The 114,739-nt window shown below is 72.4% G+C and carries 102 protein-coding genes, 1 tRNA gene and 1 pseudogene (1 of these 104 cut by a window edge); 50 read left to right on the top strand and 54 right to left on the bottom strand.

The window, feature by feature from the left end:
• Positions 1-14 precede the first annotated feature (14 nt).
• The 3 genes from IAG44_RS26470 to IAG44_RS26480 all read left to right on the top strand — a co-directional run bounded on the left by IAG44_RS26470 (position 15) and on the right by IAG44_RS26480 (position 5,518).
• Positions 15-2,639, top strand: a complete 2,625-nt coding sequence (locus tag IAG44_RS26470; protein WP_187749575.1) for a CocE/NonD family hydrolase — start codon at positions 15-17, stop codon at positions 2,637-2,639.
• On the top strand, positions 2,636-3,490 hold the full coding sequence (locus tag IAG44_RS26475) for an ABC transporter permease (RefSeq protein ID WP_187749576.1): 855 nt from the start codon (positions 2,636-2,638) through the stop codon (positions 3,488-3,490). Before IAG44_RS26470 ends, IAG44_RS26475 begins: the two co-directional genes overlap by 4 nt.
• Before the next feature lie 108 nt (positions 3,491-3,598).
• Positions 3,599-5,518 carry an AMP-dependent synthetase/ligase gene (locus IAG44_RS26480; protein WP_187749577.1) on the top strand — a complete coding sequence of 640 codons (1,920 nt, stop codon included), beginning with the start codon at positions 3,599-3,601 and terminating at the stop codon, positions 5,516-5,518.
• Between the two features lie 79 nt (positions 5,519-5,597).
• On the opposite strand, the gene IAG44_RS26485 is transcribed toward IAG44_RS26480, so the two are convergent.
• The 3 genes from IAG44_RS26485 to IAG44_RS26495 form a co-directional block, all read right to left on the bottom strand.
• The gene (locus IAG44_RS26485) at positions 5,598-6,005 is read right to left on the bottom strand and encodes a rodlin (RefSeq protein ID WP_187749578.1); all 408 of its coding nucleotides are present in this window, start codon (positions 6,003-6,005) and stop codon (positions 5,598-5,600) included.
• A 123-nt stretch (positions 6,006-6,128) separates the two neighbouring features.
• Positions 6,129-7,175: an LCP family protein gene (locus IAG44_RS26490; protein ID WP_187749579.1), complete on the bottom strand. Its 1,047-nt coding sequence runs from the start codon at positions 7,173-7,175 to the stop codon at positions 6,129-6,131.
• 102 nt (positions 7,176-7,277) lie between these two features.
• Entirely contained in the window at positions 7,278-7,679 is a 402-nt protein-coding gene (locus IAG44_RS26495) for a rodlin (protein ID WP_010355665.1), read from the bottom strand.
• A gap of 221 nt (positions 7,680-7,900) precedes the next feature.
• On the opposite strand from IAG44_RS26495, the gene IAG44_RS26500 reads away from it, so the two are divergent.
• The 3 genes from IAG44_RS26500 to IAG44_RS26510 all read left to right on the top strand — a co-directional run bounded on the left by IAG44_RS26500 (position 7,901) and on the right by IAG44_RS26510 (position 9,928).
• Positions 7,901-8,311 (top strand): rodlin, encoded by a 411-nt coding sequence (locus tag IAG44_RS26500; RefSeq protein ID WP_187749580.1) that lies wholly within the window; start codon positions 7,901-7,903, stop codon positions 8,309-8,311.
• Between the two features lie 248 nt (positions 8,312-8,559).
• Entirely contained in the window at positions 8,560-8,787 is a 228-nt protein-coding gene (locus IAG44_RS26505) for a chaplin (protein ID WP_187749581.1), read from the top strand.
• Between the two features lie 169 nt (positions 8,788-8,956).
• Positions 8,957-9,928 carry a chaplin family protein gene (locus IAG44_RS26510; protein WP_246562109.1) on the top strand — a complete coding sequence of 324 codons (972 nt, stop codon included), beginning with the start codon at positions 8,957-8,959 and terminating at the stop codon, positions 9,926-9,928.
• Between the two features lie 104 nt (positions 9,929-10,032).
• On the opposite strand, the gene IAG44_RS26515 is transcribed toward IAG44_RS26510, so the two are convergent.
• Together IAG44_RS26515 and IAG44_RS26520 are read right to left on the bottom strand one after the other, a co-directional pair.
• Positions 10,033-11,334, bottom strand: a complete 1,302-nt coding sequence (locus IAG44_RS26515) for an NAD(P)-binding domain-containing protein (RefSeq protein ID WP_187749582.1) — start codon at positions 11,332-11,334, stop codon at positions 10,033-10,035.
• Positions 11,334-12,719: a carboxylate--amine ligase gene (locus IAG44_RS26520; protein ID WP_187749583.1), complete on the bottom strand. Its 1,386-nt coding sequence runs from the start codon at positions 12,717-12,719 to the stop codon at positions 11,334-11,336. The genes IAG44_RS26515 and IAG44_RS26520 overlap by 1 nt, the downstream gene beginning before the upstream one ends.
• A gap of 172 nt (positions 12,720-12,891) precedes the next feature.
• On the opposite strand from IAG44_RS26520, the gene IAG44_RS26525 reads away from it, so the two are divergent.
• A complete protein-coding gene (locus tag IAG44_RS26525) occupies positions 12,892-14,268 on the top strand; it encodes a glycoside hydrolase family 26 protein (protein WP_187749584.1) in 1,377 nt (458 codons plus the stop codon).
• Positions 14,269-14,314: 46 nt separating this feature from the next.
• On the opposite strand, the gene IAG44_RS26530 is transcribed toward IAG44_RS26525, so the two are convergent.
• The 9 genes and pseudogenes from IAG44_RS26530 to IAG44_RS26570 form a co-directional block, all read right to left on the bottom strand.
• Positions 14,315-15,421, bottom strand: a complete 1,107-nt coding sequence (locus IAG44_RS26530; protein ID WP_187749585.1) for a GNAT family N-acetyltransferase — start codon at positions 15,419-15,421, stop codon at positions 14,315-14,317.
• Between the two features lie 302 nt (positions 15,422-15,723).
• A pseudogene (locus tag IAG44_RS26535) lies at positions 15,724-16,305 on the bottom strand (YveK family protein); the annotation flags it as partial.
• Positions 16,302-17,435, bottom strand: coding sequence for a glycosyltransferase (locus IAG44_RS26540; protein ID WP_187749586.1), 1,134 nt, complete (start codon positions 17,433-17,435; stop codon positions 16,302-16,304). The gene IAG44_RS26540 and the pseudogene IAG44_RS26535, both read right to left, overlap by 4 nt.
• Positions 17,435-18,175 (bottom strand): polysaccharide deacetylase family protein, encoded by a 741-nt coding sequence (locus IAG44_RS26545; RefSeq protein WP_187749587.1) that lies wholly within the window; start codon positions 18,173-18,175, stop codon positions 17,435-17,437. The genes IAG44_RS26540 and IAG44_RS26545 overlap by 1 nt, the downstream gene beginning before the upstream one ends.
• A complete protein-coding gene (murJ, locus tag IAG44_RS26550) occupies positions 18,159-19,781 on the bottom strand; it encodes a murein biosynthesis integral membrane protein MurJ (RefSeq protein ID WP_425508533.1) in 1,623 nt (540 codons plus the stop codon). The genes IAG44_RS26545 and murJ overlap by 17 nt, the downstream gene beginning before the upstream one ends.
• A 557-nt stretch (positions 19,782-20,338) precedes the next feature.
• The gene (locus tag IAG44_RS26555; RefSeq protein WP_187749588.1) at positions 20,339-21,652 is read right to left on the bottom strand and encodes an O-antigen ligase family protein; all 1,314 of its coding nucleotides are present in this window, start codon (positions 21,650-21,652) and stop codon (positions 20,339-20,341) included.
• A 5-nt stretch (positions 21,653-21,657) separates the two neighbouring features.
• Positions 21,658-23,058, bottom strand: coding sequence for an exopolysaccharide biosynthesis polyprenyl glycosylphosphotransferase (locus IAG44_RS26560; RefSeq protein ID WP_187749589.1), 1,401 nt, complete (start codon positions 23,056-23,058; stop codon positions 21,658-21,660).
• Complete coding sequence (locus tag IAG44_RS26565) at positions 23,055-24,233, bottom strand: glycosyltransferase (protein ID WP_187749590.1); 1,179 nt, start codon at positions 24,231-24,233, stop codon at positions 23,055-23,057. The genes IAG44_RS26560 and IAG44_RS26565 overlap by 4 nt, the downstream gene beginning before the upstream one ends.
• A gap of 54 nt (positions 24,234-24,287) precedes the next feature.
• On the bottom strand, positions 24,288-25,364 hold the full coding sequence (locus IAG44_RS26570; protein WP_187749591.1) for a DUF3344 domain-containing protein: 1,077 nt from the start codon (positions 25,362-25,364) through the stop codon (positions 24,288-24,290).
• A 266-nt stretch (positions 25,365-25,630) separates the two neighbouring features.
• Here IAG44_RS26570 and IAG44_RS26575 point away from each other — a divergent pair, with 266 nt between their 5' ends.
• The 7 genes from IAG44_RS26575 to IAG44_RS26605 all read left to right on the top strand — a co-directional run bounded on the left by IAG44_RS26575 (position 25,631) and on the right by IAG44_RS26605 (position 30,241).
• Entirely contained in the window at positions 25,631-25,870 is a 240-nt protein-coding gene (locus IAG44_RS26575) for a chaplin (protein ID WP_187749592.1), read from the top strand.
• A 229-nt stretch (positions 25,871-26,099) separates the two neighbouring features.
• Complete coding sequence (locus IAG44_RS26580) at positions 26,100-27,002, top strand: hypothetical protein (RefSeq protein ID WP_187749593.1); 903 nt, start codon at positions 26,100-26,102, stop codon at positions 27,000-27,002.
• Positions 27,003-27,173: 171 nt separating this feature from the next.
• The gene (locus IAG44_RS26585; RefSeq protein WP_187749594.1) at positions 27,174-27,464 is read left to right on the top strand and encodes a hypothetical protein; all 291 of its coding nucleotides are present in this window, start codon (positions 27,174-27,176) and stop codon (positions 27,462-27,464) included.
• A 171-nt stretch (positions 27,465-27,635) separates the two neighbouring features.
• Positions 27,636-28,130, top strand: a complete 495-nt coding sequence (locus tag IAG44_RS26590) for a DUF5949 family protein (protein WP_187749595.1) — start codon at positions 27,636-27,638, stop codon at positions 28,128-28,130.
• 187 nt (positions 28,131-28,317) lie between these two features.
• Positions 28,318-28,830 carry a hypothetical protein gene (locus tag IAG44_RS26595; RefSeq protein WP_187749596.1) on the top strand — a complete coding sequence of 171 codons (513 nt, stop codon included), beginning with the start codon at positions 28,318-28,320 and terminating at the stop codon, positions 28,828-28,830.
• A 144-nt stretch (positions 28,831-28,974) separates the two neighbouring features.
• Positions 28,975-29,391, top strand: coding sequence for a tyrosinase family oxidase copper chaperone (locus tag IAG44_RS26600; protein ID WP_187749597.1), 417 nt, complete (start codon positions 28,975-28,977; stop codon positions 29,389-29,391).
• Positions 29,375-30,241: a tyrosinase family protein gene (locus IAG44_RS26605; RefSeq protein WP_187749598.1), complete on the top strand. Its 867-nt coding sequence runs from the start codon at positions 29,375-29,377 to the stop codon at positions 30,239-30,241. Before IAG44_RS26600 ends, IAG44_RS26605 begins: the two co-directional genes overlap by 17 nt.
• Before the next feature lie 78 nt (positions 30,242-30,319).
• On the opposite strand, the gene IAG44_RS26610 is transcribed toward IAG44_RS26605, so the two are convergent.
• From IAG44_RS26610 to IAG44_RS26625, 4 genes are all read right to left on the bottom strand, one after another.
• A complete protein-coding gene (locus tag IAG44_RS26610; protein WP_187749599.1) occupies positions 30,320-30,607 on the bottom strand; it encodes a chaplin in 288 nt (95 codons plus the stop codon).
• Between the two features lie 83 nt (positions 30,608-30,690).
• On the bottom strand, positions 30,691-30,960 hold the full coding sequence (locus IAG44_RS26615; protein ID WP_187749600.1) for a phosphopantetheine-binding protein: 270 nt from the start codon (positions 30,958-30,960) through the stop codon (positions 30,691-30,693).
• Positions 30,957-31,997 carry an HAD-IIIC family phosphatase gene (locus IAG44_RS26620; RefSeq protein WP_187749601.1) on the bottom strand — a complete coding sequence of 347 codons (1,041 nt, stop codon included), beginning with the start codon at positions 31,995-31,997 and terminating at the stop codon, positions 30,957-30,959. The genes IAG44_RS26615 and IAG44_RS26620 overlap by 4 nt, the downstream gene beginning before the upstream one ends.
• On the bottom strand, positions 31,994-33,784 hold the full coding sequence (locus IAG44_RS26625) for a GNAT family N-acetyltransferase (protein ID WP_187749602.1): 1,791 nt from the start codon (positions 33,782-33,784) through the stop codon (positions 31,994-31,996). Before IAG44_RS26625 ends, IAG44_RS26620 begins: the two co-directional genes overlap by 4 nt.
• Before the next feature lie 354 nt (positions 33,785-34,138).
• Between IAG44_RS26625 and IAG44_RS26630 the strand changes: the two genes are divergently transcribed.
• Positions 34,139-34,519: an S-adenosylmethionine decarboxylase family protein gene (locus IAG44_RS26630; RefSeq protein ID WP_187749603.1), complete on the top strand. Its 381-nt coding sequence runs from the start codon at positions 34,139-34,141 to the stop codon at positions 34,517-34,519.
• Positions 34,520-34,572: 53 nt separating this feature from the next.
• Positions 34,573-35,421, top strand: a complete 849-nt coding sequence (locus tag IAG44_RS26635) for a LysR family transcriptional regulator (protein ID WP_246562113.1) — start codon at positions 34,573-34,575, stop codon at positions 35,419-35,421.
• Here IAG44_RS26635 and IAG44_RS26640 read toward each other — a convergent pair.
• Positions 35,402-36,310 carry a DMT family transporter gene (locus IAG44_RS26640; protein WP_187749604.1) on the bottom strand — a complete coding sequence of 303 codons (909 nt, stop codon included), beginning with the start codon at positions 36,308-36,310 and terminating at the stop codon, positions 35,402-35,404. The genes IAG44_RS26635 and IAG44_RS26640 overlap by 20 nt on opposite strands.
• A 598-nt stretch (positions 36,311-36,908) precedes the next feature.
• On the opposite strand from IAG44_RS26640, the gene IAG44_RS26645 reads away from it, so the two are divergent.
• The 13 genes from IAG44_RS26645 to IAG44_RS26705 all read left to right on the top strand — a co-directional run bounded on the left by IAG44_RS26645 (position 36,909) and on the right by IAG44_RS26705 (position 49,932).
• Positions 36,909-37,889 carry an LLM class flavin-dependent oxidoreductase gene (locus IAG44_RS26645; RefSeq protein ID WP_187749605.1) on the top strand — a complete coding sequence of 327 codons (981 nt, stop codon included), beginning with the start codon at positions 36,909-36,911 and terminating at the stop codon, positions 37,887-37,889.
• Positions 37,882-38,955 carry a daptide biosynthesis RiPP recognition protein gene (mpaB, locus tag IAG44_RS26650; protein ID WP_187749606.1) on the top strand — a complete coding sequence of 358 codons (1,074 nt, stop codon included), beginning with the start codon at positions 37,882-37,884 and terminating at the stop codon, positions 38,953-38,955. The genes IAG44_RS26645 and mpaB overlap by 8 nt, the downstream gene beginning before the upstream one ends.
• Positions 38,952-39,761, top strand: a complete 810-nt coding sequence (mpaM, locus tag IAG44_RS26655) for a daptide-type RiPP biosynthesis methyltransferase (RefSeq protein WP_187749607.1) — start codon at positions 38,952-38,954, stop codon at positions 39,759-39,761. The genes mpaB and mpaM overlap by 4 nt, the downstream gene beginning before the upstream one ends.
• Positions 39,758-41,008, top strand: a complete 1,251-nt coding sequence (gene mpaD / locus IAG44_RS26660) for a daptide-type RiPP biosynthesis aminotransferase (protein WP_187749608.1) — start codon at positions 39,758-39,760, stop codon at positions 41,006-41,008. The genes mpaM and mpaD overlap by 4 nt, the downstream gene beginning before the upstream one ends.
• On the top strand, positions 41,008-42,207 hold the full coding sequence (gene mpaC, locus IAG44_RS26665) for a daptide-type RiPP biosynthesis dehydogenase (protein ID WP_187749609.1): 1,200 nt from the start codon (positions 41,008-41,010) through the stop codon (positions 42,205-42,207). The genes mpaD and mpaC overlap by 1 nt, the downstream gene beginning before the upstream one ends.
• A 77-nt stretch (positions 42,208-42,284) precedes the next feature.
• Entirely contained in the window at positions 42,285-42,470 is a 186-nt protein-coding gene (locus IAG44_RS26670) for a daptide-type RiPP (protein ID WP_187749610.1), read from the top strand.
• Between the two features lie 51 nt (positions 42,471-42,521).
• On the top strand, positions 42,522-42,695 hold the full coding sequence (locus IAG44_RS26675) for a hypothetical protein (RefSeq protein WP_187749611.1): 174 nt from the start codon (positions 42,522-42,524) through the stop codon (positions 42,693-42,695).
• Positions 42,696-42,810: 115 nt separating this feature from the next.
• The gene (locus IAG44_RS26680; protein WP_187749612.1) at positions 42,811-43,014 is read left to right on the top strand and encodes a hypothetical protein; all 204 of its coding nucleotides are present in this window, start codon (positions 42,811-42,813) and stop codon (positions 43,012-43,014) included.
• The gene (locus IAG44_RS26685; RefSeq protein ID WP_187749613.1) at positions 43,011-43,739 is read left to right on the top strand and encodes an ABC transporter ATP-binding protein; all 729 of its coding nucleotides are present in this window, start codon (positions 43,011-43,013) and stop codon (positions 43,737-43,739) included. The genes IAG44_RS26680 and IAG44_RS26685 overlap by 4 nt, the downstream gene beginning before the upstream one ends.
• Positions 43,732-44,472, top strand: a complete 741-nt coding sequence (locus tag IAG44_RS26690) for an ABC transporter permease (protein ID WP_187749614.1) — start codon at positions 43,732-43,734, stop codon at positions 44,470-44,472. Before IAG44_RS26685 ends, IAG44_RS26690 begins: the two co-directional genes overlap by 8 nt.
• Entirely contained in the window at positions 44,469-46,130 is a 1,662-nt protein-coding gene (gene mpaP, locus IAG44_RS26695; protein ID WP_246562115.1) for a daptide biosynthesis intramembrane metalloprotease, read from the top strand. The genes IAG44_RS26690 and mpaP overlap by 4 nt, the downstream gene beginning before the upstream one ends.
• Positions 46,131-46,162: 32 nt before the next feature.
• The gene (gene lanKC, locus IAG44_RS26700) at positions 46,163-48,886 is read left to right on the top strand and encodes a class III lanthionine synthetase LanKC (RefSeq protein ID WP_187749615.1); all 2,724 of its coding nucleotides are present in this window, start codon (positions 46,163-46,165) and stop codon (positions 48,884-48,886) included.
• On the top strand, positions 48,883-49,932 hold the full coding sequence (locus IAG44_RS26705; protein ID WP_246562117.1) for a glycosyltransferase: 1,050 nt from the start codon (positions 48,883-48,885) through the stop codon (positions 49,930-49,932). Before lanKC ends, IAG44_RS26705 begins: the two co-directional genes overlap by 4 nt.
• Here the strand turns inward: IAG44_RS26705 and IAG44_RS26710 are convergent.
• The 3 genes from IAG44_RS26710 to IAG44_RS26720 form a co-directional block, all read right to left on the bottom strand.
• On the bottom strand, positions 49,925-50,884 hold the full coding sequence (locus IAG44_RS26710; RefSeq protein WP_187749616.1) for a helix-turn-helix domain-containing protein: 960 nt from the start codon (positions 50,882-50,884) through the stop codon (positions 49,925-49,927). The genes IAG44_RS26705 and IAG44_RS26710 overlap by 8 nt on opposite strands.
• A gap of 212 nt (positions 50,885-51,096) precedes the next feature.
• Positions 51,097-51,729: a GOLPH3/VPS74 family protein gene (locus tag IAG44_RS26715; protein ID WP_187749617.1), complete on the bottom strand. Its 633-nt coding sequence runs from the start codon at positions 51,727-51,729 to the stop codon at positions 51,097-51,099.
• Between the two features lie 332 nt (positions 51,730-52,061).
• Positions 52,062-52,134 (bottom strand) — tRNA-Arg (locus tag IAG44_RS26720).
• A 315-nt stretch (positions 52,135-52,449) separates the two neighbouring features.
• Between IAG44_RS26720 and IAG44_RS26725 the strand changes: the two genes are divergently transcribed.
• The 8 genes from IAG44_RS26725 (at position 52,450) to IAG44_RS26760 (ending at position 62,499) form a co-directional block, all read left to right on the top strand.
• On the top strand, positions 52,450-54,048 hold the full coding sequence (locus IAG44_RS26725) for a dynamin family protein (protein WP_187749618.1): 1,599 nt from the start codon (positions 52,450-52,452) through the stop codon (positions 54,046-54,048).
• Positions 54,049-54,051: 3 nt separating this feature from the next.
• Complete coding sequence (locus IAG44_RS26730; RefSeq protein WP_187749619.1) at positions 54,052-55,947, top strand: GTPase; 1,896 nt, start codon at positions 54,052-54,054, stop codon at positions 55,945-55,947.
• A gap of 358 nt (positions 55,948-56,305) precedes the next feature.
• Positions 56,306-56,740, top strand: coding sequence for a single-stranded DNA-binding protein (locus tag IAG44_RS26735; RefSeq protein ID WP_187749620.1), 435 nt, complete (start codon positions 56,306-56,308; stop codon positions 56,738-56,740).
• 312 nt (positions 56,741-57,052) lie between these two features.
• Positions 57,053-58,462 carry a Cys-Gln thioester bond-forming surface protein gene (locus tag IAG44_RS26740; RefSeq protein WP_246562119.1) on the top strand — a complete coding sequence of 470 codons (1,410 nt, stop codon included), beginning with the start codon at positions 57,053-57,055 and terminating at the stop codon, positions 58,460-58,462.
• 711 nt (positions 58,463-59,173) lie between these two features.
• A complete protein-coding gene (locus tag IAG44_RS26745; protein ID WP_187749621.1) occupies positions 59,174-59,671 on the top strand; it encodes a hypothetical protein in 498 nt (165 codons plus the stop codon).
• Positions 59,672-59,753: 82 nt separating this feature from the next.
• On the top strand, positions 59,754-61,418 hold the full coding sequence (gene ettA, locus IAG44_RS26750) for an energy-dependent translational throttle protein EttA (protein ID WP_187749622.1): 1,665 nt from the start codon (positions 59,754-59,756) through the stop codon (positions 61,416-61,418).
• Positions 61,419-61,420: 2 nt separating this feature from the next.
• Positions 61,421-61,831 carry an acyl-CoA thioesterase gene (locus tag IAG44_RS26755; protein ID WP_187749623.1) on the top strand — a complete coding sequence of 137 codons (411 nt, stop codon included), beginning with the start codon at positions 61,421-61,423 and terminating at the stop codon, positions 61,829-61,831.
• Positions 61,828-62,499, top strand: a complete 672-nt coding sequence (locus tag IAG44_RS26760; protein WP_187749624.1) for a DUF8185 domain-containing protein — start codon at positions 61,828-61,830, stop codon at positions 62,497-62,499. The genes IAG44_RS26755 and IAG44_RS26760 overlap by 4 nt, the downstream gene beginning before the upstream one ends.
• A gap of 35 nt (positions 62,500-62,534) precedes the next feature.
• Here IAG44_RS26760 and IAG44_RS26765 read toward each other — a convergent pair whose 3' ends face one another.
• From IAG44_RS26765 to IAG44_RS26810, 9 genes are all read right to left on the bottom strand, one after another.
• A complete protein-coding gene (locus IAG44_RS26765; protein ID WP_187749625.1) occupies positions 62,535-62,948 on the bottom strand; it encodes a globin in 414 nt (137 codons plus the stop codon).
• Between the two features lie 102 nt (positions 62,949-63,050).
• Positions 63,051-65,579, bottom strand: a complete 2,529-nt coding sequence (locus IAG44_RS43790; protein WP_246562121.1) for an FHA domain-containing protein — start codon at positions 65,577-65,579, stop codon at positions 63,051-63,053.
• A gap of 39 nt (positions 65,580-65,618) precedes the next feature.
• A complete protein-coding gene (locus IAG44_RS26780; RefSeq protein WP_187749626.1) occupies positions 65,619-66,965 on the bottom strand; it encodes a vWA domain-containing protein in 1,347 nt (448 codons plus the stop codon).
• Between the two features lie 69 nt (positions 66,966-67,034).
• Positions 67,035-68,228: a PP2C family protein-serine/threonine phosphatase gene (locus tag IAG44_RS26785; RefSeq protein ID WP_187749627.1), complete on the bottom strand. Its 1,194-nt coding sequence runs from the start codon at positions 68,226-68,228 to the stop codon at positions 67,035-67,037.
• A gap of 3 nt (positions 68,229-68,231) precedes the next feature.
• Entirely contained in the window at positions 68,232-70,895 is a 2,664-nt protein-coding gene (locus IAG44_RS26790) for a serine/threonine-protein kinase (RefSeq protein ID WP_187749628.1), read from the bottom strand.
• Positions 70,892-72,160, bottom strand: a complete 1,269-nt coding sequence (locus IAG44_RS26795; protein ID WP_187749629.1) for a coiled-coil domain-containing protein — start codon at positions 72,158-72,160, stop codon at positions 70,892-70,894. The genes IAG44_RS26790 and IAG44_RS26795 overlap by 4 nt, the downstream gene beginning before the upstream one ends.
• Positions 72,161-72,225: 65 nt before the next feature.
• Positions 72,226-73,173 (bottom strand): glutamate ABC transporter substrate-binding protein, encoded by a 948-nt coding sequence (locus IAG44_RS26800; RefSeq protein ID WP_246562123.1) that lies wholly within the window; start codon positions 73,171-73,173, stop codon positions 72,226-72,228.
• Positions 73,174-73,277: 104 nt separating this feature from the next.
• Positions 73,278-74,603 (bottom strand): hypothetical protein, encoded by a 1,326-nt coding sequence (locus IAG44_RS26805; protein ID WP_425508469.1) that lies wholly within the window; start codon positions 74,601-74,603, stop codon positions 73,278-73,280.
• 701 nt (positions 74,604-75,304) lie between these two features.
• Positions 75,305-76,420, bottom strand: coding sequence for a mechanosensitive ion channel family protein (locus tag IAG44_RS26810; RefSeq protein WP_187749631.1), 1,116 nt, complete (start codon positions 76,418-76,420; stop codon positions 75,305-75,307).
• Between the two features lie 285 nt (positions 76,421-76,705).
• Between IAG44_RS26810 and IAG44_RS26815 the strand changes: the two genes are divergently transcribed.
• Entirely contained in the window at positions 76,706-77,242 is a 537-nt protein-coding gene (locus tag IAG44_RS26815) for an HNH endonuclease (RefSeq protein ID WP_187749632.1), read from the top strand.
• A gap of 88 nt (positions 77,243-77,330) precedes the next feature.
• Here IAG44_RS26815 and IAG44_RS26820 read toward each other — a convergent pair whose 3' ends face one another.
• The 7 genes from IAG44_RS26820 to IAG44_RS26850 all read right to left on the bottom strand — a co-directional run bounded on the left by IAG44_RS26820 (position 77,331) and on the right by IAG44_RS26850 (position 82,450).
• Entirely contained in the window at positions 77,331-79,070 is a 1,740-nt protein-coding gene (locus IAG44_RS26820; RefSeq protein WP_343075751.1) for an ABC transporter permease, read from the bottom strand.
• Positions 79,067-79,750, bottom strand: coding sequence for an ABC transporter ATP-binding protein (locus IAG44_RS26825; RefSeq protein ID WP_187749633.1), 684 nt, complete (start codon positions 79,748-79,750; stop codon positions 79,067-79,069). The genes IAG44_RS26820 and IAG44_RS26825 overlap by 4 nt, the downstream gene beginning before the upstream one ends.
• Positions 79,747-80,280: a PadR family transcriptional regulator gene (locus tag IAG44_RS26830; RefSeq protein WP_187749634.1), complete on the bottom strand. Its 534-nt coding sequence runs from the start codon at positions 80,278-80,280 to the stop codon at positions 79,747-79,749. Before IAG44_RS26830 ends, IAG44_RS26825 begins: the two co-directional genes overlap by 4 nt.
• 88 nt (positions 80,281-80,368) lie before the next feature.
• Complete coding sequence (locus IAG44_RS26835; protein WP_187749635.1) at positions 80,369-80,962, bottom strand: class I SAM-dependent methyltransferase; 594 nt, start codon at positions 80,960-80,962, stop codon at positions 80,369-80,371.
• Positions 80,963-81,327: 365 nt separating this feature from the next.
• Positions 81,328-81,552 (bottom strand): hypothetical protein, encoded by a 225-nt coding sequence (locus IAG44_RS26840; RefSeq protein ID WP_187749636.1) that lies wholly within the window; start codon positions 81,550-81,552, stop codon positions 81,328-81,330.
• The gene (locus tag IAG44_RS26845) at positions 81,545-81,898 is read right to left on the bottom strand and encodes a hypothetical protein (RefSeq protein ID WP_187749637.1); all 354 of its coding nucleotides are present in this window, start codon (positions 81,896-81,898) and stop codon (positions 81,545-81,547) included. The genes IAG44_RS26840 and IAG44_RS26845 overlap by 8 nt, the downstream gene beginning before the upstream one ends.
• Positions 81,899-82,051: 153 nt before the next feature.
• Positions 82,052-82,450, bottom strand: coding sequence for an ATP-binding protein (locus tag IAG44_RS26850; RefSeq protein ID WP_187749638.1), 399 nt, complete (start codon positions 82,448-82,450; stop codon positions 82,052-82,054).
• A gap of 127 nt (positions 82,451-82,577) precedes the next feature.
• Here IAG44_RS26850 and IAG44_RS26855 point away from each other — a divergent pair, with 127 nt between their 5' ends.
• Both IAG44_RS26855 and IAG44_RS26860 read left to right on the top strand, forming a co-directional pair.
• Positions 82,578-83,453: a helix-turn-helix domain-containing protein gene (locus IAG44_RS26855; RefSeq protein WP_281404304.1), complete on the top strand. Its 876-nt coding sequence runs from the start codon at positions 82,578-82,580 to the stop codon at positions 83,451-83,453.
• Between the two features lie 6 nt (positions 83,454-83,459).
• A complete protein-coding gene (locus IAG44_RS26860) occupies positions 83,460-83,639 on the top strand; it encodes a DUF397 domain-containing protein (RefSeq protein WP_187749640.1) in 180 nt (59 codons plus the stop codon).
• On the opposite strand, the gene IAG44_RS26865 is transcribed toward IAG44_RS26860, so the two are convergent.
• Positions 83,614-84,366 carry a hypothetical protein gene (locus IAG44_RS26865; protein WP_246562126.1) on the bottom strand — a complete coding sequence of 251 codons (753 nt, stop codon included), beginning with the start codon at positions 84,364-84,366 and terminating at the stop codon, positions 83,614-83,616. The genes IAG44_RS26860 and IAG44_RS26865 overlap by 26 nt on opposite strands.
• Positions 84,367-84,440: 74 nt before the next feature.
• The gene (locus IAG44_RS26870; protein WP_187749641.1) at positions 84,441-85,331 is read right to left on the bottom strand and encodes an EamA family transporter; all 891 of its coding nucleotides are present in this window, start codon (positions 85,329-85,331) and stop codon (positions 84,441-84,443) included.
• Between the two features lie 113 nt (positions 85,332-85,444).
• On the opposite strand from IAG44_RS26870, the gene IAG44_RS26875 reads away from it, so the two are divergent.
• Positions 85,445-85,948, top strand: coding sequence for a MarR family winged helix-turn-helix transcriptional regulator (locus IAG44_RS26875; protein WP_187749642.1), 504 nt, complete (start codon positions 85,445-85,447; stop codon positions 85,946-85,948).
• A gap of 92 nt (positions 85,949-86,040) precedes the next feature.
• On the opposite strand, the gene IAG44_RS26880 is transcribed toward IAG44_RS26875, so the two are convergent.
• Together IAG44_RS26880 and malQ are read right to left on the bottom strand one after the other, a co-directional pair.
• Positions 86,041-86,289, bottom strand: coding sequence for a hypothetical protein (locus IAG44_RS26880; protein ID WP_187749643.1), 249 nt, complete (start codon positions 86,287-86,289; stop codon positions 86,041-86,043).
• Positions 86,290-87,220: 931 nt separating this feature from the next.
• Positions 87,221-89,260, bottom strand: coding sequence for a 4-alpha-glucanotransferase (gene malQ, locus IAG44_RS26885; protein WP_187749644.1), 2,040 nt, complete (start codon positions 89,258-89,260; stop codon positions 87,221-87,223).
• 201 nt (positions 89,261-89,461) lie between these two features.
• Here malQ and IAG44_RS26890 point away from each other — a divergent pair, with 201 nt between their 5' ends.
• Entirely contained in the window at positions 89,462-91,462 is a 2,001-nt protein-coding gene (locus IAG44_RS26890) for a TerD family protein (protein WP_187749645.1), read from the top strand.
• An 89-nt stretch (positions 91,463-91,551) separates the two neighbouring features.
• Here the strand turns inward: IAG44_RS26890 and pepN (IAG44_RS26895) are convergent, their stop codons facing one another.
• Positions 91,552-94,116, bottom strand: coding sequence for an aminopeptidase N (gene pepN / locus IAG44_RS26895; protein ID WP_187749646.1), 2,565 nt, complete (start codon positions 94,114-94,116; stop codon positions 91,552-91,554).
• Positions 94,117-94,148: 32 nt separating this feature from the next.
• Positions 94,149-95,030: a LysR family transcriptional regulator gene (locus IAG44_RS26900; protein WP_246562127.1), complete on the bottom strand. Its 882-nt coding sequence runs from the start codon at positions 95,028-95,030 to the stop codon at positions 94,149-94,151.
• Between the two features lie 62 nt (positions 95,031-95,092).
• Here IAG44_RS26900 and IAG44_RS26905 point away from each other — a divergent pair, with 62 nt between their 5' ends.
• The gene (locus IAG44_RS26905; protein WP_187749648.1) at positions 95,093-96,292 is read left to right on the top strand and encodes an MFS transporter; all 1,200 of its coding nucleotides are present in this window, start codon (positions 95,093-95,095) and stop codon (positions 96,290-96,292) included.
• A gap of 422 nt (positions 96,293-96,714) precedes the next feature.
• On the opposite strand, the gene IAG44_RS26910 is transcribed toward IAG44_RS26905, so the two are convergent.
• A complete protein-coding gene (locus tag IAG44_RS26910) occupies positions 96,715-97,731 on the bottom strand; it encodes an aspartate-semialdehyde dehydrogenase (RefSeq protein ID WP_187749649.1) in 1,017 nt (338 codons plus the stop codon).
• Positions 97,732-98,000: 269 nt separating this feature from the next.
• Here IAG44_RS26910 and IAG44_RS26915 point away from each other — a divergent pair, with 269 nt between their 5' ends.
• Positions 98,001-98,522, top strand: a complete 522-nt coding sequence (locus IAG44_RS26915; protein WP_425508470.1) for an RNA polymerase sigma factor — start codon at positions 98,001-98,003, stop codon at positions 98,520-98,522.
• A 1-nt stretch (position 98,523) separates the two neighbouring features.
• Entirely contained in the window at positions 98,524-99,183 is a 660-nt protein-coding gene (locus IAG44_RS26920; RefSeq protein WP_187749651.1) for a hypothetical protein, read from the top strand.
• Positions 99,184-99,261: 78 nt separating this feature from the next.
• On the opposite strand, the gene IAG44_RS26925 is transcribed toward IAG44_RS26920, so the two are convergent.
• From IAG44_RS26925 to IAG44_RS26940, 4 genes are all read right to left on the bottom strand, one after another.
• A complete protein-coding gene (locus tag IAG44_RS26925; protein ID WP_187749652.1) occupies positions 99,262-99,483 on the bottom strand; it encodes a hypothetical protein in 222 nt (73 codons plus the stop codon).
• A 171-nt stretch (positions 99,484-99,654) separates the two neighbouring features.
• Positions 99,655-99,978: a hypothetical protein gene (locus IAG44_RS26930; protein WP_187749653.1), complete on the bottom strand. Its 324-nt coding sequence runs from the start codon at positions 99,976-99,978 to the stop codon at positions 99,655-99,657.
• 140 nt (positions 99,979-100,118) lie between these two features.
• The gene (locus tag IAG44_RS26935) at positions 100,119-101,099 is read right to left on the bottom strand and encodes a helix-turn-helix domain-containing protein (protein WP_187749654.1); all 981 of its coding nucleotides are present in this window, start codon (positions 101,097-101,099) and stop codon (positions 100,119-100,121) included.
• A 483-nt stretch (positions 101,100-101,582) separates the two neighbouring features.
• The gene (locus tag IAG44_RS26940; RefSeq protein ID WP_246562128.1) at positions 101,583-104,858 is read right to left on the bottom strand and encodes a S8 family serine peptidase; all 3,276 of its coding nucleotides are present in this window, start codon (positions 104,856-104,858) and stop codon (positions 101,583-101,585) included.
• 213 nt (positions 104,859-105,071) lie between these two features.
• Between IAG44_RS26940 and IAG44_RS26945 the strand changes: the two genes are divergently transcribed.
• From IAG44_RS26945 to IAG44_RS26955, 3 genes are all read left to right on the top strand, one after another.
• The gene (locus tag IAG44_RS26945; RefSeq protein WP_187749656.1) at positions 105,072-105,524 is read left to right on the top strand and encodes an NUDIX hydrolase; all 453 of its coding nucleotides are present in this window, start codon (positions 105,072-105,074) and stop codon (positions 105,522-105,524) included.
• A gap of 91 nt (positions 105,525-105,615) precedes the next feature.
• The gene (locus tag IAG44_RS26950) at positions 105,616-106,797 is read left to right on the top strand and encodes a serine hydrolase domain-containing protein (RefSeq protein WP_187749657.1); all 1,182 of its coding nucleotides are present in this window, start codon (positions 105,616-105,618) and stop codon (positions 106,795-106,797) included.
• A 110-nt stretch (positions 106,798-106,907) separates the two neighbouring features.
• Entirely contained in the window at positions 106,908-108,071 is a 1,164-nt protein-coding gene (locus tag IAG44_RS26955; protein ID WP_187752877.1) for a glycosyltransferase, read from the top strand.
• Here the strand turns inward: IAG44_RS26955 and IAG44_RS26960 are convergent.
• Both IAG44_RS26960 and IAG44_RS26965 read right to left on the bottom strand, forming a co-directional pair.
• A complete protein-coding gene (locus IAG44_RS26960; protein WP_187749658.1) occupies positions 108,043-108,255 on the bottom strand; it encodes a DUF397 domain-containing protein in 213 nt (70 codons plus the stop codon). The genes IAG44_RS26955 and IAG44_RS26960 overlap by 29 nt on opposite strands.
• A gap of 3 nt (positions 108,256-108,258) precedes the next feature.
• Entirely contained in the window at positions 108,259-109,140 is an 882-nt protein-coding gene (locus IAG44_RS26965) for a helix-turn-helix domain-containing protein (RefSeq protein WP_187749659.1), read from the bottom strand.
• A 206-nt stretch (positions 109,141-109,346) separates the two neighbouring features.
• Between IAG44_RS26965 and IAG44_RS26970 the strand changes: the two genes are divergently transcribed.
• Positions 109,347-109,784 carry an ATP-binding protein gene (locus IAG44_RS26970; RefSeq protein ID WP_187749660.1) on the top strand — a complete coding sequence of 146 codons (438 nt, stop codon included), beginning with the start codon at positions 109,347-109,349 and terminating at the stop codon, positions 109,782-109,784.
• 130 nt (positions 109,785-109,914) lie between these two features.
• On the opposite strand, the gene IAG44_RS26975 is transcribed toward IAG44_RS26970, so the two are convergent.
• Positions 109,915-110,967: a hypothetical protein gene (locus IAG44_RS26975; protein WP_187749661.1), complete on the bottom strand. Its 1,053-nt coding sequence runs from the start codon at positions 110,965-110,967 to the stop codon at positions 109,915-109,917.
• Positions 110,968-111,203: 236 nt separating this feature from the next.
• A complete protein-coding gene (gene pepN / locus IAG44_RS26980; protein ID WP_187749662.1) occupies positions 111,204-113,762 on the bottom strand; it encodes an aminopeptidase N in 2,559 nt (852 codons plus the stop codon).
• Positions 113,763-114,024: 262 nt separating this feature from the next.
• On the opposite strand from pepN (IAG44_RS26980), the gene IAG44_RS26985 reads away from it, so the two are divergent.
• Positions 114,025-114,690, top strand: a complete 666-nt coding sequence (locus IAG44_RS26985) for a mycothiol-dependent nitroreductase Rv2466c family protein (RefSeq protein WP_187749663.1) — start codon at positions 114,025-114,027, stop codon at positions 114,688-114,690.
• Between the two features lie 10 nt (positions 114,691-114,700).
• Here IAG44_RS26985 and IAG44_RS26990 read toward each other — a convergent pair whose 3' ends face one another.
• A protein-coding gene (locus IAG44_RS26990; protein WP_187749664.1) for a hypothetical protein crosses the window boundary here: on the bottom strand, positions 114,701-114,739 show its 3' portion. It continues 219 nt past the right edge of the window; only the last 39 of its 258 coding nucleotides appear in the window; its start codon lies beyond the right edge, outside the window; the stop codon is at positions 114,701-114,703.

The raw sequence follows: 114,739 nt of genomic DNA on the forward strand, positions 1-114,739 counted from the left end.
AGCAGGGGCCGCACATGAGGCGGCCCTCACCACGGCGCCTGTTGGCCGGCGCGGCGGCGGTGGCCGTGCTGGCGGGAGCCGGTACGTGGACGGCGGTCGCGTCGGACGGTGAACCGGCGGTGCGGGAGACGGCCCGCACGATGGACGTGGACGGCGTGAAGCTGGACACGTCGTACTTCACGACGGCCGGCACGAAGAAGCGCCCCGCCGTCCTGCTCGCGCACGGCTTCGGGGGCAGCAAGGACGACCTGAAGGGGCAGGCGGAAGACCTCGCCCGAGACGGGTACGCCGTGCTCACCTGGTCCGCGCGAGGCTTCGGCAAGTCGACCGGCAAGATCGGGCTGAACGACCCGAAGGCCGAGGTCGCGGACGTCTCGAAGCTGATCGACTGGCTCGCGAAGCAGCCGCAGGTCGAGCTGGACAAGACGGGCGACCCGCGCGTGGGCGTGGCCGGCGGTTCGTACGGCGGCGCGATCTCCCTCCTCGCCGCCGGATACGACAACCGCGTCGACGCGATAGCCCCGTCCATCACGTACTGGAACCTCGCCGACGCCCTCTTCCCGGACGGCGTGTTCAAGAAACTCTGGACCGGCGTCTTCTTCAACACGGCGGGCGGCTGCGCGAAGTTCGAGCCGGCGCTGTGCGCGATGTACGACCGCGTCGCCGAGTCCGGCGTCCCGGACGCGCAGGCGCGCCAGCTCCTCGAAGAGCGCTCGCCCTCGGCGGTCGGCACCCGCATCAAGGTCCCGACCCTCCTGCTCCAGGGCCAGACCGACTCCCTCTTCACCCTCGCCCAGTCCGACGCGGCGGCGAAGGCGATCAAGGCGAACGGCGCCCCGGTGGACGTCGACTGGATCGCCGGCGGCCACGACGGCGGCAACCTGGAGTCGGACCGCGTCCAGTCCCGCGTCCGCACCTGGTTCGACCGCTACCTGAAGGACGACAAGTCCGCCGACACGGGCCCGGCGTTCAGGATCACCCGCACCGGCGGCATCGACTCCACGGACGGCGCGGCCCAGCTGAGGGGCGCGAGCGCGGCCGAGTACCCCGGCCTGGCGAACGACACCCGGACCGTCCGACTGACCGGCGCGCAGCAGACGTTCACCAACCCGCCCGGCGCCAACCCGCCCGCCATCTCCGCCCTCCCCGGCCTCGGCGCCGGCAGCGGCGGCCTCTCCCAGCTCTCCTCCCTCGGCGTCGGCCTCTCCCTCGACTTCCCGGGCCAGTACGCGGCGTTCACCTCCGCACCGACCCGCGACGACCTCCGCGTCACCGGCTCCCCGACCGCCACCGTCCACGTCAAGTCGACGACCGACGACGCCGTCCTCTTCGCGAAGGTGTACGACGTCAGCGCGGACGGCCGCACCCAGGTCCTCCCCTCCCAACTGGTCACCCCGATCCGCGTCACGGGCGCCAAGGCGGGCAAGGACGTCACCCTCACCCTCCCGGCGATCGACCACCGCATCGAGAAGGGCCACCGCCTCCGCCTGGTCCTCGCCTCCACAGACCTCGGCTACGCCTCCCCGGCGGCAGCGGCGACGTACACGGTCTCGCTGGCCGGCGACGCTCTGAAGATCCCGACTGCCCCGGACGTGAAGACGGCCGCCTCCGCCCTCCCCGCCTGGGTCTGGTGGCTCCCCCTCGCCGGCACGGCCGTCGCCGCGGCCCTCCTCCTGACGGCCCGCCGCCGCACGGCGACCCCCGCCCCGGACCCGGACCACAGCGAGGTCCCCCTCCAGATCACCGGCCTGACGAAGAAGTACAAGGGCGGCGACAGGTACAGCGTCCGCGACCTCACCTTCACGGTCGAGAAGGGCCAGGTCCTCGGCCTCCTCGGCCCCAACGGCGCGGGCAAGACGACGACCCTGCGCATGCTGATGGGCCTCATCAAGCCCGACGGCGGCGAGATCCGCGTCTTCGGCCACGCGATCCGCCCCGGCGCCCCCGTCCTCTCCCGCGTCGGCGCGTTCGTCGAGGGCGCCGGCTTCCTCCCGCACCTCTCGGGCCGCGAGAACCTGGACCTGTACTGGCGGGCGACCGGCCGCCCCGCCGAGGACGCCCACATGGACGAGGCCCTGGAGATCGCCGGCCTCGGCGACGCCCTCGCGCGCGCGGTCCGTACCTACTCGCAGGGCATGCGCCAGCGCCTGGCCATCGCCCAGGCCATGCTGGGCCTGCCGGACCTGCTGATCCTGGACGAGCCGACCAACGGCCTCGACCCGCCGCAGATCCGCGAGATGCGCGAGGTGATGATCCGCTACGCCGCCCAGGGCCGCACGGTCATCGTCTCCAGCCACCTCCTGTCCGAGGTCGAGCAGTCCTGCACGCACCTCGTGGTCATGGACCGGGGGCAGCTCGTTCAGGCGGGCCCGGTCGCCGAGATCGTCGGCTCCGGCGACACCCTCCTCGTCGGCACGACGACGCCCGTCGAGGAACCGGTCGTCGAGAAGATCGCCGCCCTCCCGGGCATCGCCTCGGCGGTCACGACGGACGACGGCATCCTGGTCCGCCTCGGCCCCGACGGCACCGCGAAACGCCTGATCACCGAGTTGATCCGGCTCGACGTGCCGGTGGAGTCCGTCGGCCCGCACCGCCGCCTGGAGGACGCCTTCCTCACCCTGATCGGAGGTTCCGCATGAGCACGCTCACCGAGACGGCCTCCGGCTACCGGGCGTCGAGCACCCTGCCCCTGAAGGTCGAACTAGCCCGCCAGCTGAAGCGCCGCCGCACGCTGATCATGGGCGGCATCCTCGCCGCCCTCCCGTTCGTGCTGTGGATCGCGTTCATGATCGGCGGCACCCCGGACGGCCGCGACGGCCAGGTCACCCTGATGGACACGGCGACGGCGTCGGGCGCCAACTTCGCCGCCGTGAACCTCTTCGTGTCGGCGGGCTTCCTGCTGGTCATCCCGGTCGCCCTGTTCTGCGGGGACACCGTCGCCTCGGAGGCCGGCTGGTCCTCCCTGCGCTACCTCCTCGCGGCGCCCGTCCCGAGGGCCCGGCTGCTGTGGTCGAAGCTGGTGGTCGGCCTCGGCCTCAGCCTCGCCGCGATGATCCTGCTCCCGCTGGTCGCCCTCGCCGTCGGCACCGCCGCCTACGGCTGGGGCTCCCTGGACCTGCCGACGGGCGGCGCGCTCGCCCCGGGCACGGCCGCGCAGCGGCTCCTGATCGTCGTCGCCTACATCTTCGTCTCCCAACTGGTCACCGCCGGGCTCGCGTTCTGGCTCTCGACCAGGACGGACGCCCCGCTCGGCGCCGTCGGCGGCGCGGTCGGCCTGACGATCGTCGGCAACGTCCTCGACCAGGTCACCGCCCTCGGCGACTGGCGCCACTTCCTGCCCGCGCACTGGCAGTACGCCTGGGCCGACGCCGTCCAGCCCACCCCCGAGTGGGCGGGCATGGCCCAGGGCGCGTCCGTCTCGGTGACCTATGCGGTGATCCTCTTCGCCCTCGCGTTCCGGGGGTTCGCGAGGAAGGACGTGGTCTCGTAACCCTCTCGCCCGGTTTCCTGATCCACAAAGGCCCGACCCCTGGCCCCAGAAGGCTACGCACGAGTAAGTTGCCTTCACTTCCAGCCAGTTGACGTCAGGGGAGCCTTCATGGGCGTACGCAGGGATCTCAGGCGAGCCAAGCAGCGCACCGACCTCGCGGCCCGTACCGCCCTGGACCTGGTCCGGGACGAGCACGGCACGGTCCGCGAGGCCCGCGTCCCCTCGCTCACCGCCCCCCTGACCACCGGCAGCGTCGCCGACCTCCCGTACCGGAACGCCACCGAGGCCCCGGCCGACGTCATCCTCAAACGCCGTGACCCCGACGGGACTTGGCGCCCGATCACGGCCGCCGAGTTCGCCGCCGAGGTCACCGCCGTCGCCAAGGGCCTGATCGCCGCCGGCGTCGAACCGGGCGCCCGCGTCGCGGTCATGTCCCGCACCCGGTACGAGTGGACCGTCCTCGACTTCGCGATCTGGGCGGCCGGCGGCGTCACCGTCCCCGTCTACGCCACCTCCTCCGCCGAACAGGTCGAGTGGATCGTCCGCGACTCCGGCGCCCGGCACGTCATCACCGAGAACCCCGCCAACACCGCCACCGTCGTCGAGGCCACGGCCGCCCACGAACCGAAACTCTGGGAACTCGACGCCGGAGCCCTCGCCGACCTGAGGAACCTCGGCCGCGAGGTGGACGACGACGAGGTCACCAGGCGCCGCAAGGAACTCACCCCCGACGCCACCGCGACCATCTGCTACACCTCAGGTACTACGGGTCGCCCCAAGGGATGCGTCCTCACCCACACCAACCTCCACGAGGAGGCGGGCAACGTCCTCGAACTCCTCCACCCCGTCTTCAAGGCCGTCACCGGCCGCACCGCCTCCACCCTCCTCTTCCTGCCGCTCGCCCACATCATGGGCCGCGTCCTGCAGATCGCCTGCCTCACCGGCCGCATCGAGGTCGGCCACTTCCCGAGCGTCAAACCCGACGAACTCCGGCCCGCCCTCAAGGAGTTCAGGCCCACCTTCATCGTCGGCGTCCCTTACCTCTTCGAGCGCATCCACGACACCGGCCGCGCCACCGCCGAGAAGATCGGCCGGGGCGCCTCCTTCGACCGCGCCGAACGCATCGGCGTCCGCTTCGCCGAGCAGTACCTCGCCCACTTCCTGGGGCAGACCCCCAAGGGTCCCGGCCTCAAGCTGTACGCCGCCTGGGCCCTGTACGACGTCCTCGTCTACCGCCGCATCCGCAAGGAGCTCGGCGGCCGGCTCAACTACGCGATCAGCGGCGGCAGTCCGCTCGACCGCACCCTGAACCTCTTCTTCCAGGCCGCCGGCATCATCGTCTACGAGGGCTACGGGCTCACCGAGACGACGGCCGCCGCGACCATGATCCCGCCGCTGGAACCGCGCCCCGGCACGGTCGGCCGCCCGGTCCCCGGCACCGCGATCCGCATCGCCGACGACGGCGAGGTCCTGATCAGGGGCGGCGCCGTCTTCCCCGCCTACTGGAACAACCCCGAGGCCACGCAGCAGGTCCTCAAGGGCGGCTGGTTCGAGACCGGCGACCTCGGCGCGCTCGACGACGACGGCTACCTCACCATCACCGGCCGCAAGAAGGACCTCCTCGTCACCTCCGGCGGCAAGAACGTCTCCCCGGCCGTCCTGGAGGACCGCCTGCGCAGCCGCAGCCCCGTCGGCCAGTGCCTCGTCGTCGGCGACAACCGCGCCTTCATCGCCGCCCTCATCACCCTCGACCCCGACGCGATCGCCCACTGGCTCGCCGTCCGGGGGCTCCCCGCCGACACCCCCTTCACCGAACTCGCCGCCGACCCCAGCCTGCGCGAGACCGTCCAAGCGGCCGTCGACTACGCCAACCAGGCCGTCTCCCGCGCCGAGTCCATCCGCGCGTTCACCCTGGTGGACGGCGAGTTCACCGAGGCCAACGGCATGCTCACCCCGTCCCTGAAGGTCAAGCGGGACGTCGTCACCCGCGCCTACGCCGAACAGATCGAGGCGATCTACCGCAAGTAGCCGTCCAGCGGCCGGACATGACGGACGGCGGGTCACCGGGGAAACCGGTGACCCGCCGTACGACGGGGAGCGGGACGGCTCAGCCGTTGGCCGCGCCGTTGCCCGACAGGGCGGAGATGTCGTCCAGGATGTGCGACAGCGGCTCGTCGCCCTTGGCCTGCGTCGAGTTCTCCACGCACTGCTGGTTCTGCGGCGCCGACAGGACGTTGATGTCCTGGACCGCGATCGGCACGAGGCCGACGATCGAACCGGCGTTGAGCTTGGCCGGCAGACCGATGCAGGGCTTGTTCAGCGAACCCTGGACCAGCGAGAGCTGCGGGCTCATGTCGCCGAAGGTGGCGGAGTTGCCGAACTCCTGCGAGGCGCCGTTGCCGCTGGCGGAGGTGGTGCCGCTGTCGTCACCGATGGCCAGCGCCTGGGGCGCGGCACCGGCCGCGATACCGGCTACGGAAGCGGCTACAGCGGCGGTTGCCCACAGCTTCTTCATGGTTCTTGTTCCCTTCGAAAAGCGGACTCCGGGGGAGGAGCTGCATGACCGAGAACGGCCCGCCCCGGCCCGAGGTTGCGCAAGTTGCCCCGTTCGGACCAGCGCGCACCCCGCCGCGCGCCGCTACCGGCAGGCGTACGCGCTCCCGCGCACCGGCACCGGCGCCCCCACCGGACTCGGCGGGTCCTTCGGCCGGGGATTGGCCCGCTTCACCACCAGCGGCTGATCCTTGGCGAGCTTCCCGAACACCGCCCGCGCCTTCTTCCCGTCCCACGCGAGCGTCGAACCGACGTCCCCGCGCACGGGGTTGAAGCCGGCGATCGGCACGGTCGTGAACTCCGTCGCGCTCACCGTCACCTTGCGCAACTCACCGGCGAGCCGCACGAGTTCGACGGCCGTGAACCCCTGCGGCCCCGAACCAAGCAACGTCCGCGCCCACTTGACCGTCCGCACCGGATCAGCGAGCAGCCCGCGCGCACTCAGCCCTCTCAACGCCTGGACCAGGAAACGCTGTTGACGCTGGATACGGCCGAGGTCGGCGCTGCCGTCGACGTGCCGCGAGCGCACGTACTGGAGCGCGGGCCCGCCCTTCAGCCGGTGCTTGCCGGGGCGCAGGTCGAGCTTCGTCGTGCGGTCCCGCAGCCGCCGGGGCGTGCACACCTCGACGCCGCCGACCTGGTTCACGGTGTCCATGAAGCGCCGGAAGTCCACCTGGAGGTACTTGTCGATCTTCACGCCGGTCATCGCCGACACCGTCTTCACCGCCAGCTCCGGACCGCCCTCCTGGTAGGCGGAGTTGAGCTTGGCGGGGTGCGCGCGGCGGGTGCGGCCGGCGTCGTCCCGGTACGTCGGGACCGTCGCGAGGGAGTCGCGGGGCAGACCGACGACGCTGACCCGGTCCCGGCGGGCCGAGAAGTGGACCAGCATCATCGAGTCGGAGCAGCCGCAGGGCTCGCCGCCCGCGTGGAAGCGCCGCTTCTCGGCGGTCGTGATGGTGTCCCGCTCGTCGGTGCCCAGCACCAGGACGTTCAGGGGACGCCGGGGCGCGGAGTGGGCTGCGGGGAGGGCGGCGCCGGTGAGGAGGGCGCCCGCCGTGGTGAGGACGACGGCGGGCAGGACCGACCGCCGTGACAAAAGGTTTCTCTTGGCTCTGTGTCTGTCGCTCGTCACGCCGCGCACGGTAAACGGAACGGGCCGCCGGAAGACCGGCGGCCCGCTGCGACGGGGCGGAAATCAGCCCCTGGGCTCAGCGAGGTGAACCCGTTCGACGGCTCAGTGGTTGGCCGCGCCGTTGCCCGCGAGGACCGAGATGTCGTCGAGGATGTGCGACAGCGGCTCGTCGCCCTTGGCCTGCGTCGAGTTCTCGACACACTGCTGGTTCTGCGGCGAGGACAGGACGTTGATGTCCTGGACCGCGATCGGCACGAGGCCCACGATCGAACCGGCGTTGACCTTGGCCGGCAGACCGATGCAGGGCTTGTTGAGCGAGCCCTGGATGAGCGCCATCTGCGGGCTCATGTTGCCGTAGGTCGCCGAGTTGCCGAACGACTGGGAAGCGCCGTTGCCGCTCGCGGAGGTGGTGCCGTGGTCGTTGCCGATGGCGAGGGCCGGGCCGGCGCCCGCGCCGACGACGGACGCGGCGACAGCGGCAGCGGCGAGTACCTTCTTGATCACGTGAATAAGTCCCTTCTGGAGAAACCCCGTCCACCGGAGCGTGCTGATCAACCGACGAAGGGGCCCGACGGTTTCCCCCATTCACCCGTACGGCCCAAGCTCGGCGTGTCGCGGAACCGATCGGGTGAAGGGCCGCAACCAATTCCCGTGCCCGCTGTTGTGTCGGGGGCAGGCACAAGGTCCTGGCCGACGGCCGGGATCGGGAAAGAGAAGAGAGCGAAATGCTGAAGAAGGCAATGGCCGTGGCGGCGGTAGCCGCGTCCGTCGTCGGCGCGAGCGCGGCGGTGGCCCCCCAGGCGCTTGCCATCGGGGACGACAGCGGGACCACCTCCGCCAGCGGCAACGGCGCGCACTCCAAGTTCGGCAACTCGGTGACCAAGGGCGACATGAGCCCCCAGGCCACCCTGGTCCAGGGCTCGGTCAACAAGCTCTGCGCCGGCGTGCCGCTCAAGGCCAACGTGGGCTCCGTCGTCGGCGTGGTGCCGATCGCCGTCCAGGACATCCCGATCCTGTCGGCGCCGCAGAACCAGCAGTGCGTCGAGAACTCGACCCAGGCCAAGGGCGACGAGCCGCTGTCGCACATCCTCAGCGACATCTCCGCGCTGTCGGGCAACGGCGTCTCCAACGGCTGACGTCCGCCGGTGTGTCGCGTCCGGGCGGTCCGTTTCTGTGTGCGGGCCGTCCGGGCGTTTTTCTGTGACACGCCGTCAATTCGCTTTACTTGTCTGCGAAGAATCGTTCTGTCACTCCGAAGTGCTGATTATATGAATGCGTTCGAGTGAATTCCCGTTCGGCCCATGTTGCTCAGTTTCTTTCGCTGTCTATCTCTCGTTTGCAGCCTGTAGGTCATGGGAGGCATGACCACGGAGAAGGGAAAGACATGAAGAAGAGCGCTGCCGTCATCGCGGGCCTGGTACTGGCGCTGGGCGGGGCGGCCCCGGCCTTCGCGGACGCGGGCGCCGAGGGTGCGGCCATCGGCTCGCCGGGTGTCCTGTCCGGCAACGTCGTCCAGATCCCGGTCCACGTCCCGGTCAACGTCTGCGGCAACACCGTCAACGTGATCGCGGCCCTGAACCCGGCGTTCGGCAACACCTGCGTCAACGACTGACGTATCCGTCACACCAGGCTGAACGGCTTGGTCGAAGGCCGGCCTTGGACACCTGCCCAACGTTCCGAGGCCGGCCTTCGGCTCTCCATCGCCCAGTCGTGGCAGTCGCCGAGCGTCCGTTCACGCCGAGTCCAGCATTCATGGCAGTTCGAGCAGGAAGACAACGAGATTGCGACAGACCCTGAGCAGGGGAATGGTCGTGGCCGCCGCCGCGACGAGCATTCTGTCCCTGTGCGGCAGCCCGGCGTTCGCCGACTCGCACACCACCGGCACCGCGGCCGGTTCGCCCGGCGTCCTGTCCGGCAACAACGTCGAGGTTCCCGTCGACGTGCCGGTCAACGCCTGCGGCAACACCGTCGACGCGGCCTCCGGGCTCAACCCGACCTTCGGCAACTCCTGCGCGCACCAGTCGGTGACGCCGGAGTCGTACGGGGGGTACGGGACGTACGGAGGGGATGACGACGAGTCGTACGGGTCCTACGGGTCGTACGGGGGGTCCTACGGGTCGTACGGGTCCTACGGGGACGACGATCACGAGTCCTCGTCCGGTGACTCCGGTGGCTCGGACGGCCCCGGGTACGGCGGAGAGACCGAGACGCCGGACCAGCCGCCCACGGGTGACGACCAGCCCCCGACCGGTGACGACCAGCCTCCGGGGGGTGTCTGCGAGAGCCCCGGGGACGTGATCGACGTACCGGGCTCCAACGGGGAGACGTGCGAGCAGCCGCCGACGGGCGATGACCAGCCGCCCACGGGTGACGATCAGCCGCCGACGGGCGATGACCAGCCCCCGACCGGTGACGATCAGCCGCCGACGGGCGATGACCAGCCCCCGACCGGTGACGATCAGCCCCCGACCGGCGATGACCAGCCCCCCACGGGTGACGATCAGCCGCCGACGGGCGATGACCAGCCGCCGACCGGTGATGACCAGCCCCCCACGGGCAACGACCAGCCGCCGACGGGCAACGACCAGCCGCCCACCGGCAACGACCAACCCCCCACGGGCAACGACTCCCCGCCGCCCACCCTGGCCCACACCGGTACGGGCGATCTGCTCGCCGCCGCGGGCTTCAGCGCCGCGATGATCGCGGGCGGTGCCGTGCTCTACCGACGTGGCAGGGCCCAGACCCGTCGGTGACACGGACCCCGGGTCCGAACAACTCCGCACACCCTGGTGCCGGACGCTCCGAGAAGCGGCCGGCACCCGTGCGTATGTGGGCCGGCTGACAACCGGCCCCGGTATCAACGCCGTACGGCGTCCACCGCACCCCGCTCACCACTGCGCCCCGGCGCCGGGACCGCCCCGCCGGGCACGCCCGTGCGCAGCCGGCGCCGTACGCCCCGGACGAGGGTGCCGGCGGTGAAGGTCGCGCCGTGCACGAAGCGCATCGCGGGGCCGAAGCCGGAGGCGGTGACGAGGCCGGCCAGGAAGAGGCCGGGGCAGGAGGACTCGAACTCCCGGCCGACGGCAGGGGATCCGTCGGCCACGGCGGTCAGGGCGCCGCGCAACTCGGGGGAGAGCAGGGCGAGTCGGTCCCGGGTCGCCTTGAAACCGGTCGCGGCGATGACGTGGTCGGTCTCGACGGTCCGCGTCCTGCCGGAGGCGCCGGTGACCTCCAATCGGAGCTTGCCCGCATCGAGTTGGGCATCACCGGCGGCCCCGCGCGTCAACTCCCCCTCAACTGCCGTCACTTCATGCCCGAGCAGCACCTCCACTACCCCCTCCACCCGATCCCGGACCCACCAAGCCCCCGCCGGACCAAGGGCGTTGGCGGCGATCCGGGCGCGCGTCTCCTCCGGCAGGCGCCGGTACCAGCCGGCCCGCTCGGAGTAGAACCAGTTCCGCCAGCCGCAGCCGAGCCCGCTGTGCGGCGAGCGCAGCGACTGCCACCACGGACGCTCCCAGGGCGGCGGCACGTCGTTCCAGTCGAGGTGGTCCGCGCGGGCCAACACCCGGACCCGCGTGCCCTGTTCGGCCAGCAGCGCGGCCGTCTCCAGCGCCGCCTGGCCGCCGCCGACGACCGTCACGTCACGGCCCCGGAAGCGGTCGAGGTCGCTGTGGTGGCTGCTGTGGGAGACGAGGTCGGGGGAGACGCCGTGCAGGGCCGAGGGGATCTCCACGAACGGCATGACGCCGACCGCGAGGGCGACCGTCCGGGCGTGCACGGTCTCGCCGTCCTCGGTCACCGCCTCGAATCCGCCGACGCGCGGGGAGATGCGGACGATCGTGCGCTCGTCGACCTCGGGGACGGCGTTGCGGGCGAACCAGAGGCCGTAGTCGGCGAACACCTCCACCGGGATCGGCTCGCCGTGCCGCGCGGAGACGCCCCGGGTGTCGCAGTAGGCGTCGAGCCGCCAGCGGGCGGCCGGGTCGGACAGGTTGGACGCCCAGGGTTCGGACTTGAGGAACATGCCGCGCGGCATGTGGTCACGCCACGACGCCATCGGCCGCCCGAAGACGCGCAGGCTCAGCCCGGCGCCCGCCGCATGGGACGCGATGGACAGTCCGTACGGGCCCGCGCCCACCACCAGCAGGTCGAACATCAGCCGCTCGCTTTCTCGTCGTCGGTCGGAGGGGACGGAGGGGTTGTAGGGGTTGTAGGGGAAACCCCTGAGCTCCCTGGTTGTGCGGCGCGCCCCGCGCCCGCCGCCTGCGGTACCCCCTGGGGGAGACCTGTGAGGGACACCGCCGGAGCTACGGCCTGCCGTACCACCCTGGTACGGGCGGTCGTCAGGGTCGCCCCGCCCGTGCGCCGCAGCCGCTGGGCGATCCGCGTCACGACGTGCCGGCACCACAGCCCCCACATCGCGCGGCCGGGGCCGGGGTCGTCTGGGGCGTGCCAGGCGAGTTCGCGCCCGTGGGGGGAGGGGCGCAGGGCGGCCAGGGGCGCGTAGTTCTCGACGACGAAGGCGCGGCCGGGGCGGGGCGCGCCCGCGGGGAGGGCGCGGTGGGTCAGGTCGAGGTGCTGCGCGCGGACCACGTCGAGGCCCGTCGCGTCGGTGAAGAGCCGGAACTGCGCGCCGGGGCGGGGGTTGAAGTCGAGGAGGTGGTAGCGGCCGGTGGCGGCGCAGCGCCGGAAGTCGAGGTCGAGGATGCCCCGGTAGCCGAGGTCGGCCGTCAGCCGCTCGGCGAGCGAGGTCACCGTCGCGTTCGGGACCCACTCGCCGACGGCCGTCAGACCCGCCCCGCGCGGCCAGGACAGCAGCTTGCGGCCGGGCCCGCCCGCGCGGACCGCCCCCGCGCGGTCGGCGTACCCGTGGAAGAACCAGTCGAGGCCGGTGCCCGGCGCCAGGAACTCCTGGAGCAGCAGCCGGCACCCGGCGTCCTCCGTCCGCAGGTACAGCTCGCGCGCCTCCTGCGTGGAGCGCAGGACGACCGTGCTGCGCAGCCCGCTCCCGCCGGGCAGCAGCCACGGTCTGCTCCACTTCGCGACGACCGGCAGCCCGAGCCGCCACGCGGCCTGCGCCGCCTGCGTCGCGCTCTCCGGGACGACCGTCTCGGGATGCGGGACGCCGGCCGCCCGGCACAGCCCCGCCAGCTCCGCCTTGTCCGCGACCCGTTCGGGCAGCTCACCGGGTTGCTGCGGCAGCAGGTACGCGGGCGCCAGCTCCGCGCGCAGCCGGCTGACGGCGACCGCGCCGGCGTCGTCCATCGGGATGAGCACGGCGGGCCGCTCCACGCGCGCGGCGACCCGCAGCAGGACGGCGGCGATCTCCGCGTCGGCGGCCCCGGGCAGCGGCGGCGGATGCAGGCCGCGGACGAACCGCGAGCGGCCCACGGGGCTCCCCGTCACGTCCGCGACGAGGTGGACCTCGACCCCGGCGCGGCCGAGCGAGCGCACGGCACCCAGCGTTCCGTGGTGAAAGGGATTCCGGTCGATCCGCAGCAGCACTGCGGGGACGCGGGTGTCGAGCAGGGGCACGGGCATTCCTTCGGTTCGTTCACCGATGCGGACGAATGGACCACTCGAAAGCCGTAACGGCGGTGGCGTACTTCCTTTTCGTATGACTTACATGTGACTGTCTGTCAGGAATTCCTGACGCTGTCATAACGCGCGAATGGCGCGGTCATCACGCGTGTGAGTGGAGAAAGGAGCAGGCATGACCCCACGAAAGCGACGCGCCCGGTCCCGGCGGCTGGCCGTCGTCGCGACGGCCGTCGTCGTATCGGCAGCCCTGGCCTCCGGTCCTGGTTTCGCCGCGGGTCCGGGGGTGGTGCAACGCGCCGATCCTCCCGCTCCCGCGTGGTGGGAGAGCGGCCGGTGGTCGGACGGCTGGTGGGGGGACGACGACGAGGACGCCGCCCAGACGCCCGCGCCGGCCCCCGCGGACCCCGTAGGACCCGTAGTACCTCCGGGCGACACGACGAGCCCGGCCCCGGTGCCCGCCCCCGTCCCCGCTCCCGCCCCGGCGAAGAAGTACCCCGCTTTCGGCGCCTACCTCGACTACGGCCCCCGCGGCGTCTCCCGCATGGCCGAGCTGAGCCGCTGGCTCGGCGGCTCGGAGCTGCGGGTCGGCCACACCTACCTGCCGGGCGACCGGTGGAGCAACATCGAGGGCGCCCCCGGCTTCCTCGACGTGTGGGCGGACTGGCGGCGCGAGAAGGCCGACCGGATGTTCGTCCTCAACGTGCCGATGCTGGAACGCAACGAGGAGGGCGTGCCCGACGCCGAGGTGCGCCGGATGCTGCGGCAGGGCGCCGCCGGCGAGTTCGATCACCACTTCAAGGCCCTGGCCGAACGCCTCGTCGCCCTGAAGGTGCCGGACACGGTGATCGTGCTCGGCTGGGAGATGAACGGCATCACGTACACCCATCGGTGCGGTCCGGACCCGGAGTCCTGGAAGAAGTACTGGAACAGGATCGTCACCACCATGCGTGCGGTGCCGGGCCAGGAATTCAAGTTCGACTTCACGCCGAGCCGGGGCCGGGACGCCGTTCCGTGGACCCAGTGCTATCCCGGTGACGCGACGGTCGACATCGTCGGAATGGACTCCTACGACCAGCCCACCGGCCGGACGTTCGACGAACAGGTGACAGAGCCCTACGGCCTCCAGGAACACGTGGACTTCGCGAAGTCCCACGGCAAGGCCATCTCCTATCCGGAGTGGGGGCTCTTCCGCAACGGCGACAACCCGGAGTACATGCGGCGCATGCTCGCCTGGATGGACGAGCACAAGCCGCTCTACAACACCGTCACCGACTACTGCCCGCACGGCGTGTGGCAGTGCGGCTCCAACCCGCGCTCCTCCGAGGTCTACCGCTCGGTCCTGTCCGGCCGGGTGGACGAGCCGGTGACGCCGGTCGAGCCGCCGGTCGAACCCCCGGTGGTCGTGCCTCCGGTGCAGCCCCCGGTCGAGCCGCAGCCCGAGCCTCAGCCTCAGCCGAACTGCTCGCCGGTGAACCTCGGCGACTGGGTCGAGCACTGGCTCGGCGGGAAGCTCTGCATCAAGTTCGACTGGTTCTCCCGCAACCGGTGACGGCGCCGGTGACGGCGGGCCCGCCTGAGAACCTGCGGCCAGGCTCTCAGGACCCGCCGTCACCGGACCGCTCCCTGAAGGACTCCCAGCGGTGCAGCAGCTCCTTGCCGCGCCGCCGGGCCGCCACGTCGCACAGCGCCGCCGACAGCAGCGGCGCCGTGCGCCGCCGGGCCAGCAACAGCCGCTGGTTGACGACGGGTTCGGGCCGCCAGTGGTGCTTGTACGGCTCGTTGCCGCGCAGCAGGCTCAAGGCCCCGCGCGTCCGCTCCCGGGTGTGCTCGGCGCACGCGTCCAGCAGCATCACCGCGACGTCCGCCTTCCGCTCCCGCAGCCTCGGATGCGCCCCGTACAGATAGCCCCCGGCCAACTCCCGTGACAGCAGCGTGAGATCGACGGCGACGACGTCGTCGTCCAGCCGGAACTCGGTCACCACCGCGTCGCCCGAGCGCACCATCGGGCCGACCGACCTCACCAGGTGCTCGCAGAACCGCTGTCGCAGGTGCTCGGACGTCACCTTCCGGCCCTGCCACTGGAGTCGGTGCAGTTCCAGCAGGCGGCGCAGCGCCCCGTCCACCTCGTCCGGCGCGACGGCGCTGCGCTCGACGCCGAGCGAGGTCAGCTTGCGCAGCTTGGCGCGTACCCGCTGCGCCTTCGCCGACGGCAGCCGCGCGACCAGTTCCTCCATCGGGACGGCCGGCAGCTCCAGGCACACCGAGTCGCCGACCCGCCGCCTCGGCCCGCGCCAGTGCTCGTACACCCGCTCGACGGCGCCCCCCGGACGCACCTCGCGGAAGTCGATCAGCGCCGTGCGGGCCGCCGCCGCGAGCCCTTCGGTGAGCGCGACGACGGCCTCCTCGGCGCGCTCGTCGTCGACCAGGACGTCCCCGTAGTCGGAGATCGCCCCGCCCAGCGGCACCAGCGCGGGCAGCGGAGCGCGGACGGCCATCAGGGGCGCGACGGCGAGGAGTTGGCCGTCCGCCGCGCGCACGAGCAGCAGGCGCAGTCGGCCGCGCCTGCCGTACGAGAGCCACCAGGAGTGCAGCCAGGCGTGGCTCTGGAACGGGGTCGCCGTCGCACAACGCCCGTACAGGTCGGCCCAGTCGGCGGCCAGCGCCGCGAACTCGGCCTCGTCCGTGACCAGTTCGGCCCTCATCGCGCGCCGCGAGTGTCGGCGGCGAGGGCCGGGCCGGGGACGGGGGCGGCGGTCTTGGCGTCGTCGGGGGCGGCGGAGGAGGCGGTGGCGGCGGAGGTGTTGGCGGTGCCGGTGACACCGGCCGAGCCGGAGCCTCGCCCGGCCCGCCCCGCGTCGGCCCCCCGGCCTGCTCCGGCCGCCTTGCCGCCGCCGGCCGCCCTGCCTGCCCCAACTGCCTTGCTCTCCCCGCCTGTTCCGGCGGCCTCGTCCACCTCAGCCGCCCCCGCCGCTCCCGCCGCCCCGAACACCCCGTCAGCCCCGGCCCCCCGCCCCCGCTTGGGCCGCACCAGCAGCACCAGCCCCCCCAGCAGCCCGCCCGCGCTCGCGCCGACCAGTCCGGTGACCGCCGGGGACTGCGAGGACGGCTCCGTCGGCTTCATCGCCCGTGCGAACGACTGGAGTTCGACGTTGGTGGTCTTCTCGGTGCCCTTCGCGTGCTGGGTCAGCGCCCGCGACACCGCGTTGGCCATGTCGGCGGCGAGGTCGGCGCGCCCCGAGGTCGCGGTGATCGAGACCATCGGCGCGTCCGGCGAGGTCGCCGTCCGCACGCTCGTCCGGAGCGTGTTCACCGGCACCCCGGCCCAGACCTGCGCGTCCCCGAGCACCGCGAGCTGCGTCGCGACCCGGCCGTACGCCTGCGCGAAGCCCAGCGCGGAGGAGGGGTCGGACTTCTCGGCGGGGACGGCGACGACGTACGCGGTCGCCGTGTAGACGGGCGGCTTCAGCAGGCCGTACGAGCCGCCGGCCAGGCCGCCGACGAGGGCGCCGGCGGCGATCAGGGTCCAGGGCGGGAGGGCCTTGGCGCGGGCGAGGACGGCGGGGCGGCGGGAGGTGTTCTCGGTCATGTGGCGGTGGCTTTCTGGGGTGACGGGACGGAAAGGGTGGTCGTGTAGACGTCCATGAGCCGCGCGGCGCTGCGGGCGATGTCGTAGTGGCGGGCGGCCTCGGGCGGGGTGCGCGGGCCGCAAGTCGGGGGCCGGACCAAGGACTTGGCGAACGCCTCGGCGCTGCACGGGACTTGACGGGCGTCCGGCGCCTGCGACGGCAGGTCCTCGACCGCCGGGCACGACGCGTACCGCACCGGCAGCCCGGACGCCAGCGCCTCAACCACCGCCAAGCCAAAGGCTTCTTCGGGGGACGGCGACGCCAGGACGTCCATCGCGGACGTCAGCGACGGCAGGTCGGGGCCGGGGCCGCCGTCCGGGACGTACGGGCGCTCGCCGGTGAACAGGACGCGGTCGGCCACCCCGGCGTCGTGCGCGGTGCGCCGCAGCACGCTCTCCTCGGGACCGCCGCCGACCAGCAACAGCCAGTGGTCGTCCGGGAGTTGGGCCAGCGCCTCGATGACGACGTCGAAACGTTTCCCGGCGCTGAGGCGGCCGATGCCGCCGATCACGTACGCGTCCTCCGGCAGGCCCAGGCGGCGGCGGGTGCGGTGGCGGGCCACCGGGTCGAAGCGGAAGCGGGCCAGGTCGATGCCGTTCGGGACGACCTCGATGCGCGGTCCCGGCACGCCCCAGCGGCGCAGGCGGTCGGCGACCGTGGGGGAGACGGCGACCGTCGAACGGCCCAGCCGCTCACTCGCCAGGTACAGCGCGCGCACACCCCTGCTGAGGCCGCGGCCCTCCATCTGCGAGTCGCCCAGGGAGTGTTCGGTCGCGACGATCGCCTTCACCCCCGCGAGCCGGGCCGCGATCCTCCCGTACACGCAGGCGCGGTAGAGGTGGGTGTGGACGAGGTCGTAGCCGCCGTCCCTGATGTGCTTCACCAGCCTCGGCAGGGCGCCGAGATCCCGGTTGCCGGACATGCCGAGGTGCGTGACCCGGACGCCGTCCGCGATCAGCCCGTCGGCGACCGGGCCCGGGTTGGTGAGCGTGACGACGTCGCAGTCGACCGGCAAGTGCCGGATCAACAGCCGCAGTTGCTGCTCGGCGCCGCCGACGCCGAGGCCCGTGATGATGTGCAGCGCCCGCATCACAACCCCTCCACCGGGCGCCGACGGAGCCTGTGCAGGCGGTACTTGAGGAACAGGCGGGCGGCGGTGTCGTTCTGGCCGACGTGCACGCGCGGCAGGGCGTGGACGCCGTTCAGGGCACCGGGGTCGATCGCGCAGGCGTAGGCGTAACCGGCGTCGCGGACGGCGGCCACGGCGCGCGCGTCGACCGTCCCGTAGGGGTAGCAGAAGCCGGTGACGGCGGTGTCCAGGAGCTCTTCGAGGCGGGCGCGGCTGTCCTGGGTCTCGGCCGCGAGCGTCCGGTCGTCGGCCTGGGTGAGGTCGACGTGGGTGAGGCCGTGGGAGCCGATCTCGACGCCCTGCGCCGCGGCCTCGCGGATGCCGTCGGCGCCCAGCAGGGGCTTGCGGGGGCCGAGGGGGTCCCAGGCGTTGTCGCCGGCGAGGCGGCCGGGGAGGACGAAGAGGGTCGCGGAGAAGCCGTGGGCGCGCAGGATCGGCAGGGCGCTGTCGACGAAGTCGGCGTAACCGTCGTCGAAGGTCAGGCCGATGAGGCCCCGGCGGTCGGGGGCCGCCAGCAACTCGGCCACGGAGACACCCCTGAGGCCGCCGCGCGCGAACCAGGCGAGCTGCGCGTCGAGGCGGTCGGGGGTGACGGTGATGCGGTACGGGTCGTCGGAGCAGTCGCCCACCGAGTGGTACATCGCCACCCAGGGAAGGGAGTTGAGGGTCGGCCGTCTCGGGGCCTCAACGGGAACGGACATGGGCTGCCAGCCTTCGGGATGCGGAACGGGCGGATCGGAGGACGGGGTCGACCCCCTGGGCGTCCAGCGCCCAGCCGAGGACGAGGAAGACGGCGGTCACGGTCAGCCCTCCGGCCACCGCGCCCGTCAGCGGACCCCCCTGGACATGGCCGGCCGCGTACGTGCCGAGGACCGTCGCGACCAGCGCGGCCCGCACCGGCCTGCTCAACTCCCGCAGCACGCCCCGGACATGGACCGGGACGCTCCTCGGGCCGAGACCCGCGAGCAGGACCAGCGCGGTGACGGTGATGCCGGCCGCGTTCGCCGCGGCGATGCCGGTGACCCCCCAACCGCCCACGGTCAGCGCGCCGATCCACGACGTCACCACGATCCCCACGGCCATCGCGCCCACCGGGTACCAGCTCGCGCGGCCCGCCGAGAAGTACGAGCGGACCACGACGCCGGTGAGGGTCTGCCCCAGCAGGCCCAGCGCGTACACGCGCATCACCTGCGCGGTGGCGGCCGTGTCCTCGGAGGTGAACGCGCCTTTCTGGAACAGGAGTTGGATGATCTGCGGGGCGCACGCCACGATCGCCGCCGTGCCCAGCAGGACGACGCAGGTCGCCAGCGCCAGGTCGCTCTCCACGCGCTTGCGGGCCCGCTCGGTGTCGCCCTCCGCGAGTGCCCGCGCGACCACCGGGAACGTCACGGTGACCAGCATCATCGACAGCAGCATCGGCATCTGCGCCACTTTCTGGGCGTAGTTGAGATGCGAGATGGCCCCCTCCGGGAGGCGCGAGGCGAGGAACCGCTCGATCAGCACCTGCGACTGGCGGCACAGCGCGAACAGCAGCACGGTCGCCAGCAGCGCCACGTCCAGCGCCTGCGGCTCCTGCTCCCCGCGCTTCTCCCGCAGCGCGGCCTTGCTGGTCAACTGCTTCAGCAGCGACGGCAGTTGGACGAGGACCATCAGCACGCCGCCGACCGCCACGCCGACCGCCGCCGACCGCACCCCCCACCGGCCGCCCAGCACGAACATCCCGGTGATGATCCCGACGTTGTACGCCACGTAGATCGCCGCCGGCGCCCCGAACTTCCGGTGCGCCCGCAGCGCGGCGCTGCAGTACCCGGCGAGCCCGAAACTGACGACACAGGTCGCCGTGAGCCGCGTGCAGTCGACGGCGAGCCGCGGGTCGGGCAGCCCCGGCGCCAGCGCTCCCACCACCTGCGGCGCCAGCCCGATGACCAACGCCCCCACGCCGACGAACGCCAGCGACAGCTTGGGCAGCGTCCCCGCGACCAGCGCCCGCACCGGATCCCCCGACACCCCCCTCGCCCGGCTCGCCAACGCCGCACTGAACGCCGGGATCAACGCGAACGCCATCCCGTCCTCGATCAGCAACGTCGCCGCGAACTCCGGCACCGTCCACGCCACCAAGAACGCGTCCGTCTCCTCCCCCGCCCCGAACAACCGCGCCAACGCCTGATCCCGCACCAGCCCGAGCAACGACCCCGCGACCGAGAGAACCGCCGTGAGCACGGCCGCCTTGGCGAGGAACTTCCCGCTGGGATGCGAACCGGCACCCGAGCGGGCGGAGTTCTCCTGGCCGACGCCGGGAGCGACCAAGGCGCCCCTCCGTTCACCGGCGGGGGTGCTATCCGCAGCGTGGTTCTGTCCGCCGGTGAGGCTGGCGCCTGAGGCGCGCTCCCGTTCGCCGGCGAGCACGGTGTCGGAGGCGCGCTCCTGCGTGGCGGCAAGTGCGGCGGGCGCGGCGTGTTCCCGGTCGCTGGGGGGATTGACGGGGGCGCGACGTCGTTCGCCGGCGGGGGCGGCGTCTGCGGCGTGGTTCTGTCCGCCGGCGAGGTCGGCGCCTGAGGCGCGCTCCCGTGCGGTGGCAAGAGCGGCGGACGAGCTCCGGTCCCGCTCGCCGGTGGGCGCCCCGGACAGGTGGGACGGCCCGCTGGAGTCACCGGCACCGAGGCCCGTGTCGATCGCCGGGGAGAGGGGGTGCTCGGGGGCCGGCTCGCCGGGGCCGACGCGCTCCGCGCCCGCCTCGTCGCCGGGCGTCCCGTCATCCCCCGCGCGCACATCGGCCTCCGCTGCGTCGCCCGACCGCACGGACGGCACCGGCGCGGCTTCCCGCGCTGTGCCGTCCGTCCGGGGGGTCCGGGAGGGAGTCACCGTCATCGGGTGGTGGCCCTCTCCGAAGCGGTGTGGCCGGCCAGGGCCCACCAGGCGATCAGGCCCAGGCAGATGGCCGTGAGGACGGTGGAGGGGCCGCCGATGTCGGCGTACATGAAGTCGGTGAGTTGCCAGACGGAGAGGCCGCAGGCGATCAACGCGCAGTCGAGGAAGGGGTGTTGGCGGGTGCGGGTGCGCAGGAGGTTGCGGAGGGCGCAGGTGAGGAGGGCGAGCCAGCAGCCGGCCAGGGCGAGGAGGCCGAGTAGGCCCTGTTCGCTGAGGATCAGGAGGTACATGTTGTGGGGGGAGAGCAGCGGCTGCTTGACGTAGGCCGAGCCCGCCCCCTCGGTGTCGCTGCCGGAGGAGAGCGCCAGCGACGCGTGGGCGTCGCGGTGTTCGGGGAAGCCCTTCAACCCGACGCCGGTCAGGGGCTGTTCGCGCCACATGTCGAGGGCGGCGGCCCACATGGTGTACCGGTCGGTGACGGACTGGTCCGGCGTACCGGTGACCTGGGTGATGCTGCTGACCCGCTCCTGGAGCATCGCGGAGCCGACCCCGAACCCGCCGACGAGGACGACCCCGAGGGCGGCCACGACCGCCCCCGCCTTGAGGGCCCTGCGCAGCCCGGCCAGCACCAGCTGGACCGTGCACGTCAGCGCCGTCGCGATCCAGGCCCCCCGGCTGAAGGACAGCGCCAGCGGAATGAGCAGCGCCCCCGCGCAGACCGCGGCGATCACCCGTTCCCGGGCGACGGTCCGCCCCAGCGCCAGCCCCACCGCGCAGATCAGCCCGAAGGACACGACGGTCGCCATCCCCATCACGTCCTGCGGCCCGAACGTGCCCACGGCCCGGATCTCCTCGCCCTGGTAGGACGCCCCGGTGTGCGTGACGAACTGGTGCACGCCGACGGCCCCCTGCCACCCGGCGAGGCCGACGAACGCCCAGGCCAGCAGCCGGAAGTCACGGGCGTCCCGGATCAGCAGCAGGACGGCCGCCGGCACCAGCACGAAGACCTGGAGGTAGCGGCCGAGCCCGGACATCCCGGCGCCCGCCGAGGCCGCGCCGAGCGCCGCGAGCGTCAGCCCCGCGACCGGCATCCCGAACAGCACGGCGGCCCGCAGGGACAGCGGCCGGGCCCGCCGCCGCAGGAGCCGGACGACGCAGAAGAGGACGACGAGCGCGGAGAGCGCGTCGGCGGGCCCCGCACCCCCCTCGCCGCCGGGCGCGACGGGCAGGGCGACGAGCGCGATCACGGCGGCGACCGGCAGCACCGGCGACCAGGACCGGGGCGGGGCGAGGGGCAGGGCGAGGGCCATCGGCGTCAGCTCCCGGTCGGACGGACGAAGGCGGCGGCCGTGCGCAGCAGGATGCAGACGTCCTGCCACAGCGACCAGTTGTCGATGTACGCGTTGTCGAAGCGGGCCCGGTCCTCGATCGAGGTGTCCCCGCGCAGCCCGTTGATCTGGGCCAGCCCGGTGATCCCGACCCGCATCCGGTGCCGGGCCGCGTAACCGGGGTACGTCTGGCTGAACTGCCCGACGAAATAAGGCCGTTCGGGACGCGGCCCGACGAGGCTCATGTCCCCGCGCAGCACGTTCCACAGCTGCAGCAGCTCGTCCAGCGAGGTCTGCCGCAGGAACCGGCAGAACCGGCTCATCTCCCGCTCCCCGGCGACGCTCCACCGCGTCGCGGCCTCGTGGTCGTCGGCGGGCCGGTACGTGCGGAACTTCAGCAGCGTGAACGGCCGCCCGTCCTTGCCGATCCGCTCCTGCCGGAACACCACCCCGGGCCCGTCGGTGAGCCGCAGCACGATCGCGCACACCAGCAGCAGCGGGCTGATCAGCAGCAGCAGCGTCCCGGACACGGCGACGTCCAGCAGCCGCTTCCCGGCGCTGCCCCGCCGCCGCAGCCCGAGGTCGACGGGCCGGCGCGGGTACCCGGCGAGATGGTCGCGCGAGCCGTGCGACGGCGACTCGGCGTCGACCTCCCACACCGCGCACCCCGACTCGGCGAGCGCCCGCAGCAGCGGCGCCTGCTTGACCCGGACGGCCGGGTCGACGCACAGGATGTCCCGCACCCCGTTCTGCACGACCGCCCGCTGGACGTCCTGACCGGTCGTCAGAACCGGCAACTGGCCGCCGGAGCCGCCCTGTTCGGCGACGATCCCGACCGGCTCCACCCCGCACCGGGGATGCCGCAGGACGGCGGCGGCGACCCGCTGGGCGGTGGCGGCGGGGCCCACGACGAGCGCGGCGCGCGGACGCCGGGCCAGCAGCCGCCGGCGCCGGTAGTGCACCAGCGACCGACCGAGGCAGGCGGCGCCCGCCTGAGCGGCGCACCCGGCCCCGAGCGTCGCCCAACTCAGCGCGTCGGCGGGCGAGTTCGCGGCGACCAGGGTGGCCAGCGCCAGCCAGGCCACCGCGATCCGCCCGCACACGGCGGGGAGTTCGTCCAGCACCCCGGCGACGGGCCGGGCCCGCTGGGGCCGCAGGAGTATCGTCGCCGCCACCAACGCCCCGACCAGCAGCGGCCTGCGCTGCGCCTCGGCCAGCGCCGGGAGCCCGGCGGCGACGGCGGCGAAGTCGGCCAGCAGCAGCGGCAGCGGCGAGGGCGGCCGCGCGGAGGGCCGCCGGACCGGGAACCGGAACCCCGTGCCGCTCTCGCGGCGGGGCATGACGGAGACGGGTGAACCGGGGGAGGGGACGGTGCTTTCGGCGGTCACGAGTGGATGGACTCCCTGCACTCGGTGGGCTCGACGCGCGGCAACGGCCGCTCGCCGCCGAGGAGTTCGCGGTAGAGGTCCGCGATCGCCCCGGCGGTGTGCCGCACGTCGTGTGTGGACAGGACGTGCCGGCGGCCCCGGGAGCCGAGGGACGCGCGCAGCGAAGGGTCGAGCAGCAGGCCGGTGACCGCGCCGGCCAGCGCGGCGGGCTCCCCGGACGGCACCAGGCACCGGTCGGCGAGCGCGGCCGGCAGGCTCTCGCGGGCGCCGTCCACATCGCTCACCACCACCGGCCGACCGCACGCCATCGCCTCCAGCGGGGCGAGCGCCATGCCCTCCCAGCGGGACGGCAGGACGACCAGGTCGGCGGCCCGGTACCAGGGCGCGGTGTCCTCGACGGCCCCGGCGAACGTCACCGACTCCGGTGCCCGCGCGGCGAGTCGAGCCCGGTCGGGGCCGTCGCCGACGAGCACCAGCCGGGCCCCGGGAACCTCCCGGACGACCGTCTCCCAGGCCGCGAGCAGCACGTCCTGCCCCTTCTGCCGGCACAGCCGCCCCACGCACACCACGAGCGGCGCGGCCGACTCGACGCCGGGCAGCAGGGCGGCGCGGACGGCGTCCGCGGGTGCGGGGCGGAAGCGGCCGGTGTCGATGCCGTTGGGGACCACCCGGTAGTGCCCGGCGATCCCGGCCCGCTGGCCGGTCGCCTGCTCGGCGGCGCTCACGCACACCAGCCGCTCGGCCCAACGCGCCCCGAAACGCTCCCAGTTGACGGCGAAGGCGGCCATGGCCCCGTCGACCGCCTCGAACGACCAGGCGTGCGGCTGGAACACCGTCGGCACCCGCCCGCGCACCGCGAGGCGCCCGGCGAGGCCGGCCTTCGCGGAGTGCGCGTGCACCAACTCCGGCCGCACGTCCCGCAGTACGCGCGTCAGGCGCCGCACCTCGCCCCAGAGCGAGGGCCCCGGCGCCCGCGCCGCCTCCCAGCGGCGCACGACGGCCCCGAGCGCGGCCAGGTCGGCGGCGAGCGGACTGTCGGGGACGGCGACCGTGACGTGGTACCCGGCCGCGAGCTGAGCCATCGTCAGATCCCGGACGACGCGGGCGACTCCGCCGTCCACGGGCTGGGCGACGTGCAGGACCCGGGGGCCGGCTTCGGGCACTGGCTGGTGCATTGCGCGGTTTCCTCGCTCACGGACGACGCTCGGGACGGGCGGGAACGCGCCTGACTACTGCCGGGCGTCGACGGCGACGAAGAGCGCGCCGGCCCACGCCGCGTCCCGGGAGGAAACGAGACGGAAGGCCGCCTGGTCACCACCGCGCCGCAAACCCTCGCTCAGATCGAACACGTCGGAGTCGTAGCCGAGGGTGCTCGCGTACGCCGGTTCACGCGCCGCCGGAGCCTCCCCCGGCTCGCTGATCGTGGAGTTCAGTACGTCGTCGCCCGGATTCGCGGCGTCGGAGAGCCGTGTCGAGCGGCCGGCGCCCGTCGAAAGGACGAGCGAGTCACCCGTTCGGCCGGGGTCACCGTTGTAGGCCACGAGCCCGGCGTACCCGCCCGCGTGCGCCGCCAGCGCGCGCCCCTTGAGTGTCACTTCGTGCCCCCGCTTGCCGTTCAGGGTGTCGAAGCCGTCCCAGAGGGAGAGGTGGCGGAGGGGTTCGTTCCGATTGTCGTACGCCACGACGAGCGTCCACCCGCCCCAGGCGCCGGCCTTCGACTTCCCCATCGCCACGTTGACTTGTGCGACCGTGTAGAGCCCCGCGCCGCTCTCCCGGACGAGCTTGGTGACGTCGGCGGACGCCTGGAAGGCGTCGGCGCCGCCCGCGACACGGTGGCCGGTGACGGTGTCGGCGAGCAGCGCCTTGTAGGAGCCGCCGGGTTCGGCGATCAGCACCCGGCCGTTGTCCTTCGGCGGCTTCTGCTCGCCCACGCGCAGGTTGCCGCCCCAGTAGAGGCGGGCGTACGTGACGCGCGAGCCCTCGGGGAGGCGGACCTCGGCGCGGGAGGAGTTGTAGGTGTTGGGGTCGTCGTCGACGTCGACGTAGAACATGTCGAAGTCCCCGTTGGCGGCCGGGAGTCCGGCCCGTACCTCGGCGCAGCCGGCCGTCTCGGCGCGGCAGGTGATCGAGGTGTTGGCGGCGCGGACGATGCCGCCGTGCCGGGTGGCGCGGTAGCGCTCGGCGAAGGGGAGGACGCTCGCCTCGGCGGCCGGGGCGGCGAGCGCCGGGTGCGAGGTCCAGAGGGTGGCGAGGGCGACGGCGCCCACCGTCGCGCGGCGCAGCAGCGGAGCCAGAGGAGTGGGCATGACCGGCGTGGCCCTTTCGGGGAACCTGCGGCGGCGAGTCCGCAGTGCGATTTGCTGGCTTATAGGGGTGGCTCGGATGGGCCGCAACTCTAGTCCGTATTCGGACTAATCCGGTGATAGCCGGGCAAGTGTGTCGGAATGGTGAAAGCGGCCGGTCGGCACATCACCCCATTGGCCGCACAACCAGCGGCGGCGCCACGCGTTGACACAGCGCTGGGCATCCCCGCCCGGATGTTTGTGTCAAATCCTCCAAGGAGCACCTCTCCATGTCGCGTATCGCGAAGGGCCTGGCCCTCACCACCGTTGCCGTAGCGGCCGTCGCCGGCGCCTCCGGCGTCGCCGCCGCCGACAGTGGCGCGCAGGGTGTCGCCGAGCACTCCCCGGGCGTGCTGTCGGGCAACGTCGTCCAGGCCCCGATCCACGTGCCGGTCAACGTCTGCGGCAACTCCGTCGACGTCATCGGCCTGCTGAACCCGGCCTTCGGCAACACCTGCGTCAACGACTGACGCGCCTCTTCGCAGGACGGCCGCTCCCCAGCCAGGGGAGCGGCCGTTTCGTGTGTGCTCCCCCGAATGGGGGGTCGGCCGCGCGACACGGGGCGCGGCGCTTGACGGCCCGTCCGACCTGGGGTGATGCGGTCACGCAAACGGTCGCGGGGCGTGATTGATCTGTTGCGGTGAGTGGGTGTCACTCGCACGGTGGGCTCAAGACCTGACGCAATCGAAAGGAATACTCATGCGTGGTCTGCCCGTACGGCGTATCGCGTCCACCGCACTGTGCGCCTCCCTCGTCCTCGGCGTCGCCGCCCCCACCGCGTTCGCGGCGGACGGCTCCGCCCACGAACACGCGGCGGCGGCGTCCAAGACGGCCAAGGCTGCCGAGGCGCCCCTCCCCGACGCCGGCGCGCTGCTCGCCCAGACCAAGAGCCTCGGTGACCTCGGTTCCCTGCTCACCCCGGTCACCGACCTCGTCAACGCCGTACTCGCCGCCCCCGACGGCCAGTTGACGCCGGACAAGGCCGCCGCGCTCTCCGACGCGATCAAGGCGGCCGTCGCCAAGATCAGCGCCGCGGCCCCGGCGACCCCGGAACTCCCCGCCACCCCCGCCGTCCCCGAGACGCCGGCCCTCCCCGCGACCCCGCCCCTGCCCGAGACCCCGGCGCTCCCGGCCACGCCCCCGCTGCCGCAGACCCCGGCCCTGCCCCCCGCGCCCACCCTCCCGCTGCCGTCCACCGGCCAGAAGGCGGGCGCGGACGACGGCAAGGCGGCCCGCGACGACACCAAGGCCGCCCTCGCCGACGTCCAGGACGACGCGCTCGCCGCGCTGCAGGCCGCCGTCGCGAAACTGGTCGCGGCGGCGACGTCGGCCGACCCGACCGGCGTCGTCTCGGCGGCGACGGGCACGGTGCTCGGCCTCGTCAACCTCGTCGCGGCGACCCTCCTCGGCGGCGGCCTGCCCGTCCCGAGCCTGCCCGGACTGCCGCCGCTCCCGGCGCTGCCGGTCGACGCCCCGGCGCTGCCGGTCGACCCTCCGGCCCTGCCGGCGACGCCCGCCCTCCCGGCGACCCCGGCGCTGCCCGAGACCCCGGCGCTCCCCGTGGCGCCCCAACTCCCGGTGGCGGCGCCGCAATTGCCGTGACCGAAAAGCAGTAGCCCGGAATTTCCGCACCCCGGCCGACCGGTCGGGGTGCGGAAATTTCCGCGTACACGTATGTCCGCGCACGTCCGTGCGTTTCCGGTGCGCGAGGGAATCGTTAGGCACGGCGTCGTGATCGCCGACTCCCTCTCAGCCGCCGATGAAAGGAACCCGATGAAGTCCCTCAAGGCTGCCGCCGTCATTGCCGGAACCGTCGCCCTCGCGGGTGCCGCCGCGCCCGCCTTCGCGCACAGCACCGCCGACCTGACGCCCACCAGCCTCACCGGCGCGGTGAACACGCTCACCTCGGGGGGCCTCACCGCCGACGACGTGATGCCGCTCCAGCACCAGTCCAACGCGCTCGACACCGAGAACGCGAGCTCCCCGCTCAGCTCCGTCAAGGAGGCGGCCGGCGCGCTCAACACGCACAACCCGCTCCTCGGCGGACTCCCGCTGCAGAGCTGAACACACCGCGGGGAGGGCCGGTCCGGGCGCGCCGGGACCGGCCCTCCGGCAACCCCCGGCGTCGACCCGCGACCCCGCTCGTCCCTCGTACGAGTGGCACACCCGTGCGGAGTCCTCCGCTCGGGTGAGGACACGCCCTGACGGCCCGTCGCGCGCCGCTATGGTCGCGCGGTGACCTCAACTAGCGAAACCCGCCCCTTCCGTGTCGCCGACCTCGGCACCCTGGTCGTGATGCCGTGGAGCGGCGAGGCCCCCGACGGCAGTGACATGCCCTACCTGCTCGCCTACTCCCTCGGTGACGCGGCCGACGGGCCCGAGGTGACCGCGAGCGCCATCGAACGGCTCCTCGGTGACAACGGACTCCCGGTCGGCGGCGACCTCGTCGACGGGACCGAACGGCCGAGCCTGCCGGTCAGCCTGCTCGTCGAGTCGGGCCAGGCGGTCCTGAACATGCCCGGCCTCAACGCGCAGTGCGTGCCGCCGCCGGAGTGGCTGGCCGCCGTCGAGAACCGCGGCTACGCCTACCTCGTCTTCACCACCCGCCCCTGGCCCGAGGCCGAGCCGGGCAAGCCCGTCGAACTGGAGGCGCTGGCCGCGTTCGCGGGCGCCGACGAGACGCTGAACGCCGCCGCGCACATCGTGCTGCCCGCGCGCAGCCTCCGGTAACGGCTTTTTCCCGCAGGACCACGGCGGCGGGGCGCTCACCCTTTCGAGTGAGCGCCCCGCCGCTTTAGTCGTTCGATTCCCGCGTCCGGGGGAATTGCGGACCCGCCTCGTTTCCAGGGTGCTCGCCCCGCTCGTTACCCGTTGTGCAGAGCGCGTCCCCCGAAATCCGAAAGGGCCCGTACCCGAGATGAAGTCGACCACCCGAGGAACCCTCGCCGCCGTGCTGCTGGCCGCCGCTGCCGGCGCCGCCGCCGCGACCCCCGCCGCCGCGGCCGAGACGGTTCCCGTGCCCGTCCCGCTGGAGGGCGCCGAGACGGCGCTGGGCATGGAGCTGCCGAAGGTCGGCGGCGAGATCCCGCTCCCGATGCCGGGCGCGCCCGACGGCCCCCGGTACGTCGAGGGCAGCCTCGTCCCCGACCGCGCGCTCCCCCAGCTCCCCGTCGGCGCCGGCCTGCCGGGCCTCGGCATGCGGACGCCGATCCCGCGCGTCCTCGGCGACGAGTTCGACCACGTCGCCCTCGACGCCCCCGCGGGCGACGTCCGCGCGCTCGGCCCCGGCGCCACCCTCGACCTGCCCCTCACCCCGCCCAACCCCGACAACTTCGGCCTGCCCGACCCGAAGCTGCCCGCCGCCGGCGTCGTCACCCCCGTCCTCCAGGCCGTCCCGGCCGCCGACCTCGGCCTGGGCGAGGGCCTGTAGCGCCCGGCCCTCCCACGACGGCGGCCCGGGGCGGTGGGTGCCCCGGGCCGTCGTTCGCGTGCTTTTTCCGCCTCCGGCGGTGACCCGGCGGGCCCCTTCGCGGTTACCGCTGTGGACGTGACGGAACCGGAGGAGGAGCGGAGCATGACGGTCGTCGGTGTGGGCGGGGGTTCGGTGACGGTGGCGAGACCCGGACGGCGGGCCATGATGCGGGCGCTGCTGGGGGTGGGCGCGGTCGCCGCCGTCACCCCGCTGCTCGTCGCCTCGCGGGGCTTCCGCGACGTGAACCCCGGGCCGGGGTTCGACGAGATGTACCGGGGCCGGCACATCAAGGGCATGCCGACGCGCAGCGGCCGCTCGGCCGACGCGTCGTGGCAGGTCACCGTCGACGGACGGCCGCTGCACCTGATGCGGCGCGCCGACGGCACCTGGCTGAGCATGGTCGACCACTACCGCTCGTACGACACCCCGCTGGAGGCCGCCCGCGCCGCCGTCGACGAACTCAGCCCGGGGGAACAGCTCAAGGAACGCTCGGGGGGACACCATGGCCTACACCCGTAAGGACGTCACCACCCTCACCGCCGCCGAACGGGCCCGTTTCGTCAAGGCGCTCCTGGAGATCAAACGCCGGGGCCAGTACGACGAGTTCGTGCGCATGCACATCGACTTCTACGTCTCCGACGGCGAGGACGGACTGCGGACGGCCCACATGGCGCCCTCCTTCCTCCCCTGGCACCGGCGCTTCCTCCTCGACCTGGAGCGGGCGCTGCGCAAGGTCGACGACTCGGTGACCGTGCCCTACTGGGACTGGACGCGCGCCCGCAGCGCCAAGTCGGCGCCCTGGACGGCGGATCTGCTCGGCGGCAACGGCCGCCCCGGCGACCGCCAGGTGACCACAGGACCCTTCGCCCACGCCACCGGCAACTGGACGCTGCGCGAGAACATCACCGACGAGGACTTCCTCACCCGCGACCTCGGCCGCGCCCGCGACCCCATCGAACTGCCCACCAAGGACGAGCTGGAGTGGGCGATGTCGGACCCCGTCTACGACACCTCGCCCTGGGACTCCACGGTCACCAAGGGGTTCCGCAACAAGCTGGAGGGGTGGGGGACCGGACGGGGCAGCGTCTCCTGGCGCAACCACAACCGCGTCCACCGCTGGGTCGGCGGGGTGATGCTGGGCGGGGCCTCGGTCAACGACCCGGTGTTCTGGCTGCACCACGCCTTCGTCGACCTGTGCTGGTACCGGTGGCAGAAGCGGCACGCTCAGCACCGGTATCTCCCGGCACGGCAACCGGAGTTGGGCGACCGGCAGCGGGGGCGGGTGGTGGCGCGGACGGAGCAACTGCCGCCCTGGGACGTGACGCCGGACCAGTTGGAGGACGTCAGCGCCATCTACCGGTACGCGTAGGGGAGTTGGGGACACGGGAAAGCCCCGGCGCTCGGAGTGCCGGGGCTTTCCCGCGCAGGTGCGGGAGGTGACGGAACGTCAGCTGCCGTAACCGCCGTAGCCACCGCCGTGCTTCGGGCCGCCGTGGCCGTCGTTCACGCAGGTGTTGCCGAAGGCCGGGTTCAGCAGGCCGATCACGTTCACGGTGTTGCCGCACAGGTTCACCGGGACGTTGACGGGGACCTGGATGACGTTGCCGGACAGCACGCCGGGCGAACCGACAGCGGCGCCCTGCGCACCCGCGTCCGCCATGGCCAGACCGGCGCCGCCGACCACCACGGCGGACGTGCTGAGCACGACGGCCGCGGTCTTCGCGATGCGAGACATCACGTTCTCCTCACTGACATCGGTACGTACGACGGCAGGTTTCGCCGACCGCACTCCCCGTTAACGTCAGCGGCGCGAACGGGTCACGGCGCGTCCGGGTGGATCACCCGAGTGACGAACTCCGCCAGCGTCGCGACCGACTCCAGGCTGTCCAGGCTGAGATCCAGATCGGCGACGTCCACGCCGTAGCGCTTCTTGACCGAGGCGAGCAGGGTGACACCGGCGAGGGAGGTCAACGCGATCTGAGGACCGAAGAGTTCGGTGTCGGCGGGGAGGGCGGCGAGGTAGGCCGGGTCGAGGTGGGTGGCCTCGGCGAGCAGGGTGCGGATCTCTTGTTCGATGGGGGCGGTCATGCCGTCTCTCTGATGTGCAGGTAGGCGGGGGGCTGGGGGAGATCCCCGCTGAGGGAACGGGTGAGCACGGGCGGCTCAGTGCCGTCTGCGCGGCGCAGGCCAGCCTGCCGCAGCAGGATCCGCATCTCCAGGTTGGCGTCCGTCGGGCGCAGGGTGACGGAGAAGGTGTGGACGCCGTTGTCGCGGGCCTCTTCCATGAGGCGGAACAGGAACGCCGCCGCCGCGCCCCGGCCGGCGACCCGGCAGGAGAGGGCGAGGAGAGGGACCGACCAGATGTCCGGGGACGAGTGGTCGACCAGGGCCGCGCCGATGATGCCGTAGTCGCCGAAGCGGTCGGACATACGGGCGGTGTGGAGGGTGCTCCCGGGGCGCGCGAGCAGGGCGCGGAGTGTGTCCGGGGTGAGGCCCGAGGAGTTCAACCGGTGGGTGCGGGCGGCGAGTTCGAGGGCGCGCGGGACGTCGTCCGAGGTCGCCGGGCCGATCGTCAGGCGCATGTCGCACCAGGCCAGGAACTCCTCGCGGGTGCCCTCGAAGCGTTCGCCCTCGGCGCGGCGGACGGCCTCCGTGCGGTAGCGGCCGACGCGGGCGCGGGACTCCGGGGTGACCTCCTTGCCCTCGAACTCCGCGAGCAGGAGCGGGAGTTGGCCGGGGTCGAGGGTGGTCACGCCGGGCAGCAGCGCCGCCACCTCGGCGCGTTCGTAGGGGGAGTCGTCGACGAGGAGGAGCGAGTCCGTCGAGATACCGAGTTCGTCCGCGATGCGGCGCAGGGACTCGCTCTTGTCCTGCCAGGAGACCTGCGGCGCGAGGAAACGGGCGTGGACCTCCGGGAGGCGGTCCGCGAGGCGGTCCAGGACGGCCGGCGCGCTGCGGCTCGCGATGCTGCTGAGGACGCCGTGCGCGGTGAGGGTGTCGATCGCGGCGAGCATCCGCGGGCGGGGGGTGGGGAGTTCGTCGGTCGCGGTCTCCACGGCGACGTCGTCCCACAGGGTGCCGTCGAGGTCCCAGACGACGCACTTGACGTGGCCGTAGGCGGTCATCGGGCGGCCTTCTCGGGGGCGGGCAGGCGGAGTTTCATCGTCAGGCTCGTCGGGTCGAAGCCGAACTGGCGGTAGACCGTGCGCATCGGGACGTTGCCGACGTGGACCCGGCCGGTGACCTCCTTGATGCCGTTCGCCGCGCAGAACTCCAGGCCGGCGGTGAGGAGGAGTTCGGCGACGTCGGCCCGGTTGTCGAGCGGGGAGACCGCGAGGGAGCGGAAGTTGGCGTAGCGGTCGCCGGTCATCGCGTTGGTGTTGATGCTGATCCAGCACCAGCCGACGGGGGCGCCGTCCGGGGCCGACGCGACGATCATGCCCTCCCTGTTCTTCTCCATCGCCCGGCCGAGGCGGGCCGACCAGACCGCCGGGTCGTCGATGGCGTCCTCGCCGAAGGAGACGCGGGCGATCTCGGCCTCGAACTCGCCGATCGCGGGGAGGTCGGGTTCGGTGGCCTGGCGGGTGAGGTAGGGGGCGGCGCGGTGGGTGAGGGCGGCGCGGGCTTCGGGGGTGGGGGGGTGCCAACCGGGGGTGGGGGAGTTGGCGGGAGTTGAGGCCGGGGCCGGGGCAACGGGGGCCGTGGGGGCGGGCGTTGTTGCCGTCGCCGTTTCCGCCGTTTTCGTTGTCTCCGGGACCAACTGGCCCGGTCGGAAGGGGCCCTTGCCGCAGTGGGGGCAGCCTTCGGACTTGAGGGCGGCGATGGAGGGCCAGCGGGCGCCGGGGCCGACCTCGACGTGGGTGCCGCAGGCCACGCACTCGTAGCGGCGGGCGCGGGTGCGCTTGTCGCCGGTGTAGAGGGGGCCCTCGAAGTCGCCGGTGTGGGTGGGGGCGGTGGCGCTGGTCGTCAGGAGGTGCTGGAAGAAGCCGACGCCGCCGAGGATGCCGCTGCCCTCGTACTCGTTGAAGTTGCGGATGTGGCCGTGGGTGACGAGACCGAGGTCCAGGATCTCGCGCTGGACCGCCAGCATGTCGTCCGGGCTCTTGCCGCCGAAGGAGAAGAAGACGCTGTGCGCGGCGCCGGGGCGCAGCCCCTCGACCGCGCGGGAGAGGAAGAGGCGGGCGCCCTCGGGGGTGTACGGCGGGTCGGTCATGGCCGCGTCGAACCGGCCCCGCAACTGCTCCGGGAGCGGCGCGCGCAGGTCGTGCTCGACCGTCTCGACGCGCGTCCCGAGACCGGCGGCGACCTTCTGGACGTAGCCGAGGATGTCGGGGGAGATGTCGACGACGGTGACCCGCTCGACGATCGGCGCGCCCAGGACGTCGCCGACGACCGCGACCGCGAGGGAGATCAGGTCGTCGTCGCCGATCAGCAGCAGCGAGCCGCCGGGCAGGACGCCGGCGGTGAGCAGGGCGAGGACGCGGCGGACCTTGGTCTCGGGGGTGCAGTGGGACTGGTCGATCGCGAGGTCGGCGGCGGGGCCGTCGGCCATCAGGGCGCGCAGCCGGTGCACGGCCTCGTCGAGGACGTCGGGGATGACCAGCTCGCGGCCGTCGCACGTCGTGCAGGTGGCGTTCAGCGCGAGGTCCATGCCCAGCTCGGCGAGGAGGGCGCGGCCGGCCGGGGTCAGCCGGGAGGGGCGCTCCTTGGTGACCAGGTCGCGGCGGCGCAGCTCGTTGCCGACGGCGGCGACGATCGGGACCGGGAGGCTGGTGGCCCGGCTCAGTTCCTTCGTCGACGCCGGTTCCAGGCGGCGCAGCGCCCGCAGGACCGAGCGCACCCCGGGCGGGCCCTCCTGGAGGCGGACCGCGGCGGCGACTTCGCTGAGCACTCGATCGGCGGCCGTACTCACAAGGGGGCTCCAGGGAGGAGGAGGGTTTCGGACGGAGTACGTCCAGTGTAAGGGACGGGAGTTCGGCGTATGCGGGGCATTAGCGGGCGCTATTCGCCGGTGAATTCCGCGTGCCGCGCACCGGAATCGCTTGATCGTTTATCCGGGGGGAATTCCATAAAGTCGAGCCGTGGCCGTCCTGCCGGTTTCTTGACGAACTGCACCGCAGGGCGGTAGGGGGCGGCTGATGCTACGCTGGAGTCAACGAGCGCCAGTGACTGGCCTCGCGACCTTACCTGTTCGGCCGCGCGGACCAGCGCAGAACCAAGCGAAAGGAGACGGGGAAGTGGCCCCGGTCACGCTCCCCGGTTCCCCATGACGAACGCCGTAAGCCTTGCCACCGAGGGTATAAACGTCGACGACTTGTGCTCGTACGCCGTCGACGTATGGGTGAGCGACAACAGTATTCTGACGGACGAGGAACGCCTTCTCCAGGTGCTCCGCACCGCCGCCGAAAAGGGAAACGCCAAGGTCCTCGGCGAGGCGTCCCACGTATTCCCCAACGGCGCGGTCACCGCGATTCTCCTCCTTTCGGCCTCGCACCTCAGCATCCACACCTGGCCGGAGTTCAACCTCGCGAACGTCGACCTGCTCGCGTACGGGCGGCTCAACGGTGAGCGGATGATGGAGAGCGTGGAACTGGGGCTCGCGCCCACGCGGATCAATGTGACGCGGATGCTGCGCGCGGTGAACTGAACGTCGTCCGCGGGATTCTCGACTCGGGGGGCGTGGTGGAGTTCCGTCAGTTGGTGACGTTCCGGAAAGTCGCGGGGCTGCTCAGCTTCACGCGGGCCGCCGAAGAGCTCAACTACGCCCAGTCCAGCGTGACATCGCAGATCCGGGCGCTGGAGACGTCGCTCGGGGTGGAACTCTTCGACCGGCTCGGCGGGCGGATCAGGCTGACGCCCGCCGGGGAGAAACTGGTCCGGCACGCCGAACGGATCCTGGAGTCGGTCGAGGCCGCGCGGGCCGACGTCACGGGCGGCCCGGCCGCGACCCTCGTCGTCGGCACGATGGAGAGCATCACCTCGTACCGCATGCCGCCCCTGCTGGAGTTCCTGCACCACCGCCACCCCGGGCTGCGGCTCGCGCTGCGGCCCAGCCTGTGCGCCGAGACCCGGCAGGCGCTGCGGCAGGGCACGTACGACGTCGGTTTCCTCATGGAGCGGGAGACCGAGCACCCGGGGCTTGAGACGGTCGTCCTCACCGAGGAGCCGCTGGTCCTCGTCGGCGCCCCCGGGCACGCCCTCGCGGGTGAACGGACGCTGACGCTCGACGAGTTGAGGGCGGTGCCGGTGCTCGCGACGGAGGCCGGGTGCGCGTACCGGGACCTCTTCGAGGAACAACTCGGCGGTGAGTTCCTGGAATTCGGGACCATCGAGGCCATCAAACGGAGCGTCGGTTCGGGGCTCGGGATCGCGCTGCTGCCCGAGGTGACCGTCGCCGAGGAACTGGCGCGCGGCGACATGGTCGTCCTGCCGTGGCGCCCCTCGTTCACCGTCCACACCCAACTCGCCTGGCGCAGCGGGCGGTTGCTCCCGGCGGAGGTGCGGCTGTTCGTCGACGAGGCCGTGCGGCTCATGCGCGCCGCAGGTTGACGCCGAGGGTCGCGGCGGCGATCAGCGGGACGCCGAGCGCCTGGAGCCAGGTGATGTGGTGGCCGTACACCGCCCAGTCGCACAGCAGCGCCGCCACCGGGTAGACGAACGCCAGCACCGCGATCTTCGACGTCGGCAGCTTCTGGTACGCCGCGTACATCAGGACGTACATCACGCCGGTGTGCAGCACCCCGAGGCCGATCAACCAGGCCCAGCCGGCGCCGAGTTCCGCGCTCTCGGTGAGCGGGGCGAAGGGGAGCAGCAGCGGGATGCCCAGGGTGACCTGGACCAGGGCGACGAGGTGCGGGCGGACGCCGGTCACGCGCTTCGTGACGACCGTCGACAGGCCGTAGAAGAGCGCCGCGAGCAGCGCGTACCCCATGCCCGTCAGGCCCGTCACGTCCAGGTCCGAGACGCCGGCGACCAGGATCAGGCCCGTGAACGCGACCGCCAGCCAGCCGGCCTTGCGGGCCGTCACGCGTTCCCTGAACAGGGCCGCGCCCAGCAGGACCACGATGAACGGCTGAGTGTGGTACACGACCGTCGCCACCGAGATCGACGTCCGCTCGTACGACTCGAAGAGGAACGTCCAGTTGAACACGGTGAACACGCCGCCGAGCGCGGTGAGTCCCAACGTCCGTGCCGTGAAACCGTGTTGTCCGAAGTAGCCGCGGGCCAGGCAGTACAGTGCCAGGAACACGGCGCCGAACACGCACCGGTAGAACACCACCGTGAACGGGGAAGCGCCGGACTCGACCACGAACACGCCGATCGTGCCGGACAGCAGCATGGCGGCGGTGAGCTGGAGGGCGCCGCGCTTTTCCTGACGAGGGGTGGGGGCGGGCGCCGGGGCGAGGGAGGCGGGGGTGGTCCGGGTCGATGTGGTCATGGGGCGAAGCTACGAGGGGGGTGGGGGCAGGGGCCATCGGTTGCTGGGCAAGGAAACCGATGGGGTCATCGGCTGGGGCTATGGGGGTGCGGCGCGGTCAGGTTCCGCTGGGTGGTGCACCGGCGGCGGTGAGCAGCCCACGCCGTGGCCGGGAGGATAGGTCGGTCGGCGCGACTGTCCCGCGAACGGGGTGGCGTCCCGCCGGTTGGTGTAGAGGTTCGAGGCGTCGGAATGTGCAGGCCATCGCCACATCGGCGCGGTTCGGGACCGCGCCCGTCCGAACGCTGCGATCGCCGGCTCGGCCGAAGTCCGCGCCGCTGCGTGAGCCGGTCGGCGCGGCGGGGCCGCCTTCTCCGGCGAACTCGTGCTTCCCTTCGGGCGGCGGTGCGTCGCAGCGGGGCGCCGCCGGCGGTGGCGTCGGGGTGTGGTGCCAGCCGGTTCGGGTAGGCGAGTACCCGGTGGGCTATTGGGCCCCCTAAAAGCCCGGCGCAGTTTTGTGCAGTTGTCGCTGCATCAAGTTGCAGCGGAGATCCTTGCGCCCCCGGTGATCGCTCTGGAAATATTCAGGACGTCAGAAGCCGCGGTCCGGGGGGGAAATATGGACTACTCGATATTGGTGCCGTTCTTGCCGCGCCGGGTGGAGCAGGTGCTTCCCTTCGCCGCGCTGGTGGAATGGACGGGGGCGGCGCGGCTCTGGCAGGGGCAGAGTTTGTTGATGGAGCCGTTTCAGACGTTTTCCGGGGCAGCGGGGGCGGGATTCAGGGTGCCTACCGGGCTCGGGGTGACGTTGATGCCGCTGAGGCATCCGTTCGAGGCGGCGCACAAGGTGAAGACGTTGGCGATGGCGACCGGCAAGGAAGTCGTCGCGGGGTTCGGACCCGGTGCGAAAACGTTTCAGCAGAGTCTGCTGGGCGCCCCGTACCGCAGTCAGCTCACCGCGGTCCGGGAGTACCTGACGGTCGTCCGGGGCCTGCTCAGCGGCGAACCGGTCGACTTCGACGGGGAGTACTACACCTGCCACGCGGGCATGGGCCCGGCGATGTCGGCGCCGGTACGGCTCGGCCTCGGTGTGCTGCGGCCCGGCATGGCCCGCCTCGCCGGCGAGGTCGCCGACGTCGCCGTCACCTGGCTCACCCCGGCCGCGTACCTGGACGGTGTCGTCCACCCGGCGATGCGGGAGGGCGCGCGGGACGCCGGGCGGGCGGTGCCGCGGACCACCGCGATGGTGCCGGTGGCGCTCGAACGCCCCGACCGTGACGTGTCCGACTTCGTGCTGGCCAGTAATTCCGCGCACATGCAGGCACCGCACTACATCGACATGCTCGGAAAAGCGGGCATCGAATTCGCCGATCTCGATCAGCGGGCCGCGGCCCGGCGCATGGCGGATTCCGGCGCTTTTCTGTTCGGGAACATCGACCAGATCGTCAAGGGACTCGATGAATACCGTGCCGTCGGGGTCGACGAAATCGTATTGAATCTCACGGGCGTGTGCCGACTTTATGGCGTGAACGCCGCAATGGACGACTTGAAGCAGATTCTCGCTGCTGTGGGCGTGGATCGGAGGGAAACCGGTGAATGAGGAATTGATCGCCCGAGTGGGGAGCCACCTGCGCTCCTGGGTCACCGGCCATCCGATGGCCCCTGCCACCCCCGGCACCCAGAACGCCGGCACCACCACCGTCGTCCTTGAGGACCCCGCCCACCTCCCCACCCTCCTCGCCTCCGACACCGTCGGCCCCCACACCCTCCTCCTCGCCCCCGACACCCCCACCCACCGCGACGACGCCTCCGGCGCCACCGTCGTCGGCTACGACGGCTCCCTGACCGGCGCCGAGGGCGACGCCTCCGTCGACGACACCCTGTTCCTGCAGATCCAGGACTACGGCGTCAGCCCGTACATGTCGCTGCTCGGCACGACGCTCGTCCGTGTCGCCGGCGCCACCGACTTCGAGCTGTTCCTCGCGGACGCCGACGCCGCGAGGGCGGACGGCACGTTCGCCTCCTTCGCCGTCAGCCCCGCGGTCCAGCTCGCCGACCTGGCCGCGCTCGGCGCGAACGTCCCCGGCGACGGACCGGGCACCCGGCTCCACGTGGCCGACGACGGAGCCGTCTCCGTCTCCCCGCAGGGCCTGCGCCTCGGCACCGCCGGCGACTCGGCCGCCACCCTGCACGAGCGGTGGCTGAGCCTGAACGCGGCGAGTGAGGTCCCCGGCGCGGTACCGCTCGGCGCGGCCGTCCCGGAGGAGCTGCGCGCACCCGCCGTCCGCACCCGGCCCTGGCTCGCCCGCTACCTGGCGACGCTGGACCTGCTGCGCGACCTCCAGACGCGCGGCATCACCGAGCCCCGGGTCTCGGGCTTCGGCCACCGTCTCGTCGCCGGTCTCGACCAGGCTGTCGAGCCGCTGGACGACAACCCGGGCGCCCCGCTCCTGTGCTGGACCGCCGACCAGGCGTACGCCAGGCCCGCCGGTGACACCCGTACCTTCCAGCTCGGCCGCCGCGCGGCGGAGATCACGGAGCTGCTGCTGGTCCTCGGCAGCGCGGAGGCGGCGGCGGAGCACGTGGACCGGGCGTCCGTCGAGCGTGTCCTCGCGTTCTTCGCCGGCAAGGGAGCCCCGCTCCCGGTGCTGGAGGCGACGGCATGACGACGACCCACGCCCCGGCGGTCCCGGGCCTGGCCGCCGATGTCCTCGCCGCCCACGGCGACCGCGTCACCCTCCACGACCTCTACGACGAAGCCGGCGCGCCCGTCTACCACGACCTCGCCGCCACCGACACCTCCGAGATCAGGGAACTCCTGCGGGCGACCCGCGCGCTCCCCGGCCCCGTCCTCGAACTGGCCGCCGGATCGGGCCGGTTGACGCTCCCCCTGCTCGCCCTGGGCCGGCCCGTCACCGCCCTGGAGCTGAAGGAGAGCATGGTGGCCCTGCTGCGGCAGCGGCTCGCCGAGGCCCCGGCGGGCATCGGCGAACGCTGCACCGTGGTCCAGGGAGACATGTCCGCCTTCGACCTCGGCGCCACCTACGGTGCCGTCGTCCTCGGCACCACCTCCGTCTCCCTCCTCGACGCCGAGGCCCGCACCGGCCTCTACGCCTCGGTCCGCGCCCACCTCGCCCCCGGCGGCAGGTTCCTGCTCTCCACGGTCGACGTGACCGCCGGCGACGACGACCTGGACGTCGAGGCCGTGGGCGCGAGCGGCCGGCGCTACCGGATGATCGAGCACTGGCGGGCGGGCCAGGAGGTCCGCAGGGTCACGATCCTGGCCCCGGAGCGCGAGATCCCGCAGGACGGTCCCGTCCCGGTGTTCACCACCGCGATCCGGGTCCTGCCGCCCGACGACCTCACCCGGGAACTGGCCGGCGCCGGACTGCGCGTCGTCGCCCGCCACGCCCTGCCCGCCGCCTCCGCCCGCCACACCGGAGTCCTGCTCGAAGCGGAGGCCGACCGATGACCGGCGCCCTGTGGCCCTCCCTGCTCGAACCCCGCCTGCACGGGTCCGACGACCTGTGCGCGGTGGCGGCGGACGGCGTCCGTATCCGCTTCCAGGACGGCCGTGAACTGCTCTGCGGCGCCAGCGGGCTGTGGAACGCGAACCTCGGCTACGGCAACGAGGCCATCGCCCGCGCCTGCGCGGACGCCCTGCGCGATGCCTCCTACCTGTCGGTGTTCCGCTACGAGAACGTGTACGCCCGACGCGCCGCCCAGGCACTCGTCGAGGTCGCGGGCCCGGAGCACTACGGCCGGGTGATCTTCTCGACCTCCGGCGGCGCCGCCAACGACCTCGTGATGAAGTTCGCCCGCCACCACCACGCCCTGCGCGGTGACGGCGCCCGCAAACTCGTCGTCGGCCTGCGCGACAGCTACCACGGCCTGACCTTCGGCGGCTTCGCCCTCACCGGCGAACAACTCGGCCAGTCCGTCTACGGCGTCGACCAGCGCCTCGTGCGGCACGTCAGCGCCAACGCGGCCGACGAGGTCACCCGGCTCATGGACCAGCAGGGCAGCCGCGTCGCGGCCGTCGTCGTGGAACCCGTCCTCGGCAGCGGGGCCGTGCCCCTGACCCCCGAATACGTCCGCACGCTCCTCGACCTGCGCGACCGGCACGGCTTCCTGCTCGTCGCCGACGAGGTCGCCACCGGCTTCGGCCGCACCGGGGACTTCTTCGCCTCCCAGCGCTGGCCGGCCCCGCCGGACCTGCTGATCACGTCGAAGGGGCTGACCAACGGCACCCAGGCCGCGGCGGCCGTCCTGCTGCCCAGCGCGCTCGCGGAACCCTTCGACGCGGCCGGCGACGTCTTCGTCCACGGCGAGACCCAGGCCGGAACGCCCGTCACCTGCGCGGCGATCCTCGCCACCGTCGAGGAGATGCGCCGGCTCGACGCGGTCGCCGCCGCGCGCCGCCTGTCGGCCCTGCTCGATACAGCGCTGGCCGACCTGGTCGCCACCGAACCCCTGGTCTCGGGCACCACCGGCCTCGGCTGCTTCCGCTCGATCCGGCTGCGCACGCCGGACGGCGAACCGCTCCCGCAGCGCGAGGTCCCGCGGGTCGTCGCCGCGATCCGCGACGCCGGCGCGGTGGTCCACCCCAGCGTCAACGGGGTGCAGATCCTGCCCGCGCTGATCTACACGGACGCCGACCTCGCCGAACTCCTGGAGTGCGTGCGAGCCGGGGTGCGCGCCGGGATCGGGGTGGCCTGATGGACCCGGTGTGGAACCTGAGCGGCCGCCGCGCCACCCAGGTCGCGTACGGGATCGGCGGGCTGGCCAAGTGGCTGCCCCGCCACCCGGGACGGACCCTGACCCTGCTCGCCGACCCGGCGGTCGCCGACTCCGAGGCCGTGGACCAGCTGTCCGCGTGCGCGGTGTGGGCGGGCCGCACGGTGGAGCGGCTGGTCCCGGACGGCCCCGGCACGCTGGAGAGCGTGACGGCGCTCGCCGAGCGGCTGCACGGCAGCGACGTCGTCCTCGCGGTCGGCGGCGGCACCCTCATCGACCAGGTCAAACTGGCCGTCCTGATGAGCGCCGCCCCCGTCGTGCGGGAACGGCTGGCGGTACGGCAGCGCAGCGGACTCGTGCTGCTGCCGGCCGAGGCGGAGCCCGCGATCCCGCTGGTCACCGTGCCGACCACCGTCGGCACCGGCAGCGAGCTGAGCGGCGGCATGTGCCTCGCCGGACCGCACGGCAAACGCCTGGTGCTCGGCAACGGGCTCCAGCCGGACGTCGCCGTCCTCGACCCGGTCGCCACCCGGACCCTGCCCGTCGAACTCCTCGCGGAAGGCGTCCTGGAGGTCTTCTTCCGGGTGGCCGGCATGTACGTCGGGGACCCGCGGGACCTTCCCTCGGAGGACGCCTTCGCCCTGACGCTCGTCGAGCGGCTGACCGCCCTGGGCGCCGAACTGGCGGCCGTGCGGGACGCGGACGGCGCCCCCGGCGACGCGCTGCGCCTGGAGATCGCCAAGCTCAGCGGGGTGAGCCACGGCCCGTGGTTCAACCTCGGCCGCGACCCGTGCGCCTGCAAGGGCTGGTACCTGGCCAACGAGCTGTCCACCGGGCTCGGCCTGCGCAAGATGACGGCCGCCGCCGCGCTGCTGGCGCCCCTGTGGCGGCGGATCGCGGAAGGCGACGCCCGCTGGGGCAGCGCCCGCCGCCTGCGCCGGCTCTGGCAGACCGTCACCTCGGCCCACCGGCCGGCCCTGCCCGCCGACCCCGTCGAGGGCGTCACCGCCCTGCTGGACGCCTGGCGGATCGAGCGCGGCACCGACGCGAGCGAGGAACGCACGGAGCTGATCGCCCGCGCCACCACGCGCGCGTGGGGAGACGGACTGCCCACCCTGGGCGCCCTCACCCTCGCCGACGTCCGGCAGGTGCTGGCGGAGGCCACCGGACAGCGGGCCTAGCCGTCGGCAGGCCGCATCACAGACTTCCGCCGGAATCCACCGGCGGACGGCACAACACACAGAAGGGGGGAACCACCATGCAGACCACCACCAGCGCACCGCTGGAGCTGGCTCTCCAGGAGCTGGACCAGCAGCTGGACATGCAGGAGCTGGAGGCGCTCGACGCCCCGGACTTCAGCTGGAGCGCGGCGCTCAGCGCCGTCGGCGGCCTGAGCGCGGGAGGCGTCATCTCGTACGTCTCCATCGTCACCCTGGCCACCTGATCCGCTCACCGCGGCGGACACCCGAGACGAACCCCGAAGGAGGTGAAAGAAATGAAGGAGACCAACCCCGCTCTGGAGCTGGCCATGCAGGAGCTGGCCATGGAGGAGCTTGAGGGCATGGAGGCGCCCGACTGGTGGGACAGCTTCCTCGCCAGCGCCGCCATCTCGGCCGGCGTCAGCACCGCCTACAGCACCATCGCCGTCACCTCGGTCATCGCGACCTGACCGGTCCGGTGATCAACGGCAAACGCCCTGTTCCGGATGCCGGCCATTGGCATCCGGAACAGGGCCGCACCGATGAATATACGTGCGGCCCCGGGCCGCAGAGGAGAGATACCCGATGCCTCAAGCATCTTCTCGCGGCCTCGTCTGGTTCCTCGTGACCTTCGGGCTCGTCGTCTCCGTGGCCGCCCCCGGCGTCGTCTACGCCCTCACCCAGGGCCCGGCCCGCACCAGAGGGCTGCTCATCTGCCTCGGGGTGGAACTCGCGCTCGTCGTCTGCGCCGGCCTGTACCTGCGGGCCAGGGGGAGGGCCGAGGTGTGAGCGACGCCGTCGAGATCACGGGACTCACCAAGCGCTACGGCGACCACACCGCCGTCGAGGACGTCACCTTCTCGGTCAGGGCGGGCCGGGTCGTGGGCCTCCTCGGGCGCAACGGGGCCGGGAAGACGACCACCCTGCGGATGCTGCTCGGCCTCGCGCGCCCGACCTCGGGCAGCGCCACCCTCTTCGGCCACCCCTACGCGCGCCTGCCCCGCGCCGCGCACCGGGTGGGCGTCAGCATCGACGGCATCGGCCCCACCGGCGCCGGCTCGGGCCGCGCCGACCTGCGGATCTGGGCGAAGACCCTCGGCCTGCCCCGCACCCGGGTGGACGACGTCCTCGAACAGGTCGGCCTCGCCGGGGACGCCCACCGCAAGCTGGGCGACTACTCGCAGGGCATGCGGCAGCGGCACGCCCTGGCGACCGCGCTGCTCGCCGACCCCGAACTCCTCGTCCTCGACGAACCCGCCAACGGCCTCGACCCCGACGGCATCCGCTGGCTGCGTGAACTCCTGCGCGCCCTCGCCGACGAGGGCCGCACCGTGCTGGTCTCCAGCCACATCCTCGCGGAGGTCGAGCAGATGGCCGACGACATCGTCATCCTCCAGAAGACCCTGCGCTACAGCGGCACGGCCGCCGAGCTGACCCAGGGCGGCGCCGTCAGCCTGGAGAGCCGCTTCTTCGACCTGGTGGGCCCCGCCGCGAAGGAGAACGCCCATGCGTGACCTCATCGTGGCCGAGTGGCGCAAGATCTGGACCGGGCGCGCCTGGTGGGCCGTGTCCGCCGCCGCCCTGCTGATGTGCGTGATGGCCGACGCCGGGATGCTCCAGCAGGAGCTGGCCAAGACCCCGCGGCCCGACAGCACGCGCGAGATCACCTCCACCCTGGTCCAGGGCTGGTTCATGGTCGAACTCGCCGCCGCCGTCGTCGCGATGCTCGCCGTGACCCGCGAGTTCGGCAACGGCGCCATCAGCCGCTCCGTCCTGCTCAGCGGCGGCCGGGGCCGGCTGGTCGCGGCCAAGCTGACCGCCGCCGCCTGCTGCGGCGCGGCGTTCGCGCTGGTCGCCGGCGCCCTGGCCGCCGTCAGCCCGTGGCTGTTCATGGCCGGGCGCGAGCAGCGGCCCGAGTGGACCATGACGACCACGTGGACGCTGCTCGGGGTGATGCTCGTCGTCGTGACGGGCGCCCTGTGGGGCGCGCTGCTCGGGCTGCTGATCCGGCAGCAGGTCGCCGCGATCCTCGTCCTGCTGATCAGCACCTGGCTGGTCGGCGAGGGGCTGCTGCGGCTGGTCCCGGCCGTCGGGAGGTTCACCATCGACGAGGCGATGGCCTCCGTCTACCGGGGCGGCAACGAGCACCTGCTGCCGATCCCGTGGGCCCTGCTGGTCCTCGCCGCGTGGCTCGCCGCCGGCACCGTCGCCGCGCGGGCGCTGTTCCTGCGCCGGGACCTGCCGTGAGACCGACCCTGACCCGGCCGGCGGCCGACCAGCCGCCGGCGCCGCTCCCGCAGCGCCCGCGCCTCGCGGCGGACGTCCGCGTCCACGAGCCCGCCGAGGACGGCGCCCCCTGGCTCGTCCAGTCCGGCGAGCGGCGCTACCTGCGGGTGACCGCCGGCATGGCGAGGCTCCTCAGCCTCACCGACGGCACCCGCGACCCCGGGGAGCTGGCGCGGGAACTCGGCGCGCCCTGGACGGCCGAGCTGGTGGCCGAGGGCCTGCTGCGCGCCCAGCGCACCGAACTCCTGGAGGACGCGGGGCGCCCGGCGCGCCGGGACCGCCGCGTCACCTTCGTGCCGCCGCTCACCGTCCAGTTCACCCTGGTCCGCCCCGAGCGGATGCTGAACCGGTTCCGCCCGCTGACCGCCCGCCTCGCGCACCGGGGCTGGGCGGTCACGGCCGCCGTCCTCGCCGCGCTCGGCGTGCTGAGCCTCGCCGTGCAGGCACCGGCGGCCTGGGGGGCGCTGGCCGAGCCGGTCTCCGCGCCCGCGCTGCTCGCGCTGCTGGTCGTCACGTACTGCGGCACCATGCTGCACGAGTTCGCGCACGGCCTGGTGCTGAGCCACTACGGCGGCCGGCCCAGCCGGATGGGCTTCATGTTCTTCTACCTGACGCCCGCGTTCTTCTGCGACGTGTCCGACGGCTGGCGGCTGCCGAAGAACCGCCAGCGGGTCCGCGTCGCGCTCGCCGGGATCGCCACCCAGACCCTCCTCGCCGGGCTCGCCGGCGTCGGCTCGCTCGTCGTCGCGGCCACCGGCGGCAGCCCCGGGCTGCGGGACTTCCTCCTGCTGCTCACGGTGACCAACTACGTCTCCGGGTTCTTCAACGCCGTCCCGTTCGTCAAGCTCGACGGCTACCTCGCGCTCATGAGCCACCTCGACATCTCCCACCTGCGCGACCGGTCCATGACGGACGCCCGGCGGCTCGTCGCCCGGCTGCTGTTCGGCGGGCGCTACGAACGCGCGCTGCCCGGCGTGGAGTGGGCGCCGCTGTTCGGGCTCGCCTGCATGCTGTTCCCGCTGTACGTCGTCAGCATGGCCTTCACGCTGTGGGGCTCGGTCCTCGAAAGCACCGGGCTGGTGGGGGCCGTCGTCGTCTCCGTCGCGCTCGGGTACCTGTCGCTGCGCGTGTACGCCGGTGCCCGCAGGCTGGGCGCGGAGGCGCGCGACGCCGGGGCGTCCCGGGTGCGGCGGGCCGCCGTCTCCGCCGTGGGGGCCGTGGCCGTCGCGGGTGCCCTGTGGGGGATCTCCGTGCCGTACTCCGTCACCGGCGGCTTCGTCGCCGAGCGGGGGCGGACGGTGTTCGTGGCGACCGGCACCACCGACCTCGACGCCGTCGCGGCTGGCGCCCGGGTGCGGCTGCTGAGCGGCGGTGTCGTGCTCCAGAAGGAACTGGGCACGGCGACGGTCGGCTCCGCCGGACCCGTCGGACTGACGGCCCCGCTCTCCGCCCTCGCCCCCGTCAAGGGCCTCGACGCGGTGCGGGTGCCCGCCACCGGGATCGTCCTCGACGGCACCGGGGCCGCGCCGGGCACCACCGGGCAGGCCGTGGTGGACGCGGGCGAACGCCGGCTGGGCGACTGGCTCTACCTCAAGTACCTGGCGCCGTTCTGGCGCTGACCCCGTATCTCCTGAAGGCGGTTGAACCTGTCATGGACGCTTATCGGCGTGTGCTGTTCCTGGCGCCGGGCACACCCTTCTTCGACCGCGTCGCCGAGGGCGATGACGACGACTTCCGTGCCGAGACACCGGACGACTGGACGTCCCACACCGGGCCCGAGTGGACCATGCTCACCCCGCACGGGTACCGACTGCCGCTCCAGGGCTGGAAGATCCACGTGTCGGCGACGGCGGAGAACGCCTCCCGCGTCCTCGCCCGAGCCGCGCGGTGGCTGGTCGACCAGCGCATGGCGTTCAAGTTCATCCGCGGCCAGCAGGTCCTTCAGCGCCGCAACGGCAAGTACGGCGACCGGGGGGCCAGCGGCAAGTTCATCACCGTCTACCCCGAGGACGAGACCCGCCTCGCCCTCGCGCTGGAAGAGCTGGGCGACCTCCTCGACGGCGAGCAGGGCCCCTACATCCTCAGCGACCTGCGCTGGCGGTCCGGCCCGCTCTACGTGCGCTACGGCGGGTTCGTCGCGCGCACGATGAAGTCCGCGAAGGGGGAGACGGTGCCCTGCGTCGAGGACCCCGAGGGCCGGCTCGTGCCCGACGTGCGCGGGCCGTCGTTCCGGCCGCCGGAGTGGGTGAGCATCCCCGCCTGCCTGACCGAGGCCGTCGAGGCGCGCGGCGCGGGCACCCTGGACGACTTCCCCTACCGCGCCGAACAGGCCCTCCACTTCTCCAACGGCGGCGGCGTCTACCGCGCGACCGACCTGCGCACCGGGACGCCGGTCCTGCTGCGCGAGGCCCGGCCCTTCGCCGGGGTCGACACCCACGGGGAGGACGCGGTCGCACGGCTCCTGCGGGAGCGGGACTGTCTGCGCCGGCTCGCCGGGCTGCCCTGGGTGCCGGAACTCGTCGAGGCCCGCGTCGGGTACGAACACCACTTCCTCGTCCGGGAGTTCGTCGCGGGCGAGACCCTGGCCGTCCGCACCACCCGGGACAACCCGGCCTCGCCGGGCGCCGATCCGGCGCGGACCGCCGCGTACACCCGGTGGGCGGTCTCCGTGCTCGACCAGATCGAGCAGGGGGTGCGGGCCATGCACGAACGCGGGGTCGTCTTCGGTGACCTCCACCCCGGGAACGTCATGGTCCGGCCGGACGACACGATCGCGTTCATCGATCTGGAGACGGCCTCCACGGATCCCTCCGCTCGGCAGATCCATGCGGCGCCCGGTTTCGCCGCGCCGCCCACGCATCGGGGGCCCGCCATCGACCGGTACGCCCTCGGCTGCCTGCGGCTCGCCCTCTTCACGCCGCTGACGAATCTTCTGACGTGGGACGAGGGGAAGTTGGACCAGTTGATCGGGTTGGTGGAGGAGCGGTATCCGGTGCCGGGGGATTATGGGGCGCGGGTTCGGGCGGATCTGGGGGCGGGGGCCGAGGCCGGGCTGGAGGGGGTCGGCGGGAGCCGGGGGGTCGGTGAGTCGGGTGCTGTGGGCGAGGGTGCTGGCGAGTCGGCTGCTGTTGGCGGGGGGCTCGTGCCGGGTGGGGTGGGTGCTTCTGCGTCCGTGCCGGGGTCGGGTGCCGTGGACGAGGGTGCCGGCGAGGCGGGTGCCGTGAGCGGGGGCGTTGGTGTGGCTCTCGCCTCCGGCGAGCCGCGCACCCCGGACCCCGGCCCCGTCGGCCGGCGGGTTCTCGCGGACTCCGGCCCCGCCGTCACCGTCCGCCGCAGCAGCCTCTCCGCCCCCGACCCCGTCGCCGTCGGCCGAGGCATCCTCGCCACGGCCACGCCCCACCGTGAGGACCGGCTCTTCCCCGGGGACACGGCTCAGTTCATCCTGCGGGAGGGCGGGACGTGTCTCGCGTACGGGGCCGCCGGGGTGCTGTGGGCGCTCGGGGAGACGGGGACGGAGATCCCGGCGGCGCACGTCGACTGGCTGGAGGAGTCCGCGCGCCGGGTCACCGACCCGTCGCCGGGGCTCTACACCGGCACGTCGGGTGTCGCGTGCGTCCTCCAGAACCTCGGCCGGACGGACGCGGCGGCGGAGCTGCTGAAGGCGGCGTCGGCGGTGGACCCCGGGAACGACACCCTGCTGGACGGCCGCGCCGGGCTGGGCCTCGCCCACCTGCACATGGCCGGCGCCACCGGCGACGACGACGCCCTGAAGCAGGCCACGCTCCTCGCGGAACGGCTGACCGAGAACGCGTCCAGCCCGACCCGCCGGGGCGAGGCCGGTCTGCTGCGCGGCAGATCCGGCTGGGCCCTGCTCCTGCTGCGCCTGCACGCCCGCACCCCCGACACCGCCCTGCTCGACACGGCCCGCGACCTGCTCGACGCCGACCTGCGCGCCCTCGGCTGGACGGACGACGGCTGGGCGGACGGCGCCGTCGGCACGCGCCCCACCTTCGCGGCGGGCAGCGGCGGCACGGCCCTGGTCCTCAGGGAGTACCTGGACCGGCGTCCCGAACCGGGCTTCGCGCTGGCCTGCGACACCGTCCTGCGGACGGCCCTGGACTGCGTCCCCCACACCGGCGGGCTCTTCCACGGCTTCGCCGGCGTGCTCCTGACGGCGACCCGCCTGGCGGGCCCGGCCCACGCCGCCGAACTCGCCCGCCTCGCCACGACGGCCGGCCTCTACCAGGTCGTCCACGAGGGCCGGCCCGCGTTCCTCGGCCTGGAGAACGTCCGCCTGACGACGGACCTCGCGACCGGGGCGGCGGGAGTCCTGCTCGCGGGGCACGCGGCCGCGGGGGAGCTGGCGTTCCTGTGAAGCACGCTTCTGTGAGCGGCGTCTCCGTGATCTGCCCGGCCTACAACAGGTCCCGCGAGATCACCGCCACCATCGACTCCGTCCGCGCCCAGACCCACCAGGACTGGGAACTCCTCGTCGTCTCGGACGGCAGCGACGACGACACCGACGACTGGGTGCGCCGGGCCGCCCGCGAGGACCCCCGCGTCCGTCTCCACCGCGTCGCGCGCAGCGGCCACCCCAGCGGCCCCCGCAACGCCGGACTCGCCCTCGCGCGCGGCGAGTTCATCGCCTACCTGGACCACGACGACGTCTGGCGCCCCGACCACCTCCGCGTCCTGCTCGGCCTGCTCCGGGCGGACGCGGACCTCGCGGCGACGGGCTGTACCTACCACGACGCGGACGGCGCGCAGGCCGTCGAGTTCGCGCCCCTCTCGGCCTTCTGGCACCCCGAACTCCAGGTGCTGGGGCCGATGTTCGAGCCGTCACGGGTGGGCCACCGCCGGGGTGTCGTGGAGGCCGTCGGCGGCTGGCGCGGCGGGGCGGGCCTGGAGGACTGGGACCTGTGGCTGCGGATCGCCGACGCGGGCCACACGTTCCGCACGGCCGTCGCCCCGACCGCGGACCTCCTGATGGACGGCGGCACCCGCAGGAACCGGATGCCGCGCCCCCACCGGCTGCCCCTGGCCGTCCTCGACGACGCGCGCGCCGCCCACGCGCTGCTGGGCGAACTCCGCTCCGGCCGTTACGACGACGCGTTCCGCGCGGCCGTCCTCGCGGACATGCGGGACTGGTACCGGCGGATGTCCGACTCCGGGGAGCTGGTGCGGCCCCTCGACTGGGACGGGGACCTCGACACGGAGATCGAACGGGTCGTCTCCGGCGAGGTGAAGCTCTTCGAGGAGCTTGTCCTCGTGCCCGAGCGGGGGCGGTACGCCGTCGCCCGTAACCTCCTGTGCTCCCGCACCGAGCACGCCCATCGGGCCGCCCGGCTGGTGCCGGTCGTTCAGCCGAGGGTGGTGGGGTTGGTGCGGGAGCTGGCGGAGGCGGGTGTGTCGGTCAGATAAGGCCAAGTTCCTTGGCTCGTAGGGCCGCCTGGAAGCGGGTCGCGGCCTGGAGGTGCCTCAGGAGTTCCGCCACCCGGCCCCGGTAGGTGCGTACGGAGATGCCGAGTTCGCGGGCGCCGACCTCGTCCTTGTCGGCGCGGGCCATGGCCTGGAGAACCTTCAGGTGCAGGGCGTCCAGGGGGTCGTGCTCCGAGAGGAGCAGGGGCGCGGCGTCGAGGGCCTGGGACCAGCAGCGCTCGAAGAAGGAGAGGAGGGTGCCGACGAGGGCGCCCTGCTCCACGAGTACGGGGCTGGGTGGGGCGGGTGTGTTCGGTGAGGTAGGTGCGGTGCTCGGCGGTGTGCTCGATGGTGTGTTGTTCTGCGGCGTGTCCCGTTCGGACGACCGGACGAGGGCGGTCGCGCGGTCGGCGATCAGCACCCGCTTGAACTCGCCGTCCAGCAGCCGGACCTGTGCGCCGTGCCGGATCAGGTCGGTGAAGAGCGTGGCCGTGGCCTCGTCCTCCAGGGCCCGTCTGTGGATCAGGGCCTTCACGGTCACCCCGCGGCGCAGGCAGGCCACGCCGACGCGGCGGGTGGCGAGGATCGCCTGCGGTGTGAGGAGCCGGTCCGGCTGCATCGTCAGCACTTCGCGGCGGGCGTGGAGCGAAAGTTCCTCGGCCCGTTCACAGACGTCTTTGTCGTCTTTGTCGTCGGCTCGAATGTGTCCGGGCGGACGCCGGAGAAGTGACTGCCGGATCAGTGAATAACCGAACGACAGCACTTCCTGTTGCTCCGCGACGAGTTTCCTGAGCCGTTCGTCGAGGAGTCGCCCGACGCTGTCGTCGGGGCTGAGAACGGTCGGTTCGCCGTGGTCGTCCAGGTGCACCATGCCCTGCTCGGCGAGTCTTCGCAGGGCTGCCCGGATGCCGTCGTCGTCTTGGTCAAAAACGACGCACAGGCCGGATATGCCCAATTCGCTATCTCGCAGCAGGGCCTTATACACGGATTGGTCAAAATCTGAAAGACCCAATGTGGTCAAGGTCATTTCCCCCATGGCCGTATTCGAACATCGGTGTATGGGGCTGTCAATCTCGGACGCGGTAAGAAGTGCGTAGAGCGACCCGTCCCGACAGGCTTCTGGCCTGCCGGGACGGGGAAAACCGGGAAGATCCGGGGCGCCGCCGCCTACAGGGCGGACGCGGCGATGACCGCGGTGAGCGCGGCGACGGTGGCGCGAATCGTATCCCCGAGCGCGGCGGCCGTCGTCTGCCCCTCGGCGATCGCGGCGACCCTCGCCTCGGCCTCCGCCCCGCCGGGCAGCAGCGACCGCAGGCCCGCGTGATGCAGCACGGCGACCAGCGCCGCCGTCCGCTCGCCGGGCTCCTGCCCTCCGACGACGACGTCCGCCAACTCCTCCCGCAGCGCCGCGAGTTCCGCCGTCCCCGTGACCGGGTGCCGCACCGACCCGAACGCCCCGAGCACCCGCCGCCCCTCCTCCCGCACGAGCCCCTTCCCCGACAGCTCCCGATAGACCGCGTCGAGCACCTCCTCGCGCACCCCGAGCAGCACTTCCCGGGCCGTCTCCCCGGCGTGGCTCCGCACCCGCTCCGCCACCACCGCGCCCGCCGTCTCTGCCGGCACCCCGACGACGACGAACGACCCGTCCCGCTCCACCAGCTCCCCGGCGAGCCTCAACTCCACCAACACCGCAGCCGAAGCCGCCAACGCCACCCGCAGCGGAGCCTCCCTCAGCTCGCCGCTCTCCTCGTCCAACGCGAGCAGCACAATCCGCTCACCGACCGTCAGGCCCTCAATCATGGGATCCCCCTTATCTCTCCCAGGAAAGACGCGAAACGGGAATCGAAGGTTCCGGTGACCCACCCTCCCCACCGAATCCCCACAACCCTCCCCTCATACCCCCATTGTCTGTTTCGGCACGGCCATTCAGGAGGTGTCGCGGCAGGCGCGGGGCGTGGCGAGCATGCGGAAGGAGGCGTTGAACCCGACGTGCTGGACGGTTCGCTGAAATCGGATGTGCCGCTGCCGACCGGGCTGACGGCGAAGGAGATCGCTCCTGCCGCGGCTGATCGCGATGTGCGTCCGGGCAACAAAGAACCCCCTCACGCGTTTCCGCAGGGAGAGGGTGAGGGCGCCCCCGGCAGGACTCGAACCTGCGGCCAAGCGCTTAGAAGGCGCCTGCTCTATCCACTGAGCTACGGGGGCCGGGTGGGTGGCGGTGTGTCGGGACCGGGAGGGTCGTCGGGCACGTTGCCGGGGACAAGGATAGGGCTCCCGGTTCCTTGTCCTGGTTGCTTCGCCTCCGTGGCTCGATGTGGAGGTTCGGTGAAGCGGTCCTGATAATCGCAGGCAAGTGCGAATCGTGCACCGCTTTTGGCGTCCTGGGGCGCGGGTGTTGTGCACTCGTTATGCCTGGGGTGCCCCCTTGTCCCGCTCACCCCTTCCGTCCCTTGTGTCCAGTCGGCGCGCAGACGTCGTTATATGCTTCAGAAATCCCCTAAAATTGGGCATTCTTCGCATGTGGTGACCTTGGACGTACGGCCTCAACTGCTCGACGCACTCTCCGCGCTGCGCGACCGTGTCGCCGCCGCACGCTTCCCGCTCCCCCTGCCGGGGGCCCCACGCGCGCGTGCCAACCGCGACGAACTCCTCGCCCAGCTCGACGACTACCTGGTACCCCGCCTGAGAAACCCCGAGGCACCGCTCCTCGCGGTCGTCGGCGGCTCCACCGGCGCCGGCAAGTCCACCCTCGTCAACTCCCTGGTCGGGCACCGCGTCAGCGAGGCCGGCGTGCTGCGGCCGACCACACGCACACCCGTGCTGGTGTGCCACCCGGAGGACCATCACTGGTTCAGCGGCATGCGCGTCCTGCCCGGCCTCACGCGCGCGTGGGTGCCCCACCAGGAATCCGCCGACGACCTCCTGACCCCTGGCGAGGACGGCCGCGTCCTGCGCGTCGAGACCTCCGAGACCCTGCCCGCCGGCCTCGCCCTCCTCGACGCCCCCGACATCGACTCCCTCGTCGCCGACAACCGCACCCTCGCCGCCCAGCTCATCTGCGCCGCCGACGTGTGGATCATGGTCACCACCGCCGCCCGCTACGCCGACGCCGTCCCCTGGCACCTCCTGCGCACCGCCAAGGAGTACGACGCGACCCTGGTGACCGTCCTGGACCGCGTCCCCCACCAGGTCGTCTCCGAGGTCTCCCGCCAGTACGGCGCCCTCCTCGCCAAGGCCGGCCTCGGCGACGTCCCGCGCTTCACGGTCCCCGAACTCCCCGAGTCCGCCTGGGGCGGCGGGCTGCTCCCCGCCACCGCCGTCGCCCCGCTGCGCACCTGGCTCGTCCACCACGCCCAGGACCCCGGCGCCCGCCACCGCGCGATGGCCCGCACCGCCCACGGCGTCCTCGACTCCCTCAAGTCCCGCATGCCCGAGCTGGCCGGCGCCGCCGCCGCCCAGTACGCCGCCGCCCTGCGGCTGACCGCCGCCGTCGACCACGCGTACGACAGCGAGTACGCGCGCGTACGCGGGCGGCTGCAGAGCGGCGTGGTGCTCGCGGGAGACGCGCTCAAGCGCTGGCGGGCCTTCCCCCTCGACTGCGCCCCCGGAGAGCTCCTGGACGCCCTCGTGGAGTCCCTGGCGGCCCTCCTGCTGTGCGCCGTCACCGCCGCCGACGAACGCGTCGACGACGCCTGGCGCCGCGAACCCGCCGCCGGGCACCTCGACGACCGCGACCCCGACCTGGAGAGCGCCGAACACCGCATCGGCCTGGCCGTCCGGCGCTGGCGGCGCGAACTGGAGGAGTACGCGGAGGACGAGGTCCGCGACCTCGACCGCGGCTCCGCACCCGACCCCGAGGCGGTCGCCGCGCTCGTCGCCACCGCCCTCCTGGGCGGACGCCGCGCCCGCTCCGCAGGCGAGGGCCTGGCCGAACGCCTCGGCGCCCACGGCGCCCTGCGCCTGCGCGACCGCGGCGGACGGCTCCTCAGCGCCCACCTCGACCGCGTCATGACCACCGAACGCGAGCGCCGCCTCGCCCCCCTCGACGGACTCGACGTCCACGCCGAACCGCAGGCCGAACTGATCGCCGCGCTGTCCGTACTGCAGAAGGAGAGGTGACGGATGACCGCCGTCACGGACCACCAGGAACACGAACAGGGCCCCACGGACGACGCCCCCGCGGACGCCGGCCCCGGCGCGGAACCCGACACCGCCCCCCGGAACACACCCCCCGAAAACGTGCTCCCTGCGGACGCGTTCCCTAGGGACGGCGAAAACGTCCCCCACACGAGTGAGTCCCCCCAAACTCCCGCCGACCCCGGCAACCCCCCCGACCCCGACGGCGTCTCCTGGGACGACGGACTCATCGCCCGCCGGGTCAACGCCCCCGACACCGAACCCCCCGCCCCCGAACCCCGCTCCGCCCCCGCCCCCCTCGCCTACGACGGCCCCCTCAGATCCCGGCTGGACGCCCTCCGGGAACTCGTCGGCCTCTCGCGCACCCGCCTCGACGGCAAGACCCTCGCCGAGGCCGGCCGCGTCCTGGACGAGGCGGCGGCCCGCCGCAGGCTCTCCGGCCGGCACACCGTCGTCGCCATCGCCGGCGCCACCGGCAGCGGCAAGTCGCAGCTCTTCAACGCCCTCGCCGGCGTGACGATCTCCGAGACGGGCGTGCGGCGCCCCACCACCGCCGCGCCCATCGCGTGCAGCTGGAGCGACGGCGCGGCCGGCCTGATCGACCGCCTGGGCATCCCCGGACGGCTGCGCAGACGGCCCGTGCAGAGCCCCGAGGCGGAGGCCCAGCTGAGCGGCCTGGTCCTCGTCGACCTCCCGGACCACGACTCGGCGGCCCTCCCGCACCGCGAGCAGGTCGACCGGATCCTCGCCCTGGTGGACGCCGTCATCTGGGTCGTCGACCCCGAGAAGTACGCCGACGCCGTCATCCACGAGCGCTACCTGCGCCCCATGGCGGGCCACGCCGAGGTCATGTTCGTCGTCCTCAACCAGACCGACCGGCTCCCCGGCGAGGCCGCCGAACTCGTCCTCGACGACCTGCGCAGGCTCCTCGACGAGGACGGCATCGCCCTCGGTGAGTACGGCGAACCCGGCGCGACCGTCCTCGGCCTGTCCGCGCTCACCGGCGACGGCGTGCCCGAACTGCGCGAGGTGCTGGGTCAGTTCCTCGCCGAACGCGAGGCCCCCGCCCGCCGGGTCGCCGCCGACGTCGACGCCGCCGCCGCCCGGCTGCGCCCCGTCTACGCGCCCGCGCGCAGGCCGGGGCTGACCGAGGAGGCGCGCGACGAGTTCGCCGCCCGGCTCGCGGACGCCGTCGGCGCGAGCGCCGCCGGGGACGCCGCCGAGCGCGCGTGGCTGCGCAACGCCAACCGCGCGTGCGGGACGCCGTGGCTGCGGCTGTGGCGCTGGTACCAGGACCGGCGCGACCCCCCGACCGGACGGCTGCCCGTGCGCGCGCAGATGGACGAGGAGGCGACCGCACGCCAGCGCGTCGAGCAAGCCGTCCGCACGGTCGCCGACCGGGCGTCGGCGGGGCTGCCCGCGCCGTGGGCGCTCGCCGTGCGGGAGGCCGCCGTGCGCGGGGCGCAGGGGCTGCCCGAAGCGCTCGACGACCTCGCCGCGCGCGCGGGGCTGCCGCCCGGACGCCCGCCCCGGCCCGGCTGGTGGCCCGTCGCCGTGTTCGCGCAGGCGTCCATGACGGTCCTCCAGATCGTCGGCGGGCTCTGGCTCGTCGCCCAGATCGCGGGCGCGATGGCGCCCAACCTCGGGGTGCCGGTCCTGCTGATGGTCGCCGGGATCGTCGGCGGGCCCCTCGTCGAGTGGAGCTGCCGGCTCGCCGCGCGCGGGCCCGCGCGCAGGTACGGGCAGGACGCGGAACGCCGGCTGCGGGAGGCCGCCGCCGGGTGCGGGAGGGCTCGGGTGCTGGATCCGGTGGCGGCGGAGCTGCTGCGGTACCGGGAGGTCCGGGAGCAGTACGGGAGGGTGGTGGGGGTGGGGCGGTAGGGGGTGCCGGGTGACGGCGGACCGGTAGGAGGGGTGGTGGGTCGGTAGGAGGGTGCCGGGTGGCGATGCCGGGGACGGTGTCGCCACCTTTTGCTGTGCGGCTTTTGTTGTGCGGCGGTGTCGCTCTGTGTGATCCGCGCAGGTGAACCGCAGGCGGCGTGACAGGGGTTCGCTCGATCGGGTGACGGGGTTTTCCACAGGCCGGGGGGTGTCCACAGGGCCGGGCGAGGGACTTGCCGGGGCGGCAGTCTGGATTCGCGGCGATCACGAAGGGCGTGGCCGGCGCAGCCAGCCGTACGGGAGAGGCCCGTGCGGGATCCGCCCGGCCGGGGACGGCGGGGCGAGGGAGGGGCGAACGATGAACGAGGTCACGATGTGCGCCGTGGGGAACGTCGCGACGCAGCCCGTCTACCGGGAGTCGCCGTCCGGCACCTCGGCACGGTTTCGGATGGCGGCGACCGCCCGGTACTGGGACCGGGAGAAGAACGAGTGGGTCGACGGGCACACCAACTTCTTCACGGTGTGGGCGAACCGGCAGCTCGCCGTGAACGTGGCGGCGTCGCTGTCGGTCGGGGACCCGGTGATCGTGCAGGGCCGGCTGAAGGTGCGGACGGACCTGCGCGACGGGCAGAACTGGATGTCGGCCGACATCGACGCGGCGGCCATCGGGCACGACCTCGCGCGGGGCACCTCGGCGTTCGTCCGGGTGCTCAGGACGGAGCCGGCGGGCGGGCGCCCTGAGCCCGAATGGGAGGCGCAGCCGCTGGAGCGGGAGCCGGTGAGCGCGACGTGAGGCCAGGTCAGCGTGGTGTGAGGGCAAAAGGCGGCTGAAAAAGCCGGGTTGGGGCTTATCGGTGAATCACGCCGCTTGATGAGTGGATCAACTGCCTTGAGCAGCGGTTGATTTATCGATAAGCCCAGCCGTCGGGGCGGCCGAACGGATCTTGGGATAACGATTCCGATTCGGATCGGTTGCCCGATGATCCGACGGGGAAAGGGGCCGCGCCGGCCTCTCTAGGATGCGCGACATGGCCCTCGTGGCTTCCGATTCTGCTGGTGGGACCCCGTCCCCCACGTCAACGGGTCCCGCTCGAAGGGGAATTGAGTGCTTTCTTCGACCACCGTGCCGTTCGCCCGAGCGCGAGGAGCGGTCCGCGCCGTCGCCGTGACCCTGGTGTCCGGGCTGGCCGCCGCCGGGATCCTCGCCGCCGCCGCTCCGGCCGTCGCCGACACGGCCACGCAGGGGCAGGGCGGGGCGACCGCGACCATAGGCGGGCTCAAGGTCTACGGCGGCGCGGTGCTCCACGAGGAGGGCGGCGACCAGGAGATCCCGGCGGGCCTGTTCGAGATGTCCGTCGACGGCGGGGGCATGCTCCAGACGTACTGCGTCGACGTCTACACCCCCACGCAGAAGGACGCGAAGTACCACGAGACGCCGTGGAGCGGGACCTCGCTGGCCGCGAACAAGCAGGCGGGGCGGATCGGCTGGATCCTCCAGCACTCCTACCCGCAGGTCAACGACCTCGCGTGGCTCGCGAAGTCGGCCGGCATCAAGAGCGGGCTCACCGAGCAGGACGCGGCGGCCGGGACGCAGGTCGCGATCTGGCGGTACTCGGACGGGGCGGACGTCGACGCGGTCGACCCGCAGGCGCGGCAGCTCGCGGACTACCTGGAGAAGGCGGCCCGCGGCGCGGCCGAGCCGGCCGCGTCGCTGACCGTCGACAGCCCGGCGGTGTCCGGGAAGCCGGGGGAACTCCTCGGTCCGGTGACCGTGCGCACCGACGCCGGGACGGTCTCCGTCACGCCGCCGCCGGACGCCGCGATCAGCGGGGTCAAGGTGGTCGACGCGGACGGGGCGCCGGTGACCTCGGCCGGGGACGGCAGCCGGCTGTACTTCCAGGTGCCGGCCGCCGCGCCGGCCGGGTCGGCGCAGGTGACGCTCCAGGCGTCGACCACCGTGCCCGTCGGGCGGGCGTTCGTCTCCGAGGGGCGCAGCCAGACGCAGATCCTCGCCGGGTCCAGCGAGTCGACCGTGTCCGCGACGGCTGTCGCCAGCTGGGGGGCCGTCGGAGCGGTGCCGGCGCTGTCCGCCGCGCGGGACTGTCTCAAGGGCGGGCTCGACATCACCGCGACGAACAAGGGGGACCAGCCGTACACGTTCACCCTCCTCGCCGCGGAGTACACGATCGGGGCGGGCGAGACGCGGACGGTGACCGTGCCGCTCCAGGAGGACCAGCCCTACGACTTCGCCCTCACGACACCTCAGGGCAACACCCCCCGCTTCACCGGCATCCTCGACTGCAAGACCCAGTCCCGGACGACGTCCAACCTCACGACCCAGACCTTCAGCGACCCCACCCCGGCCACGGTCCTCCCCGCCACCCCCACCAACCTCGCCGACACCGGCACCGACAGCACCACCCCCCTCATCGCCGGCACCGCCATCGGCCTCGTCCTCATCGGCGGCACGGCCCTGGTCCTGACAGCACGCAAGAACCAGGGGACGGGGGAGTAGGGGAACGGGAGAGCAGGGGACCCGACACCGGCTCCCGCCGACGGGCTTGACGCCTCCCGGCGAGGAGCCGTCCGGGGAAGCCTCGGTGCCTCCCGGCGGAGGCGCACCGGCCGCGGTGCCGGGTCCGGGAGCGCGGTGACGTCAGGCCGGTCGCGCGGGTGAGACGGGCAGGGGCCAGGTTGATGACGAGCTGTGGCGCCCCGAGCCGACGGGGTTGGCCGAACCAGCGGATACCGACGACTCGAAGGCGGGCCGAGCGCGGGTGCGCCCCAGGCGAGAACGTGGCTGCCCCTGAATCGGTGAGTCGAGCCGGAAGCGCGCGGCTCGACGCAGGGCGAAGACGAAGGGCAAGGCGGACCGGCGGTCCCCGGAGGCTGGGAGCCGGCAGAGCGCTGGGACGCGGGGCGGGAGCGACGACGGTTCCAGTGTGGTTGTGCGGGGCGAGGGCGACGACGGCTCCGGTGGGCCCGTGCGGGGCGTGGGCGGGGCTGGTGGGCTCGGTGCGGGCAGTGGTTTTGGCGGATCCGAGGGCCCGGCGGTCCCGGTGGGTCCGGTGGTTTCGGTGAGCGGGCAGGGCTCCGGAGGGCCAGGGCGGGTGTTGGCAGGAATGCCGGGCGAGGCCGGTTGGGCAAGCGGTGGGGGCGGGCTGAGACGGGCCGGTGTGGGGTACGGGTGGGGAGAGCGGGCGGAGACCGGGAGGGGGGACGGGAGATGCCCTGGGCGGCTCTGGTGAGTGCGGTGGTGGGGGCGGTGATCGCCACGGGGGCCGGTGCGCTGCTTGAGAGGGCCCGGTGGCGGCGTGAGCGGAGCGAACGGTCGGCCGGGGTGCGCCGGGTGCTGTACGGCGAGTACCTGGAGCAGCTTTCCCAGGCCCGCAACGTCTTCCGGGGGCTGGCCCGCTCCCCGGACCTCCCTCGGGCCGAGCGCGAGCAGGCGGCCCGGAGCGGGTTCGCCGCCTGCTACGGGCTCCGGTACCAGATGTCGATCACGGCTCCGGACCAGGTCGTCCGGGCCTCCGAGACCGCGTTCCGGGCCCTGCGGGACGTCCGCGACCTGGCGGCCGGGGGCGTCGCGGCCGGCGACCCGGCCTACGTCACCGGCCGGGAGAGCTACGAGGACGCCCTCGCCGCCCTGCGGGCCGGGATGCGCCGGACCTGGGTGTCGATCGGGCGGCGGGCTGAAGGGCCAGGTCACCGAGGTCCCCGCTAACAGGTTTCCGCCCAGGGATGGACGTACGGCAAGATGGGGTGTATCTGCCCACTGCCCAATTCACGCTGCCGGACGGTTTCTCTTGGCTGAGTACATCTACACCATGCGCAAGACGCGCAAGGCCATCGGCGACAAGGTGATCCTTGACGACGTTTCGCTGAACTTCCTGCCCGGCGCGAAGATCGGTGTGGTCGGGCCGAACGGGGCGGGCAAGTCGACGATCCTGAAGATCATGGCGGGTCTGGACCAGCCGTCGAACGGGGACGCGTTCCTGTCGCCGGGGTACACGGTCGGGATCCTGCTCCAGGAGCCGCCGCTGAGCGAGGACAAGACGGTCCTGGAGAACGTCCAGGAGGGCGTCGCCGAGATCAAGGGCAAGCTCGACCGCTTCAACGAGATCGCCGAACTGATGGCGACGGACTACAGCGACGCGCTGCTCGACGAGATGGGCAAGCTCCAGGAGGAGCTGGACCACGCGAACGCCTGGGACCTCGACGCCCAGCTGGAGCAGGCGATGGACGCGCTGGGCTGCCCGCCCGGCGACTGGCAGGTCACGAACCTGTCCGGTGGCGAGAAGCGCCGCGTCGCGCTGTGCAAGCTCCTGCTCGAGGCCCCCGACCTGCTGCTCCTCGACGAGCCCACCAACCACCTCGACGCCGAGTCGGTGAACTGGCTGGAGCAGCACCTCGCCAAGTACGAGGGCACCATCGTCGCCGTCACCCACGACCGGTACTTCCTCGACAACGTCGCGGGCTGGATCTGCGAGGTCGACCGCGGTCGCCTGCACGGCTACGAGGGCAACTACTCGAAGTACCTGGAGACCAAGGCCACCCGCCTCAAGGTCGAGGGCCAGAAGGACGCCAAGCGGCAGAAGCGGCTCAAGGAAGAGCTGGAGTGGGTCCGCTCCAACGCCAAGGGCCGCCAGGCCAAGTCCAAGGCCCGTCTCGCTCGGTACGAGGAGATGGCGGCCGAGGCCGACAAGATGCGCAAGCTGGACTTCGAGGAGATCCAGATCCCGCCGGGCCCGCGCCTGGGCAACATCGTCGTCGAGGTCAACAACCTCTCGAAGGCGTTCGGCGACAAGGTCCTCATCGACGACCTGAGCTTCACGCTCCCGCGCAACGGCATCGTCGGCGTCATCGGCCCGAACGGCGCCGGCAAGACGACGCTGTTCAAGATGATCCAGGGCCTGGAGACCCCGGACTCCGGTTCGGTCAAGGTCGGCGAGACCGTCAAGATCTCCTACGTCGACCAGAGCCGCGAGAACATCGACCCCAAGAAGTCGCTGTGGGCCGTCGTCTCCGACGAGCTGGACTACATCAACGTCGGCCAGGTCGAGATGCCGTCGCGCGCGTACGTCTCCGCGTTCGGCTTCAAGGGCCCGGACCAGCAGAAGGCCGCCGGTGTGCTGTCCGGCGGTGAGCGCAACCGCCTCAACCTCGCGCTCACCCTCAAGCAGGGCGGCAACCTGCTGCTCCTCGACGAGCCGACCAACGACCTCGACGTCGAGACGCTGTCCTCCCTGGAGAACGCGCTCCTCGAATTCCCCGGCGCGGCCGTGGTCATCTCCCACGACCGCTGGTTCCTCGACCGCGTCGCGACGCACATCCTCGCGTACGAGGGCGAGTCCAAGTGGTTCTGGTTCGAGGGCAACTTCGAGTCGTACGAGAAGAACAAGATCGAGCGGCTCGGCGCGGACGCCGCGCGCCCGCACCGCGCCACCTACAAGAAGCTGACCCGGGGCTGATCTTGCGGCACATCTACCACTGCCCCCTGCGCTGGGCGGACATGGACGCGTACGGCCACGTCAACAACGTGGTCTTCCTCCGCTACCTGGAGGAGGCGCGTATCGACTTCCTGTTCCGTCCGGACAAGGACTTCCAGCAGGGGTCCGTGGTGGCCCGCCACGAGATCGACTACAAACGGCAGTTGGTCCACCGGCACTCGCCGGTCACCATCGAGCTGTGGGTCACCGAGATACGGGCCGCCTCCTTCACCGTCACCTACGAGGTGAAGGACGAGGACGTCGTGTACGTCCGGGCGGCCACCGTCATCGTCCCGTTCGACTTCGAGGCGGAGCGGCCGCGCCGGCTCACCGCGGAGGAACGGGAGTTCCTGGAGGAGTACCGGGACGACCCGCAGGGGGCCGTCGCCGCATGACGGTGCTCCATCTCGCCGACGAGGGGGAGGCGGCCGACCTCGCCGCTTTCCTCTCCCGGCTGCTGCACTACGACCGCGGCGCCGCCGTCCGTCTCCAGGCGGCCGGCACCGCGCTCGCCGTGTTCGGCCGACCCCCCTCCTTCGAAGTCCTCGCGGTACGCGCCGTCCGGCTCGCGAAGCCGTACGAGGACGGCATCGAGGCGAGCCTCGATGTCACCGTCTCGGCGGGGGAGTTGCTGGAGACGGTGGACGAGGACGCGGCGACGGCAGGCGTGCCGGGCGCGGTGACCGGCCCTCCCTGGGCCGGAGTTCTGCCGCCCAGGGGCGGCTGGCGGGCCGAGGGCGGGCTGCCGTCCGCCGATGAGCTGCGGGCCCTCGTCGCCGGTGTCGTCGCCGAATTCCGGCGCCGTACCGAGGAGTTGGGCGCCGAGCGGCGCACCCGGGCCGAGCTGGACCGGATCGGGCGGGAGATCTGGTCGCGGGCCGTGGGCTCAACGGGCCTTCCGCTGCGGGCCGTTCACGCCGCCCAGGCGCTCGGGTTCCTGCGGCCGTCCACGCCCGAGGTGAGTCTCTTCTCCTCCGGGGCGTGGCTGCGGCTGCGGACCGCGTACGGGTCGATCGCCGTACGGCGCGCGGGACTTGGGGACTTCGGGCTCAGCGTGCGGTGAAAGTGCGCGGTGGACGTGCGCGGTGAAGCGGCGTTCTAGTCGGGGGTGTTGACCATCGACGCCGCCGCGTACGTCAGGTACTTCCACAGCGTCGCCTCGTGCTCCTCGGAGAGGTCCAGGGAGTCGACCGCGTCCCGCATGTGCTTCAGCCACGCGTCGTGGGCCGCGCGGTCGACGGCGAAGGGGGCGTGGCGCATGCGCAGGCGGGGGTGGCCGCGGTTGTCGCTGTACGTCGTCGGGCCGCCCCAGTACTGGATCAGGAACAGGGTCAGCCGCTCCTCCGCCGGGCCCAGGTCCTCCTCCGGGTACATCGGCTTCAGCAGGGGGTCCTGGGCCACGCCCTCGTAGAAACGGTGGACGAGGCGGCGGAAGGTCTCCTCACCGCCGACCTGCTCGTAGAAGGTCTGCTGCTGGAGTGTGCCGCGCCGAATCTCATTCACGTACCCCATGGTCTCAGATCGGGGGGACGAGGACTTGGGGCTTAGGACTTCGGAGGTAGGGGGACGCGGACGCGGCCGGTGTCGGCCACGTCCGCGTCGCGGGGGTTCCTGTCAGGCGCGCCTGATCGTGATCGTCGTCCAGGCGCCCACGTGGACCCGGTCGCCGTCCTGGAGCGGGACCGGGACGAAGGGCTGGATGGGTTCCTCGCCCGCGTTGACCGTGGTGCCGTTCGTGGAGTTCTGGTCGACGACGGCCCAGGTGCCGTCCGGCTGCTGGACCAGGACCGCGTGCTGGTGCGAGACGCCGGGGTCCTCCGGGGGGACCGAGAGGTCGATGTCCGGGGTCTCGCCCGTGGAGTGGCGGCGCCGGCCGATGGTGACCTGGTTGCCCGTGAGGGGGCGCTGCTGCTCCGGGGAGTACGCGGGGAGGTTCAGGCCGGCGGCCTCGGGGCCCGAGCGCTGCATCATCGCCATGAAGTAGTCGCGGTCGGGGCCTATGGTCGCCGTCCAGGTGCCGCCCGGCCGGCCCGGGAACGCCGGGGACGGGGCAGAGCCCGTCTGGGGGTAGCCGTAGCCGCCGCCGGGGGCGCCGGAGGTGGGCGGGGAGATCACCCAGTCGTCCTCGGCACCGCCGAAGGGCTGGCCGGGCGGGGTGCCGGGGGGCGTGCCGGGCGGGGTGCCCTGCTGGGGGAACCTCGGCGGGGCGGTGGCACCGGCCTGCTGGAAGGCGCCGGGGCCGCCTTGACCGCCGGGGGCACCAGAGCCGCCTTGACCGCCGGGGCCACCAGGGTTGCCGGGCCCGCCAGGGGCGCCCGCTCCGCCGGGACCCGTGCCGAAGCCGCCGGGTCCGCCGGGACCGGGGCTCGTGGTGTCCCGTCCGCTGAAGAGGCCGGCGGGCGCGCCGGAGCCGGGGGCCGACTGGTCCCGTCCGCCGAAGGGGCCGGAGCCGCCGCCCGAGGTCGGCGCGGGACCGCCCGGACGTCCGCCGAACGGCGGCGCACCGGCGGAACCCGACGGCTCACTGCCGAAGGGAATCGGTTCAGCAGGACGGTTCACCCGGGACGGGCTGGAGCCCTGGTAGTCGAAGGAGTCACCGTTCCCGAAGGACGGCGGAGCAGGCGGCGAGGGGAAACGAGCGCCCCCCGGACCGCCGGGCCCACCCTGACCCCCAGGCCCACCGGCCCCACCCGGACCGTCGGGCGCACCGGGACCACCGGGCGCACTCGGTCCACCGGCCCCGCTGGACGCCCCGGGCCCGCCGAAGTCACCGGGACCACCGGCCGTACGAGGCCCGCCGCCCCCGTCGAAGCCCCGCGCCCCACCGGGACCGGAGCCACCGGGCGCACCGCCCCCGCCAGGCCCACCCGAGCCGCCGGGACCGCCGAAGCCCCCGGCGCCGCCAGGCCCGTCAGCGCCACCGGGCGTGCCGAAGCCGTCGGTCCGGGCCGGCCCGCCGGAGCCCTGCCCGCCACCGAAACCACCGGACCCACCGGGACCGCCAGGCCCCCCGGATCCGCCGAAACCACTGCCCGTACCGGGCCCACCGGACCCACCGGAGCCCCCGAAACCACTGCCCGCACCGGGCCCGCCCGAGCCACCAGGCCCGCCGAATCCCTCGGCACCGCCCGGCCCTCCGGAGCCACGGCCCCCGTCGAAACCGCGCGCGCCACCCGGGCCGGACCCACTGGGCCCGCCCGAGCCACCAGGCCCGCCGAATCCCTCGGCACCGCCCGGCCCTCCGGAGCCACGGCCCCCGTCGAAACCGCGCGCGCCACCAGGGCCGGACCCACCGGGCCCGCCCGAGCCACCAGGCCCGCCGAATCCCTCGGCACCGCCCGGCCCTCCGGAGCCACGGCCCCCGTCGAAACCGCGCGCGCCACCCGGGCCGGACCCACCGGGCCCGCCCGAGCCACCGGGACCGCCGAAGCCCCCGGGCCCACCGGGCCCACCGGCCCCGCCAGGCCCACCGAACCCGTCAGCCCCGCCCCGCGCACCGGAGTCCCCGAAGCCACCGGCTCCACCGGGCCCGCCACGCCGTCCGGAGTCCCCGAACGCGCCGGCACCACCGGGCGCACCGGACCCCTCGAAGCCCCGTGCCCCACCGGCCCCGCCGGGACCACCGGGCGCGCCAGGACCACCGGAGCCGCCGAAGCCACCGGCCCCGCCGCCCCGGCCGAAGTCACCGCCACCGGGACCCCCGGCGCCGGAACCACCAGGGCCCCCGAAGCCACTGCCCCCGGCTCCACCGGGACCCCCGGCGCCAGGACCACCGGCGTTACCGGGCGCACCGAAGCCCCCGGCCCCGCCGGGCCCACCGGCGCCGCCAGGACCGCCAGGCCCCCCGGCCCCGCCGAACCCCCCGCCCGACGGCCGAGGCGCGGCCGGCGTGTACGACGTCGCCGTGTTCGTCAGGAAGTTCCACCGGCACTCCTCGCAGAACGGCGCGCCCCCTTCGCGGGGCGTCCGGCACTGCGGGCAGAGTTCGGGCTCGCCGCCCGGCCGGCCGGGCGGCGGCGGGAAGCCGTAGCCGCCGGCCGGCGGCGGGGGCGGCGGCGGAGGTACGGCACCGGCCATGCGGTGACCGCAGACCTCGCACCAGTCGTCGGAACCCGACTGGTGTCCGTTCGGGCAGGTCGGCATGTCGGCGCGTCCCCCTTTCCTTACGTGTGTCGCTCTACGTCACTTCTTTACGCGAACAGTCTTTGTGGACCGGGTTTCGAGAGTCATCTCGTCCGCCTCCGCGACCTTCGCCTTCAACCGCACAGTACCGGTCGTGGCATCGACCACGTCCACCACCTTCGCAAGCAGTTTCGCAGTATCCGCGTTCCCCGACACACTCGCGAGCTGTACGGCCCGGCCCAGTTTGGCCGTTGCTCCATCGATATCGCCCACTTTGCGCAAGTCGAGCCCTTGTTGGATGACTTGGGCCAGTTCGGCCTGCCCGGTGTAGTGCGCGACCTGGGGGTTGATGGACGTGGAGGCGGCCACGTCCTCGGTCCACACCGCTCTCACCAGCCCCTGCGCGCCCAGGTTCTGGACGCTGCCGTCCGCCTGCGGGACGACGAGGGAGACGCGCGCCGCCAGCATCTCCTGCCCGATCCCGGCGCCCGGCACCTCGACGCAGACGTGGTAGTCGCGGGACTCGTCCCCCCACGACCCGGTCGGGTAATCCCCGGACCGCGACCCGGACTCGGTGCGCCGGGACGTCAACTCCTCGACGGTCGGCGCGACTTGCTTGACGAACTTCACGGTCGTGCCCACCGGCGTCCACAACCGCAGCGCGACGTCGGCGACTTCCTTGCCCATCGCCGTCTCCATCATCCGCGTGAAGTCCGCGGAGAGCCCGGCGGGATCGGCGACGATGTCGGCGCTGCCGAGCAACGCCGAGGCGACGCCTGTGACTTCTTTCACCACCCAGTCCGTGCCGACCCCGCGCGCGTCACAGGTGAACCGGCCCGCGCAGTGCTCCAGCGTCGCCCTCAGCTCGTCGGGCTCCTCGTGCTCGTTGCGCCCGTCGGTGAGCAGGATGCCGTGCCGGATCGCGACGTCGGCGGAGGACAGCAGGCGTTCCGCGAGCCGTAGCCACGTCCCGATCGCCGTTCCGCCGCCCGCGCTGAGCTTGCGCAGCGCCTGCTTGGCCTGCTCGCGGGTGGCCGCGTCCGCGACGGCGAGCCGGCCGCCGCCGGGGTAGACCTCCTTGGCGACGTGCGTCCCGCCGATCACCGCGAAGTGCACCCCGTCGCGCACGGCGTCGATCGCGGCGGCCGTCGCCTCCCGCGCCCCGCGCATCTTCACCGGTGGGTAGTCCATCGACCCCGAGCAGTCGACCATGATCGCGACGGCGGCGGAGGGTCCCTGCGCCGGCGAGTACAGGTGCGGCGAGGTGACCGCGCTGCCGACGGTGCCGCCGCCGGTCGCCGTGACCGTGACGATCGCGTTGACCTCACGGCCGCCCTCGGGCAGGTACTCGTTCTGATAGACGTCGACCGCGAACTGCGGCACGCTCGACTTGAAGAAGTTGGCCATAACCGCTCAATTCCCCCTGTGTTACCCGTGACTGGCCGAGGCGGCCCCGGCCCCCACCGGGTACCCGCCTCAGAGCGATCCTGCCCCCGGCGCCGGGACCGGGAACGGTACGACGGCCACTGTTACGTTGTCGTGGCCCCCGCCGTCCAGCGCGTGCCCGACGAGCACCCGCGCGCTGTGCAGCGGACGTGTGCCCGCGTCGAGCGGCAGCACCCGCGCCATCTCCTCGGCGCCCTCGGCGTAGTTCCACAGGCCGTCCGTGCAGACGACGACCACACCGGGCCGGTCGGGCTTGAACGACGCGGTGTGCGGCTCCAGTTCGTAGGCGTCCGCGCCGAGCCAGCCGGTGATCGCGTGGGCGCGCTCGTCGGCGTACGCCTCGGCCTCGTTCATCAGCCCGGCGGCGACCATCTGCGCGGCCCACGAGTCGTCCTCGGTGAGCCGGGCGGCCGGCAGCGAGCGGTCGGCGGGCACCCAGTAGGCGCGGCTGTCGCCGACCCAGCCCACGACCAGCAGCCCGGCCGTCACGACCGTCCCGACGATCGTGCAGGCGGGCGCGTTCTGGTGCGGGGAGTGCTCGCGGGCCCCGCCCGGCTCGTCGGCCAGCGCGTTCACCGCGCGCGAGGCGGCGACGATCGCGTCGTGCAGCGCCTGCTGCGGGTGCGTGCCCTGCGGGAGAGCTGCGGCCACCGCGTCGTGCGCGGCGCGGGCGGCGGCGGCCGAGGCGTCGTCCGGGCGGGTCGCCGAGGAGACGCCGTCGCAGACGATCGCGACGCTCGCGAGCGCGCCGTCCGGCAGGGGGGCCGTGCCGACGGCGAACGCGTCCTCGTTGCGGTGGTGGCGCAGACCTCTGTCGCTGACGGCGGCCAGCGGGCCCGCCTCCTGCTCCATGTGGTCGCGCGCGCGGGGCTGGGCGTGGCCGCAGTTCTCGCAGTAGCCGTCACCGTCCACCCGGCCCGCCCGGCAGGCGACGCACACCGGCTGCGCGGCGGCGGCCTCCGCGGCCGCCCTCGGGTCCGGGGCCTGGAGGGCGTACTCCTCCGGCTCGGGGGCCGCGGGCCGGTCGAAGCGGACGCCGGACGGCTCCGGCGCGCTCCCGTTCAGGGTCAGCGTCGGCTGGTCGTCCGGGCGCGGGGGCACGGCCGACAGGTCGTAGCCGCAGGCGCCGCAGAACCGGTCGCCCGACTCCAGCGGCTCCGCGCAGCTCGGACACGTCGGCAGTGCGGCCTGCGGGGGCGTGTGCGACGGGGGCATTTGCGACATCAACTACACCCATGTCCGGGGGCGGTAACGGTTGGCACGTTCCACCAGGTCGATCCTCTCCTCACCGGCGGTGGCCAGCCGGGCCAGCGCGCGGTACGAGCGCTCCAGGCCGAAGCGCAGGCCCCGCTCGTCGAGGTCGCTGCCGAGCAGCGTCCGCGCGGGCGCCGGGTCGCTGCCCCGGCCCCCGGAGAGTACCCAGTCGAGGGCGCTGCCGAGGACTTCCGCCGACAGCCGCTCGCGCCGCTTCGGGTCGAGACCGTACGCGTCCAGCGCCTCGACCTGCGCCGCCGCGGCGGTGAGGTCGTCCAGGAAGGGTACGTCGCCGGCTGCCGCCGTCCGCTGCCGCAGCCGCGCGCGGACGGCCGCGACCCGGGCCGCCGTGTAGTGGATCGACGACTCCGGCACCGACTCCAGCGTCCGGACGGCGCCCCTGCGGTCCCCGGCCGCGAGGCGGACGCGGGCCAGCCCGAACGCCGCGCTCACATAGCTCGGGTCGGTCATCCACACCAGGCGGTAGTACTCGGCGGCGTTGTCCAGCTGGCCCAGCACCTCCGCGCACAGCCCGAGCGCCAGCTTCGGCGCGCTCTCGCCGGGGAACGCGTCGTAGATCGCGTCGAACGCGAGCGCCGCGTCCTCGTGGTCGCCGGTCACCAGGGAGGCGACGCCCCGGTACCAGACGACCCGCCAGTCGTCCTCGCGGTCGCGCTCCAGCGCCCGTAGGCCCGTTGCCGCCGACGCGGTGTCCCCGGTCTCCAACTGGGCCCGCACCTGCCGGATCTGCGTCTCCGTCGACGGGTTCGGCACGGCGTCCAGGGCGACGATCAGCTCACCGGGCGCCGACGTCGAAAGCCCGGCGAGGAAACCGGCGTTGGGGTCGGTCGGGTCGATCAGCGGGGCCGGCAGCGCGAGGGCGGCGGCGGGGGCGTCGGCGGCCCTGACCAGGGTGGAGGGGGTCGGGGTGCGGCCGGGGGTGGTGAGCGACATCGCCGGTGCGGCGGGGGTCTTGGGCGCCGGGGCGCCGGACACGGGCGTGACCGCGCGCGTCGGGTCGCTCGAAAGCGCCGTCGCAGCAAGGGAGTTGGGCCCGCTCGACAGCGTCGTCACCATGGGCCCGGGAGTCGGCGCCGGGGTCGGGACGCCGCTCGGTACCGGCGCGGTCAGCGCTCTCGGCGTCAACAGCCGGGTGAAACGGCCCGGTTTCACCGTCCGCGCCCCCGACCGCGAGACCTCGCCGTCCAGTTGGGGGAACAGTTCGGTGTCGGTGACCCGGACCTCGGGGCCGAACTGGGTCGACAGGGCGGGGCGGGCGCGGCCCGTCTGGAGGGAGACGACCTCGCGCAGGACGCCCGTCAGCTGCTCGGCCATCTCCTGCGCGGAGGCGAAGCGGCGGGCCGGGTCGGGGTCGGTGGCGCGCACCAGCAGCCGGTAGAAGGACTCGTACGCGCGGAAGACCTCGATGTGGTCGGGGTCGGGCAGCGAGTCCGCGAAGACGGTCGTGTAGCCCTGGAAGTCGAAGGTGAGGACGGCCAGCGTGCGGCCGACCGTGTAGAGGTCGCTGGCCACCGAAGGGCCGACCTCTGAAACCTCCGGGGCCTGATAACCGACCGTGCCGTAGATCGCGGACTCGTCGTCGTCCATCCGGCGCACCGCGCCCATGTCGATCAGCTTGAGCTGGTCCTCCGACTGGATCGCGTTGTCCACCTTGAAGTCGCAGTACAGGAGGTTGCGGCTGTGCAGGTGGCCCAGCGCCTCCAGCGCCTCGATGCCGTACGCGCACGCCTGCTCGACCGGCAGCGGATCCCGGCGCCCGTCGGGCGTGCGCCGCGCGTTGGCTATCTCCTTCAGGGACTTGCCGCCGACGTACTCCATCACGATGTACCCGTCCAGCGAGCCGGTGCGCTGGTCCAGGTGCTCGACGAAGTTGTAGATCCGGACGATGTTGGCGTGCTCGATCTCCGCGAGGAAGCGCCGCTCGGAGATCGCCGCCGCCATCGCGTCCTGGTCCCCGGTGTCCAGCAGGCCCTTCAGCACGACCCAGCGGTCCGCCACCGCGCGGTCCACCGCGAGGTAGATCCAGCCCAGCCCGCCGTGCGCCAGGCACCCGGCGACCTCGTACTGGCCGTGCACCACGTCCCCGGCCTTCAGCTTGGGCACGAAGGAATAGGGGTGGCCGCACTTCGTGCAGAACCCCTCGGTGCGGCCCGGCCGTTCACCGCGCGCCCGCCCCACGGGCGCACCGCAGTCGGAGCGCGAGCAGAACCGCTTGCGCTCGGGCACCTCCGGATCGTCAAGGACCATCGCGCGCGGATCGGGCCTCGGCACCTGCGGCACCGACACCAGACCGGCCCCCAGCCGCGCCCGCCCCGACGACCCGGCCGACGCGCCCGAACTGCGCACCGACACCGAACGCCCGGTGGAACGCCCCGACAGCGACCGCGACAGCCGGCCCGACACGGACCGCCGGGACCGCGACGACTGCGAGCCCGTCGAGGCCGAACTCGCCGACGAGGCCGGGGAGATGCCGCTCGTGGGCGGCGAGCCGACCATGCCGGTCGCCGACACCACCGGCGCCAGCCCGCAGGTGTCGCAGTACAGTTCGCCGCCGCCGACGTCCTCGTAGGCGCCCTCGCACCCCGGGCGCTGGCAGCTCTGTCCCGACTGGCTCATGAAGTCCCCCCGCTCTGCCGGTCCCTCGGCGTCGCCAGCAGTTCCGCCGCCAGCCGCTGGTAGCGCAGGACGGCCTGTTCCGCGACCCGCAGATCGCAGGGCGCGCTCCACAGCATGCGGCGCGCCGCGTCGTACCGCTCGACGAGGAACGGGTCCTCGGCGAGCCCCAGCCTGGCCACCTTCGCCTTGTACGCGTCCAGGCGCCCGCGCAGCTCCGCGCGGATCGCGAGCGGCGCCGTCACCGCGCCCAACTGCTCGCGGGCGCGCTCCAGTTCGTCGTCCGCCTTCTGTTCCAGCGAGTCCAGCAGCGGGGAGAGCCGGTGCCACTGGCCCTGCCTGCGGTACTCGGCCGCCGCCGCCAACTGCTCCTGGAGCACGGTCGGCGGGCCGCTCACCACCGGCACCTCCGTCGCCGCTATCTTCGCCAGCACCTCGCCGCGCGCCGCGCGCGCCTCCGCGAGCGTGCGGTCGGCCCGCGACAGGACGTCCCGCAGGCGCACCAGCCGCTGCTCCGCGTCCTGACGGACCGTCAGCACCGCGTCGATCTCCCGGCGCACGTCTTCCAGGGCGCGCGCCTCGCGGTCGTACACCGTCGTGTCCGGACGGCCGCCGCCCGGCGCCGAACTCCCCTTCGCGGGCACCCAGTACGCCAGCGGGTCGGAGACGACGCGCTCACGCAGGTCCGTCAGCGTGCGGGTGATCCGCTCCAGGTCGTCGCCCGAGGGGTGCTCGCCGGGGCGCACGCCCACCGAGTGCGCGAGCTGCCGGGTGCGCTGCAACTCCGCGGCCAGTAAATCGATCCGGGCGGGCAGCGCCGACCACACCGCGTCCGCCGCGACGACCAGGTCCAGCGACGACGCGTACAGCTCGTTCATCCGGTCCACCAGCGCCGCCAGCGAGAAGTGCTCCGCGAGGACGCCGGTGCCCGCCACGGCGACCGGTTCGCCGCGCAGCAGCTCCGTCAGCTCCACCAGGTCCTCGCGCGAGGACCAGCGGCGCCGGGAACGGATCTCGCGGGCCGAGCGCAGGGCGTCCGTGTACGCGTCGAAGTACGTCCACAGCAGGGATATCGCCGTGTCGGCCGCCGCCCAGCGCTCGCGGGTCACGCCGGTCAGCTCCGCGCCCTCCAGCAGGCGCCGGCCCGCGTGGTCCTGGAGCGCCAGCAGCGAGGTCTCGATCGCCTCGTGCTCCTGGCCGAGCCGCGCCAGAGCGCGGTCCACCTCGTCCCGGTCCATCACCGGACCAGGGGCTCCCGCGACGCCCATCGATCACCCCTTGTCGTTCGCTTCGTCGTGCCGGTCCGGTCGGTCTTCCCTGCCTGTGCGGTGGTCTAACTGGTGCGCAGGTAGCGGGGGTTGGCGGGCAGGTACGGCCTGGAGTCCCCGCCCATCGTCGGCGCGAGCCACCTGTCGTACGCCGTCTGCCAGCCGCCCGCACGGTACTGCGCCAGCACCTGGTTGACGCGGCGCACCAGGTCGTCCGCGTCCTTCCTCATCATCACGCCGTAGTAGTCCTCGGTGAACGGCTTCCCCTTCAGCTCGACCGTGGGGTCCTGCGCGGCCTGGCTCGCCGCGAGCGCGCCGTCCGTGATCACCGCGTCCGCCTCGCCGAGCTGGAGCCGCACCAGGCAGTCGAGCTGGTTCGGCACGATGAGCGGCTTGACGCCGAACTTGCCCTCCTTCAGGTCCGCCTCGGTCGTCGAACCCGCCGCCGCGCACACCGTCCTGCCCCTGAGGCTGTTGTCGAAGCCGGTGAGGGCCAGGGACTTGGCGGCGAGCACCTGCTGGCCGGTCCTGAAGTACGGGGCGGAGAACGCGACCTCCTTCAGCCGCGCGCACGTGATCGTCGTCGTCCGGACGACCATGTCGACCTCGCCGCTGCGGACGGCGCCGATCCTGCGGTCCGTCGGGATCGCCTTGAACTGGACCGCGTTCCGGTCGCCGAGGATGTTCTGCGCGATCGCGTGGACCAGGTCGATGTCGAAGCCCTCAAGGGCCGCGCCCTGGTTGTTCGGGTTGCGGTAGCCCCAGCGGTAGCTGTTCTGGTCCACGCCGACGACGAGTTTGCGCTGCTCGCCGGTGCGGGCCTTGATCGCCGCGATCGTCGGACCGTCCGCCGCGCTCGGCGCCAGCGTCTGCGCCTCCGGGCTCACGCAGGACTCGGCCGCCGGTGCCGTGCGGGCGGCCGGGGTGGAGTCGAGGCCGCTGTCCCGGTGCTCCCGCGCGAGGGGGAGCAGGAGGGCGACGGCCAGGGTGAGGACGCCGACGAGGGCTGCCATGGCGGTGACTCCGCCCCAGCCCCTGAAACGGAACCGCACGGCCGTGCTCCCTTCTGTGCGCGGGGTCGGAGTCTGTGTGCCCGGCGTCCGGGGGGTCGGTGTGGTCATCGGAACTCCGACAGCCTGCGGCCGATGCCGAGGACCGCGCCCGCCGCGCCCAGGACGGCGAGGACGCCCGCGCCGACCGGGAGCCCGGAGAAGGCCGAACGGCCGTCCCGCGCGGCCTCCTTGAACTCGGCCTGCTCGTGCGTGAGCGCGCTCTGGAGGCTCTTGTCGACGGCGTCGAAGGACTGGCTGGTGGGCTCGGTGGAGCCGATCACGCGGGCCAGGGCCTCCTCGTAGTCGCCGTTCAGGTCCTGCGCGCGGGCCGCCTTGTGACGGGTCTGCCACTCGGCCACGCTCTTGTTCGCCGCCTCGACCGGGGCCTCGCCCTGCCCGTCGTCCGCGTAACTGCCCGCGCGGGCGAGGTCGTTCACGAGGTTCGCCATCTCCCGCGTGTACGCCTCGTCGTACTTGTCCTTGCCGTCGACGGTCTCCGCGCCGCGCGACACGAGCGTCAGGTTCTCGTTGCCGCGGGCCTTCAGGGCGGCGATGTGCGCGTTGTGCAGCGCCTCCAGCGAACGCACGCCGTTCTTCTGCGAGCCGTTCAGCTCCACGCGGGCCACGCTGTGCCCCGCCGCCAGCCACAGCAGGACGACCGCGGCGGCGGCCGACGCCGCGACCAGGCCGGGGTTCAGGAGCCGGTTCGTACGCCGGTACTCGCGCAGTTGCGCGCCCGCGAGGACCGCCAGCGCGAGGGCGCCCAGCGCGATCGCCGCCCACGGGTACGCCTTCGCGTCCGCGTAGTCGGACTTCAGGCGGGCGTTCTCGCCGTCGTACAGGCTCTGCGCGGCCGGCAGCATCTCGTCCTGCATCTTCTGGTTCGCGTACCGCAGGTAGGCGCCGCCGACGGGGAAACCCATGCGGTTGTACGTACGCGCGCGCTCGACGAGGCCCTTGTAGACCGGGAGCGCGGTGTTCAGCGTGGTGATCGCCCTCGCGGAGGGGGAACCGGGCTCGGCGCTCGCCGCCGCCGTGACCAGCTGTTTCGCCGCCGTCGCGATGTTGTCCTCGTACCGCGTGCGGGCCTGCGGCGTCTCCTGGCCGCCCGCCAGGAACGCGCTCGACGCGGCGGTGTTCGCCTCCGCCAGCGCGCGGTAGATGTCCGCCGCGTCCGAGGTCAGGGGCTGGCTCTTCAGCAGGACGTCGTCCGCCGCGTCCGCCCTGTCGGTCATCTGCCACGCCGTCACCGCGCCGAACACGATCACGAGGGACGCGATGACCGCGCCGATGATCCTCAGGCGCCCCGGTTCCGTCGTCGCCGCGCGCCTCAGGCGCTCACTGTTCTCCGCCCACGCGCTCCGCCGCCCGCCCACATCCGGCCTCACCACTGCCGACCTCCCCCATGGTCCCGTCCCGCCGCAAGTATCACCGCCCCGCCGCCCACCGCGCACCGGGCTTCACTGGATCTTGATCGCTTCGTGTCACCACCTGCGCATGAACCCTGTGCCCATGAATACGCGGGGGACGGGTGTTCGGTTCCTTTTGGGAGGTGGGGAAGGGGGAATTTGGGGGTAATTTGAGGGTCGCCCTGAGAAGCCTCACAGGGTGGCCCGGCGGGCTCCGGTACTAGGTCTGGCGTCATGGCACAGGGCGGACGAGCGGTGCGGAGGTCGGGGCGCTGAGGTTCGTACGGGTCCGGCGTGCGGAGCCGTCGTGTCGTTGGGCGCCCGAGGACTTCGAGCCCGGGGTCCGGGACACGCTGCTCGGCGTCTTCGACCTGGGACACGGCGGGTACCGGCACTCCCTCGGCGAGCACCTGACCACCACCGACGGCGACCTCCTCGTCCTCCACGAGGTTTGCCTAGACCCGGCCTGGCACGGCCTCGGCGCGATCCTCGTCTCCGAGACGGTCGCGCTGCGGGGTGCGCCGGCGGGGGAGTTCGGGGAGCTGTGCGACGCGTATCGCGAGGCTGGACGTTCCTTGTAGACGTGGCCGGCGACGATCGTCCGGGGCACGCGTCCCCGGAGTCCGTCCGCTGCTTACCGGCTCCCGTCCCGGAGTCCGTCCCCCTTACCGGATCCCGTCCCCTTACTTACCGGCCCCCGCCCCGGCCCCCGCGCCAGGCCCCGGTGCGGTGAGCGGTGTCGCCGCGTTCGACTGGGGCGAGTTCGCGTTGGAGAAGGCGGACGGGGCGGCGATGGTGTCGGAGGGGTCGGCCGGGGGTTCCTCCGGGGGAAGGGGGACGCCGCCGACGATGCGGATGTCGGCCGCGTCGAACGCCCGCTTGACCCGCCAGCGCAGCTCCCGCTCGACCGTGAGGGACTTGCCGGGCATGGTGCGGGCGGTGAGGTGGATGACCATGGAGTCGAGGAGGACGGAGTCGAGGCCGACGACGTCGATGGAGGACCAGAGGAGTTCGTTCCAGGGCTCCTCCTTGGACATGCGCTCGGCGACCTCGGTGAGGGTGGCCTTGACGCGGTCGAGGTCTTCCGTGGGCTTGACGGTGACGTCCACCCCCGCCGTCGCCCAGCCCTGCGACAGGTTCCCGATGCGCTTGACCTCGCCGTTGCGGACGTACCAGATCTCACCGTCGGCCCCGCGCAGCTTGGTGACGCGCAGCCCGACCTCGATGACCTCACCGGTGGCGACCCCGGCGTCGATCTGGTCGCCGACGCCGTACTGGTCCTCGAGGATCATGAACACGCCGGACAGGAAGTCGGTGACGAGGTTGCGCGCGCCGAAACCGATCGCGACGCCCGCGACACCGGCCGAGGCGAGCAGCGGCGCGAGGTTGATCTGGAACGTCGCCAGCACCATCAGCGCGGCCGTCCCCAGGATCAGGAACGACGCGACCGACCGCAGGACGGACCCGATCGCCTGCGACCGCTGATGCCGCCGCTCCGCGTTGACGAGGAGCCCGCCGAGCGCGCCGTCCACCGACTCGACCGTCCGGTTCATGCGGTCTATCAGCTTGGTGATCGCCCGCAGGACGACCTTCCGCAGGATCACCGCGATGACGATGATCAGCAGCACCCGCAGCCCGATCGCGAGCCACGTCGACCAGTTCTGCTCGACCCAGCTCGCGGCGTTGGTCGCGCTCTCCTGGGCGTCCTGGAGCGTCGGCACGATCACGGCGGGTGACTCCGACGGGGACGGCGACGGTGTCGGCACGGCGTCGGCGAGCAGGGCGGCGGACAGGGACACTGCGGATACCTCCAAGTACGGCGGCCCGAGGTCACGAAACGGTCACCGTACGGGCAGGCACACCACACTAACGGGGCATTGTGTGGAGGTCTGTCCGATCGGGCGGACAGAGACCTGTCTCACCCGTGCTTGAAGGCCCCCGGCGGCGGCAAGACATGGGGTGTGGTCGAAAACACTCCCAGCCCGTTACCGGGACATGGTGGCGCGTTCACCAGGCAAGAGGAGAGACTGCTAGCAGATCGTCCCGGCGCGAGCCACGCGCCGCCGACGCCCAAGGAGGCATCCGTGCCGCATGTCCTGGTCCTCAACGCGTCGTACGAGCCCCTCGGCGTCGTACCGCTCCGCCGCGCGCTCGTCCTCGTCCTGGAGAACAAGGCCGTCTCCTTGGAGGAATCGGGCGCCTTTCTGCACAGCGCGACCGTCACAGTCCCCGCACCCAGCGTGGTCCGGCTCAAGCGATTCGTCCGGGTGCCCTACCGGGGCCCCGTCCCCCTCACCCGCCGCGCGCTGTTCGCGCGTGACGGGGGCCGCTGCATGTACTGCGGCGCCGTCGCCACCAGCGTCGACCACGTCATCCCGCGCAGCCGGGGCGGCCAGCACGCCTGGGACAACGTGGTGGCGTCCTGCCGCCGCTGCAACCATACGAAGGCCGATCGCCACCTCACCGAGATCGGCTGGCGCCTGCGCCACAAACCCGCCCCACCCACCGGCCTCGCCTGGCGCATCATCGGCACCGGCCATAGGGACCCGCGCTGGCTGCCCTACCTGCGGCCCTACGGCGCGGACGACGCACTCGCCCGGATCGACGGCATATCAGCCTGAGACCCGGGCTTTCGCATACCTGCCCTGGGAATCCCCTCGCGTTCCCGGGGCAGGTGGTCTGAGGGCTGGAGGTTCTCAGGGCAACCCCCTACGCCTGACGTAGCTCCTCCGGGCGTACCGTCCGCCCCAGCAGCGGCAGGGAGGTCGCCGCCGCCAGCAGGCACGTCCCGTACACCCCGAGAGGGACCAGCACCATGCTGTACGGGAGAGGTACGTCCGTAAGCTCCCCGTACCAGTAGCCGAGGAGCGCCCCGCCACCGCCGGCGAACAGGACGGCCGGTGCGAGCGGGAGCGCCGTCTCCAGCAGCAGCGCCCGCGCCAGGACCGAACGCGGCACCCCGGCGGCGACCTGCGCGGCGAGCCCCCGGCGCCGGCTCGCCAGCGACTCGGCGGACCCGACGGCGAGACCGGACAGGGCGATCAGCAGCGCGAGCCCGATGGCGGCGGCGGTGAGGTCGAGCCCGGCGAGGTAGAAGTCGTCGTCGGCGGCGTAACGGTGCTCCCCGAACCCGTCGACGAGGACGGCCCGGACGGCGACGTACCCGGTCCCGATGACGGTGATGAGCAGCACCGCCGCATGCGTACGGGCCGCCGCCCACGGGTCGTCGCGCAGCCGCTCGGCGGCGATGAGGACGGCGGCGGAGCGGGCGCGCGGCGCGAGGAACCCGCCGGCGAGCCGGGCCAGCGTCCCGGCCGTCGCCACCGCACCGGCCCCGGCGACCGCGACCAGCAGCACCGCGAGCGGCGGCAGCAGCGAGGCCCGGATGTCACCGGTGAGCACCACGAACGTCAGCGAGAGGACGACGGCGACCGTGCCGACGGCGAACATCCCGCCCCGCCCCTCCGGCCGCACCCGCCGCACCAGCCCCAGCGGCGACGCCACGACATGCCGCAGCGCGAACACCCCCGCCCCGGCGCCGAGCAGCGGCACGGCCACCGCGACGACGGCCATGCCGGTCCATGTGTAGAGCGTCGCCCCCTTCCAGATGCTCGCCAGCACGGACACGCAGACGGCACTGGCGGCCCCGGCACCCAGCAGACACGCCGGTCCGGTCTCCAGCGCGGCGATCCTGCGCACCTGCGCCGCCCCGGCCCCCGCGAGCCGCAGCCCCGCGAGCCGCCGGTCCCGGTGCACGGCCCCGATCCGCGCGCACTGCCCGAGGAACGCGAGGACGGGGATGAGGAGCAGCCCCAGCACGAAGATGGTCCCCCGCCGCTCCCCGGGATCGTCGAACAGCCCGGCCGCGTACGGGATGTGATGCCGACCCCGCAACGAGTACAACGCGGCACCGACCTGCCCCAGCCCCGTCGCCAGCCCCGCCCCGACCGCGGTCAGCCCCACCCGCCACCACTCCCGCCGATCCGAACCCCGCAGAAGCGCCCAGGCGAGCCGGAGATCGGTACGGAGGCCGGTGCGGGGGGAGTTGGCGGGGGCGGGGTGGTGACGGGGGTTGGTACGGGGGGAGTTGAGGCGGGGGGTGGCGGAACGGGCGGCGCCGGGGCGGGAGTTGGCGTGGGTGACGTCGCGATGGGAGCTGTCGCCGGAGTCGCCGCGAGGGTGGTGGCGGGCGGTGTCGTGGCGGGGGCTGCCGTTGGAGTCGTCGTGAGGGTCGTCGCGAAGGTTGTCGTGGTGACCGGCCTCGCGCGAACTGCCCTGACTGCCGCCCCGATTGCCGTCCTGAGCGCCGCTCCGGCTGCCGCCCTGAGCCTCGCCCCGAGCGATCTCCCGAGCGATTTCCCGAGCGGTGTCCCGAGCGCCGTTCCCATTCGCCCCCGTGACCCCCTCGTCAACTGCCTTGTCGTCGCGCCCCTTTCGGAAGTCGTTCATGCCGCGACCCCCGCCGGCCTGACCGTGCCGTCGGCCATGTGGACCTCGCGGTCGGCGTATGCGGCGACCTGGGCGTCGTGGGTGACGAGGAGGAGGGCGGTGTTGGTGTCGCGGGCGGTGCGGGTGAGGGCGGTCATGACCTGCTCGGTGGTGAGGGTGTCAAGGGAGCCGGTGGGCTCGTCGGCGAAGACGACGCGGGGCTGGGTGATCAACGCCCGTGCGAGGGCGACGCGTTGGGACTGGCCGCCGCTCATCTCCCCGGGCCGCAGGGCCTCTTGGGCGAGGACGCCGAACCGCTCCAGCCACTCCCGGGCCTGCGCCCAGGCGCTGTCCCGGCGCCGCCCGGCGAGCAGCAGCGGCAGGGCGACGTTGTCGAGCGCGGTCAACTCCGGTATGAGCTGCCCGAATTGGAAGACGACGCCGAAGTCGCTGCGGCGCAGCTCGCTGAGCCGCTTGTCGCTGATCGCGTCCAGCCGTGTGCCGTCGTACACGACCGTCCCCTTCTCCGGCCGCACGATCCCCGCGAGGCAGTGCAGCAGCGTCGACTTGCCGCTCCCGCTGGTCCCCGTGACGGCGAGGATCTCTCCCGCCGCCAGCTCCAGCGAGGCGTCCCGCAGGGCGCGGGTCGGGCCGTACGTCTTGGCCAGTCCGAGCCCTGACAGAAGTGCGGTGTCCTTCATCCGGCGTCGACCTCCGCGGTGAGTGTGGTGAGCCGGGCCCCCGTGGTGGTCATCCAACGGAGGTCGGCGTCAAGGTGGTTGAGGGCGTAGTCCGCCGACAGGACGGTCGCGAGGTCCGCGCCGGCCCCCGTCTTCACGGCGGTGAGCTCCCGCATCCGCGCCATGTGCGCGGTCCGCTGCGCGGCGAGGTAGGCCGCCGCGTCACCGCCGCTCAGGATCGAGACGACGACCTTGGCGAAGATCTCGTTCGCGACGAACGGCGCCGGCGGGGCGACCTCGGCCGCCCAGACGCCGAGCTCGTGGACCCCCTTCTCGGTGGCCCGGTACATCGTCCGCTCCGGCCCCCCGTCCGAGTCGGTCCCCTCCACCTCCGCGAGCCCGTCCCGCACGAGCCGCTGCAACGTCGTGTAGACCTGCCCGTACGCGAGCGGCCTGGCCTGCGGAAACCGCTCGTCATGCCGTCGTTTCAGGTCATAGCCGTGACTCGGGCCGGTGGCGAGCAGGCCGAGGAGGATGTGGCGGGTGCTCATGGCGGCCAGTATGCACCACGTACATGTACTGAGTGAATAGTGGCCCATGCGTCGACCCCCGGAAGGGGGCCGTGCGGGTGGTGTGCGGTCAGGCCGGGAGCGTGCCGACGAGGACGAACTCGTTGTACGGGAAGACCTTGCCGACCGGGCGGGGGAAGGGGAAGGAGTAGGTGCGGGCGACGGCGACCTTCGCGGTCTCGGCGTGCTCGCGCAGCTCCTCGAAGCCGACGAAGCGCACGTGCGTGGCGTCCGTCTTGTAGCCCGCCTCCTGCGGGGTGATGAGGACGACCTTGCCGCCGGGCTTCACCAGGGGCAGGTACTGGGCGAGGACGTCGACAGCCAGCGCCTCGTCCATGTGCTCCAGGACGTGCGCGCACAGCAGGCTGTCGAAGGAGCCGGGGCCGCAGTCGGGGGCCTCGGCGAGTTCGTCGGGGGTGTACGCGGTGAGGCCGCGCTCGCGGCATGTGGCGACCGAGTGCGCGTTGTGGTCCACGCCCACGCTCTGCGGCGAGCAGTTCAGCAGGTTCCGGCCGAGGCCGCAGCCGACGTCCAGGACTCTGCCCAGTTTCAGCCGCCGGAGGTTCCACCGGTAAGGGGCCTGAGTGGGCAGCAGCCGCTTGATTCCCGACGTCTCCAGGCGGGTGAGGCGCTTGGTGTAGTCGGCGGACCGGGTGTCTGACATGGGCTCTCGCACGGGGTGGAGGGGAGGGGCGCGCGGAGCCGTTTGCGCAGGTGAGGGCCTTCGGCCCGCCGCGCCGCGGGCATGCGGCCATGGGGTGATGGCCTGGCTGAAAACCGTTGTGTGGATGCTAGTGGCCAAAGGTGAGAACGGGAACCCGCCGTTCCGAAAGTCGTCGCACCCATGCTGCGGGGGTTTCGTGACCATGGCGTGAAATCGCAGTTCGCAGGGGTGTCGGCCGACGGAGGTCGGCGGCGGTTTTGGTGGCGCCGGCACGCCGGTGTCGCACGACAAGAGGCATGAGTGCGGGCCCCTGCCCTCCGAAGTCCAACTCTTCGGCGCGAGAGCCCTGTTGATGGTGTCGTTGCTCAGTGGACGGTGCGGTTCACCAAGGGGAGGTGGCGGAGCATGAGCAGTCCACGGCTCTCGGTGCGCACGCCCGGCCCCGGGCCGGTGTAGTCCGCGCCCTCCTGGAAGACCATGGATTCGCGCACGGCGATCTCGTTGGCCAGTCGTTCCACCTCGGCGGCGCCGGCTTTCGGGAGCCCGTTCAGCATGTCGTCCGCGAACAGCTCCCAGCGCCAGTCAGCCACCGGCGACCTCTCTGTGCGCGGCCCGGACGATCTCCCCGGCTTCGCGGATCGCGCGTTCCCGTACGGCAGGGTCAGGGCTGTCGACGGCGCGCTCGGCGGCGTGCAGTCGGCGGGCTGTCTCCGGATGCCGTTCGATCTCGACCACCACGGCCCACTGTCGGTAGAACATGCGGATCGGTACGACGCTGTCCTCGTCCCCGGCCCGGACGAACGCGCTCTGAAGGTCTTCGAAGAACTCGGGCAGACGGGAAGGCGTGACTGCCGCGACAGCCTGCCTGAGGGCGGGCAGTGTCAGTTCGGGTCTGGGGATGAGGGGACCGTCTCCACCCGCATACGGTGTCGTCATCGGCCGCCCCTTCCGTTCACCCGCTTTCTTTCCGGCACAGGCCCCACGCTAGCGCGATCCCGCCGGGGCGGTCCCGCCGTTCACTCCGCTCCGGTTTGTGGGACACGGATGCACCCGTGCGACAGCGACGTGTCTCCTTCTGGGCTCGCTGCTTCAGCCGGGCAGCTTCCACTCCGCCCACACGGTCTTGCCGACGCCGTCGCGGGGCCCGTGACCCCAGTCGTCGCACAGCGCGCCGACGAGAGCGAGCCCCCGACCGAACTGCTCCGCGGGGCTCGCTTCGCGGGGGTGCGGGACGCGCTCGGCGCGGGGGTCGCTGACCTCCAGTCGGAGCGTGGTGTCGACGACGGCGAGCCGGACCCGGATCAGGCGGCCCCGCAAGCTGCCGTGGAGGATCGCGTTGGTGGTGAGTTCGCTGGTGACGAGGGCGACGTCCGGGGCGAGGGCGGGGTGACCCCAGGCGGCGGCGAGGTGAGCGGTGCGGGTGCGGGCGCGGGTGACGTTGTGGGGGGTGGGGGTGTAGTCGAGTTCGTCTTCGTGGTGGGTGGGCATTGTTCCGGCCTCCCTTGCGTGACTGGTTGGCCCGAAGGTAGGGGCGTTCGATTCTCAGGCGCAAGCGAAACGGAGATTATTGTCTCCAAAGGGTGACGCGCTGTGGTTCATGAGACACACTGGGTCGGTGACTCGTACGACACCACTGGGCAACCGGACCTCAACTGTCCTGGCGCGCAAGCTGGGTGGAGAACTGCTGCGCCTGCGTGACGCCGCTGGCATGACCCAGCGCCAGGCAGCCGAGGCGATCAACGCCACCAACTCGAAGATCGTGAAGATGGAACAGGGCTGGGTGCCGATGCGGGACCCGGATATTCGGATCCTCTGTGAGGCGTATGGCCTTGAGGACGCTGAGGTGTTGGGGCGGCTGCTGGAGTTGGCGAAGTTGGACCGGGAGCGGCGCAAGGCCAAGGGGTGGTGGCGTGGCGCGCCCTACGTGGGTCTGGGGGAGTACATCTCCATGGAGGAGATTTCCACGAGCATCCGGAGCTGGCAGATTTCGCTGATCCCGGGGCTGCTCCAGACGGCCGCGTATACGCGGGCACTGGGTGTGGCTGACTCCAGGTGGGAGGACCCCGATGAGATCGAGGTCGCAGCGCAGCTGAAGCAGAAGCGTCAAGGCTGCCTGTTGGGTGAAGACCCTGTTCAGCTCTACGTCGTGATCTGGGAAGCGGTTCTGCGCCAGCAGATCGGTGGGCCTGAGGTGATGCGCGGTCAGATGGAGCGGCTGTTGGAAGCGTCAACGCTGCCCAACGTTCGGCTCCAGGTGCTTCCGTTCCGTAGCGGGGCGCACCCGGCCACCGCCGGTCCGTTCAGCATCCTTTCCTTCGCTGAGGAAGGTGCGCTCGACGTGGTGCACAGCGACACCCACACGGGGATGGTGTGGATGGAGAATGAGGAGGACAGCGCGTACTTCAATAGGGTGTTCGATGGCGTTGCTCGGCTCAGTCTGTCTCCACATGACTCCGTCGAGCTCATCGACAGCTTGCGCAAGGGAAGTTGAACCACCGTGCCCGGTTATCAGTTCGTGAAGTCCAGCTACAGCAACATCAACAATGACTGCGTCGAAGTCGCCCGCAACATCCCCTCCACCATCGCCGTCCGCGACTCCAAGACCCCCGACGGCCCCCTCCTCACCCTCGCCCCCTCCGCCTGGGCCGCGTTCACCGCCTCCCACCGGACGCCGTGATCACCGCTCGCCCCCTCACCCCGGCCTCCCTCGGCGAGTTCACGACCAGGTCCGTGACCCACGCCGCCGCGTCCGGTGTCCACTCGGGCGCGGACGCGGTGAACGTCGTCTCGGTGGTCCTGGTGGGCAACTCGCGTTGATCGATGCGCAGTTGCCCGATGGACCGCTGGGCGGTGTGGGTGAGTACCTGGGCCGGAGGGAACTCCGAGTCCGCCGAGATCGTCACCGTGATGCCGGTCCTGGCCGCCGGTGAGGTGAGGGCGTACCAGTCCGCGTCCGTCCGGAGGTCGAGGGCGGTGTCGGGGGCGAGGCGCAGGGGGACGTGGGCGCTGAGCGCGGTGAAGGTCACGTTCCCCATCCGGTACAGGGAGTCGGTCATGACCCGGGTCATGGGGAGGACCGGGAGGTGCTGCCGGGCCATCCCGGCCGTGGGGTGGACCGTCAGCCAGGCCAGCCGCCGGTTCCGGCCGTCCTGCGACCAGTCGTTCCCGGCATCGGCATGGCCCCAACGGGCGCCCGCGAGATCGCTCAGGCCACCGATGAAGGCACTGCTCCAGCCGTACGCGGCGGCCCGTTTGACGACGAGGCTGAACAGATCCTCGTCCAGATCATGGTCGGCGCTGACCTGATCGATCCAGGGGTGCCGCCGGAACACGCCGTGGATCTCGACGGTCATCGCGCGGCCCGTGTCGTCGTTCTCGGGGGTGTCCTGCACGAGGTGTTCCACCTGCCTCTCAACCGGTGCCGCAGGCGCGGACTTTGACGGGGCACCAGTCTGTTCGCGCCGACGCCGGGACCGGCTCACGCCCGCTGGAGTTCGCGTGGTGTCGGGTCGGGAGTGGTCGGGCGGGTGGTCGGCCTGAGCTGGCCGACGATCGTCGCGGTCAACGCGATGGACATGCCGGTGAGTTGGAGGGGGGTGAGGGGCTGGGCGAGGGCGGCCCAGCCGATGAGGGTGGCGGTCAGGGGGGAGAGGGAGGCGAGGAGGGAGACCTGGGTGACGGAGAGGCGGGCGATGCCGCGGAACCAGAGCCAGTAGGCGACGGCGGTGTTGGCGAGGGCGAGGTAGAGGTAGCCGGAGACGGCGCGGCCGTCGAGGGCGGGTGGGGTGCCCTCGGTCAGGAGGGCTACGGGGGTGATGAGGAGGCCGCCGGCGGTGAGTTGCCAGCCGGTGAGGGTGAGGGGGCCTACCCCCTCGGGGCGGCCCCACTTCTTCGTGAGGACGGTGCCGGCCGCCATGGACGCCGTCGAAGCCGTCGCCGCCGTAATACCCAGGAGGTCCAGCGCGCCGGCCCCCTTGAGGGCGACGAGGGTGACGCCCAGGGCCGCCGCCATGCCGGTCAGCAGGGGGCGGACCGTCGGGCGTTCACGCAGCACCAGCGCCGAGAGGGCCAGGACGAACAGGGGGCCCACCGAGGAGACGGCCGCCGCCATCCCGCCGGGGAGGCGGTACGCGGCGAGGAACAGCAGCGGGAAGAACGCGCCGATGTTCAGGGCGCCGAGCACGCCCGCCTTCCACCACCACGCGCCGCGCGGGAGGGTGCGGGTGAGGGCGAGGAGGAGCAGGCCGGCGGGCAGGGCGCGCATCAGGCCGGTGAACAGGGGGCGGTCCGGGGGCAGGAACTCCGAGGTCACGGCGTAGGTGGTGCCCCAGGAGACGGGGGCGAGGGCGGTGAGGAGGACGGTTCTCATGGGTGACCTCGGCTCGGCGAGTAGCTTGACTCTAATTAGCTTAGCGCTAAGCAAATTAGAGTCAAGTGAATCAGGGGTCACTTGATGCCGGCCGACCGAGGGATACTCACCCCATGACCACGCCCCCCAAGGACCCCGTGGACGCGATCGTCGACCAGTGGGCCACCACCCGCCCCGACCTCGACACCGCCGCGATGGAGGTCTTCGGCCGCATCTCCCGCATCGCCCGCGCCATGGGCGACCGAGCCGAACGTGCCTACGCCCCCTTCGGCATCTCGCGCGGCGAGTTCGACGTCCTCGCGACCCTCCGCCGCTCCGGCGAGCCCTACTCCCTCTCGCCGCGCGAACTCTCCTCCACCCTCATGCTCACCACCGGGGGCATGACGGGGCGCCTCGACAAACTCGAACGCGCCGGGCTGCTGCGCCGCTCACCCGACCCCACCGACCGGCGGGCCCTGAGGGTCACCCTTACGGGGGACGGACTCCAGGTCGTCGACCAGGCCGTGGCCGCCGGGCTCGCCGTCCAGCAGGGGGTCATCGCCACCCTGGACACGGAAAAGGTCGGCCAACTGGCCGACCTGCTGCGAGAGCTGATGGCAGGAGCCACCCAGGACTAGGGCTCTAGCTCTCAAGAGCTACGCAAACACGACGAGCGCCGCCTTCACCCCGTACAGCGGTGAAGGCGGCGCCCGTGAAACTCAGACGGACGTCAGACCTTGGACGGCTTCGGCTCGCGGTCCTTCGACTTGTCCAGGACCCAGACGAGGCCCATGATCACCGCGAAGATGGCGAGCGGCGCCACGACGAACAGGCCCAGCGTGTCGACGACACTCAGACCGGGACCCGGGTCATCGCCGTCGTCGCGCGTCAGCGCGAGCGCGGGGGACGACATCAGCAGCATCATCAGCGTCGTACCGGCCGCCAGGGTGCCGGCGCGCAAGGCGTTCTTCTTGTCCACGGTGCAAAAGTAGCGAACGCCGGACGCCCCCGCGCGCGCGGGGTGCCTTATCGGGCACACCGGGGGTTCCCCCGGGAGCCGGGAGCCGGGAGCCGGGAGCCGGGAGCCGGGAGTCGGGAGCCGGGGGCCGGGGGCCGGGGGCCGGGAGCGGGGGGCCGGGAGCCGGGAGCCGGGGGCCGGGGGCCGGGAGCGGGGGGCCGGAAGCCGGAAGCCGGGAGCCGGGAGCGGGGAGCCGGGAGCCGGGAGCGGGGAGCCGGGGGCCGGGGGCCGGAAGCCGGAAGCCGGAAGCCGGGGGCGGGGAGCCGGGAGCGGGGGGCCGGGAGCCGGAAGCCGGGAGCCGGAAGCCGGGGGGCCGGGGGCCGGAAGCCGGGGGGCCGGGGGCCGGGAGCGGGGAGCCGGGGGCGGGGAGCCGGGGGCCGGGGGCCGGAAGCCGGGGGCCGGGGGCCGGGAGCCGGGGGCGGGGGGCCGGGGGCCGGGAGCGGAGGGCCGGAAGCGGGGAGCCGGGAGCCGGGAGGCGGGAGCCGGGGCCGCAGGGCGCGCGCCTCGGCCCGCCGCCAGTCCATCCCGACGTCCGCCCTGGCCCGACGCCCATCCCGCCCCGACGTCTGCCCCGTCCCAACGCCCGCCCCGCCCCGCCGCGATGCCGCCGCCCCGCCTGTTCGCCGACGCGAGACGCCCCGCCCCGGCTTCGGCCCACGGCCACGCCGCCGCTCCGGCCCGCCGCCGCGATGTGGTCGTCCCGGATCGCCGTGCCGCCCCGGCGCCGAGCCGTCGTTAGCCCGCAGGCGTCGCCGCCGAGGAGCCTCCCTCCGGCTCCGGCCCACCCCGCCCCCCTCGCACCGCAGCGACACCCCCCACTCCGCCCCTCCCGCGACACCCCCTCCCACCCCGCCCCAACACCCGCCCCACCACGCCGCCCCCCGCCCCCCACTCACCCCACCCCCCGCACCACCTCAACCAACGCCCGCAGCCGAGGCGAAGCCGCCAGTTCCTCCAACCCCACCGGTCGCCCCTGAGCATCCGCGATCGGCAACCGCCAGTTCGGATACTGATCCCACGTCCCCGGCAGGTTCTGCGGACGCCGGTCCCCGATCGCGTCCGGCAGCCACAGGCCGACCAGGGAGGCGGGCGTACGGGTCAAGTACCGGTAGACCGCGCGGACTTGGGATTCTTCGTCGGCGGAGGAGTCGCCGAGCACGCCCAGCCACTCGCGGACGTCGGCCGCGGCCGAGGCCCGCTCGCGCTCAAGGGGCCCGCTCAACAACCCCAGCCGGTCCATGAGTTCGACGTGTGCGCCACTCAAGCGGGCGGCGGTCGGCGGAAGATCGTGCGTGGTCGCGGTCGCGAGGCAGTCGGGGCGCCAGAGTTCGGCGGGGACGGGACGCCCGTCCCCGTCCCAGTCGCGTTCGAACCACAGGACGGACGTCCCGAGCACCCCCCGCTCGCGCAGCGTCTCGCGGACGCCGGGCTCGACGGTGCCCAGGTCCTCCCCGATGACGACGGCGCCGGCGCGCGCCGCTTCCAGGACGAGGACGGCGAGCATGGCCTCCGCGTCGTAGCGGACGTACGCGCCGTCGGCCGGGGACCGCCCCTCCGGCACCCACCAGAGCCGGAACAGCCCCATCACGTGGTCGATGCGCAACGCGCCCGCGTACCGGAACAGCGCCCGCAGCAGCTCACGGAAAGGCCGGTACCCCGACTCGGCGAGCCGGTCGGGACGCCAGGGCGGCAACCCCCAGTTCTGCCCGAGGGAGTTGAAGGCGTCAGGGGGTGCGCCCACCGACATCCCCTGGGCGAAGAAGTCCTGTTGGGCCCAGGCGTCGGCGCCCCCGGGATGCACGCCCACGGCCAGATCGTGCACCACCCCGAGACTCATCCCCGACTCCCGCTGCACAGAGGTGAGTTGGGAGTGCGTGTACCAGGCGAGACGGCTGTGGAAGTCGACCCGGTCCATCAACTCCCGCCGCGCACGGGCCGTTTCCTCCGACCGAGGATCACGCAGCGCCCGCGGCCACCGCGTCCAGTCCGCCCCGTGCACCTCCGCCAGCGCGCACCACGTCGCGTGGTCCTCCAGCGCCTCCCCCTGCTCCGCGAGGAAGTCGCAGTACGCCGCCCGCCGCCCCGGCCCGAGCGGCAGCGCGACGACCGCCTCCAACGCCTCCCGCTTCAACGCCCACACGGCGTCCCGGTCGATCAACTCCCCCTTCTCCAGAACCCCTTCGCGCAGCCGCCCGCCCCGCTCCCGCAGCGACTGGAACAACGCCCCGTCGACGTAGGCGAATTCGGGTATCTCCTCGACCCGCAGATACACCGGATCCGGGAACCGCCGGGACGACGGCCGGTACGGCGAAGGATCGGTCGGCGCCCCAGCCACCTCGGGCACCCCAGCCACCTCGGGCACCCCCGGCACCGCCGCATGCAACGGATTCACCTGCACGAACCCCGCCCCGAGCCCCCGCCCGCTCCACTCCACCAGCTCCCGCAGATCCCCGAGGTCCCCCATCCCCCAAGACCGCCGCGACAGAAGGGAGTAGAGCTGCACGACCATCCCGTACGACCGCGAGACCGGCGTGGGAAGCCGCCGGGGCGCGACGACGAGATGCGCGTCCCCGGCCCGCCCGTCCGGCAGCACCACACTCAACCGGTGCACCCCGAACGGCAGTTCCCCCACCCCTTCCCGGACCTCCCCCTCCTCGGTCACCACCCGCACCTCGGCCCCTTCGGGAAACGCCGGCGCCGCCTGCCCCTCCCACCACACCACCACCGGCGCCAACACCCGCTCCCGCAGCACCCGTTGCCGCTCCGCCAACGCCCCCCGCACCGCCTCCGCACTCCCCGCCTCCACCCCGAACGCCCTCAACACCCCCCGCAACGCCTCCTCCGAAGCCTCCACCACCCGCCCCGCCCCCGGACTGAAGGCCCCCGCCACCCCGTACAACTCGGCAAGCCGCACCAACTCCTCGTCGACCACGCCAACCTCCTCGCCAGCCGGGACGGGTCCACCCCCAGCACTACCCCGTGGGCGGACGAGGAAGCGGCGTCCACGGCCCCGGTGTTTCCCGACCCACCCCCAACTCCCCACATCGCCCACTACAGTCCCATGTGGTGCCCTACGTCACACGACATGGGTACGGGGGAGCTGCTTCGAGAACTGGGGGGTTCTGTGCGGGAGATGGCCAAGGGGTCGAACGTGTCACTGGCGGCACTCAGTGAGAGCGCCGACTCCGTGATGGTGCGGCTGAGTTGGGTGAGCCCGACGGGGGAGGGCGACGCCGACGTGTCCGTCCTGCTGCTCGACGGGAACGGAAAGGTGCGCGGCGACGGGGACTTCTACTTCTACAACAACCCCGTCGCGGCCGACGGCAGCGTGCAGTTGCTGGGCAAGGCCCCGACCGACACCGGCGACGAGGACCGGATCAGCTTCGACCTGACCGCCGTCGCGCCCGGCGTCGAACGGATCGTCGTCGCGGCGAGCCGCTACGGGGGCGCGGGATTCGGGGAGTTGGAGGAGCTGAAGGTCACGCTGGCCGACGGGAGCGGCGAAGGGCTCGCCGGGTTCGCCATCGAGGACGCGGGGACGGTCAGCGCGATCATCTTCGGGGAGCTGTACCGGCGGGGCGAGGAGTGGAAGTTCCGCGCCGTCGGACAGGGCTACGCCAGCGGCCTGGCCGGCCTCGCCGCGGACTTCGGCGTCGACGTCGAGGACGACGCGGAGCAGGACGACACCGAAACGGAGGAGACACCGGCGCAACAGGAAACACCGGTCCGCCAGGACCCCACGCCCGCCCCGACCCCCGCGCCTGGCCTGATCCCCGCTCCCCGCCCGCCTGCCGAGACAGAGGCAGAGACAGAGGCAGAGACACCGACCCCGAAGAAACCCACCCGCCCCCGCACCGCCCGCAAGAAGGTCACCGTCCCCGACGTCCCCAAGAAGTCCCTCGCCGAGAACGACAGTTGGCAACCGGCAAGACTCTTCCCCGTCTCCGCCCTGAAGAGCGACCGCGACCGCGAGACCCGCGCGACGTCCGTCCTGCTGTCCGTGATGGCACAGGTCCCGGAGTTCGGCCGCAGACTCACCGCCGCGTTCGGCGCCCCGGCGGGCCGGATGGAGACGTTCACCGAGGTCTCGCTGCCGCACGGCGACACCCCGAGACGCCCGGACGGAGTCATCCGCGTCGAACGCGCCGGCAAACTGTGGACCGCGCTGGTCGAGACGAAGACCAACGGCAACGCCCTCAAGTCCGAACAGGTGCAGGCGTACATGGACATCGCCGCCCGGCGAGGCTACGAGGCCGTCATCACGCTCTCGAACGACGTAGCCCTCGAAGGCAGCCCCCTGGTGGACGTCAAGGTCGACGGCCGCCGCAAGCACAAGGTCGCCCTGCGGCACCTGTCGTGGGCCGAAGTCGCCCACCAGGCCCAGATGTTGATCCGCCACGAGGGCGTCGGCGACAAGGCGCACGCCTGGCTGCTCCTGGAACTCCTGCACTACCTGCGCCACGACAACTCCGGCTGCCACGGCTTCCAGAACATGGGCGCGGCCTGGGTCCCCGTCCGCAACGGCATCGACGACGAGACCCTGTGCGCCGGCGACCCGCGCGCCCTGGACGTCGTTGAGAGCTGGGAACGGCTCGTCCGGCAGATCTGCCTGAGCCTCGGCGGTGAACTCGGCCAGAAGGTCCTGCCGGTGCAGCGGGCCAGACGCGGCGCCGACCCGAAGGAGCGCCGCAGCCGCCTCGCCGACCAACTCTGCCTGGACGGACGACTTTTGGCCGAACTGCGGATCGAGGGCGCCCCCGGCATCCTGACCGTCTGCGCCGACCTGCGCACGGCCAGGATCCGGACGTCCGTCGAGATCCCGGCCCCCGCCAAGGGCTACCCCCTCAGCTGGGCCAAGCGCCTGGTCCGCCGCCTGGCCGACGCCCCGGCCGACCTCCACGTCGAAACCCTCGTCGAGGGGGACACCGGCGGGCCGAGGGGCACGCTGGAACGCCTGCGCCCGGAACCCGCCGACCTGCTCCCCAAGAACGCCGACACCCGCATCACCGGCTTCCGCCTGTCCCTGTTCAAGAGCATGGGCGGCGGCCGGGGCAACGCGGAGACCGGCTTCATCCGCAGCGTCGACGACGCCGTGACCCGCTTCCGCACGGCCGTCGTGGCCCACCTGGAGTGACGCGAGGCGCCCAGCGCCGTACGAGCCGCACAGACGAAAGGCGCCCGGAGCCACAACTCCGGGCGCCTCAAAGCCGTTTAGGCGCCTGCTTACGCGTCAGCGGCCTGCGCCTTCAGCGCCCGCTCGATCCCCGACCGCGACTCCGAGACGAGCCGCCGCAGAGCGGCGTTGGGCTCGGCGGAGGAGAGCCAGGCGTCGGTGCGGTCCAGGGTGTCCTGGGTGACCTGGACCGACGGGTAGAGGCCGATGGCGACCTGCTGGGCGATCTCGTGGGAACGGGAGTCCCAGATCCCCTTGACGACCTCGAAGTACTTCTCCGTGTACGGCGCGAGGAGTTCACGCTGATCGGTCTGGACGAAGCCCCCGATGACCGCTTCCTGAAGCGCGTTGGGAAGGTCGGCGGAGTCGATGACGGAGGCCCAGGCGGCGGCCTTCGCCTCGGGGGTGGGCCGGGAGGCCCGCGCCGTGAGAGCGTGCCGCTCACCCGCCGCCGTCTTGTCGCGCTCGTACTCGGCGTCGATCTCCGCGTCGCCGAACCGCCCGACGGACGCGAGGCGTTGGACGAACGCCCAGCGCAGCTCGGTGTCCACGGCGAGCCCGTCGATCGTCGACGTCCCGTCCAACAGGCCCTCAAGAAGGGAGAGTTGGGATTCGGTACGGGCCGCCGCCGCGAACGCGCGGGCCCACGCCAGCTGGTGGTCGCCACCGGGAGCCGCCGCACGCAGGTGCTCCAGCGCCGCCTCGGTCCAACGCGCCAGCAGATCCTCACGCTTGGCCGGCGCCGCGTACAGCTCAAGCGCCAGCTTCACCTGCCGCTGGAGGGACTGGACGACGCCGATGTCCGACTCCTTGCCGATGCCGGACAGCACCAGCGAGAGGTAGTCGCTGGTCGCCAGCTCCGCGTCCCGCGTCATGTCCCAGGCCGAGGCCCAGCACAGCGCGCGCGGCAGCGAGGACTCGAAGTCGCCGAGGTGCTGAGTGACGACCGCGAGGGAGTCCGCGTCGAGGCGGACCTTGGCGTACGAGAGGTCGTCGTCGTTGAGCAGGAACACCGCCGGGCGGCGCTTGCCGACGAGCTGCGGGACGGCCGTCAGCTCGCCGTCGATGTCCAGCTCGACGCGCTCGTCGCGCACCAACTTGCCGCTCTCGTCGTCGAGTTCGTACAGGCCGACAGCGATGCGGTGCGGGCGGAGCGTGGCCTCGCCCTTCGCGCCGGCCGGCAGCGCGGGAGCCTCCTGGCGGACCGCGAACGAGGTGATGACGCCCTGCGCGTCCACCTCGATCTCCGGGCGCAGGATGTTGATCCCAGCCGTCTCCAGCCACGCCTTCGACCAGGACTTCAGGTCACGCCCGGAGGTCTCCTCCAGCGCGCCCAGCAGATCGGACAGACGCGTGTTGCCGAACGCGTGCCGCTTGAAATAAGCCTGCACGCCCGTGAAGAACGCGTCCTCGCCGACATACGCGACGAGCTGCTTCAGCACCGACGCGCCCTTCGCGTACGTGATCCCGTCGAAGTTGACGAGGACGTCGTCGAGGTCGCGGATGTCCGCCATGATCGGGTGCGTGGACGGCAGTTGGTCCTGGCGGTAGGCCCACGTCTTCATCTGGTTGGCGAACGTCGTCCAGGAGTGCGGCCAGCGCGAACCCGGCGCGTACGCCTGGCAGGCGGCCTCCGCGTACGTCGCGAACGACTCGTTCAGCCACAGGTCGTTCCACCACTCCATGGTGACCAGGTCGCCGAACCACATGTGCGCCAGCTCGTGCAGGATCGTCGCCGCGCGCGTCTCGTACGCCGCGTCCGTCGTCTTCGACCGGAACACGTACTGGTCGCGGATCGTCACCGCGCCCGCGTTCTCCATCGCGCCCGCGTTGAACTCCGGGACGAAGAGCTGGTCGTACTTCTTGAACGGGTACGCGTAGTCGAACTTCTCCTGGAACCAGTCGAATCCCTGCCGGGTCACCTCGAAGATGGCGTCGGAGTCGAGGAATTCGGCCAGCGAGGGGCGGCAGTAGATGCCGAGCGGCACCGACTGGCCGTCCTTCTCGTACACGCTGTGCACCGAGTGGTACGGGCCGACGATCAGCGCCGTGACGTACGTCGAGATGCGCGGCGTCGGCTCGAACTCCCAGACGTCGTCCTTCGGTTCGGGCGTCGGCGAGTTGGAGATCACCGTCCAGCCGGTCGGCGCCTTCACCGTGAACCTGAACGTCGCCTTCAGGTCCGGCTGTTCGAAGGACGCGAACACGCGGCGGGCGTCCGGCACCTCGAACTGCGTGTAGAGGTACGCCTGCTGGTCGACCGGGTCGACGAACCGGTGCAGGCCCTCACCGGTGTTGGTGTACGCGCAGTCCGCGACGACCCGCAGGATGTTCGGGCCCTCGAGCAGGCCCGGCAGCGCGATCCGGGAGTCCTTGAACACCTCGTCCGGGTCCAGCGCGTCCCCGTTGAGCGTCACCTCCGAGACGGCCGGGGCGACCAGGTCGATGAACGACGAGGTGTCGCCCTCGGCGACGTCGAAGCGCACCGTGGTCACGGACCGGTAGGTGCCGCCCTCCTGCGCTCCGGAGAGGTCGAGATCGATCTCGTACGAGTCAACGGTGAGCAGCTTCGCCCGCTGCTGCGCCTCTTCGCGAGTCAGGTTTGTGCCAGGCACGCGGTCATCTCCTCGTTATGCGTGGGTTGTGGTCATCTTTCCACGGGGCAGGTGCCCCGGGCGACGTTCGGGTGGCCTTGGGCCCTCTCCGCCAGGGCCCGCGCCAGCGCCCGCACCCCGGCCCCCTCGCCGCCCCGCGTCCACACCAGCCCCAGCGCGGACTCCGCCACCCCCTCCACCGGCACGAACACCACGTCGTCCCGCCGGTGCGCCGTCGCCGTCGGCTCGCACAGCAGCATCGCGCCGCGCCCCGTCGCGACCAGCGTCAGCCCCTCCTGGAGGGTGCCCGCCTCGGGCCCGGACGCCGCCGGGGCCTGCGCGGCGCGCCAGTACGCGGGGGCCGGGGGAGCGGGCCTGACCAGCGGCTGCGCCGCGACCTCCGGCGCCGACACGGACGTCCGCGTCGCGAAGGGATGACCGGCCGGGACCCCGAGGCGCTGGGGGCGGCGGGAGAAGACGGGGCCGAGGACGAGGTCCGGCTCGCGGACGGGCAGCAGGACGACGGCCGCGTCGACGCTCCCGGCGCGCAGCGCGCCGAACGGGTCGGACAGCGGCAGCTCGACGAGATCGATATCCCCCAACTCGCGCAGGACACCGGCGAGTTCGGTACTGACGGCGCCCTGGAAGCCGAGCCTGAGGCCGGTCCCGCCCGCCTCCTCGACGGCGGCCACCAGCTCCTCGTACGCCGGACGCAGGCGGGCCAGGAAGCGCTCGCCCAGCGGTGTCAGGGCCACCCGGCGGCTCGTCCGGCTGACCAGCCGGCCCCCGATCCGGCGCTCCAGAGCGCGCAGCAACTGGCTGACGCGGGCCTGCGACACGTACATCCGCTCGCCGGTCCTGCCGAAGTGCAGTTCCTCGGCGAGGGTCAGGAAGCACTCCAGCTCACGCAGGTCGGGGGGCGATCGATAAGCCACGTTCATGGAAGGGCGAGAGGTTCGCCGTTGTTCCCGGCGGGCCCGGCGCGAAGGGTGGAGGCATGTCCGCCAACCCCTCCACAGACACCGGCACCTGGCCCGCCGTTCTCGCTCTCGCCGCCGCCACCTTCGCCGTCGTCACCACCGAGATGCTTCCCGTCGGCCTCCTCACCTCGCTCGGGGCGTCGCTGGGGGTCTCGGCCGGAACGGCGGGGCTCGCCGTCACGCTCCCCGGGCTCGTCGCGGCCGGTACGGCACCGCTCTTGCCGGTCGTCGTACGCCGCAGCGACCGCCGGCACGTCCTCGTCGCCCTCCTGCTGCTCCTCGCCGTCGCCGGGCTGCTGTCCGCGCTCACCCCCGGGCTGGCCGTCCTGCTCGTCGCCCGTGCGCTGGTCGGCGTGTGCATCGGCGGGGTGTGGGCGATCGCGGCGGGGCTGCCGGCGCGGCTGGTGCCCGGTGAGCGGGCCGGGCGCGCGACGGCCGTCGTCTTCTCCGGCATCGCCGTCGCCTCTGTCATCGGCGTCCCGGCGGGCACGTTCCTCGGCGAGGCCGCGGGCTGGCGCTGGGCGTTCGCGGCGCCGGCTTTCCTCGCGACGGCCGTGGCGGCGGCCCTGTACGCCACGCTGCCCCCGCTGCCGGCAGAAACCCCCGTCCGCCTCACCGTCTTCCCCCAACTCCTGCGCGACGCCCGCCTCCGGCGCGGCCTCACCGCCGTCGCCCTCCTCGTCACCGGCCACTTCGCCGCGTACACCTACGTCCGCCCGCTCCTGGAACGCGTCCCGGGACTCGCGGAGGGACAGATCGGCCTGCTACTTCTGGCCTACGGGACGTCAGGGGTGGCCGGCACCTTCCTCATCGGCACCAGAGCCCCCCGTAACCCCACCCGTACCCTCCTCCTGATCGCCACGACCCTGACAACAACCCTGACCCTCCTGGCCCCCTCCTCCCACTCCCTCCCCCTCACCACGACCCTCCTACTCCTCTGGGGCCTCCTCTACGGCGGCGTCTCCGTCACGGCCCAGACCTGGCTGACCTCAGCAGCCCCCCACACCAAAGAAGCCGCCTCCGCCCTCTTCGCCGGCGTCTTCAACGCGGCCATCGCCGCAGGCGCCTTCGCAGGCGGCCGCACAGCAGACACCCACGGCCCCACCGCCGTCCTCTACCTGGGCGCCACCCTCACCCTCCTCGCCGCCCCCACCCTCCTCACCGCAACGCGACGCCGCGACCTCGCCGGCAACCCCGAACACCGGGCACGAGCCTGAGGTTTTCAAGGGCACGGGGCTGCATACATGCGCGGCTCCGCCACGTGCCGGTCTTCTGCGGCGGCGATGCGCGGGGTGCCCCCCGAACGAGGCCCAGCCGCAGGTCTTTCAGGGGCGCGGGGAACTGCGCGACCAGCCACGACGGTGCCGCAGCCGCACGACGCGCAGTTCCCTCACGGCGCCTAGGCGTTGAGCTCGGCCGCCACCAACTCGGCGATCTGGACGGCGTTGAGGGCGGCGCCCCCTCCGCTGCTGCCTCGCGGTACACGTACGCTCGGTGATCCACGGCTGCTTCTTGTACGTGGCGGAACGCCGGATCGCCCCGAACGAGGCCCAGCCGCAGGTCTTTCAGGGGCGCGGGGAACTGCGCGACCAGCCACGACGGTGCCGCAGCCGCACGACGCGCAGTTCCCCCATGGTGCCTAGGCGTTGAGCTCGGCCGCCACCAACTCGGCGATCTGGACGGCGTTGAGGGCGGCGCCCTTGCGGAGGTTGTCGTTGGAGACGAAGAGGGCGAGGCCGTTCGCGACGGTCTCGTCGCGGCGGACGCGGCCGACGTAGGAGGGGTCCTGGCCGGCGGCCTGGAGGGGGGTGGGGATGTCCGTGACGACTACGCCGGGGGCCGTCGACAGCAGTTCCAGCGCCCGCTCGGGGCTCAGCGGACGCGCGAAGCTCGCGTTGAGCTGGAGGGAGTGCCCGGTGAAGACGGGAACGCGGACGCAGGTGCCGGAGACCTTGAGCGAGGGGATCTCAAGGATCTTGCGGGACTCGTTGCGGAGCTTCTTCTCCTCGTCCGTCTCGCCCAGCCCGTCGTCGACGAGATTGCCCGCGAGGGGAAGGACGTTGAAGGCGATGGGCCGCTTGTAGACACCGGGCGCCGGGAAGTCGACGGCGCTCCCGTCGTGCGTCAGCTTCTCCGCGTCGTCGATCACCTTCCGTACCTGCCCGGCGAGTTCGGCGACCCCGGAGAGCCCGGACCCGGACACGGCCTGGTACGTCGTGGCGACCAGCGTCTCAAGACCCGCCTCGGCGTGCAGCACCTTCAGCACCGGCATCGCGGCCATCGTCGTGCAGTTGGGGTTCGCGATGATCCCCTTGGGCCGCACGGCGACGGCATGCGGGTTGACCTCGGAGACGACCAGCGGGACGTCCGGATCCATCCGCCACGCGGACGAGTTGTCGATGACGACGGCCCCCTGCGCGGCCACCTTCTCCGCGAGCGCCTTGGACGTCGCGCCCCCGGCGGAGAAGAGGACGATGTCCAGCCCGGAGTAGTCCGCGGTCGCCGCGTCCTCCACGGTCACCCCGTCCAGCTCGGACCCGGCGGACCGCGCCGACGCGAACAGCCGCAGCTCGGTCACCGGAAACGCACGCTCCGTGAGGATCCTGCGCATGACCGTGCCGACCTGCCCGGTGGCTCCGACGATTCCGATCCTCACGGCGACTCCCTGTGGCTGTACTGATGTGTCTGCGGCGTTTCCATCATGCGGCCCACCCCGGTCCACCTGTCCAATTCTTTGCCCCCCACTCCACCCGGCGCACCACCACACGGCACCAGAACTCCGGCCACACCCGCACTGAGCTGGAGATATTGCCCCCGACCCGCCCCCACACCGCAATCCGTTCCGCCCCGCCCGCCGATGTGACGTACACCCCACGAACGTTTCCCGGGGGCCCGGCGTCGTAGGAGAAACAGGGAGGGGTGTCTGTGCTGCGCAGAAAACCGCGCCGGACCGAGGCCGGCGACGATCCCCTGGACGCGGCACAGGAGCGCCGCGTCAGAGCGGTCCTCGCCCTCGGCGGCGTCCCCCAGGCGGACCTGCCGGACGGCGTGCAACAGGTCCGCCTGCGCCTCCTGGAACGCGCCGCGAAGGGCTACGAGGCCCCGCGCGACGTCTCCGCGTGGGCGGCCGTCGTCGCCTCCAACCTGGCCATGGACTGGCACCGAGCGAAACGCCGCCAGGAACGCCTCGGCGAACGCCTCGCCTCGCTGCGCCAGACCGCGCAGCCGTCCGGCGAGGAAACGAGCGTGCTCTCACTGGCCGTTGCCCGAGGACTCGACCAACTCCCCGACGCCCAGCGCCAGGTGGTGATCCTCCGCTTCTACGCCGACCTCCCCGTCGCGTCGATCGCGGAACAACTCGGCGTGCCCGAAGGCACGGTGAAGAGCCGGCTGCACACGGCGGTCAGGGCGCTGCGCGTCCGCCTGCACGAGGACGAGGTGGTCTGAGATGCCCGACGACGACGCGCTCCTGCACGCGATCACCGGCGAACCCGCCCCCGACACCCCCGAACTCCGCGCCGCCCACGCGGACATCGCCGTCCTGCGCCACCAACTCGCCCTCATCGCCGAGGAACTGGACGCCGGCCCGGTGGCCGTTCCCCCACGCCGCCGCTCCTGTCGCGGGGTGCTGTACGGCCTCGCGGCGACCGGCGTGCTCGGCCTGCTCGGCGGCACCCTCACCCTGCTGGCCGGGACCGGCGGCGCCGGCGACGCGGGGGACGCCGACAAGTCCGCTGCCTCCGCAGTTGGCGGTACCGCTGAGGAGGCAGCGGACGCCCTCACCGACCCCGAGTACCTGGCCTGCGCCGCCACGGTCGTCGAGGGCACCGTCATCTCCGTACACCCCCAGGGGGACGCGACGGAGGTCACCCTGAGAGTGACGCGGTCCTACAAGCCGGTGCCGGGCCCCTCCGACGTCACGTTCGCGGTGGACGCGGTGGACGCGGTGGACACTGAGGTCGTGCGGGGGGAGGCGCTGCTGGTCGCGCTCGGGCCGGACTCGGCGTCCCCGGACGCGCTGGTGGTGGGGGAGCCCGGCGTCGCGGCTCAGCGCCCGTCGCTCGTGCGGGCGTTGGAGGAGTCGCGCGAGACGGCGTGCCCCGGCTGAGACGCGAAAGGCGGGCGCCCCTTCAACGGCGCCCGCCTCTGTCTCGTCGTACGCGTCAGGTACTACGCGTCGTACCGCCTACTCCCAGCCGTCCCAGACCCAGCTGCCGGTGTCGTCCCCGCTGGGCTTCGTCGGCTTGGTGACGACCGGGTCGTCGAGGCCGTCGGCCGCCACGACCCGCTTGTCCTGCGCGGGCGAGGCGCCGTGCTGGCCGGCGAGGCCCAGCGGGAGCGCCAGCGTCGCGGTGACAGCCAGGGCGGCGAGTGCGGTGCGGACGGCTCGGCCGGTGATTCGTCTCATTCTCTGCCTCTGCAATTCTTCGTTCCCGGGGAGTGCCCGGCGTGGTGCCGGTGCCCCGGGGCGGCGAGCGTGTGCCGGAAACGATGATGGTTCGGCGGCCATGCCGCTGTCATGTTCCTTCGCTGGCCTCAGGAGGCCATGGCAGGCTCTTGCCAATTCCGGTCACGCGTATCACGCGACCCGGCCGCCTCTTGGTTCCCCGTACAGGTAACGGTCCGGACGGCAGTCGCCCAGCTCCCAGTCCGGCAGCAGTCCGGGGAGGCTCAGCCACTCGGCCCAGCCGTCGCGCGCGCGGTCCAGTGCCTCGTCCAGGCTGCCGGCCTCCACGAACGTCATCCCGACCAGCCGTCTGCCCCACCTCGCGAGCGAGACGTGGGCGATGCCTGGGCGGGGGTCGGTTCTCGTGTGCTCGGCAACGGCGCTCAGCCGCTGGTCGCTGGGCATCGCGACGGGCGGCGCGGCCGACGGCAGGAGAACGACCTTGACTGCGTACACGGTGTGACCTTAGGCACGGCCTGTGCGGATATCGGCCGCGTCCAGCTGTCATCCCCCGGTCATGGCAGGGAGCGGCCAGCAACGTGAAAGTGGCCCGGTGGCCGAAAGGCCGAGTGGCTGAGCCACTGATCCATCACCCCTCACAGCCACCCCCGTCTCACCGCCTCCGCCCCCGCCTGGAACCGGCTCTGCACCCCCAGCCGCCGTTGCAGATCCGCCGTGTTGCGCCGAACCGTCCGCAGCGAGACGCCCATCTTCCGGGCGATCCCCTCGTCCGTGAGCCCCGCCGCCAGCATCTTCAGCAGCGCCGCCTCACGGTCCGTCGGCGCGTCCTCCGGTATCTCCTGCGGCGCGGAGCCCAGCGGGACGGCGTTCTCCCACACCATGTCGAACAGCTCGCCCAGCGCCCGCACCATCCCGGGGTAGCGGATGAGCAGCGCCCCCTTGCGGCTGTCGTCGATGTCGATGGGGATGACGGCGGTGGTGTGGTCGGAGAGGATCATCCGCATCGGCAGCGCCGGCACCGTACGCGTCTCCCCGCCCCGCGACGCGAGCCAGTTCGCGTACTCCACGGTCGGCGGATCGTTGCGGACGCTGTCGAGATACACCGTCCGCATCCGCACCCCACGGGACAGATGCTGCTCGTCGAGCGGCCGCCCGGCGTCGAGGGCCGCCGCGCTCAGCGCCCCGCCCGGCACGAACGTCCGCACGTCGACCCGTGCCTGATGAGCCAACTCCATGAGCCGCACCCGCACCGCGTCGACGCCTTCGAGACGCTCGACGCCGCTGTCCACGCGGTGCGCCGCCATGTTGGCGTAATCCGAGGTCAGCGCCGCGAGAGCGGCCCGTTCCTGGGAGAGCCGGGCGCGCTGCTCGTCCAGCTCGGCCTCCCGGCGCTGGAGCAGCGGCGAGAGGACGATTTCCGGACTCACGGGAACGAACTGGTGGCCCGCGGCCTCATGGAGGAGCGAGAGTTGGGTCAGCCGGTCGAGCGCGCCGCGCACCTCGGTCTCCGCGAGCCCGGTCTCGCGGGCGATGTCCTCCAGGGTCCAGGAGGGGTGCAGCAGCAAAGACCGGTAGACGTCGTGGGTCGACTGGTCGATGCCGATGGTCTCCAGCATGGCTCCCCCTGCGCGGGCCGTTCTGCGGCCGAGATCTGTCGGTGGTGTCGGAACTGTGGCTGACGGTATCCGATCCGCCATTTCGGCGTACCTGCGTTCGAGTCACCCGGCGTGACCTCCTGGCATCTCCCGGCCATGGCCACGTGGTGCCACAACCGGAACCCCCCAACCCCCGACCACCCCGCCTAATGTCATTGATCGCCGGGTGGTGCTCCCTCGGGGGAGGGCATCACCCGGCAACCGGACACCGGCCGGCGCCGTCACGGGGGTGGGCGCCGGCCGGAAAAACGGGGTGGGGAAAAGGGGGAAAACGGGGGGAAGGTGGGGAAACCGGGGGAAAGCGAAGAGGCGGGCGCTCTTGGGGGAGCGCCCGCCTCTTCAATTCAGGCCCCGCGCAGGTCTTTTAGGGGCGCGGGGAACTGCGCGACAAGCCACAACGAACCCGCAGCCGACACACAACTCCCCACCCCACCCCCTTAGTCGCTAACCCACGACCTTCTCGATCACCACGGTCCCAACCCCCGCAGCGGTCCCCCTGGCATTCACCAGCCGAACCTCCCCGAAGAACTCCCGCCCTTCAGGCCCAGCGGCCTTCACAAGGACGTTCCCCGAGATGGTCGCCGAGGCCCCGCTCGCGATGGAGACGGTCGCCCCGGAGTCCACGGACACACTCCCGAGCCCAGCGGCGAAGTACACGTCCTTGTACTGGAACGTCGTAGTCCCGGCAGGAACGCTGTACCCGTCCACGACAACCGTGTAGGTCCCCGCAGCCGGCTTCACGACGCTCACCGATTCCTCGGAGTCCCCGTCCGCCGACTTCGCGACCTCCACCCCGTCGCGGTACACCACGAGGTCCAGATCCGCGGCGGCGTCGGAAACCCCACCGATGGACACGTCGAACCGCTCGACCCCGGCCGGCACCACAACGGTCGACGTCTGCGAAGCACCGTGCGCGATCGTCGGCGTACCCAGCTTCGCCGACCCCAGCGACCCGCCCTCCAGCTTCGCGGTGAGCGGCGCGAACCCGTTCTTCACCGTCCAGTCGACGGCGACAGGCGTCCCGACCTTCGCCTCGGCCACCGTCCGCACGGCCGGCGAGAACTCGGTACCGAGCACCGACACATCGAGCGTGTACGGGTTGTCGAGGTGCGGCGACGTCCGCCGCGACTCGACCTCGATCTCCCACACACCCGGCGTCGGGTTGGTGTAGGTCCGCAGATCCGGGCGGCAGTTGTTGGGCAGATCGGGGTTGGAGTAGTCGCTGTAGCAGTAGACCGTCGCGGAGTCCTCCATCTGCGTCCCGTACGGGTGCAGCGAGATGAACCGCGTCTGGCTCTTGTCCTTCAGCCCACCGAGCGCGACCTCAAGGGTCTTTGCACCCTGCGGCACGGTCACGAAGTACGAGTGGCTGCTGTTGCGCTGCACGCTCGCGGCCTTGGAGAAGGTGTACGACGGCGTGACGAGCGCGTGGGAGACGACGACGGTGGAGAGGATCTGCCGGTCCACGCCGACGGTCGACCGGTCGTCGAGTTCGACGATCGCGCTGTGCACGCCCGCCGACTTGGCCCGCGCCTGCACCTTGAGCGTCACCGGCGTGTTCAGCGGCAGCTTGACGCGCTTGCCGCCGAGCAGCTTGAACGTCCCGTCGTTCGTGACGAGCGAGACACGGTGCTCAACCGCCTTGGCGGGCCCGGAGGTCCGGGTGACGACGACGTCGTAGGTCCGCTTCTCGCCGACCTTCAGCCCGCCCTCGCGGTCGTAGATGCCGGTACCGAACCCGGGCTCCTTCAGCGCGCCCGAGAGCGCGGTGCTGACCGGCGCCTTGACGGTGTAGTCGTGCGCGGTCGCGCCCTTCTTGATCGCGTCCCACGCCTGCACGATGCGGATCAGCCCCGCGCCCTGCACATGCGCGGGAACGCCCTTGATCTCACGCGCGGTGCTGGTCAGCGCCGTGCGCAGGGTCAGCGGCGACAGCTCGATACCGCGCTGCTTCGCGGCGGACAGCAGCAGCGCGCTCGCGCCCGCGGCCTGCGGCGACGCCATCGACGTCCCCTGGAGCATCGCGTACCCGGCGGGCAGGCTGTAGCCGGCCTCGGCGGTCGGCGCGCCCGGCGACCAGGTCTGCATCGTGTTGACGGCGGCGCCCGGCGCGACGAGCGTCGGCACGAACCCGCCGTCCTCGCGCGGCCCGGCGGAGGAGAACGGCAGCATCGCGTACTTCTTGGTCACCTGGGACCCGTAGTTCGCGGCCCAGGTCTCCTTGGAGATGGACGCGCCGACGCTGATGACCTTGTCGGCGAGGCCGGGGTCACCGATCGTGTTGATGCCCGGACCCTCGTTGCCGGCCGCGATGACGAGCTGCACGCCGTAGGTGTCGATGAGGCGCGTGTAGAGCTGCGCGCGGGCGTTGTTGCCGTCGTTCAGCGGGGGCAGCCCGCCGATGGACATGTTGACGATGTCGACGCCGCGCTTGGTGACGAGGTCGATCATGCCCTCGGTGAGCGCGACGTTGGTGCAGCCGCCGGTCCAGGTGCAGGCGCGCGACGACACGATCTTGGCGCCCGGCGCCGCGCCGTTCATGCGGCCGCCGAACAGGGAGTTGGCGGCGGTGATCCCGGCGACGTGGCTGCCGTGCCGGGACTCGACGACGCCGATGCTGACGTAGTCGGACTTGTCGCCGGCGCCGTTGAAGACGACGTCCTTGCGGATCTCGACGACGAACGGGATGCGCTCGGCGACCTCGGTCGCCGGGTTGTCGGTCCCGAAGTACCCGATCTGGAAACCGTCCTTGTACGGCTTCAGCGCCTCTTCGTCGGTGAAGTCGCCGTCGTTGTCGAGGTCGACGCGGACGGTACCGGCGGCGGCGTCGTAAAGGACGCCCCACACGTCGGACTTGTCGCCGTCGCGGTTCAAGTCCCCGGCCATGTCACCGCCGTTGGTGGCGGACTCGGCGAAGGTCTGGAACCGGAAGTCCCCGGCGGGGGCCTTCCAACTCCGGCCGGCGGCGGTGAACGTGGGCCCCGCGACAGGGGAGTTCATCCGCAGCCAGGTGCCGTCGCGGTCGACCACCGGGTCGGTCGCGGTGACCCAGTCGACGATCTTCCGCTCACCGGTCGTCGTCTTCTGCAGCGCCGGGTGGCCGAGGTCGACGCCGGAGTCGAGGACGCCGATGGTGACGCCACGGCCGTCGTAGGTCGGGTGGTCCTCGACGAAGGAGACGGCGCCCGTTTCGAAGGACGGGTTGTACGGGTTCGTCGCCGGGGTGTTCTTGCCCGGCGCGGGGTAACTCCCGGCCTTGGGGGCGGAGTCGCCCTTCGAGGTGCCCGGTGTCGGGTCGTCCAGGGCGATCTCCTGGCGGAGGTCGATCGCCTGGACCGACGTCAGCTTCGACGCGGCGGCGATGGCCGCGTCCGCCTTGCCGGTGGGGACGGTCGCGCGGACGTAGCCGAGCTTGTCGTCCTTGCGGCCGATGAACCCGCCGTCCAGGCCGTCGAGTTGCTTCGCGACCTGGGCGGTGGCGCCCGGGGTGGTGGCGACCATCATCGTGACGGTCTTGTCCCCCTCGGTCTTCGCGTCCGCGAGCGCCGCCGCGTCGTCCGCGCCCAGCTTGTCGGCCTTGTCCGGCGACGACTTGGGGGCGACGGTGGAGTGCTGGTCCCCGGCGAACGCCAGCGGCACGGGACCGGCGGCCGACAGCGCGGCGACGAGCCCCGCCGCGACGGCTATTCGGACCGTACGTCTGTGGGGGGTGTGGGTCATGGGCATCCCTAGCTCATGTCTTCGGTGAAGGGGACCGAAACTGATCCCGAACGATCGCCCAGCTTTACCCACGGGACGATCGTTTGGGGAGAGTTGACCGGGAGGCGGTGAATGTATGGGGAAAACCCGCGATGGACTTTAGTGAGTTGACCGCTACTTCCGGACAAAACGCCCACCAGGGTGCCCGCTACGACAGGGAGCTGTGAACCGCCCGTGAGAAAGACCAGGAGAACGGCGGCCTACGCCGTGATCGTCCAGGACGACCGCATCCTCCTCGCCCGCTTCCGCGCCCCCACCGGCGGCGGCAGCTGGATCATGCCGGGCGGCGGCGTCGAACACGGCGAGGACCCGTACGACACGGTCGTCCGCGAACTGCGCGAGGAGACCGGCTACGAGGTCGAGGTCACGGCCCTGCTCGGTGCCGTCTCCCGCCACGCCCCCGTCCCCCGCCGGGGCCTGCGCCGCCCCGCCGACCACCACGGCCTGGCCCTGATCTACGAGGCGAAGGTCACCGGCGGCGAACTGCGCCCCGAGGAGAACGGCTCGACGGACCTGGCGGCCTGGCACGCCCTCGCGGACCTCCCGGACCTGCGGACGGGCGGCATCGTCGAGGCGGCCGTCCGCCTCTGGCGTCAACGCCCGCCCACGGGTCACCTGATTGACTGAAACAGGCTCAACCCCTCTCAGCAGGGACAACTCCGCCTGAACCGAGGGCGTCCTTCCCCCTGACCGAACGATCACGAGCAGGGGGAACCACATGAAGACACTCCGTACGACGGCCCTCACGGCGACGGCCCTCACGGCGACACTCGCGCTCGCGGCCCCGGCGCTGGCCGCCGCACCGGCCCACGAGGCCACGCGCAAGGCCGTCGAGGGCGTCGTCCGCGAGGGCGTACCGGGCGTCACGCTGACCGCCCGGGAAGGCGGCAAGACGTGGTCGACGACGGCCGGAGTCGGCAACCTCCACACCGGCAAGCCGCGCTCGGCGGGCGACCACTACCGCGTCGGCTCGATCACCAAGACGTTCGTGGCGACCGTGCTGCTGCAACTGGAGGCGGAGGGCAAGCTGTCGCTGGACGACACGGTGGAGAAGTGGCTGCCGGGCGTGGTGCGCGGAAACGGCCACGACGGCAGCCGCATCACCCTCCGCCAGCTCCTCAACCACACCAGCGGGATAGCGAATTACACGGACGACGCGGGGTTCGCCCAGGACTACTTCCTCAAGGACGGCTTCTTCAAGAACCGCTACACGCCGCGTACCCCGGCCTACGCGGTGGGCATCGCGATGTCCCACGCCCCCGACTTCCCGCCGGGCACCGGCTGGAACTACTCCAACACGAATTACGTCGTCGCCGGAATGGTCATCGAAAAGGCGACCGGCCGGCCGTACGGCCAGGAGATCCGTACCCGCGTCCTGAATCCTCTCCACCTCAAGGACACCTCGGTCCCCGGCAACCGGGCGACCCTTCCCAAGCCGTCCAGCCGCGCGTACGGCAAGCTCGCGGAGACCGCCGACGGTCCGACGTACGACGTCACCGAGCTGAACCCCTCGGCGGCGGGCGCGGCGGGCGAGATGGTCTCCACCTCGTCCGACCTGAACCGCTTCTACAGCGCCCTGCTGCGCGGCAAGCTGCTCCCGCCCGCCCAGCTCAAGGAGATGAAGACCACCGCCCTGAACTCCGACTACGGCCTCGGTCTCCTCACCGCCACCCTCTCCTGCGGCGTCACCGTCTGGGGCCACAGCGGCGGTATCCACGGCTCCGAATCCATCGCGCTCACCACCACCGACGGGAAGCACTCCCTCGCCGCGAATCTGAACGGCGACTGGACGGGCGACATCGTCTCGGTCGTAGAAGCGGAATTCTGTGGAAACCCCGCCCCGAGCGCAAGCCGTTCGGGTGAAACCGACCTCTCCGTCATCCAGGATGCGGCGAAATAAAACACCCAGTTCATCCCCCGGAAATATCCGTCGCGCCTGATATCGGCTAACCCGCACTTCACGGGGATGGCTTGATACATGTGCAAGGCGGGTGAGCGCGAATGCTCCGTGTGCTGTCTGTCTACGAGGGCTTCTTCTCCGGGGGCGCCCGGATCGTCCACAGCGACGTGGTGCTGGGCCTCCGCGAGGGGGGCCAGCACCACCGCGTGCTCAGCATGCACGCGGAGGTCCACCGCGAGGCGACGCGCCAGCGCATGGAGAACGACACGTGCTACCGCCGCCTGACGGCGGCGGGCATCCCGGTGACGGCACTGGGGCGGACTTTCGAGGGGGGTGTTCCGGCCACGGCCTTCACGGGCGAGGAACTGGCCGACACGGCACGCGCGATGGCCGAGGCGGACGTCATCCTGTCGCTGAAGGAACAGCCCCTGGCGCTGCTGAACCAGGCCGGCCTCCCACGCCGCCCGATCGTCGTCGGCCTCCACCGCTCCGACCCCGAGAACCAGTCCCTGGACGAGCTGCTGACCGGCATCGCGGACGGCAAGGTCGCGGCGGCGGTCTGCTGCGCGGAGTCGACACGGGCGGCGTACGAGGCGGCGGGCGTGCCGGGCGAGCTGCTGCACGTCATCCCCAACGGCGTCGACCTGATCCGCTTCCGCCCGGACGCGGCGCGACGGCTGTCCGTCCGCGCGGAACTCGGTCTGCCGGAGACGGCCCCGGTCGTCGTCTTCGCCGCCCGCTACGACGGCATGAAGAACGTCCCGCTGTTCCTGCGGGCGGCGGCGGAATGGCTGGCGCGCGAGCCCGAGGGTCACGTCCTGATGTGCGGGGCGGGGATGAGCGAGGAGAACGCGTCACTCCTCGCGGACGTGCGGGAGGCGGGCGTACAGGACGTTGGGCGCCTCCACATGCTCGGCGTCCGCCGGGACATGGAGGCGCTGTACGCGGCGTCCGACGTCGTCGCGCTGACGTCGGCCTGGGGCGAGGCGGCGCCGCTCTGCCTCATCGAAGGCATGATGTGCGGCGCGATCCCGGTCACGACGGACGTCGGCGACAGCGCGTCGATCGTCGCGGGCCACGGCCTCGTGACCCCCTTCGACCCTCGCCTGATCGCCGCGGCCTGGTCCGAGGCGGCCTCGGCGAGGGCGGAGCTGGGCCCCACCCTCGCCGCGAGCCGCGAACGCTTCAGCCGGACCCGGATGATCGCGTCCTACGCGGCGCTGTTGGACCGGGTGAGCGGTCGCACTACGCCGAGGTCTCACGCAGGTGCGTGAGGAAGGGCGTCCAGGAGGAGAGGGGGAGGAGGAGGGCGGGACCGGTGGGGTTCTTGGAGTCGCGGACGCCGATGTGGGGGGCGAGGGGGGCGACTTCGAGGCAGTTCTGGCCGGCTGTGCTGTAGGACGACTTGAACCATGCCTGGTCGGCGGCGAGTTCGGGGGCGGTGTAACGCTTGTGCATGGACTACAGCTCTCGTTCTAGTCGGTGCAGGAAAGCGGGAGTGTCCTCAGGGGACAGTGCTGATGCTGTCATGGCGTTGAACCGCCGCATGAACCGGTTGACTTCGCGAGGCTTGTCGGAGGTGGAGACGGGGCCCCAGGCGCTGTCCACCTGGACACGCGGCGGAAAGTTGTTGCCGAAGTCGAGGATCGCGAAGTCGTCGGGGGACCGGTAGCTCGGCCTGAACGGCAGTACTTGGACCGTGACGTGGTCCCATGAAGCCATCTCCTCGATCCGCGCGTACTGCTCACGCATGACGTCCGCACCCCCGATCGGATACCGGAGGGCAGCTTCCCCGAGGATGGCGTGAAGCTCAACAGGGTTGTCGCGGGTGAGGACTTCCTGCCGCCGCATCCGCAACTCCACGCTCTGGCTGACGAACTCGGAGGTGTGCTCCTCGATCGGCTTGTGCAGTTCGTGCACGGCGACCGCATATCGCTCGGTCTGGAGCAACCCGTAGACCAGCGAGGGGTGGTACACCTTCATGGAGCGGGCCTCGGGCTCGATGCCGACGAAGGCGGGCATCCCCGTAGGCGTCAGCCCCCGGAACTGGGTCAGCCAATCCTGCTTGTTGGACTCCTTGTTGAGGCTGATCAGGCCGTCGATGATGTCGGGGTCGGTGACCCCGTACTTGTCCAGCAGCTTGCGCAGATCACCGACGTTGCGGAAGTTCAGCGAGCCCGACTCGATCCGTTGTAGCGACGCCTCGGAGATCTTCAGCCCCACGACGGCCTGCTTCCGCGAGAGGGGTCCGCCCCGGTCGCCGAGACCGCAGTTCTCCCGGAAATGCCGCATCTGAAGACCGAGTTCGAGTCGTTGGGCGGTGCGCCCGCGCTTCGCAGCCATGTGCACCTCTCTGTGCGCTTGTGCGTACGGCTAGTGACCGTGTGCAGAGTGTGGCACCGGGTGCGCGACCGCCGCAGGCGAATGCTCAGATTCGGGCATAGTCCACTTTCCCCATCCCTGATGATTCAGCGGACTTTCGATTGCAACCGAACGCCCCGCCCCGCCACGGTGATCCCACAGCCGCAACGGAAAGGGGCCGACCCCACATGACCACCCCCGCTCCCACTCCCACCACCCCCCACACCGAATCCTGGAACATGAGCTACCCCATGACGCTGCGAAGCGTCCCCCTCGCCCGCCGCCAAACCCTCCGCCGCCTCACCCTCTGGTCCTGGCCCGGCAACACCTACGACGCCACCCTGATCGTCTCCGAACTCGTCGCCAACGCCATCCGCCACGCCCACCGCCCCGGCCACGAACTCTGGCTCCACCTGGCCCTGTTGGAGAACCCCACCAACACCCTCCTGATCGAAGTCTCCGACCCCACCACCACCTTCCCCACCCTCCCCGCCCACCCCACCCCCGAAGCCGGCCGCGGCCTCCAGGTGGTCAACTCCCTCACCACCCACCTCGACTGGCACCTCCGCCCCCACATCGGCAAAACGGTAGCCACCCACCTCCCCTGCGCCCCCGCACCCCGCTGACCCCCGTGCCCCGCCCCCCTGCTCTCCCGCGCCCGCGAAGAAACGAGGACCCACGCGGAGGAGGGGCCACCCGGCAGCACCAGGCGACCCCTCCTCTCCCCCCGAGTACCGCCCCGGTTCCCCTCCTGACCTACCGGGGCAGTACCACGACATAGGCGGACGGCGGACGATCGGCGGCGGCCAGCAGCGCCGTGCGGATCACCATCGCCTGCTGCTCCATCGACTCCCGCAGCTTGCGCGGCGTGATGTGGACGACCGTGATGCCGAGCCGTTCCAGCGTCTCCCGCTTGCGCGCGTACTCGGCCCAGAGGACGTCGTCCTCCTGACGGGGCGCGCGGACGTCCAGCTCCAACGCCACCGCGTGATCGGGCCAGTACGCGTCGAGCCCGCCGAGGTGAGGCCCGCCGGGAAGGCGGAGGTCGACGTTCCACAGCGGATCCGGCAGCGCGTGATCGCGGACGAGCCGGTACAGCCGGTTCTCCGCGAGCGCCCGCCCCTCCGCGAGCAACGCGTCCACCGCGTCCATCACATGCGGCCGGCTCAGCAGCTTCGCCCGGCTCAACTCCCGCACCGCGACCGCCGGTTCACAGTGCCCGTCCCGAACGGCCTCCGCCATCAGCCGCCGCACGACCCCGGCGTCGTCGAGTTCCGCGACCGCGTCCGCGAGCGCACGGGCCGCCGGCGCGACCGGCACCCCGTTGACCAGCACGGGAGCCGGCAGCGAGGCCGCACGGACGATCCGGACGTACCCCGTGGACCGCAGCCGGCGCAGCCGGGGGACGAGGACGTCGACGAACTCCTGGTCCGGCAACGGGGGAGGGGCGCTGAAACCGTGCAGCGCCAGCGCCGCGAGCCCGGTGATCATCGCGTCACCGCCGGTCGCCCCCTGCGGGGGAACCGCGACCTCCCGCACCCCCGCACCTCGCTGGCCCCCGCGCCCAGCCCCCCTGTTCCCCCGCGCCGCATACCGCAACGCGCCCCGCACCCGCTCCTCACCGCTCACCGCGCAGGAGTGCAACGCGTAGACCCCGGGCAGCAGTTGCTGCCAGGGCCCACCGGGACGGCACCGCTCGTTCGTCTCGGCCTGGGAGACACCTTGGGCCCGGAGTTGAGCCGCCGTCAGGACGAGATCGCGGTCGGCGTGGAAGAGGGAGCGCTGCGAGAGAGGCGTGTCCGAGTTCATGCGGTTCATGCGATCGGAATTCCCGCGCCCGCCCGGCCCGCTAACCGGCGTTACACGCCTGTCGACAAACGCGGACAACACCGCACTAAAGGACGGGTGTTCGGATGCCGATAAGCGCCGAAAACCCCTGGTCCCAGGGGAGGGAGCCAGGGGTTACGGGGCCGATTGAACGTATTTCGTAACGCTCACCGAACGCCTAATCATTGGCCAAAGGGCCAAAGCTAAACCTTCAGGCCCTAGCCCTGTGAAATCACCCCCTGCGCCCGCAACGCCCGAGCCAGATCGTCCCGCCCCTCCAGCACCAGACGACGCAACGCCGGCGCCGCCCCCTCATGCCCCGCCAACCACGCGTCGGCCGCCTCCAGCACCGACAACTCCGCCCCCGCCACGGGATACGCCGGGAACAGCCCCGACACCACATCCACCCCGATCTGGATCGACCGCTCCGCCCACACCCGCTCGATCGCGGCGAAGTACTTCTCGACGTACGGCGCCGTCAACTCCCGCTGCGACGCCCGCGCGAACCCGGCGATCGTCGCCTCCACGAGCGCGTTGGACAACGTGTCCGCCTCGACGACCTGCGCCCACGCCTGCGCCTTCACCGCGGCGGACGGCCGGGCCGCGAGGCACCGCACGTGATGCCGCTTCCCCGACGCCGTGTCGTCCCGCACCAGCTCCGCCGCCAACTCGGCCTCCCCGACCGCCCCGTGAGAGGCGAGCGCGTCGAGGAAGGTCCACCGCAGCTCCTGGTCCACATCGAGCCCGGCGACCTTCTCGGTCCCGTCCAGCAGCCCCCGCAGCAGCCCCAGATCCTCCGCCGACGAAGCGGACGACGCGAAGAACCGGGCCCACGCCAGCTGAGGCTCACTCCCCGGCTCGGCCGCCCGCAGATCCCGCAGCGCCACCTGCGCCACCAACGCCTCACCGGTGGCCCGCCAGTCCGACGGCACATAGTTGACCAGCGCCGACCCGGTCCACGCGAGCACCATCTGCAGCACCCCGATGTCCGACTCGCGGTGCGCGAACCGCGTCGCCAGCTCCACGAAGTCGGCGGCCGGCAGCAGTCCGTCCCGCGTCAGATTCCACAGCGCCGACCAGCACAGGGCGCGCGCGAGGGGATCCGTGATGTCCCCCAGCGACTCGGTCAGCGTCGCGAGCGACCGCTCGTCGAAACGGATCTTGCAGTACGTCAGGTCGTCGTCGTTGACGAGCACCAGATCCGGCGCCTCCGCCCCCGCCAGCTCCGCGACGACCGTCCGCTCACCGGTGACGTCCACCTCGGCGCGCGCGTACCGCACGACACCCGAGTCCGTCCGCCGGTAGAGCCCCACCGCCACCCGGTGCGGACGGGACGGCACGCCCTCCTGGACGACCGTCAGCTCAAGGACCCGGCCCTCACCGACGCGCACCTCGGGCGTCAGGGAGTTCAGCCCCGCCGTCTGGAGCCAGGAGCGGGCCCAGGCCGCCATGTCCCGCCCGCTGGTCTCCTCAAGGACCGACAGCAGGTCACCGAGGCGCGTGTTCCCGTACGCGTGCCGCTTGAAGTAACGCCGCGCACCCTCCAGGAACGCGTCCTGGCCGACGTACGCGACGAGCTGCTTCAGGACCGAGGCGCCCTTCGCGTACGTGATCCCGTCGAAGTTGAGCTTCGCGTCCTGGAGGTCGCGGATGTCGGCGGTCACCGGGTGCGTCGAGGGGAGCTGGTCCGCGCGGTAGGCCCAGGACTTGCGGCGGTTGGCGAAGGTGATCCAGCCGTCGGTGAAACGCGTCGCGCCGACGAGGGAGAAGCTGCCCATGAAGTCCGCGAAGGACTCCTTCAGCCACAGGTCGTCCCACCACTCCATGGTGACGAGGTCGCCGAACCACATGTGGGCCATCTCGTGCAGGATCACGTTCGCCCGCGCCTCGTACGACGCCCGCGTCACCTTGCCCCGGAAGATGTACTCCTCCCGGAACGTCACCAGACCCGGGTTCTCCATCGCGCCGAGGTTGTACTCGGGCACGAACGCCTGGTCGTACTTCCCGAACGGGTACGGGTAGTCGAAGTGGTCGTGGAAGAAGTCCAGGCCCTGCTTGGTGACCAGGAAGACGTCGTCCGCGTCGAAGTGCGGGGCCAGCCCCTTGCGGCACATCGCGCCGAGGGGGATCTCCAGCGTCGTGCCGTCCGCGAACTCGCGGCGGTAGGAGTCCGTCACGTAGTGGTACGGGCCCGCGACCACGCACGTGATGTACGTGGAGATCGGCTTCGTCTCCGCGAACCGCCACACGCCGTCCGTGAGCGTCCCCACGCCGTTGCTCCACACCGTCCACCCCTCGGGCGCGCGGACCTCGAAGCGGAACGGGGCCTTGAGGTCGGGCTGCTCGAAGTTGGCGAAGACCCGCCGGGAGTCGGCCGGTTCGTACTGGGTGTAGAGGTACACCTCGCCGTCCTGCGGGTCGACGAAGCGGTGCAGGCCCTCACCCGTACGCGAGTACGCGCACCGCGCGTCCACGATCAGCTCGTTCTCCGCGGCCAGGTCCTCCAGCGTGATCCGCGAGCCGTCGAACACCTCGCCCGGGTCCAGGTCACGGCCGTTCAGCGAGACCGCCGTGACACTCGGGGCGATCAGGTCGGCGAAGCTCGTGGCGCCCACCTCGCCGCAGCGGAACCGGATCGTCGTCACCGAACGGAACGTGCGGTCACCGACCGGGTCGCCCACCGCCGAACGCAGGTCGAGCGAGACCTCGTACGCGTCGACCGACAGCAGCGCGGCCCTCTCCCTGGCTTCGTCGCGGGACAGATTCTCACCGGGCACGGCGGCACTCCCTCATGGCATCGTGGAACTCGGCGCGCCCCGTGAACCCCCTGGCCACCGCGCTACGCCTGGACAGCACCGATCCTGCCACGCCCCCCTGACCCGGCACATCGGGGAACACCCCCGATCCACCCCTACGGCCGAACGGGTGAGCGAACCCCGAGGCACCCCTGACATCCCGGAAACCGGGAATGGCGGACGCGGCCCGGACGTTGCCACGGCAATACTCGAACTTTCACGCGCCCCGCTCACGAGGAGAGACATGTCCGAGCAGTCCACCGAAGCGACGACCGCTGAGAAGACCCCGGTCGACTTCTGGTTCGACCCCCTCTGCCCCTGGGCCTGGATGACCTCCCGCTGGGTCCTCGAAGTCCAGAAGCAGCGCGACCTCGACATCCGCTGGCACCCCTTCAGCCTCGCCGTGCTCAACGAGGACAAGCTCGACCAGCTCCCGGAGGAGTACCGCGAGCTGCTGGAGACGCAGGCGTGGAAGCCGATCCGCGTGGTCGCCGCCGCCTGGCAGAAGCACGGCGACGAGATCGTGGGCCCCCTCTACACCGCGCTCGGCACCCGCTTCCACAACAACGGCGAGGGCCCCACCCTCGAAGCCATCTCCGCCGCCCTGGAAGAGGTCGGCCTCCCCGCCGACCTCATCGACTACGCCGAGCAGGACGACTTCGAGTTCGACGCCGAACTGCGCGCCTCCCACAAGGAGGGCATCGACAAGGTCGGCCAGGACGTCGGCACGCCGATCATCGCGGTCCCCGGCCCCGAGGGTAAGGAGGTCGCCTTCTTCGGCCCGGTCGTCACCCCGGCCCCCAAGGGCGAGGCCGCCCTCCGCCTCTGGGACGGCACGATCGCCGTCGCCTCGGTCCCCGGCTTCTACGAGATCAAGCGCACCCGCACCCAGGGCCCGAGCTTCGAGTGAGCCACCGGGATCACGTACCGGCCGGAGGAGGGCTCGCGAACTCCTCCGG

Origin of the sequence: Streptomyces roseirectus, assembly GCF_014489635.1 — a bacterium.
Classification (GTDB): Bacteria; Actinomycetota; Actinomycetes; order Streptomycetales; family Streptomycetaceae; genus Streptomyces; species Streptomyces roseirectus.

Coding starts and splice junctions, on each gene's coding strand:
- IAG44_RS26680 (WP_187749612.1), top strand. CDS start 42,811: ATGCCTCAAGCATCTTCTCGCGGCCTCGTCTGGTTCCTCGTGACCTTC.
- IAG44_RS26675 (WP_187749611.1), top strand. CDS start 42,522: ATGAAGGAGACCAACCCCGCTCTGGAGCTGGCCATGCAGGAGCTGGCC.
- IAG44_RS26600 (WP_187749597.1), top strand. CDS start 28,975: ATGACGGTCGTCGGTGTGGGCGGGGGTTCGGTGACGGTGGCGAGACCC.
- IAG44_RS26875 (WP_187749642.1), top strand. CDS start 85,445: ATGACCACGCCCCCCAAGGACCCCGTGGACGCGATCGTCGACCAGTGG.
- IAG44_RS26730 (WP_187749619.1), top strand. CDS start 54,052: ATGACCGCCGTCACGGACCACCAGGAACACGAACAGGGCCCCACGGAC.
- mpaC (WP_187749609.1), top strand. CDS start 41,008: ATGGACCCGGTGTGGAACCTGAGCGGCCGCCGCGCCACCCAGGTCGCG.
- IAG44_RS26745 (WP_187749621.1), top strand. CDS start 59,174: ATGCCCTGGGCGGCTCTGGTGAGTGCGGTGGTGGGGGCGGTGATCGCC.
- IAG44_RS26630 (WP_187749603.1), top strand. CDS start 34,139: ATGACGAACGCCGTAAGCCTTGCCACCGAGGGTATAAACGTCGACGAC.
- IAG44_RS26595 (WP_187749596.1), top strand. CDS start 28,318: ATGAAGTCGACCACCCGAGGAACCCTCGCCGCCGTGCTGCTGGCCGCC.
- lanKC (WP_187749615.1), top strand. CDS start 46,163: ATGGACGCTTATCGGCGTGTGCTGTTCCTGGCGCCGGGCACACCCTTC.
- IAG44_RS26690 (WP_187749614.1), top strand. CDS start 43,732: ATGCGTGACCTCATCGTGGCCGAGTGGCGCAAGATCTGGACCGGGCGC.
- IAG44_RS26780 (WP_187749626.1), bottom strand. CDS start 66,965: ATGGCCAACTTCTTCAAGTCGAGCGTGCCGCAGTTCGCGGTCGACGTC.
- IAG44_RS26830 (WP_187749634.1), bottom strand. CDS start 80,280: ATGAGCACCCGCCACATCCTCCTCGGCCTGCTCGCCACCGGCCCGAGT.
- mpaM (WP_187749607.1), top strand. CDS start 38,952: ATGACGACGACCCACGCCCCGGCGGTCCCGGGCCTGGCCGCCGATGTC.
- IAG44_RS43790 (WP_246562121.1), bottom strand. CDS start 65,579: ATGCCGACCTGCCCGAACGGACACCAGTCGGGTTCCGACGACTGGTGC.
- IAG44_RS26620 (WP_187749601.1), bottom strand. CDS start 31,997: ATGACCGCCTACGGCCACGTCAAGTGCGTCGTCTGGGACCTCGACGGC.
- IAG44_RS26670 (WP_187749610.1), top strand. CDS start 42,285: ATGCAGACCACCACCAGCGCACCGCTGGAGCTGGCTCTCCAGGAGCTG.
- IAG44_RS26580 (WP_187749593.1), top strand. CDS start 26,100: ATGCGTGGTCTGCCCGTACGGCGTATCGCGTCCACCGCACTGTGCGCC.
- IAG44_RS26565 (WP_187749590.1), bottom strand. CDS start 24,233: ATGCACCAGCCAGTGCCCGAAGCCGGCCCCCGGGTCCTGCACGTCGCC.
- IAG44_RS26645 (WP_187749605.1), top strand. CDS start 36,909: ATGGACTACTCGATATTGGTGCCGTTCTTGCCGCGCCGGGTGGAGCAG.
- IAG44_RS26795 (WP_187749629.1), bottom strand. CDS start 72,160: ATGGGCGTCGCGGGAGCCCCTGGTCCGGTGATGGACCGGGACGAGGTG.
- IAG44_RS26790 (WP_187749628.1), bottom strand. CDS start 70,895: ATGAGCCAGTCGGGACAGAGCTGCCAGCGCCCGGGGTGCGAGGGCGCC.
- IAG44_RS26505 (WP_187749581.1), top strand. CDS start 8,560: ATGAAGAAGAGCGCTGCCGTCATCGCGGGCCTGGTACTGGCGCTGGGC.
- IAG44_RS26870 (WP_187749641.1), bottom strand. CDS start 85,331: ATGAGAACCGTCCTCCTCACCGCCCTCGCCCCCGTCTCCTGGGGCACC.
- IAG44_RS26555 (WP_187749588.1), bottom strand. CDS start 21,652: ATGGCCCTCGCCCTGCCCCTCGCCCCGCCCCGGTCCTGGTCGCCGGTG.
- IAG44_RS26960 (WP_187749658.1), bottom strand. CDS start 108,255: ATGCACAAGCGTTACACCGCCCCCGAACTCGCCGCCGACCAGGCATGG.
- IAG44_RS26605 (WP_187749598.1), top strand. CDS start 29,375: ATGGCCTACACCCGTAAGGACGTCACCACCCTCACCGCCGCCGAACGG.
- IAG44_RS26970 (WP_187749660.1), top strand. CDS start 109,347: ATGACCACCCCCGCTCCCACTCCCACCACCCCCCACACCGAATCCTGG.
- IAG44_RS26985 (WP_187749663.1), top strand. CDS start 114,025: ATGTCCGAGCAGTCCACCGAAGCGACGACCGCTGAGAAGACCCCGGTC.
- IAG44_RS26950 (WP_187749657.1), top strand. CDS start 105,616: ATGAAGACACTCCGTACGACGGCCCTCACGGCGACGGCCCTCACGGCG.
- IAG44_RS26785 (WP_187749627.1), bottom strand. CDS start 68,228: ATGTCGCAAATGCCCCCGTCGCACACGCCCCCGCAGGCCGCACTGCCG.
- IAG44_RS26640 (WP_187749604.1), bottom strand. CDS start 36,310: ATGACCACATCGACCCGGACCACCCCCGCCTCCCTCGCCCCGGCGCCC.
- IAG44_RS26765 (WP_187749625.1), bottom strand. CDS start 62,948: ATGGGGTACGTGAATGAGATTCGGCGCGGCACACTCCAGCAGCAGACC.
- IAG44_RS26615 (WP_187749600.1), bottom strand. CDS start 30,960: ATGACCGCCCCCATCGAACAAGAGATCCGCACCCTGCTCGCCGAGGCC.
- IAG44_RS26515 (WP_187749582.1), bottom strand. CDS start 11,334: ATGTTCGACCTGCTGGTGGTGGGCGCGGGCCCGTACGGACTGTCCATC.
- IAG44_RS26735 (WP_187749620.1), top strand. CDS start 56,306: ATGAACGAGGTCACGATGTGCGCCGTGGGGAACGTCGCGACGCAGCCC.
- IAG44_RS26920 (WP_187749651.1), top strand. CDS start 98,524: ATGCCCGACGACGACGCGCTCCTGCACGCGATCACCGGCGAACCCGCC.
- IAG44_RS26585 (WP_187749594.1), top strand. CDS start 27,174: ATGAAGTCCCTCAAGGCTGCCGCCGTCATTGCCGGAACCGTCGCCCTC.
- IAG44_RS26530 (WP_187749585.1), bottom strand. CDS start 15,421: ATGAGGGCCGAACTGGTCACGGACGAGGCCGAGTTCGCGGCGCTGGCC.
- IAG44_RS26570 (WP_187749591.1), bottom strand. CDS start 25,364: ATGCCCACTCCTCTGGCTCCGCTGCTGCGCCGCGCGACGGTGGGCGCC.
- IAG44_RS26525 (WP_187749584.1), top strand. CDS start 12,892: ATGACCCCACGAAAGCGACGCGCCCGGTCCCGGCGGCTGGCCGTCGTC.
- IAG44_RS26760 (WP_187749624.1), top strand. CDS start 61,828: ATGACGGTGCTCCATCTCGCCGACGAGGGGGAGGCGGCCGACCTCGCC.
- IAG44_RS26825 (WP_187749633.1), bottom strand. CDS start 79,750: ATGAAGGACACCGCACTTCTGTCAGGGCTCGGACTGGCCAAGACGTAC.
- IAG44_RS26850 (WP_187749638.1), bottom strand. CDS start 82,450: ATGCCCACCCACCACGAAGACGAACTCGACTACACCCCCACCCCCCAC.
- IAG44_RS26940 (WP_246562128.1), bottom strand. CDS start 104,858: ATGACCCACACCCCCCACAGACGTACGGTCCGAATAGCCGTCGCGGCG.
- IAG44_RS26845 (WP_187749637.1), bottom strand. CDS start 81,898: ATGACGACACCGTATGCGGGTGGAGACGGTCCCCTCATCCCCAGACCC.
- IAG44_RS26470 (WP_187749575.1), top strand. CDS start 15: ATGAGGCGGCCCTCACCACGGCGCCTGTTGGCCGGCGCGGCGGCGGTG.
- IAG44_RS26820 (WP_343075751.1), bottom strand. CDS start 79,070: ATGAACGACTTCCGAAAGGGGCGCGACGACAAGGCAGTTGACGAGGGG.
- mpaD (WP_187749608.1), top strand. CDS start 39,758: ATGACCGGCGCCCTGTGGCCCTCCCTGCTCGAACCCCGCCTGCACGGG.
- IAG44_RS26575 (WP_187749592.1), top strand. CDS start 25,631: ATGTCGCGTATCGCGAAGGGCCTGGCCCTCACCACCGTTGCCGTAGCG.
- IAG44_RS26520 (WP_187749583.1), bottom strand. CDS start 12,719: ATGCCCGTGCCCCTGCTCGACACCCGCGTCCCCGCAGTGCTGCTGCGG.
- IAG44_RS26480 (WP_187749577.1), top strand. CDS start 3,599: ATGGGCGTACGCAGGGATCTCAGGCGAGCCAAGCAGCGCACCGACCTC.
- IAG44_RS26975 (WP_187749661.1), bottom strand. CDS start 110,967: ATGAACTCGGACACGCCTCTCTCGCAGCGCTCCCTCTTCCACGCCGAC.
- IAG44_RS26540 (WP_187749586.1), bottom strand. CDS start 17,435: ATGCGGGCGCTGCACATCATCACGGGCCTCGGCGTCGGCGGCGCCGAG.
- IAG44_RS26905 (WP_187749648.1), top strand. CDS start 95,093: ATGTCCGCCAACCCCTCCACAGACACCGGCACCTGGCCCGCCGTTCTC.
- IAG44_RS26485 (WP_187749578.1), bottom strand. CDS start 6,005: ATGAAGAAGCTGTGGGCAACCGCCGCTGTAGCCGCTTCCGTAGCCGGT.
- IAG44_RS26610 (WP_187749599.1), bottom strand. CDS start 30,607: ATGTCTCGCATCGCGAAGACCGCGGCCGTCGTGCTCAGCACGTCCGCC.
- IAG44_RS26800 (WP_246562123.1), bottom strand. CDS start 73,173: ATGGCAGCCCTCGTCGGCGTCCTCACCCTGGCCGTCGCCCTCCTGCTC.
- IAG44_RS26965 (WP_187749659.1), bottom strand. CDS start 109,140: ATGGCTGCGAAGCGCGGGCGCACCGCCCAACGACTCGAACTCGGTCTT.
- IAG44_RS26715 (WP_187749617.1), bottom strand. CDS start 51,729: ATGATTGAGGGCCTGACGGTCGGTGAGCGGATTGTGCTGCTCGCGTTG.
- IAG44_RS26890 (WP_187749645.1), top strand. CDS start 89,462: ATGGCCAAGGGGTCGAACGTGTCACTGGCGGCACTCAGTGAGAGCGCC.
- IAG44_RS26545 (WP_187749587.1), bottom strand. CDS start 18,175: ATGTCCGTTCCCGTTGAGGCCCCGAGACGGCCGACCCTCAACTCCCTT.
- IAG44_RS26925 (WP_187749652.1), bottom strand. CDS start 99,483: ATGAGACGAATCACCGGCCGAGCCGTCCGCACCGCACTCGCCGCCCTG.
- IAG44_RS26935 (WP_187749654.1), bottom strand. CDS start 101,099: ATGCTGGAGACCATCGGCATCGACCAGTCGACCCACGACGTCTACCGG.
- IAG44_RS26500 (WP_187749580.1), top strand. CDS start 7,901: ATGCTGAAGAAGGCAATGGCCGTGGCGGCGGTAGCCGCGTCCGTCGTC.
- IAG44_RS26475 (WP_187749576.1), top strand. CDS start 2,636: ATGAGCACGCTCACCGAGACGGCCTCCGGCTACCGGGCGTCGAGCACC.
- IAG44_RS26835 (WP_187749635.1), bottom strand. CDS start 80,962: ATGTCAGACACCCGGTCCGCCGACTACACCAAGCGCCTCACCCGCCTG.